The sequence below is a fragment of the Faecalicatena orotica genome, from assembly GCF_003149245.1.
Lineage (GTDB): Bacteria > Bacillota > Clostridia > Lachnospirales > Lachnospiraceae > Faecalicatena_A > Faecalicatena_A orotica.
Genome location: NZ_QGDL01000002.1, coordinates 173,014 through 288,356, shown reverse-complemented (window position 1 = coordinate 288,356; position 115,343 = coordinate 173,014). Strand labels below are relative to the sequence as shown.

103 protein-coding genes, 2 pseudogenes and 1 other annotated feature (1 of these 106 running past the window's edge) are annotated in these 115,343 nt (G+C 44.4%); of the genes and pseudogenes, 22 read left to right on the top strand and 83 right to left on the bottom strand.

Annotated elements, in window-relative coordinates; translation table 11 throughout:
- A protein-coding gene (locus A8806_RS05165) for an AraC family transcriptional regulator (protein ID WP_109730108.1) crosses the window boundary here: on the top strand, positions 1–101 show its 3' portion. 766 nt of this gene lie to the left of the window's left edge; 101 of the gene's 867 nt are visible here — the last part of the coding sequence; its start codon lies off the left edge, out of view; the stop codon is at positions 99–101.
- Positions 102–189: 88 nt separating this feature from the next.
- On the opposite strand, the gene A8806_RS05160 is transcribed toward A8806_RS05165, so the two are convergent.
- The 4 genes from A8806_RS05160 to A8806_RS05145 all read right to left on the bottom strand — a co-directional run bounded on the left by A8806_RS05160 (position 190) and on the right by A8806_RS05145 (position 4,352).
- Entirely contained in the window at positions 190–1,497 is a 1,308-nt protein-coding gene (locus tag A8806_RS05160; RefSeq protein WP_109730107.1) for a putative ABC transporter permease, read from the bottom strand.
- A gap of 49 nt (positions 1,498–1,546) precedes the next feature.
- Positions 1,547–3,382, bottom strand: coding sequence for a DNA helicase RecQ (recQ, locus tag A8806_RS05155; RefSeq protein WP_109730106.1), 1,836 nt, complete (start codon positions 3,380–3,382; stop codon positions 1,547–1,549).
- A gap of 79 nt (positions 3,383–3,461) precedes the next feature.
- Positions 3,462–3,827: an MGMT family protein gene (locus tag A8806_RS05150; RefSeq protein WP_109730105.1), complete on the bottom strand. Its 366-nt coding sequence runs from the start codon at positions 3,825–3,827 to the stop codon at positions 3,462–3,464.
- 30 nt (positions 3,828–3,857) lie between these two features.
- Positions 3,858–4,352, bottom strand: a complete 495-nt coding sequence (locus A8806_RS05145) for a peptide deformylase (RefSeq protein WP_109730104.1) — start codon at positions 4,350–4,352, stop codon at positions 3,858–3,860.
- 169 nt (positions 4,353–4,521) lie between these two features.
- Here A8806_RS05145 and A8806_RS05140 point away from each other — a divergent pair, with 169 nt between their 5' ends.
- The gene (locus A8806_RS05140; RefSeq protein WP_181368600.1) at positions 4,522–5,898 is read left to right on the top strand and encodes an MATE family efflux transporter; all 1,377 of its coding nucleotides are present in this window, start codon (positions 4,522–4,524) and stop codon (positions 5,896–5,898) included.
- 64 nt (positions 5,899–5,962) lie between these two features.
- On the opposite strand, the gene A8806_RS05135 is transcribed toward A8806_RS05140, so the two are convergent.
- A complete protein-coding gene (locus A8806_RS05135) occupies positions 5,963–6,151 on the bottom strand; it encodes a hypothetical protein (RefSeq protein WP_109730103.1) in 189 nt (62 codons plus the stop codon).
- A 340-nt stretch (positions 6,152–6,491) separates the two neighbouring features.
- Positions 6,492–6,687: a binding site (T-box leader), on the top strand.
- Positions 6,688–6,740: 53 nt separating this feature from the next.
- Between A8806_RS05135 and thrS the strand changes: the two genes are divergently transcribed.
- Positions 6,741–8,702, top strand: coding sequence for a threonine--tRNA ligase (gene thrS / locus A8806_RS05130; protein WP_109730102.1), 1,962 nt, complete (start codon positions 6,741–6,743; stop codon positions 8,700–8,702).
- A 97-nt stretch (positions 8,703–8,799) separates the two neighbouring features.
- Here the strand turns inward: thrS and A8806_RS05125 are convergent, their stop codons facing one another.
- The 17 genes and pseudogenes from A8806_RS05125 to A8806_RS05050 form a co-directional block, all read right to left on the bottom strand.
- Positions 8,800–9,480 (bottom strand): DUF2461 domain-containing protein, encoded by a 681-nt coding sequence (locus A8806_RS05125; RefSeq protein ID WP_109730101.1) that lies wholly within the window; start codon positions 9,478–9,480, stop codon positions 8,800–8,802.
- Positions 9,481–9,492: 12 nt separating this feature from the next.
- The gene (locus A8806_RS05120; RefSeq protein ID WP_330405255.1) at positions 9,493–10,347 is read right to left on the bottom strand and encodes an RNA polymerase sigma factor; all 855 of its coding nucleotides are present in this window, start codon (positions 10,345–10,347) and stop codon (positions 9,493–9,495) included.
- Between the two features lie 193 nt (positions 10,348–10,540).
- Positions 10,541–10,798 carry a TfoX/Sxy family protein gene (locus A8806_RS05115; RefSeq protein ID WP_109730100.1) on the bottom strand — a complete coding sequence of 86 codons (258 nt, stop codon included), beginning with the start codon at positions 10,796–10,798 and terminating at the stop codon, positions 10,541–10,543.
- A gap of 81 nt (positions 10,799–10,879) precedes the next feature.
- On the bottom strand, positions 10,880–11,770 hold the full coding sequence (locus A8806_RS05110; protein ID WP_109730099.1) for an N-acetylmuramoyl-L-alanine amidase: 891 nt from the start codon (positions 11,768–11,770) through the stop codon (positions 10,880–10,882).
- 85 nt (positions 11,771–11,855) lie between these two features.
- Positions 11,856–15,074: a UvrD-helicase domain-containing protein gene (locus A8806_RS05105; protein ID WP_109730098.1), complete on the bottom strand. Its 3,219-nt coding sequence runs from the start codon at positions 15,072–15,074 to the stop codon at positions 11,856–11,858.
- A gap of 16 nt (positions 15,075–15,090) precedes the next feature.
- Positions 15,091–15,423, bottom strand: a complete 333-nt coding sequence (locus A8806_RS05100; protein WP_109730097.1) for an MmcQ/YjbR family DNA-binding protein — start codon at positions 15,421–15,423, stop codon at positions 15,091–15,093.
- Positions 15,424–15,438: 15 nt separating this feature from the next.
- A complete protein-coding gene (locus tag A8806_RS05095; RefSeq protein WP_109730096.1) occupies positions 15,439–16,080 on the bottom strand; it encodes a hypothetical protein in 642 nt (213 codons plus the stop codon).
- A gap of 53 nt (positions 16,081–16,133) precedes the next feature.
- Positions 16,134–16,937, bottom strand: a complete 804-nt coding sequence (locus A8806_RS05090; RefSeq protein ID WP_109730095.1) for an AAA family ATPase — start codon at positions 16,935–16,937, stop codon at positions 16,134–16,136.
- 63 nt (positions 16,938–17,000) lie between these two features.
- Entirely contained in the window at positions 17,001–17,468 is a 468-nt protein-coding gene (locus A8806_RS05085; RefSeq protein WP_109730237.1) for a low molecular weight protein-tyrosine-phosphatase, read from the bottom strand.
- A gap of 174 nt (positions 17,469–17,642) precedes the next feature.
- On the bottom strand, positions 17,643–20,063 hold the full coding sequence (locus A8806_RS05080; RefSeq protein ID WP_109730094.1) for an AAA family ATPase: 2,421 nt from the start codon (positions 20,061–20,063) through the stop codon (positions 17,643–17,645).
- 30 nt (positions 20,064–20,093) lie between these two features.
- Positions 20,094–20,801 (bottom strand): ABC-three component system middle component 1, encoded by a 708-nt coding sequence (locus tag A8806_RS05075; protein WP_109730093.1) that lies wholly within the window; start codon positions 20,799–20,801, stop codon positions 20,094–20,096.
- Entirely contained in the window at positions 20,798–22,375 is a 1,578-nt protein-coding gene (locus A8806_RS05070) for an ABC-three component system protein (protein WP_109730092.1), read from the bottom strand. Before A8806_RS05070 ends, A8806_RS05075 begins: the two co-directional genes overlap by 4 nt.
- Before the next feature lie 115 nt (positions 22,376–22,490).
- Positions 22,491–22,942: pseudogene (locus tag A8806_RS26985) on the bottom strand (PDDEXK nuclease domain-containing protein); the annotation flags it as partial.
- On the bottom strand, positions 22,908–23,129 hold the full coding sequence (locus A8806_RS26090; RefSeq protein ID WP_181368602.1) for a hypothetical protein: 222 nt from the start codon (positions 23,127–23,129) through the stop codon (positions 22,908–22,910). The pseudogene A8806_RS26985 and the gene A8806_RS26090, both read right to left, overlap by 35 nt.
- Positions 23,130–23,152: 23 nt before the next feature.
- A complete protein-coding gene (locus A8806_RS05060) occupies positions 23,153–23,545 on the bottom strand; it encodes a hypothetical protein (RefSeq protein ID WP_109730091.1) in 393 nt (130 codons plus the stop codon).
- Between the two features lie 197 nt (positions 23,546–23,742).
- The gene (locus tag A8806_RS05055) at positions 23,743–24,234 is read right to left on the bottom strand and encodes a hypothetical protein (protein ID WP_109730090.1); all 492 of its coding nucleotides are present in this window, start codon (positions 24,232–24,234) and stop codon (positions 23,743–23,745) included.
- 85 nt (positions 24,235–24,319) lie between these two features.
- Entirely contained in the window at positions 24,320–25,462 is a 1,143-nt protein-coding gene (locus tag A8806_RS05050; RefSeq protein WP_109730089.1) for a hypothetical protein, read from the bottom strand.
- 967 nt (positions 25,463–26,429) lie between these two features.
- Between A8806_RS05050 and A8806_RS05045 the strand changes: the two genes are divergently transcribed.
- Positions 26,430–26,645: a helix-turn-helix domain-containing protein gene (locus tag A8806_RS05045; RefSeq protein ID WP_109730088.1), complete on the top strand. Its 216-nt coding sequence runs from the start codon at positions 26,430–26,432 to the stop codon at positions 26,643–26,645.
- A 66-nt stretch (positions 26,646–26,711) separates the two neighbouring features.
- Positions 26,712–28,694 (top strand): DNA cytosine methyltransferase, encoded by a 1,983-nt coding sequence (locus A8806_RS25975; RefSeq protein WP_112132949.1) that lies wholly within the window; start codon positions 26,712–26,714, stop codon positions 28,692–28,694.
- A 42-nt stretch (positions 28,695–28,736) separates the two neighbouring features.
- Here the strand turns inward: A8806_RS25975 and A8806_RS26400 are convergent, their stop codons facing one another.
- From A8806_RS26400 to A8806_RS05015, 4 genes are all read right to left on the bottom strand, one after another.
- Positions 28,737–29,684, bottom strand: a complete 948-nt coding sequence (locus A8806_RS26400) for a hypothetical protein (protein ID WP_109730087.1) — start codon at positions 29,682–29,684, stop codon at positions 28,737–28,739.
- Between the two features lie 12 nt (positions 29,685–29,696).
- Positions 29,697–30,947: an MvaI/BcnI family restriction endonuclease gene (locus tag A8806_RS05025; protein ID WP_109730086.1), complete on the bottom strand. Its 1,251-nt coding sequence runs from the start codon at positions 30,945–30,947 to the stop codon at positions 29,697–29,699.
- The gene (locus A8806_RS05020) at positions 30,944–31,462 is read right to left on the bottom strand and encodes a helix-turn-helix domain-containing protein (protein ID WP_181368590.1); all 519 of its coding nucleotides are present in this window, start codon (positions 31,460–31,462) and stop codon (positions 30,944–30,946) included. Before A8806_RS05020 ends, A8806_RS05025 begins: the two co-directional genes overlap by 4 nt.
- Positions 31,463–31,604: 142 nt before the next feature.
- A complete protein-coding gene (locus A8806_RS05015; RefSeq protein ID WP_109730235.1) occupies positions 31,605–32,066 on the bottom strand; it encodes a very short patch repair endonuclease in 462 nt (153 codons plus the stop codon).
- A gap of 263 nt (positions 32,067–32,329) precedes the next feature.
- Between A8806_RS05015 and A8806_RS05010 the strand changes: the two genes are divergently transcribed.
- Positions 32,330–33,403, top strand: coding sequence for a M24 family metallopeptidase (locus A8806_RS05010; protein ID WP_109730084.1), 1,074 nt, complete (start codon positions 32,330–32,332; stop codon positions 33,401–33,403).
- 59 nt (positions 33,404–33,462) lie between these two features.
- On the opposite strand, the gene A8806_RS05005 is transcribed toward A8806_RS05010, so the two are convergent.
- Positions 33,463–35,220, bottom strand: a complete 1,758-nt coding sequence (locus tag A8806_RS05005; RefSeq protein ID WP_109730234.1) for a DUF2075 domain-containing protein — start codon at positions 35,218–35,220, stop codon at positions 33,463–33,465.
- A gap of 279 nt (positions 35,221–35,499) precedes the next feature.
- On the opposite strand from A8806_RS05005, the gene A8806_RS05000 reads away from it, so the two are divergent.
- The 3 genes from A8806_RS05000 to A8806_RS04990 are packed head-to-tail and all read left to right on the top strand — an operon-like array spanning position 35,500 to position 36,908.
- On the top strand, positions 35,500–35,946 hold the full coding sequence (locus tag A8806_RS05000) for a LytTR family DNA-binding domain-containing protein (RefSeq protein ID WP_181368589.1): 447 nt from the start codon (positions 35,500–35,502) through the stop codon (positions 35,944–35,946).
- Positions 35,947–36,387 carry a hypothetical protein gene (locus A8806_RS04995; protein ID WP_109730082.1) on the top strand — a complete coding sequence of 147 codons (441 nt, stop codon included), beginning with the start codon at positions 35,947–35,949 and terminating at the stop codon, positions 36,385–36,387.
- Between the two features lie 20 nt (positions 36,388–36,407).
- Positions 36,408–36,908 carry a hypothetical protein gene (locus tag A8806_RS04990; protein ID WP_109730081.1) on the top strand — a complete coding sequence of 167 codons (501 nt, stop codon included), beginning with the start codon at positions 36,408–36,410 and terminating at the stop codon, positions 36,906–36,908.
- 2 nt (positions 36,909–36,910) lie between these two features.
- On the opposite strand, the gene A8806_RS04985 is transcribed toward A8806_RS04990, so the two are convergent.
- From A8806_RS04985 to A8806_RS04920, 14 genes are all read right to left on the bottom strand, one after another.
- Positions 36,911–37,783, bottom strand: a complete 873-nt coding sequence (locus tag A8806_RS04985; RefSeq protein ID WP_109730080.1) for a DNA-3-methyladenine glycosylase family protein — start codon at positions 37,781–37,783, stop codon at positions 36,911–36,913.
- A 5-nt stretch (positions 37,784–37,788) separates the two neighbouring features.
- Positions 37,789–38,442: an endonuclease III domain-containing protein gene (locus A8806_RS04980; protein ID WP_109730079.1), complete on the bottom strand. Its 654-nt coding sequence runs from the start codon at positions 38,440–38,442 to the stop codon at positions 37,789–37,791.
- Positions 38,443–38,531: 89 nt separating this feature from the next.
- On the bottom strand, positions 38,532–39,797 hold the full coding sequence (locus A8806_RS04975) for an MFS transporter (protein ID WP_242995953.1): 1,266 nt from the start codon (positions 39,795–39,797) through the stop codon (positions 38,532–38,534).
- Positions 39,798–40,514: an ABC transporter permease gene (locus A8806_RS04970; RefSeq protein ID WP_109730078.1), complete on the bottom strand. Its 717-nt coding sequence runs from the start codon at positions 40,512–40,514 to the stop codon at positions 39,798–39,800.
- Positions 40,511–41,218, bottom strand: coding sequence for an ABC transporter ATP-binding protein (locus A8806_RS04965; RefSeq protein WP_109730077.1), 708 nt, complete (start codon positions 41,216–41,218; stop codon positions 40,511–40,513). Before A8806_RS04965 ends, A8806_RS04970 begins: the two co-directional genes overlap by 4 nt.
- A gap of 117 nt (positions 41,219–41,335) precedes the next feature.
- Positions 41,336–42,007, bottom strand: a complete 672-nt coding sequence (locus tag A8806_RS04960) for a TetR/AcrR family transcriptional regulator (protein ID WP_109730076.1) — start codon at positions 42,005–42,007, stop codon at positions 41,336–41,338.
- A gap of 134 nt (positions 42,008–42,141) precedes the next feature.
- Positions 42,142–42,894, bottom strand: a complete 753-nt coding sequence (locus A8806_RS04955) for a hypothetical protein (RefSeq protein ID WP_109730075.1) — start codon at positions 42,892–42,894, stop codon at positions 42,142–42,144.
- Positions 42,895–43,008: 114 nt separating this feature from the next.
- Positions 43,009–44,280 carry a sensor histidine kinase gene (locus tag A8806_RS04950; protein WP_109730074.1) on the bottom strand — a complete coding sequence of 424 codons (1,272 nt, stop codon included), beginning with the start codon at positions 44,278–44,280 and terminating at the stop codon, positions 43,009–43,011.
- Positions 44,280–44,993, bottom strand: coding sequence for a LytR/AlgR family response regulator transcription factor (locus A8806_RS04945; protein ID WP_109730073.1), 714 nt, complete (start codon positions 44,991–44,993; stop codon positions 44,280–44,282). Before A8806_RS04945 ends, A8806_RS04950 begins: the two co-directional genes overlap by 1 nt.
- 43 nt (positions 44,994–45,036) lie before the next feature.
- Positions 45,037–45,777 (bottom strand): LytR/AlgR family response regulator transcription factor, encoded by a 741-nt coding sequence (locus A8806_RS04940; protein ID WP_109730072.1) that lies wholly within the window; start codon positions 45,775–45,777, stop codon positions 45,037–45,039.
- On the bottom strand, positions 45,774–46,916 hold the full coding sequence (locus A8806_RS04935; RefSeq protein ID WP_181368588.1) for a GHKL domain-containing protein: 1,143 nt from the start codon (positions 46,914–46,916) through the stop codon (positions 45,774–45,776). The genes A8806_RS04940 and A8806_RS04935 overlap by 4 nt, the downstream gene beginning before the upstream one ends.
- A gap of 469 nt (positions 46,917–47,385) precedes the next feature.
- Positions 47,386–50,433, bottom strand: a complete 3,048-nt coding sequence (locus A8806_RS04930; protein ID WP_181368587.1) for a glycoside hydrolase family 3 protein — start codon at positions 50,431–50,433, stop codon at positions 47,386–47,388.
- A 20-nt stretch (positions 50,434–50,453) separates the two neighbouring features.
- Positions 50,454–51,086, bottom strand: coding sequence for a hypothetical protein (locus tag A8806_RS04925; RefSeq protein ID WP_109730069.1), 633 nt, complete (start codon positions 51,084–51,086; stop codon positions 50,454–50,456).
- A gap of 42 nt (positions 51,087–51,128) precedes the next feature.
- Positions 51,129–52,436 (bottom strand): hypothetical protein, encoded by a 1,308-nt coding sequence (locus A8806_RS04920; protein WP_109730068.1) that lies wholly within the window; start codon positions 52,434–52,436, stop codon positions 51,129–51,131.
- Between the two features lie 424 nt (positions 52,437–52,860).
- Between A8806_RS04920 and A8806_RS04915 the strand changes: the two genes are divergently transcribed.
- Together A8806_RS04915 and A8806_RS04910 are read left to right on the top strand one after the other, a co-directional pair.
- Positions 52,861–54,693 carry an NAD(P)-binding protein gene (locus A8806_RS04915; protein ID WP_109730067.1) on the top strand — a complete coding sequence of 611 codons (1,833 nt, stop codon included), beginning with the start codon at positions 52,861–52,863 and terminating at the stop codon, positions 54,691–54,693.
- Entirely contained in the window at positions 54,687–56,408 is a 1,722-nt protein-coding gene (locus tag A8806_RS04910) for a [FeFe] hydrogenase, group A (protein WP_109730066.1), read from the top strand. The genes A8806_RS04915 and A8806_RS04910 overlap by 7 nt, the downstream gene beginning before the upstream one ends.
- 228 nt (positions 56,409–56,636) lie before the next feature.
- On the opposite strand, the gene A8806_RS04905 is transcribed toward A8806_RS04910, so the two are convergent.
- The 4 genes from A8806_RS04905 to A8806_RS04890 form a co-directional block, all read right to left on the bottom strand.
- Positions 56,637–57,227 (bottom strand): class I SAM-dependent methyltransferase, encoded by a 591-nt coding sequence (locus A8806_RS04905; protein ID WP_109730065.1) that lies wholly within the window; start codon positions 57,225–57,227, stop codon positions 56,637–56,639.
- Entirely contained in the window at positions 57,217–58,335 is a 1,119-nt protein-coding gene (locus A8806_RS04900) for an HNH endonuclease domain-containing protein (protein ID WP_109730064.1), read from the bottom strand. Before A8806_RS04900 ends, A8806_RS04905 begins: the two co-directional genes overlap by 11 nt.
- 387 nt (positions 58,336–58,722) lie before the next feature.
- Positions 58,723–59,154, bottom strand: a complete 432-nt coding sequence (locus A8806_RS04895; protein ID WP_109730063.1) for an NUDIX hydrolase — start codon at positions 59,152–59,154, stop codon at positions 58,723–58,725.
- 24 nt (positions 59,155–59,178) lie between these two features.
- Entirely contained in the window at positions 59,179–59,553 is a 375-nt protein-coding gene (locus tag A8806_RS04890) for a hypothetical protein (protein WP_109730062.1), read from the bottom strand.
- 686 nt (positions 59,554–60,239) lie between these two features.
- Between A8806_RS04890 and A8806_RS04885 the strand changes: the two genes are divergently transcribed.
- A complete protein-coding gene (locus A8806_RS04885; RefSeq protein WP_109730061.1) occupies positions 60,240–60,401 on the top strand; it encodes a type II toxin-antitoxin system antitoxin in 162 nt (53 codons plus the stop codon).
- 135 nt (positions 60,402–60,536) lie between these two features.
- A complete protein-coding gene (locus tag A8806_RS04880; protein WP_109730060.1) occupies positions 60,537–60,770 on the top strand; it encodes a helix-turn-helix domain-containing protein in 234 nt (77 codons plus the stop codon).
- A 221-nt stretch (positions 60,771–60,991) separates the two neighbouring features.
- Here the strand turns inward: A8806_RS04880 and guaA are convergent, their stop codons facing one another.
- The 15 genes and pseudogenes from guaA to A8806_RS04810 all read right to left on the bottom strand — a co-directional run bounded on the left by guaA (position 60,992) and on the right by A8806_RS04810 (position 76,392).
- Positions 60,992–62,539, bottom strand: a complete 1,548-nt coding sequence (gene guaA / locus A8806_RS04875) for a glutamine-hydrolyzing GMP synthase (protein ID WP_109730059.1) — start codon at positions 62,537–62,539, stop codon at positions 60,992–60,994.
- Positions 62,540–62,799: 260 nt separating this feature from the next.
- The gene (locus A8806_RS04870) at positions 62,800–64,155 is read right to left on the bottom strand and encodes an MATE family efflux transporter (protein ID WP_109730232.1); all 1,356 of its coding nucleotides are present in this window, start codon (positions 64,153–64,155) and stop codon (positions 62,800–62,802) included.
- Positions 64,156–64,362: 207 nt separating this feature from the next.
- Positions 64,363–64,593 (bottom strand): HPr family phosphocarrier protein, encoded by a 231-nt coding sequence (locus tag A8806_RS04865; protein ID WP_109730058.1) that lies wholly within the window; start codon positions 64,591–64,593, stop codon positions 64,363–64,365.
- Between the two features lie 124 nt (positions 64,594–64,717).
- Complete coding sequence (locus A8806_RS04860; protein WP_109730057.1) at positions 64,718–66,247, bottom strand: response regulator transcription factor; 1,530 nt, start codon at positions 66,245–66,247, stop codon at positions 64,718–64,720.
- 23 nt (positions 66,248–66,270) lie between these two features.
- Complete coding sequence (locus A8806_RS04855; protein WP_109730056.1) at positions 66,271–67,980, bottom strand: sensor histidine kinase; 1,710 nt, start codon at positions 67,978–67,980, stop codon at positions 66,271–66,273.
- Positions 67,977–69,212, bottom strand: a complete 1,236-nt coding sequence (locus A8806_RS04850) for an ABC transporter substrate-binding protein (protein WP_109730055.1) — start codon at positions 69,210–69,212, stop codon at positions 67,977–67,979. Before A8806_RS04850 ends, A8806_RS04855 begins: the two co-directional genes overlap by 4 nt.
- 101 nt (positions 69,213–69,313) lie before the next feature.
- Entirely contained in the window at positions 69,314–69,565 is a 252-nt protein-coding gene (gene spoIIID, locus A8806_RS04845; protein WP_109730054.1) for a sporulation transcriptional regulator SpoIIID, read from the bottom strand.
- Between the two features lie 65 nt (positions 69,566–69,630).
- Entirely contained in the window at positions 69,631–70,617 is a 987-nt protein-coding gene (locus tag A8806_RS04840; RefSeq protein WP_109730053.1) for a translation initiation factor 2, read from the bottom strand.
- A 9-nt stretch (positions 70,618–70,626) separates the two neighbouring features.
- Complete coding sequence (locus A8806_RS04835; protein WP_109730052.1) at positions 70,627–71,064, bottom strand: DUF4869 domain-containing protein; 438 nt, start codon at positions 71,062–71,064, stop codon at positions 70,627–70,629.
- A gap of 76 nt (positions 71,065–71,140) precedes the next feature.
- Positions 71,141–71,230, bottom strand: a pseudogene (locus A8806_RS27180) (SEC-C metal-binding domain-containing protein); the annotation flags it as partial.
- A gap of 865 nt (positions 71,231–72,095) precedes the next feature.
- Positions 72,096–72,218, bottom strand: coding sequence for a hypothetical protein (locus tag A8806_RS26740; protein ID WP_278321098.1), 123 nt, complete (start codon positions 72,216–72,218; stop codon positions 72,096–72,098).
- Positions 72,218–72,826, bottom strand: a complete 609-nt coding sequence (fic, locus tag A8806_RS04825; protein ID WP_109730050.1) for a protein adenylyltransferase Fic — start codon at positions 72,824–72,826, stop codon at positions 72,218–72,220. The genes A8806_RS26740 and fic overlap by 1 nt, the downstream gene beginning before the upstream one ends.
- A gap of 167 nt (positions 72,827–72,993) precedes the next feature.
- A complete protein-coding gene (gene iolE / locus A8806_RS04820; protein ID WP_109730049.1) occupies positions 72,994–73,893 on the bottom strand; it encodes a myo-inosose-2 dehydratase in 900 nt (299 codons plus the stop codon).
- A gap of 88 nt (positions 73,894–73,981) precedes the next feature.
- Positions 73,982–74,992 (bottom strand): inositol 2-dehydrogenase, encoded by a 1,011-nt coding sequence (gene iolG / locus A8806_RS04815; RefSeq protein WP_109730048.1) that lies wholly within the window; start codon positions 74,990–74,992, stop codon positions 73,982–73,984.
- A 350-nt stretch (positions 74,993–75,342) separates the two neighbouring features.
- The gene (locus tag A8806_RS04810; protein WP_109730047.1) at positions 75,343–76,392 is read right to left on the bottom strand and encodes a LacI family DNA-binding transcriptional regulator; all 1,050 of its coding nucleotides are present in this window, start codon (positions 76,390–76,392) and stop codon (positions 75,343–75,345) included.
- Positions 76,393–76,679: 287 nt separating this feature from the next.
- Between A8806_RS04810 and A8806_RS04805 the strand changes: the two genes are divergently transcribed.
- Genes A8806_RS04805 through A8806_RS04785 form a run of 5 tightly spaced genes read left to right on the top strand, consistent with a single transcriptional unit; the run spans position 76,680 to position 83,003 of the window.
- Entirely contained in the window at positions 76,680–78,056 is a 1,377-nt protein-coding gene (locus tag A8806_RS04805; RefSeq protein WP_109730046.1) for an ABC transporter substrate-binding protein, read from the top strand.
- 16 nt (positions 78,057–78,072) lie between these two features.
- Positions 78,073–78,945: a carbohydrate ABC transporter permease gene (locus A8806_RS04800; protein WP_109730045.1), complete on the top strand. Its 873-nt coding sequence runs from the start codon at positions 78,073–78,075 to the stop codon at positions 78,943–78,945.
- A complete protein-coding gene (locus tag A8806_RS04795; RefSeq protein ID WP_109730044.1) occupies positions 78,945–79,805 on the top strand; it encodes a carbohydrate ABC transporter permease in 861 nt (286 codons plus the stop codon). Before A8806_RS04800 ends, A8806_RS04795 begins: the two co-directional genes overlap by 1 nt.
- Positions 79,806–79,828: 23 nt before the next feature.
- Complete coding sequence (locus A8806_RS04790) at positions 79,829–81,157, top strand: glycoside hydrolase family 32 protein (RefSeq protein ID WP_109730043.1); 1,329 nt, start codon at positions 79,829–79,831, stop codon at positions 81,155–81,157.
- A gap of 10 nt (positions 81,158–81,167) precedes the next feature.
- Positions 81,168–83,003: an alpha-amylase family protein gene (locus A8806_RS04785; RefSeq protein ID WP_109730042.1), complete on the top strand. Its 1,836-nt coding sequence runs from the start codon at positions 81,168–81,170 to the stop codon at positions 83,001–83,003.
- Between the two features lie 46 nt (positions 83,004–83,049).
- On the opposite strand, the gene A8806_RS04780 is transcribed toward A8806_RS04785, so the two are convergent.
- The 23 genes from A8806_RS04780 to A8806_RS04670 all read right to left on the bottom strand — a co-directional run bounded on the left by A8806_RS04780 (position 83,050) and on the right by A8806_RS04670 (position 109,588).
- A complete protein-coding gene (locus A8806_RS04780; protein ID WP_109730041.1) occupies positions 83,050–84,084 on the bottom strand; it encodes a LacI family DNA-binding transcriptional regulator in 1,035 nt (344 codons plus the stop codon).
- 158 nt (positions 84,085–84,242) lie between these two features.
- Complete coding sequence (locus A8806_RS04775) at positions 84,243–85,970, bottom strand: cache domain-containing sensor histidine kinase (protein WP_109730040.1); 1,728 nt, start codon at positions 85,968–85,970, stop codon at positions 84,243–84,245.
- Positions 85,971–86,290: 320 nt separating this feature from the next.
- Positions 86,291–87,310, bottom strand: a complete 1,020-nt coding sequence (locus tag A8806_RS04770; RefSeq protein ID WP_109730039.1) for a Gfo/Idh/MocA family protein — start codon at positions 87,308–87,310, stop codon at positions 86,291–86,293.
- Positions 87,311–87,350: 40 nt separating this feature from the next.
- Positions 87,351–87,950: a cytidylate kinase-like family protein gene (locus A8806_RS04765; protein WP_109730038.1), complete on the bottom strand. Its 600-nt coding sequence runs from the start codon at positions 87,948–87,950 to the stop codon at positions 87,351–87,353.
- Between the two features lie 2 nt (positions 87,951–87,952).
- The gene (locus tag A8806_RS04760) at positions 87,953–89,344 is read right to left on the bottom strand and encodes an MFS transporter (RefSeq protein WP_109730037.1); all 1,392 of its coding nucleotides are present in this window, start codon (positions 89,342–89,344) and stop codon (positions 87,953–87,955) included.
- A gap of 257 nt (positions 89,345–89,601) precedes the next feature.
- Positions 89,602–90,525 (bottom strand): substrate-binding domain-containing protein, encoded by a 924-nt coding sequence (locus A8806_RS04755; protein ID WP_242995952.1) that lies wholly within the window; start codon positions 90,523–90,525, stop codon positions 89,602–89,604.
- A gap of 18 nt (positions 90,526–90,543) precedes the next feature.
- Entirely contained in the window at positions 90,544–90,951 is a 408-nt protein-coding gene (locus A8806_RS04750; RefSeq protein ID WP_109730036.1) for a metal-sensing transcriptional repressor, read from the bottom strand.
- Between the two features lie 78 nt (positions 90,952–91,029).
- Positions 91,030–92,043 (bottom strand): SseB family protein, encoded by a 1,014-nt coding sequence (locus tag A8806_RS04745; protein WP_109730035.1) that lies wholly within the window; start codon positions 92,041–92,043, stop codon positions 91,030–91,032.
- Between the two features lie 39 nt (positions 92,044–92,082).
- A complete protein-coding gene (locus A8806_RS04740) occupies positions 92,083–93,414 on the bottom strand; it encodes a J domain-containing protein (RefSeq protein ID WP_109730034.1) in 1,332 nt (443 codons plus the stop codon).
- A gap of 1 nt (position 93,415) precedes the next feature.
- Positions 93,416–95,215, bottom strand: a complete 1,800-nt coding sequence (locus A8806_RS04735) for an Hsp70 family protein (protein WP_109730033.1) — start codon at positions 95,213–95,215, stop codon at positions 93,416–93,418.
- Positions 95,216–95,328: 113 nt separating this feature from the next.
- Entirely contained in the window at positions 95,329–95,934 is a 606-nt protein-coding gene (locus A8806_RS04730; protein WP_109730032.1) for an ABC transporter ATP-binding protein, read from the bottom strand.
- Between the two features lie 9 nt (positions 95,935–95,943).
- Positions 95,944–96,867, bottom strand: a complete 924-nt coding sequence (locus A8806_RS04725) for an ABC transporter ATP-binding protein (RefSeq protein WP_109730031.1) — start codon at positions 96,865–96,867, stop codon at positions 95,944–95,946.
- Positions 96,868–96,955: 88 nt separating this feature from the next.
- A complete protein-coding gene (locus A8806_RS04720) occupies positions 96,956–97,783 on the bottom strand; it encodes an ABC transporter permease (RefSeq protein WP_330405250.1) in 828 nt (275 codons plus the stop codon).
- Positions 97,780–98,772, bottom strand: coding sequence for an ABC transporter permease (locus tag A8806_RS04715; protein WP_109730030.1), 993 nt, complete (start codon positions 98,770–98,772; stop codon positions 97,780–97,782). Before A8806_RS04715 ends, A8806_RS04720 begins: the two co-directional genes overlap by 4 nt.
- 102 nt (positions 98,773–98,874) lie before the next feature.
- Complete coding sequence (locus A8806_RS04710; RefSeq protein ID WP_109730029.1) at positions 98,875–100,485, bottom strand: ABC transporter substrate-binding protein; 1,611 nt, start codon at positions 100,483–100,485, stop codon at positions 98,875–98,877.
- 172 nt (positions 100,486–100,657) lie between these two features.
- Positions 100,658–101,527, bottom strand: a complete 870-nt coding sequence (locus tag A8806_RS04705) for an aldose 1-epimerase family protein (RefSeq protein ID WP_109730028.1) — start codon at positions 101,525–101,527, stop codon at positions 100,658–100,660.
- A 48-nt stretch (positions 101,528–101,575) separates the two neighbouring features.
- Positions 101,576–102,850 carry an L-cysteine desulfidase family protein gene (locus A8806_RS04700; RefSeq protein WP_109730027.1) on the bottom strand — a complete coding sequence of 425 codons (1,275 nt, stop codon included), beginning with the start codon at positions 102,848–102,850 and terminating at the stop codon, positions 101,576–101,578.
- Between the two features lie 145 nt (positions 102,851–102,995).
- Positions 102,996–104,012 carry a LacI family DNA-binding transcriptional regulator gene (locus A8806_RS04695; RefSeq protein ID WP_109730026.1) on the bottom strand — a complete coding sequence of 339 codons (1,017 nt, stop codon included), beginning with the start codon at positions 104,010–104,012 and terminating at the stop codon, positions 102,996–102,998.
- A gap of 98 nt (positions 104,013–104,110) precedes the next feature.
- Positions 104,111–105,067: an ABC transporter permease gene (locus A8806_RS04690; RefSeq protein ID WP_109730025.1), complete on the bottom strand. Its 957-nt coding sequence runs from the start codon at positions 105,065–105,067 to the stop codon at positions 104,111–104,113.
- Positions 105,067–106,044, bottom strand: a complete 978-nt coding sequence (locus A8806_RS04685; RefSeq protein ID WP_109730024.1) for an ABC transporter permease — start codon at positions 106,042–106,044, stop codon at positions 105,067–105,069. Before A8806_RS04685 ends, A8806_RS04690 begins: the two co-directional genes overlap by 1 nt.
- On the bottom strand, positions 106,041–107,561 hold the full coding sequence (locus A8806_RS04680) for a sugar ABC transporter ATP-binding protein (RefSeq protein ID WP_109730023.1): 1,521 nt from the start codon (positions 107,559–107,561) through the stop codon (positions 106,041–106,043). The genes A8806_RS04685 and A8806_RS04680 overlap by 4 nt, the downstream gene beginning before the upstream one ends.
- 92 nt (positions 107,562–107,653) lie before the next feature.
- Positions 107,654–108,820 carry a substrate-binding domain-containing protein gene (locus A8806_RS04675; RefSeq protein ID WP_242995951.1) on the bottom strand — a complete coding sequence of 389 codons (1,167 nt, stop codon included), beginning with the start codon at positions 108,818–108,820 and terminating at the stop codon, positions 107,654–107,656.
- A gap of 24 nt (positions 108,821–108,844) precedes the next feature.
- Entirely contained in the window at positions 108,845–109,588 is a 744-nt protein-coding gene (locus A8806_RS04670; RefSeq protein WP_242995950.1) for an N-acyl homoserine lactonase family protein, read from the bottom strand.
- A gap of 427 nt (positions 109,589–110,015) precedes the next feature.
- On the opposite strand from A8806_RS04670, the gene A8806_RS04665 reads away from it, so the two are divergent.
- The 4 genes from A8806_RS04665 to A8806_RS04650 are packed head-to-tail and all read left to right on the top strand — an operon-like array spanning position 110,016 to position 115,193.
- Positions 110,016–111,629: a class I adenylate-forming enzyme family protein gene (locus tag A8806_RS04665; RefSeq protein ID WP_109730022.1), complete on the top strand. Its 1,614-nt coding sequence runs from the start codon at positions 110,016–110,018 to the stop codon at positions 111,627–111,629.
- 4 nt (positions 111,630–111,633) lie between these two features.
- Complete coding sequence (locus A8806_RS04660) at positions 111,634–113,223, top strand: acyl CoA:acetate/3-ketoacid CoA transferase (protein WP_109730021.1); 1,590 nt, start codon at positions 111,634–111,636, stop codon at positions 113,221–113,223.
- Between the two features lie 14 nt (positions 113,224–113,237).
- On the top strand, positions 113,238–113,981 hold the full coding sequence (fabG, locus tag A8806_RS04655) for a 3-oxoacyl-ACP reductase FabG (RefSeq protein ID WP_109730020.1): 744 nt from the start codon (positions 113,238–113,240) through the stop codon (positions 113,979–113,981).
- Between the two features lie 24 nt (positions 113,982–114,005).
- Positions 114,006–115,193: a thiolase family protein gene (locus A8806_RS04650; protein WP_109730019.1), complete on the top strand. Its 1,188-nt coding sequence runs from the start codon at positions 114,006–114,008 to the stop codon at positions 115,191–115,193.
- The last annotated feature ends 150 nt before the right edge of the window (positions 115,194–115,343 follow it).

Here is a 115,343-nt window from a genome sequence, read left to right as displayed (position 1 = left end):
ATTTTACCAAGCTGTTTACCCAGTACATGGGGGTGACCCCTTCGGAATACAGGAAAGAATTCATGCAGTTCGGCGGTGACGATAACTTCAGCAGCCCTTGAAAAAAGCAGCCATCCGGTTTCCTCGTAAGAAAACCAGATGGCTGTTGTAATCAAGATCTATTTATTTTAAGCTGCCTGATAAGCGATTCTACTTCGTAACTTTAGCGTTCGGATAAATCCGCTCCATCCTCTCATCGGGAAAATGCTCATCAAAGAACTGCCCCACTGCCGTCTGCTGTATCTTCCCTGTCTGCCGCTCTGAATACCTGCCTAATGCAAGTCCGGACATTAGTATATTGATGATCATGAATACAATCATGAGATTGCAGAGAATCTTTCCTGCCCGCATCGGGAGCTTTTCTATCCATCCGCTTAAAACCGGATAAACGGCTTTCATCCAGATCACTGCCGCAATTCCCCAGAAGAAACAGTAAAGGAGGTTAATCCTGCCCCCAAGGTTAAATGCAAAGTCGCTGTAGTCCCAGAACACTGTCCCGAAAACCAGTTCCGTGAAGACGCTGCATATGTATTCATAAGCCCCGCCAAGCACTGTTCCGAATATGAAAATATAACGGTCGCTCTTATCCCTGTATTTATAGAGAATAGCCGTAAGAAGCCCGCAGGCCAGCCCCCATACAATGCTGAAAGGCCCATAGACAACACTGCTCCTGCTCATCAGTTCCCCCGATGTGGCAAGGCAGAAAATTGTTTCTACAATATCTCCCAGAAATGCACCGATAAAGAACAGCGAAACGAGTTTGTAGAAGCTGCAGCCTTCGGCGAATCTCTCCGGTTTTACCTTTTCCTTCTCTTCGGCAGCCGCCGGTTCAATCTCCGGAAATGCCTTCAGCATACGGTTCTGTATCCGCAGTGTAAGCGCATTTTCCAACAGCTTCGATGTCTTATGCAGTTCAGCCGTGATCTGGCTGATCCGTTTATTTTTCTTTAACCCCAGAATCGCAATGGACGACCCGGCCGTATCGATTCCCAGCAGGACAGCCGCAGCCCAGACAATGATCATCCCGGCTAATTCCGGGATCAGTGAAATCAGGCTGTACAGCAGAGGGTTCAGGAATTTGATAGACACTACTGCACAGAGTCCCCATATAACAGAGGTTTTCAGACAGACATATCCCTCTATATGGAACCTTTCATTTGAATAGTCCCACCATTTTTTATGGAAAATCTTCTCCATGAGCCGCCCGGTCATGTATTCTATGAATGAGGCCAGAATCAGCCCGCCTAAGAACAGAAAGAAGATGTGGTGCTCAAGTTCCGGCAGAAATACCGCAAATGCCACGGCTCCCGCCCCGTAGATCGGACAGAGCGGTCCGTTTACGAATCCCCGGTTAATAAACTTATGTCTTGTTACTGCTGCCACAGCCACCTCACCGCACCACCCGATGAAGGAATAAATGAGGTAGATCCAGAGCAGCTCATATCCTGTATATATCATATTCTCTCCTGTCTTTTGTAGTAATTGGCGTCACCGGTACACCTTTCATTTATGCCTTGAGGGCCTCAAGAAACTTCTCACCATACTTCTGGTATTTTGCCTCTCCCACACCTGATACTTCAAGCATCTCATCTTTCGACTGTGGCTTCACCGCACACATATGTATCAGGGTCTTATCTGAAAATACAATATAAGGCGGCACTTTTTCTGCCTTGGCAATCTCCATGCGCAGGGCACGCAGCTTCTCGAAAAGCCCCTCGTCCGCTTCTGTCAAATCCACTCCGGACAGTTTTTTCTTTTTCGCTTTCTTTTCTTTCTTAGCCTTGCTTTCCTCCCTCTCCTTCGCCACCTTCATGATGAGAGGTTCCTCCTGTACGAGTATCTCTTCTGACTGGTCAGAAAGTCTCAGAATCGGATATTCGTCATTGGTCAGTATGAGATATTCTTTTAATGTAAGGTAATTGATAATCTGGCGGAGCCGGTGCACCGGAACCTCTTTCAATGTGCCATAGTAAGGATTTTCATCCATGCGGCACCTTTGGATTTTGGCATTGCTGCTGCCATGTACCGTATCAATAATCATGACGATACCGTATCTCTGGTGACTTGTTTTCACACAGCCGATGATATTTTTTGCTATGTCACGGATGTCTACATCTTCAAACTGCGTCAGGCAGTTAGAACAGTTTCCGCAGTAATTGGGAGCCTTTTCACCGAAATAATTTAAAATATACTCCCTGAGGCATTCATTTGTAAAACAGTAAAAAGTCATCTTGCGCAGGCGTTCCCGCTCTCTTTCTTTAACAGCCTCCAGCGTGCCTGCGTCCATCTCATCGGCTGACTCCTGCTGCCTGTCGATAAAGAACTGGTTTGTCACAACATCCTGCCCGCCATAGAGCAGGATACACTCGGAAGGAAGGCCGTCACGCCCCGCCCTCCCGGCTTCCTGATAATAGCTTTCTATATTCTTTGGCATATTATAGTGGATGACATAGCGGACGTTAGATTTGTCAATTCCCATTCCAAACGCATTCGTCGCAACCATGACCTGCTTCTGGTCATAGATAAACTCATCCTGGTTATGCCGCCTCTCAGCATCCCCTAAGCCGGCATGGTATCTCGTCACACTGATACCTTCGCTTTGCAGCTTCTCCGCCACTTCTTCCACAAGCTTTCTCGTCAGGCAGTAGATAATTCCACACTCATCTATGTGGTCCTTCACATAATCCAGCGTAACCTGATAACGGTCTCTTGGATGCATCACAGAAAACTTGAGATTTTTCCGGTCAAATCCGGTTATCAGAACGGTGGGATTCGAAAGTTTTAAGAGTGAAATCACATCATCCCTGACTAATTTCGTTGCAGTTGCAGTGAATGCGCTTATGACCGGCCTGTCAGGGAGCCGTTCTATGAAATCAATGATTTTCAGGTAACTCGGCCTGAAGTCCTGCCCCCACTGTGAAATACAGTGTGCTTCATCAACACTGAGCATAGAGATTTCCACCTGCCGAACCGCCTGCAGGAAAGAATCTGTAAGCAGCCGCTCCGGCGCCACATACACAATCTTGTACTGTCCTCTTGTCATATTATCCAGTGCTTTATAATACTGGTTCTGGGTCAGTGAGCTGTTCAGAAATGCCGCGTGCACCCCCGCCTCATTTAAAGCCGCCACCTGATCCCTCATCAGGGAAATCAGAGGCGAAATCACCAGCGTAATCCCCGGAAATATCAGTGCCGGAATCTGATAGCAAAGGGACTTGCCGCCGGATGTCTGTATAATCCCGAATGTATCTTTTCCTTCCAGAATGCTGTCGATTAAAGTCTCCTGCCCTTCCCGAAAAGTATCATAGCCGAAATATTTTTTTAGTATCTCTTCTTTTGTCATATCTGCTCTACTTTCTTTTTATACGATATATGGATCTTCATCAGAATCCCCGTATGCCTTTCCGGAAATATCCTGTGCTTCATATATTTTCTTTCTCGAATTCCCCGCGAAGACGCAGTGCATCATCCAGAGTGTTCTTCCAGCCGTCCCGTTTCAGGTCGACCCGCCATCCCTCTTCTGTCCACTCTGCGTGCACCCCTTCCTTTTCCAGCATCTGCTTCTGCAGATCCGGTGTGGCAAAAGCAGCCGCACCGCTTAAGATCCCCTTCGCATTCACCACACGGTAGGCCGGTGCATCTTCACCCGCACGTCCGTGTCCCAGTGCATAACCGACCTGTCTTGCATGTTTCGGCTTTCCGCACAGTAGTGCAATCTGGCCATAGGTCGCTGCTTTTCCTGACGGAATCTCCCTGCATACAAGGGCAACTCTTTTATAAAAATCCATAAAAACTCTCCGCTTCGTTTTCTTATTAATCTACTTCTGGTTCATGGCTTCTTTTAAAAATAATGACTTCTGGTCCTTTGCCCTCATCACGGCCAGAATGCCGTCCAGATGATCATACTCGTGCTGCAGGAGTTCTGCAAGATCACCTTCCAGCTTCATCTCACAGTCCTTCCACTCTTCGTCCTTATATCGGATGATGCATCTCCTGTAACGCTCTACCTTAACGAGCAGTCCGGGAAATGACATGCAGTCGTCCAAGACATCCATCTTTTCCTCATCGGGAAATGACAGGACCGGATTGATAAAAACTGTCGGTTTCTCAAGAAACATGTAGATCACTCTTTTATGTACGCCGATCTGCGGTGCGGCAACTGCACGTCCCGCATGATATTTCTCCCGGAAGTCCATGAGGGTATCGTGTAAATCCACGATCGTCTGCTTCAGGCTCTGGAGTTCATTTTCATGAACCTCCGTGCTTGGTTTATAAAGTCTCTCGTTTCCCAGTAATAGGATCTCTTTTATCATAATCTGTAACCTCTCTGCAAATGTACGCAATCAATTTACCCTTAATTTTTAGTATATAACAGGCCTCTTTAAACTGCAAGGGCAGTGTTTGAATAGCTATTCTGGCAGATATTTGATATAATGGTATCAAATCTAATATAAAAAGGAAGCGATTTCATTGCATGGTTCAATGTCTCAGGATGAAAAATTTCAAATGATGACGGAGGCTCCGATCCCCGGTCTGATCGGGCGTCTGGCTGTCCCTACGATCATCAGCATGCTGATTACCTCATTTTACAATATGGCCGATACCTTCTTTGTCGGCAGGGTAGGCACCAGTGCTACGGCTGCGGTGGGGGTTGCATTTCCCATCATGGCCGTCATACAGGCGCTGGGCTTTTTTTGCGGCCACGGGTCAGGGAATTCGATTTCCCGCAGACTGGGGTCCAAGGATTCAGGCGCCGCCGAGCAGCTTGCAGCGACTGGTTTTTTCCTTGCTCTTTTCCTCGGCATCGTCGTGATGGGGCTGGGACTGGTCTTTTTAAAACCACTGTGTATCCTGCTCGGCTCGACTGACACGATTCTTCCTTATACCGAGCAGTATCTCGGGATTATTTTAATCGGCGCGCCCTACATGACCGCCCAGCTTGTACTCAATAACCAGATCCGTTTTCAGGGAAACGCCTTTTATTCCATGATCGGCATCACGACCGGGGCCGTTCTGAATATCGCACTGGACCCGCTCTTTATTTTTGTGTTCCACATGGGAATTGCCGGAGCGGCACTGGCCACGATACTGAGCCAGTTTGTCAGTTTCCTCATGCTTCTGGCCGGAATCCGGATTTCCAAATGTATCCCGATCCGTTTCCGTAATATCCGGCTCCACAAAGACCGGCTTCAGGAAATCATGGGCGGCGGCCTGCCGTCCCTTTTCAGACAGGGGCTTGGCAGTGTCGCTACCATGACGCTGAACATTGCCGCAAATCCCTATGGAGACGCCGCAATCGCAGCCATGTCCATTGTAAGCAGGATCATGATGTTTGCGGGTTCTGCGCTGATTGGTTTCGGCCAGGGGTTCCAGCCCGTCTGCGGGTTTAACTATGGTGCCAAAAAGTTCGGACGGGTGAGGGAGGCTTTCTGGTTCTGCATGAAAGTTTCCACTGTTGTGCTCTTTTTCCTCTCTATAGGAGGTATGCTTCTGTCCGGCCATCTGATCGGGATCTTCCGGAATGATGCGGATGTCATCCGGATCGGGACTACGGCCCTTCAGTTTCAGTGTCTGACCTTTACGCTGAACGGGTGGATTATTATGAATAATATGATGATGCAGACGATGGGCAAGACTGTATACGCTTCCATACTTGCCTCTGCCAGACAGGGGCTTTTCTTTATTCCTGCACTGCTGGTCCTGCCCCGGCTGTTCGGGCTTCTCGGAATCCAGATGGCGCAGGCTGTGGCAGATCTTTGCACCGTCGTAATCACGACCGTACTCTGCAGGATTGTTATGACACAGATGCGCAGAGAAGAACAGGAATATGCCGTTCTGGAACCAGAAGAGTCAGAATAGAAAAGGAGCCTGACAAATCAGAACTTTATCTGATTCATCAGGCTCCTCTCCTTTATTCACCATTTTACGCACTCACCCCGCCGACCGTAATTCTCGGCATCCAGAGGAACTTTGCCATTCCAAGAGTAATCGTGTTAGAATAGTTCAGCCCGCTCTCCGGCAGATACACATCTCCCTTTTCACTTGAAACACGCTTATAGCCCTTTTCCTCAAGCTTTTCACCTTCATTGGCAAACCTTGCCAATATCTCCATATAGGAGCCGCCTCAAGTATTGCACATCTCAGCATACAGGACAATGTCTTTTAGGTCCTTCTCATCCATGTACTCTTTTAGTTTATCATCCAATATAACATTCATATAAAATCCTCCTTCGCTTTAATATGTTTTTATCATACCCAACCAGAAGAAGAAGTTCCGTGATTAAGTCACAATAAATATAAAAAGTTTCGCTTGCGAAACTCGCGCCTGCGGCGGTCGCATCGCGACATCTACCACTTACGCCGCAGTGTGCATCCCGCCGGGAGGGTTTATACACTTCACCCTTGACATTCATTTGATTCATGATATACTAAAAACCAAGTTGAATCATATAAGCAAAGCTATGACAGGAAGAGTAGGATAATCGATCATTCAGAGAGGGATGTATTTGGTGTGAGCATTTCATGGGACTTTATCTGAAGACCACCCTGGAGCGGCCCTAATCAGGCCCGGCCGACACCGTTACCGTCTAATTGAGTGGCACTTGCAAAAAGGGTGGAACCGCGGTATGAAAGTCTATCGTCCCTGAACAATCGGAAGAAATTGTTCAGGGACTTTTTTATGTTGAAAGGAGAAAAATAGAATGAAGATTACATTAAAAGATGGTTCTGTAAAGGAATATGAAGAGAGTAAATCGGTGATAGATGTTGCATTTGACATCAGTGAGGGGCTGGCAAGGGCGGCCTGTGCCGGGGAAGTGAATGGGGAAGTTGTGGATTTGAGGACAGTGATTGACTGTGACTGTACTTTAAACATACTTACAGCCAGAGATGAAGCGGGGCTTCGGGTTGTCCGCCATACTTGTTCCCATGTGCTGGCGGAGGCTGTGAAGAATCTGTTCCCGGATGCAAAGCTGGCGATCGGGCCGGCGATCGATACGGGGTATTATTATGATTTTGATTCCGCACCGTTTTCAAGGGAAGATCTGGATAAGATCGAAAAAGAGATGAAAAAGATCATCAAGAAGGGGGCGAAGCTGGAACGTTTTACACTTCCCCGTGATGAAGCCATTGCCTTTATGGAGGAGAAGGGGGAACCTTACAAAGTGGAGCTGATCCGCGACCTTCCGGAAGATGCTGTGATTTCGTTCTACAGGCAGGGGGATTTTGTGGATCTGTGTGCGGGTCCTCACCTGATGAGTACGAAGGGCATCAAGGCATTTAAACTGACCTCTTCTTCCGGTGCATACTGGAGGGGTGATTCCAATAACGCGATGCTCCAGAGAATCTATGGCAGCGCCTTTGCTACAAAGGATGAACTGAATGATTATCTTGTTTATCTGGAAGAAGTCAGAAAACGGGACCACAATAAACTGGGCCGGGAGATGGAATTATTCACAACCGTCGACGTAATCGGACAGGGACTCCCCCTGCTGATGCCTAAGGGCGCCAAAATCATCCAGACTCTCCAGAGATGGATCGAAGACGAAGAGGATAACAACTGGGGCTATATCCGCACGAAAACCCCGCTGATGGCGAAAAGTGACCTGTACAAGATTTCCGGCCACTGGGATCATTACAAGGACGGCATGTTCGTGCTCGGTGACGAAGAAAAAGACAAAGAAGTTTTCGCACTGCGCCCGATGACCTGCCCGTTCCAGTATTATGTATATAAAGCGAACCAGAAATCTTACCGCGACCTGCCGCTGCGTTACAGTGAGACTTCAACTCTGTTCAGAAATGAAGACTCCGGAGAAATGCACGGACTGACCCGTGTCCGCCAGTTTACGATCTCCGAGGGTCACCTGATTGTCCGCCCGGACCAGATGGTGGAAGAATTCAAGGGCTGCCTTGCGTTGGCGAAACAATGTCTGACAACACTCGGACTTCAGGATGACGTGACTTACCACCTTTCAAAATGGGACCCAGAAAACACCGGAAAATACATCGGTGATGCTGAAGTATGGAACCAGACTGAGGAACACATCCGCCAAATCTTAATCGAACTGGATGTCCCGTTTGTGGAAGATGTCGGGGAAGCTGCATTCTACGGCCCGAAAGTCGATATCAATGCGAAAAATGTATATGGCAAAGAAGATACCATGATCACAATACAGTGGGATGCACTGCTTGCGGAGCAGTTTGACATGTATTATATCGACCAGAACGGCGACAAGGTCCGTCCCTATATCATACACAGAACTTCCATCGGCTGCTACGAAAGAACTCTGGCATGGCTGATCGAAAAATATGCAGGCATGTTCCCGACATGGCTCTGCCCGGAGCAGGTCCGTATCCTTCCTGTTTCCGACAAGTATCTGGATTATGCGGCCAACGTAGAAAAAGAACTGAAAGCGAATGGCGTCCTGAGCACTGTCGACGGGCGTTCCGAAAAAATCGGCTACAAAATCCGCGAAGCAAGGCTTGCTAAAATACCATATATGCTCATTGTAGGAGAAAAGGAAGAAAATGATGGCACCGTTTCTGTAAGAAGCCGTTTCTTAGGAGACGAAGGTGCAAAAGATTTGCAGGAATTCATCGACGCCATCTGTAAAGAAATCAGGACAAAAGAGATTCGTAAAATAGAAGTTCAGGAACAAAAATAAGATTCATAAAAAATAAACACTGCCGGTCCGAATCCCCATATATACGGCTTCGGACCGGCAGACTCATGTCACATCCCTGTATCCCACGTATGATTTTCTATCTCACGGGCATCTGGAAGCCCTTCAGTGCTTCATTCAAATACTGGTTGAACGGCCTCATCATGCGGAACCTTTTCACGGCATATTCGATAAATGCATCTGTATCATCCAGCAGCGCATCTTCAAAATGGTCTTCAATATACCAGCTTTTAAATTTCAGATAATCGGCCATAGGATTCCCGGGATCATAGCCTTTGGGAACATTTTTCAGGGAACTCCCTTCCACTTTGAAGGATTCCTTAAACTGTGGCTCCTCCAGTATATCTGTGAATTCTTCTGTATGTGTGCTGATATAATCGCGCACCATCTTTGTTGCATCTTTAAACATATCCGCAAACAGCCCGCCTCCCAGAAAAGATCGTCCCCCCGGACTGATGAAAAGAAAATCGCCAACCGGAACCGGCAGTTTTCCTCCCGGTGATATATGACAGCGAAACGCAGGGTTATAGGGCGACTTGTCGTGGCTGAACCGGGTATCACGCATGATCTTAAAGGTCAGTTCTCCCGGCTTAAACTGCAGAATCCGGCTGTCATCTTTTCCGAGCTCCAGCATCAGCCCCTCTATAAGCCCTTCAAACTGAGCCACCGCGTCCTGATATTCTGCCTTATGTGCATGAAACCACTCTCTGTTATTGTTTTGTTCTAAATTACTAAGGTATGTAAGAATATTATCTGCCATATTGTGTTCCTCCTAAAATTCCTGAATTTTCTTCATCTGGACGGACTTAAGAACCATTTCCATCCTGTCGCGGATTGTGTCCGGTGTCTGGTATGCAGGCAGTTCCTCAAATACCAGTGAAAGCTCGTCCAGCTTTTCCATCTCCTCCTTACAGGCTGACAGCACATCCTTATCCAATGGGTGCATCCTGACATACTCCAGTTTTTTCGGGTTTATCCGGTGCTGCTTCACCGCATATGCCGTCCGGCGTCTGCAGCTGCACATACCTCCGCCGAGTCCGCAGTACTCTGCCAGAAATGCCGCCACCCTTTTTCTGATCCTTGAAAGCTTCTGTCTGTAGTTCTCCGGTGTCATATCCAGAATTTGACCGGCCGTGCGGCTGTCGATCTTAAACATGGTTCCCAGAATGAAAATGCATCTGCTCTCAGGATCAAGGCACTGCAGCATCACATTGGTACAGGACATTTTCAATTCCTCCGCCAGCTCTTCCCGGCTCTCCTCTTCAATGACCGCATCGGTCTCATCCAATACCGCAAACTTGATATCATTCCCATAAAACTCAAAATCAAGGGGCTGATGTGCAAACATGGATTTCTTATAATTGAGCAGATAATTTACTGCAATGCGGTAGACCCATGTTCCAAATTCACTGTCCCCGCGGAAGGAAGCCAGATTGGTCATAACGCGCACCAGAATATCCTGCGCCGCGTCCTCCGCATCCTGAACGGTTCCCAGCATCCTGAGTGAAAGGTTGAAAACCCGGTCCCGGATTCCTTCCATAAGTGCTTCCAGTGCCTGTGCATCGCCCTCAATGGCCGCAGCTGCGAGAGCATTTTCGTCTTTCCTATCTTCCTTTGCCATCTCCATATAAACCTCCCATATCTTCTGTATACTGATTCATCTGAATTTTTCCAGATATATTAATTAGACAGCCTGTTTCTTCATCTGTGACAGTTTTTCGAAAACTTTTCCCCAGTCTGGAAAAAAGCCGGAAAATTTTCCCATCAGAAGAAAAACACCCGTCAGGGACAGCTTTTAGTCCCGGCGGGTGATCCGTATATTATAGTTTAAAATGGTTATAAAAATCTTTCAGATCCGCTTTCACATCTGCCGGAAGCTGAGTCTTCTTAATCCCCCTGATCGCACCTTCCATCGAATACAGCCGGTGGATGCATGCGGAAGGATCTATACTCTGAATCTTCAGCCATGCCTGTTTGCTCCCGATCTCTTTCAGCTGCTCGTATGTAGTAATACCAACCTGATTTAACTGTTCTTCCACAACTTCACCTATATTGGGAAGCTTTGATAATTCTCCCATCTTTCTCCTCCTGTTCCTGTATATGTACTGTTTTCATTATAGCTCTAATTTCAGCAATACACCATAGAAGACAGAAAGATTTTACCTGACTTTCCGTTTTAAGCAGTACTGCTCAATCCCCTGAGTAATGCCGTCTGCCATCTTCTCCTGAAAAGAAGGGTCGGCCATCCGGGTGTCCTCCTGCTCATTTGTCATAAACCCCATCTCCAGAATCACAACCGGAATCTGGCTCCAGTTCATCCCGGTCATGGAATCGCTGATCTGGATCCCCCGGTTTTCAAATCCTGTTGCTTCACAGTATTTTCCCAGAATATCCTGTGCAAGTTCACTGCTTTCACCGTAGAGACTTCCTGCATATGGGTTTTCCTCAGACACCACCAGACAGAGTGCCCCTGTACTCTCGGGGCTCTCACTCCCGTTTGCATGAATTCTTACGCATAAAACGGCGCCGGAATCGTTTGCCTGTCTTGCCCGCTCCTGATTACTCATCGCAGTTTCGTTATTTTCCCTGCTCATTACCACTTCGTAACCGAGCCGGCTTAAGCGCTCTTTTACTTTTAACGCGATGTCCAGATTCAGCTGATATTCCGGAAGCCCTGTATATCGACCGGTTGTGCCGGAATTATTTTTCTGCTTCATCACGCCCGAACCTGGGGCATCCTCTTCCATACCACTCATATCGATTCCCGGCCCCTGATGCCCGGGATCGAGCGCTATGATCATCTTCTCCTGGTGCTCCCCGTCATTTTCTTCGCTCTGTGACCGTACCTCCTGCGCTTCGCCTGCATTCACACTTTCTGTATCAGCAGGGCCCCTCTGCTCCACTTCTTGCCGAGACTGTGCGTGAGCCTCTGTCTTTACTGCCTCTGCCTTCTGCTCCAACTGCCCTCTTGCATACAGGCTTGTCCCCGCCAGCATAGTCATAATAACTGCCGCAGCAGCCAGCAGGAGAAATCCTTTCTTCTTTTTCATACCGTACCCTCCATCTGCAATACGTTACTGCAATACTACTATTATATGCCAATGGGTACCATACGTATGACTTCTATATTTACCATTACATAAAATCAAAGAGACTCAGCTGTTTCCCGCTGTCTGCATTTCTTCGTTTATCTGCCTTTTCACGCATCACCGCCTGATCCGGCAGTTCACTGATAAACAGGGATTCTTCCCCAGAGGAAGTCAGAATCAGTTCTTCCTTCGCCCTTGTCATGCCGACATAGAACAGCCTGCGTTCCTCTTCCATATCTGTTTTGTTATCCTTTTCAAAAGGAATCAGCCCTTTTCGCACGCCGTAAATAAATGTGACAGGGAATTCAAGCCCCTTCGCCCCATGCAGTGTCATCAGCGTTACGGCTTCACCCGTATACTTCTTCTCCCCGCAGCGCTTCAGGTCACTTTCCACACCGAGGCTGAGCGCCTCAAGAAACTCGGGCATAGTCTTATAAAATATCGTCATTCCTGCCAGTTTTTTCATCCCTGCATGCTCTTCCAGCTTCATTTCCCGGATCCATGTCTCCAGAAACTTCTGTGGTTTACCCTTCTTAAAAAGTGGGGCGAACTTATCATACACAGCATTAAAAACACTGTCCGTCACCAGATTTTTATCCAGCTTCCACAGCAGTTTTAAGCAAAGCTTCCTTGAAAATTCATCTCCCGGATTTTCCAGACATTTGAAAAATGCGATACTCCCTTTTACTTCGTCTTCCATCAGGAAGTCTTCACGGCCGGCAGTCACATAAGGAATTCCCTCCGTTCTCAGACATTTTTCAAGCAGTTCGGCCTGCCTGTGTGTGCGGTAAAGTATGGCAATGTCACCAAAGCCCCTGTTTTTCTTATTTCCCGCCCCGATTTCCTGTGCATCCAGCATGCCGATTCCGCCTGTCAGCCTGTTTATTTCCTTTGCCGTAAATATGGCCTCTCCCATCTCACCTGCGGCACTTACCAGACGCACCGGATTCTGTACTTTACTGTGCGCTTTCAGCTCCCTTGCCTCCCCCGGATTATGGGAAATCAGCCCTGCTGCGGCCTCGACAATGGCTGGGGCACAGCGGTAATTTTCCACAAGGCGGATCTCCCGGAGATCTAGGTAATCCCCGGCAAGCCTTGTAAAACATGCTGCGTCAGAACCGCGGAAACCATAGATGGACTGGTCGGGATCACCGATTACAAACAACTCTCTCCCGCCCTTGTTCCATGCCCTAATCAGGCGGTACTGCACGGGGCTGATATCCTGAAACTCATCGACAAGGAGATAGGAAAATCCCTTATCCCAGCCCGGGACGGCACTCCCCTCTTCCATGATTCGCAGTGTCTCAAGAAGCAGGTCGTCAAAGTCCAGCATGTTCTGTTCTCTTAAAATCTGCTGATACAGCTGAAAGCCCCCGTGCCAGCCTTTTCCTTCCGTCTCTAGTTTTATGGCCTCCTCACTTTCCGCGCCTGCTTCTGATTTTTCCAAAGAGATCAGCTTTAGGAGCTGTTTTGGCGTCAGCCCCAGATTTTCCTGTTCTGTAACAGTTCTGGCCGCTTCCAGCGCAGCCATGTCGTCCGCCAGTGAAAACTCCAGCCCCTGTGCCTTCAGGAAACGCAGACAGAGAGAGTGGAATGTTCCGATCTGGAGCTGATTTATATTTCGTGACCTTCCAAGTTGTTTCTTAATTCTCTCCCTCATTTCCCCTGCCGCCTGATTGGTAAATGTTACAGCCGTGATCTCGGATGGTTTTACCTTCCGCACTTCGAGCAGATATAACAGATGGGAAATCAAAGTCTTCGTCTTGCCTGTCCCCGGTCCCGCAATGACTGCAATCGTTCGGTCAACAGCATTCACTGCCTGCTCCTGCCTTTCATTCAGTTGATCCGCCACTGCGGAGTTACTTTCACATTCAGAAACCGGCGTTATCGCCATTCCCTGATTCGCTGCCGCCTGCTCCTGTTCCTTCGCTTCACTCTGTTTCGATGTATTTTCCAATCCTTTTTTCATTTCCGCATCTGTACTGATATGCAGGGTATCGAAAAAATTCATCTGACCGTTCAGACTGTCCAGATCTTCCTGCGTAAATAATTTGATGGTCCCGTATTCCCCATCAAATCCCGGAAAACGTTCTACCTTGCCATCACGCAGTTTCTGGATTCCCTCTGCCGCCAGATGTCCTGAAACCTTCCTAATGTCTTCGATCGGAACGTGACGAAGAATCTCAAATTCCGGTCCCAGATGGCGCAGCATCTTCTGATATTCCTTCTGAACTTTCGAACTGGCAGTGGAAGCACCTACCGAGGCTCCGATCACCTCCGGCAGCGGCACCAGACTCTCAAACGGCTTCGCCCCGCCGCGCACAAATCCTTCCGGCCTGTCGGCGAGCTGTTCGACCCTGTGTGACACCCCTATTGTCAGTTTCCTCCCACACACCGGGCAGATTCCCCCGAATTTCTCCGTTTCCGCCGGGTTCAGACAAATACCACATTTCCGGTGGCCGTCAAAATGATATTTTCCCTCCTCCGGGAAAAACTCAATCGTACCGTACAGTCCCCGGCCTTCCTGAATGGCATCCCGCAAACCGGAAAATGACAGCTCAATATCCAGAAGATTCGCCTCCCGCCCCAGTTTGGCCGGAGAATGTGCGTCAGAATTCGAGATCAGCTGGTAGTTATCCAGCGCAGAAACCCGCCAGTTCATAGGCGGATCGGAGGATAAGCCTGTTTCCATCGCGCGGATATAGCCTGACAGGTCCCCGAAACACTCCTCCACAGAATCAAAACCCGAAAATGCTCCGAATAGTGAAAAATGAGGGGTCCATATGTGTGCCGGAACATAAACTGCCTCCGGGCACATTTCCAGCATAATCTCCAGAAGGTCATGACAGTCTAATCCCAGTATCGGGCGCCCGTCAGAATGAATATTCCCGATCAGCTCCAGCTTCTTCGCCAGAAGCTCCGCCGCTTCAAGTCCCGGCAGAAGCAGCAGGCTGTGGACCTTCCGCACCCGGTCATGCTTCTTATAAATAGAACTGATTTCCCCCGTAATTACAAAACGCGGCAGCATCATATCTGCCACGGATTCATCCCGTATCCGGTATTCTTCTTTTAACACATAGAGCCCTTCCTCTGCCGGCTCCAGTTTTTCCGCCATCTCTTCCCGCCACGCCGGATGTGTGAAATCCCCGCTTCCGACAATATGAATCCCCTTCCTTCTGGCCCAGAGATCCAGATTCTCCAGATTACAGTCCCGGCTCGTAGCGCGGGAATAATGGGAATGGATATGTAAATCTGCAATGTACATTCTAACACCTTCTTCTCTAATGTTTCCCCTTCACCAGATCATAGCTCTCCGCAATCAGCTTCTCGACCGTTTCCTCTGGAATACTCCCGTCCAGAATCAGGGAATTCCAGTGTTCCTTGTTCAAATGATAACCGGGAACGATTGACGGAAACGCATCGCGCCAAAAATCGCGCCACTGGGGATCTGCTTTCACATTTACCCAGAGATTCCCCTGCCGTTCAAAGATCCATGCAAATATTTTTTTACTCCTGTTTAAACGGATCACCGTCCAGTTCGGGTCATGAAACGGGTAATCCTCATACGTCCCCGGAAATGTCAGACAGTATTCTATTAAACTTTTTCGATCCATAACGTTTCCCTCTTCTCAAGATAGTAATTTATAATTATATCGTTCAATATCCATTGAAAGCCAGTCAACCGCGTCCTGCCATGTCGTAAAAACGGTACTTCCCTTTCTCCTCATCAGCTGGGAAAAATAAGTACTGACCACGGACGCGCCGCCCCGGGTCCCCTTCACCGTCATTTCAGGCTCTACCGGGTACCTTGAAATAATATCAAGATACTCTTTTTTCATATATATCGGATTCCGGCTGCTTAGCAGAGAAATCTTCCCTTTACCGCATCCCGTTTCCCCGCCAGCATCAGGCAGCGGATATATCTGGAAAAAGATGTCCAGAGCCTTCCTTACCAGTTCCGGTGAACGATAAACCCCAAAGGAACAGGACAAAACCGTTTTTTCGCCCCGGTCAAGAAGCGTGCACAGGTAAATCTCTCCGTCTGATCCGGTATGGTCTCTGCCAATCCCAACACACAGCCTGTCCGGAAAAGAAACCTGCATAACATCAGTACCATCCCACATCATATCTGTTGTGCCTGCTGCTGACTGCTCCCCTCCCCAACCAGGCGCTGGACGCAGCTCCTCGTCCTGCTTCCAGCGATAGATCTCCTCCGGAATATTTTCGTAGTCTTCCAGATATAAAATAGGGTTAAAATCCTGAAGTCTCATTTTTCAGTTCCTTTTCTTCCGCTTAAAATTACTCTCCCAAAACTTCTTGCTACTTAAAATTCATCCCTGTGCTTTTGAAAGAAATCATACATAAATCTTACATGATCCAGTTCGTTCCATTTTTTCACCTCTGCGTATCTGGAATCAATATCATAAATCCTAGCATCCAGTGTCCCCAGCATGAATGGCGAATGTGTGGCTATAATGAACTGGCAGTTTAAAAACCTCGACATGTCATTTAGTTTTTCTGCAAGGGCAATCTGGTTTTGGGGACTTAATGAAACTTCCGGCTCGTCCATCAGATATAAGGCATTGGGTTCTATCCAGTCGTCAAACAACTGAAGGGACGTTTCACCGTTAGAATACTTCTCCTGTGCAAAACGCTGAATCTCCAGAAAATTAGGTGACTCCTTCTTCTGCTGTGCAAGGGCCTCTTCCTTTTTCATGCCCCTGCGTACATGCTCGTAAACATAGTCTTCTTCAAGAATAGCCGCCTTCTGGATCTTCTTGATTTCATAGAGTACATCCTCACTCTTGATATAACGGCTGTGCAGAGGTATCTTCTTTATCGGCCGCCCGTCCTCTTCCTCACCTAATGAATAGCCACACTGCGAACAGAACTCCGTGAAATACCCCCGACTTCCCCATACCGCAACATCCTCAGTCCCATAAAGGGAAAGCACATTCCCGATAATATTGAGAAGTGTTGACTTCCCACTGGCATTATTTCCGCATAAAACAGTAATCCTGCCAAAAACAAATGGGTCCCACTCTTTGTCAGCAAAAACATTATATGGGTATATGTTGGGATTCTTCACCTTTTCTCCGGACAGCCTGAAACTGCTTATATAAATCATGTTTGAATACTCCTCCTGTGATCCCACATCTCTATCCGGCTAGTATAGGAGTTAACCCGATATTCATGAAAGCCTGTCATGTTCCAGAATATACCGCAAAAGCCCTTCACAGCCTTCCACAACATCTTTGTATGTTCTGTCAAAATTACCAGTATACCAAGGGTCCGCAATATCGCGTGGGTTATCACTGAAATCCAACAGCTTGTGCACCTTATGTTCCGGATCATCTCCGATAATCCGCAGAATATTGCGTATATTCGGATATTCCATGCCTATGATGTAATCATAAGTATGATAGTCCTGCTTCTTCATTTGGACTGCATATTTGCCGGATGTACTAATACCGACCTCTTTCAATTTCTGCACCGTTCCGTAATGGACCGGATTTCCAATCTCCTCACGGCTGGTCGCGGCTGATGCGATAGAAAACAGATCGGCCATGCCCTGCTTTTGAACCATGTCGCGGAAGACAAACTCGGCCATAGGGGAGCGGCAGATGTTGCCGTGGCAGATGAATAGTATTTTAATCATATTTTTATATCCCTTCATAAGCCTTCAAACCTTGATACCACTAGCTTTCTGGCACTTTTCTTAATTTTCGTGTTTTGCCCCAAACCTACGCTAATCTTTGTAAATCTACGCAAATCATCTGGCAAATGGTGTAGTTATAAATTTTTTTCACGCTCAAATAAGCTAATTTAAATTCTATATATTTTCTTGTAGCATAAGATCCTTCATATTAAATATTTTGACCTTCTTGTTTGCTTTAGCATATCTGTATCGCAAAAACCATTCAAATTTCTGTTCATGTGTTGATATAAATATCTGACGATCTGCAAATTCATAACGTAAAAGATCTACAAATCCTACCATATTTACGTCATCAATTGTCTGTACCGGATCGTCAATCAGTAATAACGAACATATGCTCTGTTTACCATAAACCCGATTCATGCAAAGCAGAAAAGACAACGCCACCGCCGAGAGCTGCCCCGAACTCATACTATACAAAATATCCTGCCCATCAGCAAGAGAGTTAACCAACTGAATATTTTGAATCTGATCATCTGTAGAAATAAAAATACTTTTTCCATTGAATTTCTGTTGAAGTATTTTCGCTGTATATACATACAACAAAGGTTCTATATCGCAAACAATTTTCTTTTTATACGCCTGCACACCTTCTTCAAGAGCTATTTTATACCTTTCCAGTTCATTTATCACATTTTTCAGATTTCCTTTTCTATTCTGTGTTTTCTCTAATTCAGAGTTCTTTTCTTCCAACTCTTTTTTGTTAAAATTATAATATACAGATTTTATGTACTCTCTTTTTTGTTTAAGTATATCGCTGGAAACTGCCAAAAACTTTTTCTCATCCTTGTCATAGAATCTGTCAAATGCTTCCTCAAATCTTCTGTCAATCAACTGCAACTTCACATCATCTTCTATCTTCTTTAAATTCCCTTCCAGTTTTTCTAACAAAATTGTATAACCACTTTTAATTTCCACTGATTCCTCTTGGTATATTTCCGGTAAATGTAAACCCACCTGATTCAATAAGTGTTCTGTATTTAAGATTTTAAGCCTGTTCTTTTTTACCTCCTGTAGTTTCTGATACAATTCATCTGAGATAGTGTTTTTTAGTCTCCGCTGTATCTCTGTTTCCAATTTTTCAAAATAATCTGTGTATAGTTTATCTGCTATACTTTTCATTTGGATTGCAGACGTATCTGACAACGCATCTAAAACTTTTGTTTCCTCTTCAATCTGTTTTCGCAATTCGTCTCGATCTGTATAAGACGCGCCGCACAGTGGACAAACAGAATCACCTATTGCCTCATGTTGAATCATCTCCTCGGTATATCTAACCAAGCTCGTTCGTGTATCCTGAAGAGATTTCAAAGTTCCCGCCAAAACACCCATAGTCGTTTTTAGCGTCTGCATAATAATAATTTGTTCTTTTATTTGTCTAACTTCTGCTTCTTCTAATAAATTTTCACCTTTGATAAAATCCCAGTTAAGCGCTTCATATTTCCGTTCCTCAACGGATTTTAAAGCAACTCTATACTTCTTTTCTTTTAAATAACGTGTTTCCAATTCGTTCTCTTGTTTTAATAAACTATAAAAACGAAATGAAAATTCAAGCAAATGCTCATCGCAGACAATCTCCCAACTTCCATCAAAAGGGTTGATTAAAGCCTTATACGGTGTATTAAACAAAAAAGTTTCACATTCCTTTCTGTGTTCTGAAAAATAAGTTAAATCTTCAATCTCTTTCTGAGACTTTATATATATTTCTGCATTGAAAGAAACCTTTTCCTGATCCCATAAAATACTCTTTTTATCAAATATTTTCCGATATGCAATCTGACCCTTTACAACTGTTCCATCATCAATTTCAGTCACACAACTTTCTAGGTTCTTAATTTGATTCTGTAATTCAATTTCCTTTTCCTCTAACCGTTTCAAGTATGATCTATCATTCCGTTTCCTTGTATTACTTAGAGTTTCTAGTAATCCTTCAACCCTTTTTTCTTCATTCTCCCATTTCTCCGGAATTTCAAACAAAAAGGACAAAGACTTAACCTTTGTTTTTTTTGCTTCCTTTAAAAACTGCAGATGTTCATCCTGTGACAAAAAGCAGCATTTATCAAAAACCTCTCCGGTGTCTTTCATCCTCAGAGACCTTAAAAATGCATCCTGCATGCCTACTTCCTGTCCATCACACAGGATTTTTCTTTCAAAGCACTCAAAAATTTTATGTGGATTGTTTTCTTTTGTAGCAGTTTTTTTCATGTTCTTAGGTGGCTCATAAAAATATCCTATTTCTACGTTCTTCCCATTGTCTTCAAAATGTACTTTGACATATGCCGGCTTCTTTTTATCAGCAATTAAGATTTTATTATCAAATGCTTCATTTTTAGCAATATCAAGTTCTTCACTGTATTTCTTGATTCGTTTGATTTCACCCGTAAAACAGAACTCTATTACATCAAAGACGCTTGTCTTTCCATATCCGTTAGGGCCGTTAAGCAGCACTACATCTGCTGTATTCATATTTTGTATATCATGAAATTTCTCGGTAAAGAGCTTAAAATTTTCCGCTTCTATCTTTTGTATTCTCATTTTCTTCTCTCCCTCAATCAACCCGATGTTCTAATCCGTCAAAGTATCCAGCCATCCATAGAATTTATCTTCGTCTTCTACTTGTTCTTCCAGTTGTCTCACAATACTCTTAATTTTCTCCTGATCTATAGAATAAATTTCCATTTTCTCCTGAATAAAACTCTCAACTGTACGATACTCTTTTTGATTCTCCCTCTGATACACCTCAAATCTTAAAAACGGTAGCTTAATAAATAGATTCATCAAGAAATCATACACATAATTCCCCCGACTATCCTCTTTGTAACTGATAAACTGTTCATTCGCAATATATTGCCTACATACTGACTCAAATTTTCCAACATGTTCCTGTGCAAACTGCTGCATCTTTTGTGTATATAAAAAAACGTGTTTTGTAAAATAACTTAAGTCTTCTTCAATCAAGCTGATTTTTTTACTCAACTCATTGATCGTACCCGTTTCAAAAGTTTCATAATACTCTTCATCTGACGCCTCTAAACAGTACAAACATAGTATATTTTTATCCATTCCAGATTCATATATATCCTCGCTATCTTTTATTTTCTGGAACAGTTCTTCCCTCTCTTTCCAAAGAGACAGCAATTCTTCCTGATTCTTTAAAAAGAAGATCATGTAATAACTTTTATATTGTCCGCTATAAAAGGAAACTGAATAATTCTTATACTGGAAAGTCAGTCTCTGTTGAGACTCAAAAAGTGCTTCAATAAAATCTTTCATCTCTCGTTCTCCACCTCTTCAAGAAATCGTCCAAACGCTACAAACTGTGGTTTTTTTGCTACATATATACTATGTTTTTCATCATCATTCCCCATATCATCTTCTTCCAATTCATCTGGCCGTATTACAATGCAACTGTCATCCCAGACAGACGAAGGTGCATTCAATCGTGAAGTTACCAGTTGATCCGCATCGAAGATTGTTTCGATCAAATCCCGATTAGATTCCAGCGCTTTTATAATATTCTTAACAGTCTGAGCTGCACGTGGATTCGTAATTGCTGTTATAAAAGCATTTTTCCTTTCATTCATAACTGCAATAAGTGTTTTATCTGTCTCTTTTATAAAGTGTTTTTCCGATATTTCTTTAATAGCTGGGAATACAGATTCTAACATTCCATCTTTCATGAGCAAACTAGCCAAGCACTCCCTATTTGTAATCCTTTTATCACATTCTGGATTAAGATTATAACACATTCTAATAAAATTATCCCTTTCAAGAATATTTTTTCTATAATCCGGCAACTGCAGTTTGCACTGCTCCTCCTGACAATTATTTTCATTCTCATCTAAACATATTTCGCAATACTCTTCTAACCAATCATCATATATCCTCTTTAATGCAAGAATATTGGCTTCTTCCTCATACCTTTCCAAACTGTCATTTAAAATATTTTCAAACTCATATAAGGGGATCATGCAAAATGCATTCTTCTTTTCTTGCAAAAGTTTGTGTCGTGCAAGAATTTTATCACTGACAAGGCATAACAATACATCTGCTATATATTCTAGCTGTCCTTCACTTAACCTCGCACTATCTCCCTTATATGCTCTCACACAATCCACTATTCTGGAGAAAATTTTTGTTCCACTACAATAATCATCTCCATCATCATATATAAATAATTCAACTTGCTCATTGATATCACATACATACAGATTTTCTTTTAGGAAACAAATCATTGAATCCAAAGCACGCTCTGCACTTATGCCATCCTTATTGTTACAGGCTTCTTTTATGGCTTTTTGTAATTTCCTATACTCTTCACGCTCTATCTTAATGATTTTTCCCAAACCGCAATCAGCAAGCACTTCTAGTGTGGCATCTAAATCTTTTCCTGTTTTCAATTTTTTATTTAAAGAGCAAAGATTTTCAAAAACTGCTTTAACTTCACAATGCCATTGTTTTACTACATCTTTTAAGTCCTTATCCTTTCCAAAACATATTGGATTACTGACATGAAGGAAAGCCTCCGGATTACCTAAATTATTTTTTGCATAATACCCCTTTTCAAGCATCAATTGGGTCAAAGGTCCTCTATATTTTGAAATATTTCTATCTGCCTGATTCTTCACCTGATGAATAGATTCGTATTTCTCCCCATCCCCATCTTTGTAGAGAAAAGATATGTCCTCACATTTCTCCATTTCCACATAGTAATTTTGTATTTCTTCTTCCTTACCTGAAACACTCAATTCGTATATCTTTTTGACAGCCAAATAAACAGCTATGCGCCCTTGATATACAAAACCACTCCACGTTGGTACCGCGTCATGCTCAAAAATATTTCCCATAATTGTCCTCTCAATTTTCTGTAACCCCAGACCATAATTCTCAATTTAACTATTCTTTAAATTTTCGTTAGAATGAACTTCTTTCTAACTGCAATTTCTCTATATTAATTAAATCTTATTCTTCATTTTCCATCAACTTTTTCAATTCTTCTTTACTCGGTAACACAGTCAAATATTTACTTGCGAATATCTAACTATTTGCCTCTGGCAAAGTCATTTCTACTACTGCATAATTTTTATTTTTACATAATAAAATTTCAATTGTTGGATTTTCATCTTCCAGTTTTACCTTACGATCATAATAATTCACATACATCTGCATCTGACCTATATCCTGATGCTTTAATCGTCCTATTTTGAAATCAAAGAGTACAAAGCAACGTAATAAACGATTAAAAAACACCAAATCCACTCTGCACCCTCTTTGTCTCTGCTCAATGCTAACCGTTCATATAATGCACTGTCATATTGTCCGCCCAGTTCCTTTACGCCCCATCCGTTCCTAACCGCCTCGATTTTATAAAAATGTCGTTCATCTATATTGGGAATTTGGGCTCGGAACACATATGTTGTAAGTACACCGTTTCTTATGCAATTCTGGACATTCTTCAAGTTTCTGTAATAATACAGCGATTTCCATAGGGGGTTCAGTAATTTCAGTCTCGTCCATATCAGAATCTTCATATTCTAATACCTCCGGATTTACAATACACCAATCTTTTAATGCTTTTTTCCCTCTGCTATTATTTCCCATTTATGATTTCCTGTCGCGTTTATTCATCCTAATATTTCTAGCCAGTCCATTCTTTTTCGAGTATTGCTCAAATTATTCAAATTCAAACCGTACTTCCTACATATTTTTTTGTCTGCCTCTTCTATAGTCACTGGTGCTTTACTCACAACGTCTAACATTTCTCCAAATAAACGAAATCTATCTTGCATTAAATCTGCCAATTTCCTTCTAGTCGGTTTCTCAGCAAAACTGTAGCCCTTATCTGATAAGACTAAACTACCTGAGTGATTATAAACAAGTCTCATCCCCTTTAAAAATGGTGCATATACTCGCCAAGTTTGAGAATTGACCAAGTCTCCAGTAAATGGGACTGCATTTAAATCACACTTCTCACCTGTTTGAAGTACTTTCACAAGTTTTTTACAAGTTCTTACCAAATCTGTTTCCCACCCCTTAAATCAGGAATAGACAACTTTTTTTCTCCATTCACTTTTTTGCTTTTGTACATCTGCTAATAGAACATCAGATACTTGTTTTTTATCCATATTTCCCCTCTTTTCATTTTTCTCCTTAATTAAATGATAGCTACACGCCATTTTCTTATTAAAAGGTATTTATTGCATTATGAGAATGTTTATTCCTGTTTTTTGTACACAACTTTACACTGTTGATAGAGTTTTTTCGTTAATGACAGATTCCATGCATGCATTCTACTATGCCAGCGTTTGTTCTTCAAAAACGTATTCCAGTCCATTTCCACCACTGTCTGCAACTCATAGTCGTCATCAAACTTACATACAATAACATACTCGAACTTCTGGCGATCAGGTACCTCTGATCCTGGTTCTTCCAGTCCATAAAACACACCTGTTGTAGTATTGCTCGTTGATTTTATGCTATACCTGTCTCCTTTTCTGCTGATAGCGTCAATATTTTCTGTGCCCACCGGTGCAGGCGCAAGATTAGGTATACCGGGCGTACTATTATATATTTCAATTGCCAGATATTCCCCTAGTTCCCCTACTACATTATTTGTTCTAATGACTTTACGTCGTTTTAATTCCTTAATAGTCATACTATATAAATGAATTATTTCCTTTGTATCTTTTTCATGTAAATTTTCCATTTCATTTTATCCTTTATATTCCTTACAATTTTTAGTCATTCTCTGAATAACAATCCTAATACTTCGTTATTACATTGTTTTATATCTAATCTATTAGACCACCTACAAGTGATGGAATAGTTTCTCTAAGTTCTCTTTCCAAAGCATTTATATCTAATACACAACTTTGATCTCGAACATACACTTCTACATTGCGTAACCAAAAATCCAAAGAAACCCAACTATCATTATTTACAAGTTTAATAATATCCTGCAAATACTCCCTTATCATAATTTCATGATTTTGGTTTTCTAATGCCTTTGTATATTTATCTGTAAAATTGCATTTTTCAAATAAATTTCCATTAAAATAATTCGGATCAATTTTATGGGAAATTTTTAAATAATTAAGCATTAAATATGCCTTATGTAGCACATAAAGAATTTCACTTTTGGGTAACTCTTTTACGCGTCTAACTAAATTAATTAGTTGCGCAAAGGACTCCTGTAAATCATTATTATTTAAGTATGTTATTGCATCATTCAGGATACTCTCTTTATAATAAAATTCATCCTGTTGCTCCGAAACATATGCCACCAAAAATTTTGCCAACTCATAATATCTTTCTTCACCAATGTATTGGACTATCTTTGGCTTCTTACCATCTTTCCTTCTATAAAAATGCCACCCCGTTTTCAAGTAAGGTAAGTATATAAAATAAACGATATCATTTGTTATGGTTACCGCAGATAGAACAAACCATCTAATGCATTTGGATATGTTATTGCTTTCTAAAAGATAGTCTAAATTAATTTCATCTCCATCTATTAAGCCACCTACAGGTATAATATTTTCTGAATCAATCTCTCCTCTTACACTCAATTCATCTAGTACCCCAAAATCATTTTTAATAATATCAATTCTAATTTTCACGTTCAAGATGGGCGACTTTTGAGAGCTTTTTGCAAAAATGGTACCATTTCTTACATAGAAAAATGGCAAAGATCTCTCAAATTTATCCTCCTCCTCCATCTTATGCTTACTTTCCTTCTGTTTTTCTTTTTCTATACGTTCGTATCTATCTTTACTCACCTGAAGAAAATACATTAAACTCGGCACAGATAAAGGAAGGGTCAGTTCAATAAATCTAACAAGTGCCAAATTTCCACTTAATAAATGTATAATATTATCATTGCAGTAATAAATCCCCAACAAAATGATAACATAGCCTAAAATATATTTAAACAATAGAACACCTCTTTTCTACAGTATTCGTAAAATGTACCATTAAAGTAAACTCTTCCATATTATTTTTCTTAAAACACAAATTTAATAGCTAAATTATTTCCCTTCTGTTATTTACCTGATTTTATTTTAACAAAATAATTACTAAAAACCAACAATCTTTGATTTTTACTTAAAACCTATTGTAATCTTTGTTCTCAACGGGTGTCTTCATTGGTCACCTTTTTTTTATTATTATATCTATCGAGTTATACATTGTCTCCTCATTTTCTTTGTTAAATGAAAATTTTCACCTTCCACACCATCAAGGGCATTGTCGATTATAAATTGGGCATGGAATTATTTTTTTATTTTTGGTTTATCAAAATTTTATAAAAAAGTACTTGTTTATCAACTTCCCCAAGTGATACAATACGAACATAGTAATTTTTTCTATATGATTTTTTCAGAATTCTTAGCACAGTTTTGGTGCAGAATACCCCGTTTTATCACCCCGAATGTTTAATCTACTCATTAAAATAATTTCCTATTACCGCCTTCCTAAAAGCCAAACAAATACACTCTCTCCTTTCAACTTAATGTAAATATCCCTCTTTATTGGAACACAGTAAACAAATCTTTAAGATCATTAACATAGCTTTTCCGCAAAAAAATCAATCAAAGACTATATGCTAATTAAATTCATTATCACGCTTTTATTCTAGCGAATCTAAAGATTTATGTTGTTTTCTATTGTATCACATGCTATTATAGCGTGTATGGAAATGATCAGGTATACTTGCTGAATAAGATGTTACTTTGTAACTCAAATGTACCTTCCAGTATACCTTGGTTATTGAATGATAATAAAACAGGGTGTCCTCCGGCATAGTTAACTAATTACATAGATTTATCCCCATCGAATTTCTGAAAGATTATATCTTCAATCATGGTAGATGAATCATCATATGGGATATGAAGGAATTTATATATGAAAAAGATTTGCTATAAGAAACTATGGAAACTCTTAATTGACCGGGACATGAAGAAGAAAGATCTTCAAAAAGCTGCTGGTATTAGTTCTGCGTCAATTACCAAATTAGGGAAAAATGAAAATGTTAGTACCGAAACATTAGTCAAAGTATGTAATTCTCTTAATTGTGATATCTGCGATATTGTAGAAATCATTAATGACGACACTGAATAATATACTTTTCCCTCAATTGCCCGATGTTATAACTTTCGATCTAATCATACTCAAAGGAGAAATTATATGGCAACTTTTATAGACTTATTCGCTGGTGCCGGTGGATTTTCAGAGGGATTCTTACAGGCTGAAGCTGCTGGAAAAACCTTTGATTTCCTACTTGCAAGCGATATAAATCCGACTTGTGAAGTAACGCATCGTATGCGTTATAATTACCAACTTGGTCTAGAAACTAAGTTTTTAACCAAAGATATCACGGATTCCGACTTTCTTGAAATATTGAAAGAAGAAATTAATAATCAAAATATTGATGTTATTGTCGGCGGTCCCCCCTGTCAATCTTTTAGTCTAGCCGGAGTCAGAAAAACAAATGATAAAAAAGACGATTTGTTTTCCTATTACCTGCAAGTCATTAAAATGCTTAAGCCCAAATATTTCGTTATGGAAAATGTGTATGGTATACTAACCAAATATCAAGGTAAGATAAAAGAACGTATTATTCATGAAATTAACAGTATTCTTGACCTATCTGTACTGGCCCGGTATATTACCACATCTGAAGAATTAGTATACAATAATCTTAAAGGATTTGAACAGGTTGAAGCAAAGTATTGTATTGAAAAATTAAAAATCTCATTAGATAAGGAACAGCAAGAAATTGAGGTTAGTGACCGCTACGTTACTTCTATAAAAAAATTACATGACGGGGACTTTAATAAGGATGAATTGGCCTTTATAAAATGTGCTCTTCTTAAAGAAAAAAAGAATATATCTCACAAATTACTAGACAAATATTTAGATAAACTGATTAATATTTGGACGGATGCTTTTAGGAACAGCCCATCGGTTCCAGAGGCTGATCGAAATGTTGTCCGGGAAACTCTAGCGTTAATGAAACAAAGAGGTGAACTGTATAATCAGAAAATGGCTCTCAAAAAGTCCATCAGTGATGCCCACCTTACAGATTCACCTTCAAAAAGCCACTTTGATGCTGCCGTGGAAAGCATGGAAGACGACACCTTATTAAATATATTTTTTAATGGATGTCAGGTTGCATCTAATAAAGCTGAAAGTGATAATGCTAAAAATGTGATAACCGAAGTTAAACTTGCAATAAACATATTATACGAGCTTGCTACTAATACAGTTAACCGCTTAAACTCTATCTTGTTTAAGCATTTGGCACAAAAGGATATAGACAAATTAAAAGCTGTATCATCAAATATCCGACTCTATAATATAAAATCAGAACAAGTCCTCCTTGCCTCCGATTATGGTGTACCTCAAGATAGACGCCGGGTGATATTTATAGGTTGCCGCAATGATCAAGTACTTATTACAAATATTCCAGCTACTGTTGCTGAAGGGGAAAAAGTAACAGTCAATGAAGCACTAGATGACCTCATGGGAATCCAGAATGGTTCTATGCAAACAGAGTATGATCCAGACGTATATCAAAATTCATTAGTTGATAAACCACTCAGGGAAGTGAATGGAAAACCTAATGGTACTGCACCAATGAAAACATATATTGACTGGTCAAGGGATGGACGTTTAAATCCAAAACGTTTTTTAAAAAAGAAGCCAACGTATACTAGTGCTAGCTTTTGGGCAGATGCTCATGAAGATGAGTTTCATGAATATGAACTTGCAAACCACCAGATGTCAAACCAGAATGAAAAAGTATGCCGCCGCTATTCACTAATGAGGGAATGCGGAGATTTTGATCTGGCTAAGGCCAAATATCCGAATGACCCATCAATGAAAACAAATAAACGAGATTATCATTGTCTTCATGCCAATGAACAAAGTACTACCATAATGACATTAGGCGATGATTATTGTCATTATGCCGAAAATAGATCTTTGACCGTTAGGGAAATGGCACGCCTCCAATCCTTTGATGACGATTTTGTATTTCAAGGAAAACGTACTACCGGTGGGGATCGTAGGAAAGTTGAGACCCCCCAGTACACCCAGGTAGGGAATGCCGTCCCCCCCCTTATGGCCAGAGCAATTGCAGAAGAAATTCTAAAGAATATAAATTAATGAGTAAAATGGGGCAGTTCAAGTTTTATCTGCCCCATTTTTTCACATTAACTGAAAATAGTTATATGTACTCCCCAGTTCTGGAATAAACGCTTTAATCGTAGTTATGTGGCTATCATTACTCCCCGTTTTTAAATTACGATTCAGCATCTCCTTTACCGAATTCGCTATTCCAGCTTCGGATGGTAAGCCCCAATAATTTCCTCCAGAAAGATACATCACCCTGAAAACGCACAATGAAGTCTTTTTAATCTTCTCCAATTTCACTGTAGGCACAGTAACAAATGAATAAGTAAAACGTTTCACATCAGTTATAGAATACCCATTTAATCCAACACTTACCCCTGACCTGAAGTTTGTTGCAGCATATACAGCATCCCAAAGCATTGGGATCTGCGCATTATCATTCCAGTTTGTCTTACATTGAATAATATGAATTTCTATATCATTAAAATCTCTAATACATAAGGCATCTAAAATTTCAAGGATATTATACTTAGACCTATTAGTCTTATATTTATGGATATCATCCCCATTCGTATCTTTTATAGAAATGCTATCCTTGTCACAAAAATAATCCAATTTATCCGGGAAAGTGATAGCTATTAGGTCTGATTCTGTATTTGAAGGAAAATTACCATAATTTACAGTTATAGCATCATTAATACAAGGTGGCATTAACTTTACATTATGCTTTATTACTACTGTTCTTCGACCTATTAAGCATAAATTCAAATACCAACATACCAATGCCTCCCAATTTGCGCCCCCTCCCGATACATCACTCTGAGATCTGGCTTTTGATGTATTTGTGGTATAAAAGATATCTCTTAACGAATCCCCTAAATTGAATAATTGATACGCCGTTTTTAATGGAGCCAACCCTTTAATTTCTGCCGCCCATGTTCGCCAAGCCTTTTTAAAACCTTTAGTGGCAAAAAGTTGTCTAATTGATTGTTCTCTTAAATATTCAATAATATTCTGTTGCATATTATCCTCCATTTACAAATCAACAGTCTCGATTCTACCAAATAACTCTGACTTTGCATAAGGCTTGATTCTCCATGCATTACCGTGATTTTTACCACTGTATCCACCCTCCTTCGTGGTATATCCACGCCAATCGTAGGTAATTACCCCTGATTTTATCAAGGATAAAAATGTCGTAAATTGCGGTGCTCGTGAAAACTCAATTTCATTATATTTAAACTGAACCATGTCTCCAACAACACGGCTTTCAGCTCTTACCCAAAGTGTTGATGGGTGTTTAATATATAACTGTTCTTTTAAATCATCAAATGTCCAAAACGCTGCAACCTCACGCCTGCTGGTTACTGGATTTTCCCATACCAAATTAACCGTCCTCTCTTCATCATTTACGTGAAGGTAAAACCCTTGGCTATTTTGTGGTGCTTCGAAGGAACCTATTGTGATATAAAGGCTACTATAGCCTGAATGAGTTTCGGAATCATAACCATATAATCTTGTAAATGCGGAAACACGCTTTCTATCATTCAGTTCGATATCAGCAACTCGAGTTCCATCAAATCTAGGTCTTAACGTGAATAATGTATCCAACGTTCTCCCATTACCTTTTGCCTTAATTTCAATCAAGCCATTATAATCAGCATTACTTCGATTATTTGTACCTATTCCCAAAAGAGATTCCAGAGTATCTCCGACATCTTTAGGAGCAATTGCGCCAGGACCTTTTGAGTTATCATAAAACCCTCCCCTAATAATTTCTCTAAGAGTTGGCTTTATATCTTCAAACAATTGTGCAATAGCATCTGACCCGATGGCATTTAAAATATCCTGCTCCGTAGGAATATTGTGAGTAAGATTAATAAAATATATCTGTGGTTGCCCATCTTGTTTTGTAAAGGTAGATATGTATAAAAGGTCCCCCTCATTAATTTCACGTTCGTACATTTTGCGTCTAATAGTTTCAATTGAAAACCGACGATCTCCACGAGAATTTGCTACACGATAAAATTTCATATTTACCCATTCTGTTTTTCCTCTTTGAACAAATAAAGCCCTATGAGATATTCCATACTTACCACCATTCATCATCTGATCATATTGAACTATCCCCCAGGAACTGAGTAAATCCCTCAAAATCCCATTTGCATCCAAATTATTTTTATCAATCATTGTGAAAGTCATTCTTAACAATGCATAATCCTCATTTCGATATTTATGAATAAGGTTTATCACTTCGATCTCATCTGAATAAGGTGTAAAAATCATTGTCTTTCCTCCTCCGAAATACGTGAAAATAAATTATACATATCTCCATAAACAGCAAACGCCATAGCATACAAAGTTCTTAAAGTGGGGTTTCTATTTTTCCTATTTACAATTCTGCTTACCATTGATTCAGATACACCTGTCTCAAAATATACATACATCTGCAACTTGTCTAATTTTTGTAAATATCTTTGAAAATTCTCAATAAAAACCAACAGATAATCATCTTCTTGAAATCCTCCTGAAAAATTCTCACCAGATTTCGGATCCTGTTCCATAAAGTTTCTTGAAAATAACGCTGGATAAGAAACATTAAGAACTTTTGCCAATTTAACAGATGTTATAAATTCTATATTTTGTTTACCATCTTCTAATTTGGATAAACATGTTCGATCATAATTAGCTAATTCAGCTAAAGCTACTAAGGACAAATTATTTTTTATTCGAGCTTTCCTTATGTTGCTTCCAAAAATGACCAATACCTTATCGGCGTTAAACTTATCATCTTGCCACACTATTCTCACCACCCTTATTTTTCTATCTTGGTGTAATTATACAGTTAAATTCCCTTCTCCAATTTACTTATAACCATCATATTTACAGGAAAATAACCCGAGACATAAAATCTCGGGTTATTTTTATCAGATCTACATTATTTTATTCGCTATCATCAAGCGTAAGGCAGGCGTCATTAACAAGCTGTTCAAAGATGCATTCTTCTATAACTGTCACACAACGTGCAGTATCTTTAACAATTTCATCCCCCCAGAACCGTATAACAGTCCACCCCATAAACAATAACGCTTTATTATTTTCCTCATCGCGTTCCATATTGCGCAAGATTTTATTCTCCCAAAATTCTGCATTATTCCCCCTGCGAATCCTCGGACGTAACACCGTATACCAGTCTTTACCATGAAAAAATTCAGAATCACAAAATATTGCAATCTTATACTTTGTTAATGCAATATCAGGTTTTCCTGGCAGTTTCGAATAATTCTTCCTGTAACGATACCCCTTATGCCACAAGGCTTTTCTAAGTTTAATCTCAATTGATGTATCCTTAGAATGAATGTTGGACATAGCTTTGTGACGTTGTTCCTTTGTAAGTACATCCACCAATCTTATCCTCCAGTACTATTATATATAATTATTCTACCACTCCCCTGACTATAATATCAATTCACATATTCATCTATGGCAATCACCTAGTAAAAGAATGTACTTTACCCTCCCATTTTTTCACATCCCCCCACAAATTCATTTTACAATTCATATTCCTAATGAATTTTCAACATTCTTATTCATTTTCATGAATTTTTTCTCCCATTGTGATATAATGCATATACATTAATTTTTACATAGAGAAAGGAGATTCTAAAATGAATGAAAGAATCAACCGCGTATTAGAAAAAATGGAGAAAAAGGGCCTGAGTCAGTTACTTGTATCTGACCCATTGAGTATCCGTTTTCTGACGGGAATTATGGTGAACCCTGGTGAAAGGCTGTATGCACTTCTGCTGAGATCCAGCGGAAATCACACATTATTCCTGAACTATCTGTATTATGTGTCCGATACAGGATTTGAAGAGGTATGGTTCAGTGATATGGACGATCAGATTGCTGTTCTGATGGAGCACATTGATACAAAGAGTGTACTCGGTATCGACAAGACATGGCCGGCACGTTTCTTAATTCCGCTTCAGGAGCGCTGCCCGGAATTAAAGACTATCTGGGGTTCTGACTGCATTGATGATGTTCGTGCTGTTAAAAATGAAAAAGAAATCGAGATCATGAAGCATGCTTCCGTAATTAATGACAGTGTTATGGAGAAAGCTGCTGCATTTATTAAAGAAGGCATGACTGAAAAAGAAGTTGCTGACTTTATTGATGCTGAATATATGAAAGCAGGTGCAAGCGGGTTAAGTTTTGATACGATCGTATGCTTTGGCGCAAATGCAGCTGACCAGCACCATACACCTAGCGAAACGAGAACACTGAAAGCCGGAGAATGTGTCCTGATCGATATGGGCTGTATCTGGGAAGGATACTGCTCCGATATGACAAGAACTTTCTACTGCAAGAGCGTAGATGAGGAACAGGCTGCAATCCATGACCTTGTCCGCACAGCTGTTGAGAAAGCTGAAGCAGTGATTAAACCGGGAGTTCGTTTCTGTGATATTGATGCACAGGCAAGAGATCTGATTGACGAAGCCGGATACAGCGAATACTGGAGAATCCGTCTCGGCCACTTCATCGGTCAGGAAGACCATGAATACGGCGATGTAAGCCCTATCAATAAAAATGTGGCTGAGCCTGGTATGATCTTCTCTATCGAACCTGGTATTTATATTGAAGGAAAATATGGCGTTCGTGTCGAAGACCTTGTCCTTGTAACAGAAGATGGACATGAACTTCTGAACGCAGTAGATAAAAAATATCGAATCGTTGGTTAATTTCCACAAATTCAGAAGGGGTTTATGATAGCTAGATATCATAAGCCCCTTCTCCATTTTTAATGCGACACTGCCTCTTTCAAAGCTTTCCTCAACTCCTCATCGCATGCATAGATATACAGTCCATTTACCCCGCGTGTCATCAGAACACGGACTTCATGCTGGATCAGGACTTCTCCGAACTTTTTCCGGGTCCCGTCCGATAAGGTACGGTTCCGGGTAGCTTTTATATTAAAACTCTCATCCGGGTCAAAAATAATTTCCCCGTTCCGGTATTTTACAGACGGGCCTAAAATAACGCCTGCGTAATTCAGGTCAAATCCCTGTATTGTGAAAGTGGACCCTACTTCATTAATTGTCTGAGGCTGTTCGGCCCAGGAAAGTGTTTTAATTTTCTTCTTTTCCCGTCTTCCTAATTCTTTTTCCAGTTCACGGTTCCAGGGTTTATGCCAGTCCCCGATCAGCACCTCCCAGTATTTTTGAAGCCGTTTTCTTTTTGATGGTTTTTGATTATATTCCCAGTCATAAGTAGCTATCATTCTGGAGAGCTCACAATCCTCTTCTCTGGCCTTCTTCTTAATTGCAGCTTCCAGCTCTGCGGGAAGATCAAAGATTTGTATTTCATATCCGGTTTCGTCAACAGGAATCTCAGACACTTTTTTTGCTTTCGTGAAATTGTCTATCCATGCAATTGTTTCTTTTGATGCAGCCATTCTCATCTGATTCTTCAATTCAAAATAATTGCCTTTATGTTTGGCGAATTTTCTATAATACTCTAAAGTCTTCGCTTCCCAATACTGCTCTGTCGTTAATATCTGATTTTCATCGAACATGACAACCGTAACGCGTGCCCGGTTTATAATATCTTCAAGCTGATTTTCTCCCCTGTATGATTGTTTACCCTGTGTCAGTAATAAATGTGCCTCATCGATAAAGGCTACATCTATCGGTTCGTCCATTGAATGGTGATTGATAAAGGTCGTTGGTTTACATACCACCTCGCCATAATGATCTTTCAAACCGAGTTTTTCTGCTATCTGCTGATATACTGTAATCTGTTCATCATGGTTTACCATTAAGCAGCATTGCAGATCGTTTTTTTTAAGATTCTCTGCCCTTAAATATATCTCGTAGAAAGTACTGCTGTTGAGAACAGTTTTCCCTGTTCCCGCCTCACCGTCAATGAAAATGAGCTGGCCTCTTTCTTTATTTTTCAGGGCAGTAAAGACCTTTTCTATAATCAATTCTTTTACATTTTCCTGCTCCTGTGTCAGCTTATGTAACGGGGATGCCTTAAATAATGCGGAATCCTTTATTGCACTCTCTTTCGGAAACAATGCTGAGTCTGTCTTCCTCAGCTTCTCCCAGATCAGCCGGAAGATTTCATTCATTTCATCGTCTGTATAATACCGGTTCTGAAGATTGCTGTTTTTATTGTGTATTTTCTTGACGTGATCAGTGCTCATCATATAAAGCATAAGCCGGTTTTCAATGTCCAGCGTCAGGGACTTGTTAAAATGTTCATGCCCGATAATATACAGGCTGGCTGGTTTTCTGGTCAGCTGATTCTGCCATTCTGACACATTTCCGGATTTGGCGTAATGCTGCTTTGTCCTCTGGATTACATTCCCCGATTCCCCGATATATACCTCGTAGTCATCACTGTTTTTCCAATTATGGATATAAACCGTAGGATAATCTAAGAGTATCATCTTTTCCTTTTCAGAAGATTGATTCTCTAATTTGTCCTGAAACGCCTGTAAAGCAATTATATTATCTTCTATTCTGTGCACAATGGGTTTTAATTTTGTATTCATAATTACCATGTATGCTGTTTAAGAAAAGTTTAAACACATACTTTTCCTTTCTCTCTAATTGTAACTTGAAATATGTTGTCTGGACGGCCCTGTGAGGATGCTTTTTTACAGCCATTGTATATATTTTATCATTCCTGAATACTTTTCTCCATATCGTTTTTTATTTTCTGCACTCTTTCCTCCCTGTGCGTATCTCATCCCCCAAAAATGTATTTCATCTCATTCCCATCGTATTCCTCCTCACTATCTGCTATGATATATCTCAGGAGGTGGTTTTATTTGCGGGTTACGATAAGGAATGTTAAATCGAAGGCTGAAGAGCAGGTTACCATAGAATGTGTGGCTCTGACACCGGAGTTTGAAGATATTAGAAATTACTGTCTCGCGAAGGGGGAGTATCTTGTTGGATACACGGACGGAAATGTCCGGCAGATGGTTTATTATGACCAGATTTTATATTTTGAAGCCGTAGGAGAAAAAGTATTTGCTTATACTCAAAATCAGGTTTATGAGATCAAGAAACGACTGTATGAAATAGAAACGGAAATGATTCCATACAAGTTTATCCGTTGTTCGAAATCGTTTGTTTTATGCCTGCTGAAGATTAACTCGATGCGGCCTGCCCTGAATGGACGGTTTTGCGCCCATATGAAGAACGGGGAAGATGTGATCGTATCCCGGAAATATGTGAAACAGGTTAAGAAAGCTATTATGGAGGATTTGTAAATGGAATTGAAAGAGTTTTTGAAAAAGATAGTCTGGGTATTTCTGATGATTCAGGCGGGCATCACCATCGCGATCGGGGTGGTTGGTCTATTTACCCATATACCGAATACATTAAGTCCTGTCGCATTTTTTATGCCGTTTGTCTACGCATTTTTCTGTACGCTGGTGTCTCTGGTCACTTATTCCTCAAAGGAACTCAGCGTCAGGAGCCTGCTGATACGCAAGACAATTCAGTTTATCCTGATAGAAGCAACCGTGCTTTTTATCACGTATTCCGTCAAAGCGCTGGTGAACCGATTTATGATCATTGCTGTTGCGCTTTCTGTCTTTATCATTTTTGTACTGCTGAACCTCATTGATTATTTTCTTTCCAAAGCACAGGCCGATAAAATGACGGAAAAATTAAGGCTTGCAGACCAGTTTAGAAATGCCGATTCATAAAATGAAAGAGAGGATTCCTTATGAACCAGAAACGTTTAAAACAAACAGGCAGCACTCTTGCAAAAATAACACGCGTACTTTTCTGGATACAATTTCTGGAGATGGTTATTGCCGCATTTCTCGTCTGCTGGCATGAATTCTTCCCCAGTCATTTTGTCCTGCATTTTGTTTCCGAAGAACTGCTGTTTCAGTTATGTGTCTCCTTAGTAACAGGCGGCTTTATTCTGGGCGTGCTTGCCAGGTTCAGGAAGCTCTGTGGCTCGCTTTCCCAAAATGGAGATCCTTTTCATGCAACCAACGCCGCAATTTTAAAAAGCATCTCCATAACCGTTCTGGCCGCCTCATTTGTCCTGCCGGCGGCGGAAAAGGTTTTTGTGGAAGCATTTCATCTCTCCGGTTGCAACACAGATGCCGCATCCCTGAGTGTCCTGATCATGCTGACAGCCGCTTTGTTATTCTTCCTGTCGGTCCTCTTAAAGTCAGGTGCAGAGCGTTTCCACGATGCATCGTTATACAAGTAGTCTTATGCCAGCAGTTCGTAATAGAAGATGTATTGCTGCATCACACCCTCACAGCCCTTGTATCTCCGCTTCGGAAATCCCTTCGGGTAATGTTTTTTCAAGGCCTGATTGATATGGGTGTCGACCGGAAATGCTTCCAGCTGGTGGAGGGCGAACAGGCAGATACAGTCGGCTACCTTCACTCCGACACCGAAGAGTTTCAAAAGTTCCTCTTTTGCTTCCTGATAGGGCATTGCCCTGACAGCATCCAGCGAAACCTCCCCGTTTGCGATGCTGCGGGCGGTCCTGACTACATATTTGCTTCTGTATCCGAGATTGCATTCTTTGAGTGCGTCTTCCCCGAGGACCGCCAGCGCCTCCGCCGTTGGAAATGCATGGTAAACGGTTCCATTCGCAGCGGTCTTTTTCTCGCCGTACTTCTCACTGATATTCCGGATGCACCTCCGGATACGAACAATATTGTTCTGCTGGGATATCAGAAAGGATACGATCATCTCCCACAAATCCTGATTCAGAATATGTATCCCCCGGCCAAATTCAGCCGCATTCATAAGATATTGGTCTTTCGGGTTAATTCTGCTTTTATATTCCCCATAATCCGTCTCCAGATCAAAATAATGTTTCCAGAAATCTTCATACTCAGAATCTGTACATCTGAAAATGCACTCGTCCCCACTCTGGGTAACTTCCAGATACCGGTCCCCTGCTATGACTTCATATGTGCCGCCCTCTATCCGGGTCATCCTGAAACACTGCCCGGAATTACAGATCTGTTCTATGTCAAAACTCTCAAGTATACGCTTTACATATAGTCCGTTTCTTCTGTCACAGTCCCCGTAAACACAGTCCTCGTAAAATCGCTCTGCCTTCACCATATTACTCAGCTCTTTGCCTCCTCTTCCACACCATTCTTCGCACAGATATCTGCCAGACAGCATTTCTCACAGTATGGTTTTGTCCTTGCAGTACATACATCTCTTCCGTGATATACAAGACGATGGCAGAAATCACTTCCCTCCTTGGGCGGAATGATTTTCCACAGCGCCATCTCTACCTTTTTCGGGTCCTTGATCCCGTCTACAAGGCCGATGCGGTTCGTCAGGCGGATGCAGTGCGTGTCTGTCACGATTGCGGGTTCCCCGAACACATCCCCCATGATCAGGTTCGCACTCTTTCGTCCGACTCCCGGCAGTTTCAGCAGTGCGTTGAAATCCCGCGGAATCTTTCCGCCGTACTCATCTTTCAGCATTTTCATACAGGCACTGATATCCCTCGCCTTGCTCCTGCCCAGCCCGCACGGCCTGACAATCCTTTCAATATCGTCCACGTCGGCTTCTGCCAGTGATTCTACATCCGGATACCTGGCATACAGGTCCTCAACCACAACATTCACGCGGGCGTCTGTGCACTGTGCTGCAAGCCGCACACTCACGAGCAGCTTCCACGCCTGGTCATAATCGAGGGTGCAGCCTGCATCCGGGTATTCTTTTCTCAGTCTCTCTATTACTTCTAATGCTAATTCTTCTTTTGTCATATCGCTTTACCTCCAGATTCTGTACTCATTATACCTTAAGAAGCCGTTTCTCTCCACTGGAAATTATAGCGATATCAGGTATTCAATATTTACTCTGCCACTTTCTTATTATAGAATGCGATGATTATACTCAGTACCGCCGCCGAATAGAAGACTGCCCATGCTCCCTTTCCGAGCTGCTCGAACACCAGACCGTAGATCGTCTGTCCGACCGGCTGTGCACAGGTAGAAACCGCAATTACCCATGCAATGACTTTTCCTACCATTTCCTGCGGTACCGTTATCTGGATGAAGGACATGATCTGTATTGTGTATATGGATGCAATGGCCATGATGACCAGCCCGGCCGCGGCAAGGACTGCATATGACGTCCAGGGTGAACAATCCAGCATCAGGACGATTCCCATTGGCAGCATGAGTATTCCGCAGGATGCCAGAAGCTTCCAGCTCTTGCTGATCTTCAGTTTTTCTCCTAAAATACCGGCACCGATGCCGCCCAGTAACCCCCCGACTGCCAGAATCCCCTGCATAAATCCATACAACCTTGATGCCTGACTCTCACTGAAATCCAGTAGCTGCAGGACGATAACCGGAAGCCCGATGATCATCAGCGAAGAGAGAACGAGATTTACCCCCGCACAGCAGAGAGTCAGTCTGCCGATCTCCGGCTTTTTCTTTGTTATAAAGGAAAGACTTTCTTTCAGATCTTCGCCGGTTTCACGCAGTATGGATTCGCTTCGTTCCCTTTTTACAAGGGGCATGCGGATAAAAATTTCCATGACAGCCGATATGAAAAAGCACAGTGCCGCTGTATAAAGAATCGGGTAGATCCCCCACAGGCTGTATGCAATCCCGCCCAAAGCCGGACCAAGAAGGCCGGAAAGGGAGGAAATCATGTTAATAACCGCATTCGCAGTCATGACACGATCCGTTTCTACCAGGGCAGGAATACTCGCCTGCACGGACGGCTGATACGCCCCGCTGATTCCATAAAGCATAAAAAGCATAACCAGCACGAGCCCTGTCAGATTCACTCTTCCATACAATATGAGGAATAGTACCGTCAGTCCGGATGTAAAGAAATCCAGAAATACCATGATGTTTCTCTTATTCACCCTGTCTGCAATGATTCCGCCGACCGGCGACATGACTGCCAGTGGTAGGAACGCAAACCCGGATACGATTCCAAGCAAAGCCGCCGACCCTGTAACATTCAAAAGATGGATGGGCAGTGCAAACCGCATCACCGCATTTCCAAACAGAGAGATGATCTGTCCAGCCACCACAAGCCAGAAATCTTTCGTAAACCCGGTACTCTGTCCTGCCGTCATTACACTCTTTTCCCTGCTGCTCATCTATTTTACCTCCATATTCTTTACTCTGTGTATAATCTTCATCGTAATCACTGCACTAACCGCAAGTGTGGCCCCCACGGCTGCAAGCAGGAACAAATATCCCTGTAACCCTGAGGAAAACAGGCTTGCCGACAGCATATTTGCAAGCGGAATTATGATAATCAGTGAAGAAACAATTTCTGTCACAACGGATGATTTCCAGAATCCAAACCATAAGGAAATCAGGGCTATATTCCCCGCCATGACCGCCATCCCGGCGCTGTAAAGAAGCACTGCCAGAGCCTCATTTACCCCAAATCCGGTCTCCAGAGGCCTGAAAATGAAGGATACAACTGCAGCTGCCAGCATCGCGGCCAGATTGGTGACCAATGCTCCTCCGGCCGTAAGCCCCCATGTAATTGCCATTTTGGTCCGGATCAGTTCTTCCCGCCTGATCGGATATGAAAAGAGCAGCAGAACCTGTTTCCCGATATAATCTTCCAGAACTGTCCTCGCATTGAGAACCGCCCCGAAGACTGCAAATTCAGCAAACGTCACACAGGATACCAGCGTAGTTATGTTCCCCCAGACCGGGTCTATCTGGCTGAGTTCCATCTCTTCTTTTGGCATCAGCATAAACAGCATTGCTACAAACAGGCTGAATGCCGCCATTCCCAGTGCCGCATACAGGTATGGCCTTTTATTTATCTTTTTCCATTCCAGATGAAATAATCTCATATTGTTCCTCCTTTCATGATCTGCAGAACTTCCCGCTCGAATTCTCCGGCTTCTTTCTCTCTGTATTCCTTCATACTGAACTCCTTTTGTATCTTCCCGCCTGCTATGATTCCCACTGTATCCGCCATCTGTGCAATATCCCCTAAGATATGGCTGGATATCAGGATGGTCATGCCGTCCCCGGCGGACTTCATCAGCACCCTTTTCATCTCATCTGCGGCAACCGGATCGAGACCATTGAACGGCTCGTCGAGTATTAATATTTCCGGTCTATGCAGCAAGGCCCTCGCTATGGCCAGACGCTGGCGCATTCCAAGGGAAAATGCAGATACAGGCTTTGAACCGATCCCCTCAAGGCCTACTGTCCCAAGTATTTTCCCCACATCTGCCTGCACTCCCATGTATTCCAGATGCAGGTTTAAATTCTCCTCTGCCGTCAAATGCTCATAAAAGACCGGTACCTCAATCAGACTGCCCAGATATCTCTGAATCTCTTCCTTATTCTCCCACGCCGGCATCCCATGCACATATACACGGCCCGAAGTCGGCTCCAGAAACCCTGCCGCCAGCTTTTGCAGCGTTGTCTTCCCTGCCCCGTTCACGCCCACAAGCGCATAGATTTCTCCCTTTTCTACTGTCAGTGAGCACTCCTCCAGAACAGTGGTGTTTCCATATTGCTTTGTAATTCTCTTTACTTCTATCATATATGCCTCCTTTTAATACCGACCGTTGGTATGTATTTAGGTAAAAAGTGTGCCGCCTGCAAAAACCGTACCTCCGGCAGCATAGCGGCGTTCCTCTTTTACACTGGTAAACAGCTATTATTTTTTATTTTTCTGATTCTCATTATTATTATAAATTCTCGCATATTCTTCGATGTTCCGGATCATATCTTCTGTAATAATATCCAGATCCAGAAGCTTTAATAAATGACCGTAGAACTTCACCTTCTCTACCATCTCTTCCGGCCCGCAGTGATAAACCATAGGATTCAGCCATATGTCTCCGAGCAGCATCATCACTTCGGCCAGCTGACGGGGATACTCCGTATGAATAGACCCGTCCTTCATCCCTTCCTCTATCACCTTATAGACCATATTGGCAGCATCCTGCTGGACGGTATCGCGGAAATACGTGATCAGCAGCTGCGGATTCTTCAGCATATCAGGCGCAGCCTGAAATATATCCTTCTGGGCCGGATTCGACAGGGATAAAACAAAAAGTTCCTGCAGCTTCTCCTTCCCGTTCAGATCTGTTCTGCTGCAGATCCGGTACATCGCAGCCTCCGAACTTGAATAAAGCATTTCAGCTACAGCAGTCATGATCTCTTCTTTTGATTTGAAATGGTGGTAAATAGCCCCCTTGCTCAAACCTCCTAAATAATCGATGATATCCTGAATTGAAGTATGATCGTATCCGCGCTCTATGAAAAGCTGGGCTGCAGTATCAATGATCAGATTCCTAGTCTCCTCAGGATGTTTGTTTCTAGCCATAATCTGCCTCCTGTGAATATCCGGTTCCATTTAAGATCCGGAATTATAATACTATGTCTTTTAACATACTAACGGTATGTTTATTATACATACTGCCAGTATGTTTGTCAAACAATTTTGACATATATTTAGATTTATTCAAAAAAGTCATCCCCCCACTGGTCCAGTTTGTATTCATATTCCTTTTCCAGTTCATCCAGACGGTTCTGGATTTCATCTGAATAATGCTCTGAATCCATATTGCCCATTACGGCATTGATAAAAGAGTCACTGACATGAATTTTCCAGATGCCGTCCTCTTTATATGCTCCCACCGTAATATCCAAAACAGAGAGCCCCTCTTCCTCTTCCATGATACTGACCACGCTGTTATCACCGTAATCTATTTGATGGATATCCCGGATCATGGATATCAGGCCCGTTCCATCACTGCTTATCATATCCTCCATGATACTGATCTCATATTTCCCCATCACATCTGACATATCAATATTCGTGACGGTCATATCAATCTGTGCTTCCTTCCCGGACACCCGCACATCTTTTATTTCCCATGAAAGATTCTGTACAATCTTATCGGCAAACTTCTTATTTGACCGGTACCGCTTTCCCTTCAGCCCCGGCTGCTGTAATTCATTGAATATCCGGTATTCCTTTTGTGTGGGAATACCAATCCAGTTTCTGTGTGTTCTTACATAATTATCTGTCCTTGCATTAAATGCATCCAGATCCAGTTCTTTCAGCGCTTCCATCGAATCAAGCAACACTTCTTCCGGCGTATCAGTCTTTGCTTCTGCCGTTCCTGCTCCACATGCTGTCAGCCCAAAGACAAAAAATATCAGTATTGCAAATGACGGTATCAGCCATTTCTTTTTTTTCATGTTCATATTCCCATCTCCTTTTTCGTACCTGCAGTTTTCTATATTTTATTGCGGCGGCACTTAGGCATCAATCCCCGCAGCACGAAAAGACGGTCAGACAGCAAAAAAAGACGCTCCACCCTATACAGGTATCATAGCCGAAAAGAAAAACCATCCGTCCTCACATCTGAGGATGCTGGTCCCACAATTTTTCTGAACCACAGACTGGACATTTATAAGGCCGATACCATGTCCCTCTTCCGGTTTCGTCGTAGCGATCCTGTTATCTCTGATTTTTACAGGCTCCTTAACCGGATTTCTTATCGACAAAATGAGTTCTCCATCCTCCACTGTCATTTTAAATTGTATCACTTTATTCGATTCCAGCTTTTCACAGGCCTCGATTGCATTGTCAAGGAGGTTGACCAGAATCGTAACGATGTCCTCCTCACCCATTGTCAGGGAAGAAAGGTCATTGACTGAAATCGTCATGGTAATCCCCTTCTCCCGTGCATAACTGTACTTCTGGTTCAGCACCACATTTACAGCCGTATGATTTGTATTCACATGGTCCGCATTCATACGGATACTTCCGTTCAGCGCAGTGAGATACTCCATCGTTTCTTCCGTCTTTCCCTCCGCAAGCATCCCCTGTATGCAGTTCAGCTGGTTCTTATAGTCATGCAGAAACCGTCTCTGCCGCTCATAATTTTCCTGCATGCTCTGATACATATTCATCTGGTTCTGCGTGCGCTCTCTGCCCTGCCTGAGATTCTGCATCTCCGCCTCTCTGACCAGAATATCCCACAGAAAATAAAATGCAGCCATATTCACCAGTCCGAATCCCGCCAGAACAAGTACCCTGACATACTCATTACCCTCCTGCCCATTCCAGGGGTACATCGTTGCGGCTATGATAATCACCATGCAAAAGACTGGGAAAAATAAAAAACGGGTCCACTTCGTCCCTGACATTACATTCGTTTTCCCCTTATATTTGAAATGGAACAAAAGCATCAGGCAAAGCAGAAGGATGTCTGATACAGACTCCTCCACAATCTGTATACTGATGCCAGTGATCGGCAGCAGGTAAATGAAGGAAATCGTCAGTATCTCTACAATCCAGAAGATTCCACAGAAAAGTATCGACAGAAACACGTTTTGAACAAACCTGACACGGTAATAGATCTGCACTGCTATGCAGATTACTGCCGTAAAACGAATGGGCTGTATGGCATACGGAGGTATTTCTGACATAGAAATTATTATAATGCCCAGTGTAAATGCCAGCAATTCCGTATTTTCGATCCAGCCGCGCCTCCACCGCCTCTTTTCAAGGAGAGTGTCAAAAAATACTTTGCAGCTTATACTCATCACCAAAGATAATGCAAGACTCTTTAGAAAAATTTCCATTACACTACTCCTTTAAATGCTACGAATGCTTCCTTCACCGCCCTGTACCGCAGACGCGGAACAGGAAGCTCCTCCCCAAGATCCAGAAGTACCGTATAATTACTGATCCTGCGGATGTGCTTCATGTTTACCAGATAGCTTTTATGAATGCGTAAAAAACCATACCCGTCGAGGGCCGCCTCAATTTGATCGAGTTTTTCATAAATCTGGTAAGTCACAACCCCGGACTCCAGATAATGGAAAACAGACTTATGCCTCTGGCTCTCAATGTACAGGATATTGTCCGTATACAGCCTCTTCTCCCCTTCTGAAAAAGAAAAACTGACCTGCTGCAGGCGCATCTTCTGCAGTATTGCATCCATACACTCAGGCAGCGCCTCCTCCAGAGAGTCCTTCATGATATAGCGCACCGCATTTACCTTATAACCGTCCAGAACATAATTGATAAACGCTGTCACGAGCACGATAAATGTCTCCGACTGAAACGCGCGTATCTGCATGGCCGTCTGGATTCCATCCATTTCATTCATATTGATGTCCATGAAAACAATATCGTATTTAACGACGTTTTCCTTCCGGGAGAGGAAATCCTCGCCGGAAAGGAAAAGATGAATTGTGGCTTCTAAGTTATGGTCGGTCAGATAAGATTCCAGATACATTTTCATCTTATCTCTGTAAAATTTTTCGTCATCACAAATAGCAATCTGAAGCATGTGGGCTGTTTCCTCCTGATATCTTATTTCTTATCCGCCTCCATTAACCTAATAAGATACCATGCGTCCCAATATAGGACATATATCCGTCCATTGCCTCATGATACCTGCTTCTCCCTATTGGGAGCTCTTCTCCTGTTAAAAGGGTTACCTTTTTGCTGTCAAACCGCTTAATATATTTGCAATTTACGAGATAACCTTTATGGGTCCTAATGAACCCATATTTCTTCAGTGTTTCCTCCAGTATTTCCATTCTGGAATATATCTTCTTTATCTCATTACCACATATATGTATCTCTTGAACATTCTTATAACATTCAATATATCTTAGTTTGTCTATATTGACTGTAATAATCTCTCCCTGCCGGTCCCTGAAATGTACTGTCTGAGCTTCTTTGGGCTTTTTCTCCTGTTCAATATAACGATGGATTACCTCATTAATATCATCCATGAAATTCCCTTTTCTCACAAATCCAAATGGCTGGATTGCAAATGTATCATACATCCTGTCCATTCTGCTTGAAACGAATACAATAGAACTGCTGCCACCAGCTGCTGTAATTTTCCTGCCAAGCTCTATACCGTCCATTTCTGACATACAGATATCAAGAAAAATCAAATCATAATCTGTATGGTTCATATGCTCTAGAAGCTGCATCGGCGATAAACAAGTCGCAATCTCTGTCTCCACCCCTTCCTCACTAAATACTGCCTCCACAGAGGCGGAAATGATGGAAAGAGCTTTTTTCTCATCATCGCAGACAGCTACATGAACTGTTTTCATGAATTCCCCTCCTTGTTTTTTCCTATGCAGAGATCCAGAAGAAATTCTGCAATAAAAACCCCATCCTCAATTTTGTTACTATAATGACCGTTATATTTATGGACAATGTGCTTTGCTATGCCAATTCCTTTTCCATGATATACATGGTCCTTCTTTGTAGAAACAATAGGTTTTTCCAGAAAACTCTTTTTTTTCTTTGTCTGATTCGTAAACCTGGCAAACAGATAATCTCCCTGTACACTCATAGTAATGGAGACGACCGGAGATTCAATTCGCTCTGCAAGACAATTTTCGATGGCATTATCCACGATATTGGTAATTAAATTACATAAATCCAATTCACTGACTGACAGTTCGGATGGCACAAGAATCATAAAATCCATTTTCACTCCAGCTTCATCTGCCTTTGCTTTTTCCAAATTAAATATTGCGTTCAGAATTCTGTTACCACAATCTATATACGAAATAAATGGTTTTGAAAAAGTTCCCAGAACCTCATCAAAGTATCCCTTCAGTCCATCATAATCCTGATTCTGCAAAAGTACCCTCATATAAGAATACTGATTATTGATATTATGGCTTATTTTTCTCAGTTCATTAAGATTATGGTCAGATATTGTCAGAAGCTGTGCTGCACTCTGAGTAAACTGAGCTTCTGACATCAGTTCCAGCACATGCTTCTGTTCTCTGCACAAGGAATAAGTCATCAGATAATTAATCGCGTTAATCACATACAACGCAATTAAAATCAATGATATCAGTATTCTAACAGACGTAACATCCGTTTTTTGGGGCGTCAAAAAGTAAATTGCTAAAAAATCATATATAATCACAAAAGCCGTGGAAATCGTACAACAGGTAACATTTAGCCTTGCAGCATATGTGCTGACTTCGTATTCAGATACTGGTCTTTTTTTAATCGTCCATGCTGCAAACAAAATCAGGAAATCGGCTATGATCTTAGTCCACAAACTGTCAAAACCGTTAACATATCCTTCTATTACATTTCCAATAGAAGTTCCCAGTTCAATTACGATTACTGACATAGAACAGACCGCGGATGCTGTCACAATCTTTGCTGGTACAGGATATTTACAAAAAAATGCTGCGAACAGAACAACACCGAATAAATAAGACATCCAAGAACCCACTCCCGTGAAATAAATATGCTTAATTGAAAGCAGGTATATCAAAAAATTAGTAGTAAAAAAAATTAAAATTAACAACAAAACCTCAAGTGCCGCTTTTAATAGCGCTCTGTGTTTTTTAGAAATGGATTCTAATGACATGACCGTCAGCACCGCCACACAGAACATTTGAAACCAAAATGCGTGATCGGCCCAAATATTAATATACTCTGTCAGAACCTTCATGGTTTCCTTTATCCCCTCTTAATTCATACTTTCATACAGTACGATATCTGCTATACTTACAATTCTCATATATGCAGCTAATCTCTATCTTTAATATTATTATGCTTTTTTTGCCTTGTCAATAAAGCAGCCCAAGTTCCATTTAATAGTCAAAGATCCCCGAAAGAGCTGTCCAACAAGAATTTTTATTGTTCTGCTCCAACGGGGATGCTTTTTTGTTATGAGTTAAATGCCTTTAGTATTCTTCTTCATCTTCTGGTGTCTTTTCCTGAACGATAATTTCTTTTAATTTTATTTTACCCCTTCCCAGCATAATGCAGTATGCAATCCCAGCAAGAGAAAGTATAACCACTACACTCCAGACTGCTATCAATATCTTCTGCCACGGGGACATCGTATAACTTACATTGTCGCCAGGAGCCATTCCCATTACTGCATTTGAATTTGCCTTGTTATAAAGCAGGTATCGGGTGGACTGCTTCAGCCAGTATACTGCTGTGGCACTTGTTGTATCATAAAGCCCATTTGTACCATTATTCGTCAACGTCAGATTCTGTCCTCTCCGTAAAGAGTAATCTGTAGTCATGTATGTGTTTGGTTCACCGCCTGCATCAGATACTATCGTTCCGGTAAATCCACACTCATCCCTTAAAATACTGTTGATAACCACAGATGCTCCCGCGTAGGTCGCTCCAATTCTGTTGTAAGCGCTCATCAGACCTGTAGCTGCAGACATCTCTTTACTGGTCATTGCATATTCGCCGTCATCGTCAACATCATAATAATTTATAGTCATGGTGGCTTCTTTTATATAAATTTCAAAAGATCTGTTGTAAATTTCACGGAATGTCTGCTCATTGCACCATGCACAGTATCCATTTTTCTGCCGGTTCAGTTCCTGCTCATTCAGTGCGTAGTGCTTCATAAATGTAATCAGACCTTTTTCCGACGCCCCTGAAGCCTCTGCTGCCGCCATTTTTCCCGAAAGCAGGCTGTCTTCTGAATAGTACTCATAATTGCGTCCTGCAAAAGCAGAGCGGTGCGTATTAATTCCATAGCCATACAAGCCGGTTATTCCCTGCCCGTCTTCTTGTTTTAACTGATATGCCTCCTCAGCAAATGCAGAGCCCAGACGTTCTGAAAGTTCTGTATTGAATGTGGCCGCAACCATTGGTGCCCCACAATACCATACATTAATGTCATATTCCGAAATTTTTAGCTGCGCTGCATAGAACCCGTATGGCGAATCTGCATCATAACTCTTCGGAACGCCGTTCTCACTATCTCCCATTTCATTCCAGCCGCCGTTCATGAACATATATGCCATAGAGTCTACGGTAAACTGATTAATATAGTCATCCCATTTCTCATCATCGATATCGACACCGCGCATATCTGCAAGCGTATAGTCTGTCTTATCTATATCTGTCTCTGGCATCTCGCTGATCTCATTCTGCTCCTCATCCCACACGTCATATATTTCGATCTCTTTAATGGCCCGTTCATCTGTCAATAAAAGGTCATTACCTTCCGGTGCCGTTGGGAAAGATGCTGCAAAGTCTTTACGGCTGAAGTTATGGATGTAACCATCGCCAGTCTTACCTTCTGTATAATCTGTAAATCTATAATTTGTGGAATCATCCAATACATTTGTAGCAACAACTTCATCAGTTGTCCTCTTACCTGCCCCATCTTCATTATAAACAATTTTAGAATCAATCTCCTGTGACCATACATGCGAGGTGTCCTCTTTATCAATCTCTGTCCAACTATGGCTGTTTTCGGAAAGATAGAATGTATATTCTCCTTCATCTAGAATATATGCTTTTTCATTTACATAATCATAAGAACTGAAATAGTCCCTGCTTGCCGTTATTGTTAAAGTTTCACTGGCACCAGGCTCCAATTCCTGCGTTTTTGCAAAGCCAATCAGCTGAACATGAGACTTTTCCACCTGACCTGCCTCCCACGGGGCACTTACATAAATCTGCGCTACAGCTTTTCCCGCAGTTTCACCCGTATTGGTAACCTTTACAGCAAAAGTATATTCCTCTGTCTCCTCATCAAACAAAGGGTCACTTGCATATTCCATAGAGAAATCTGTGTAGGAAAGCCCATACCCGAATGGATATACAACGCTCTGTCCATAATCATAGCCTTCATAATTTCCCTGCATTGCCTCATATGCCGCGGTCTCATAATAACGGTATCCAGTATAAATTCCCTCTTCATATTCCACAAAATAAACAGAGGAATCCTGATATGTATCGAAATCACTGGAATTCTGATATTCAAAATTTCCAAAATTATAATAAGTTGGATCTTCTCTCAAATTGCGGGCATAAATATCTGACAGATGTCCAGATGGGTTAACATCCCCTGAAACAATTCTTGCCAAAGCAGTGCCGCCCTGAGATCCGCAGCAGCCAGCCCAGTATGCGCCTGTAATTTTACTAAAATCATAAGTGTTTCCGCTGTATGGATCCGTGTACATACCGGATGTTTTATAGTTTTCATCATTAGGGTCAAGGAATCCTAATTCCATCGTATTTGCTGCATTAACCACGATAATGACTTCCGAGAAATTTTTACATGCATAATCAATTAAAGCAAGCTCTGCATTCTTAAGGGATAGTCCGGTGCGGTTATACTCTGCAGTACCAAGGTCTCTTTCCTGATCATTACCCTCGCCTGAATTACGGGAAACCGTAATAATTGCTGTGTCGTATTCCGCATAAGTACTTACTGCACTTGCAAGTGCTGACTCTGGATCTGCAAAATCATCGGATGCCGTCGCATATAAATCAGTTACAGCCTGGTTCGTATCAAAATAATTGGATAGTCCGACACCTATAGACACTGCATTCTCTGTAGTCGCTGGATCTTCTCCGCCTGACATGTTATTATGCCAGGATTTATAACCTAAAATGGTAACTTTTTTGGACGCGGCCTCATCGGAACTGCTTACCAGTGGAAGTGCCTTCCCATTAACACCATCCGCTTTTTCATCATTGCGCAGAAGCACAATTCCCTCTTCGGCAGTCTCCTGTGTAATGGCCGCTGCATTGTCTCTGGATTCTGTATCAGATGTAGCTGTATACTCAATATAATCACCGCTTAAACCATCACTGCTCGTTTCTGTTTTGATAGTACCTGCCCCAAGGAACTGGTCCATATATTCTTTATAATAATACATAACATTTGTGATTACAGTCATTAGAATCAATACAACAGCGATGATTGCCGAAAGAGAGATGATTCTTTTTTTCGCACGTTTCGTCATAGTTTTTTCTCCTTTAATTTCTACTGCTGTGGCATCTTTGTTATAACAGGAATCTTTCTTGCATATGCTTTCTGATATAAAAGAAAACTTCCATTTATAATTTTTATAGCAGCTGCTGTCAGACATACCGCACAAAGCGCTTTCGGAAACGCCAGAAGTCTGAATGTTCCCGCTTCAACTGCGGGTAACAGGTATGTATCCTTAAAATTATTCAGACCTTCACTGGATGCTGTCAATACAGCCAGCCTTGTACAGTTTACAAGTGTAATTCCACCAAAAGTCAGTGCAGCTGCCATAACATATTCCAGCACTGCCTTTCTTTTGTTTTTCCCTTTCCTGTACATAACTGTACAGATTATCAATGATAATATAGGTACATACATGCCAAGACAGGTCCATATATTAAACCCAAACTCATAATACCCCGGAATATATTGAATCCCGATGCCATAGTAGATTGCCTGCCAGCCTGGATAATCCACACCATTTCCAAACTTATCTGTGCCTTCTACTGTGAGGTTGAATACTGGTGCAAAATTAAACATGATAAGCATCACCAGACTTCCGACGGCAGCAATAATACTGAATACAAACAAGACTTTACGCAATTTTTTCATTTTATCTAATTTTTCCTGAACTTTCAGATTAGACATATTCTTTCTCCTTACTTATCAAATGTATGTTCATTTCAGACTTTACTGAAACGTAAATGTGCGCTCATATTCTTCCGTCCCAAACATACTGGTGACTGTTATCTTCACATCCGCTGTATAAGTGTCACCGTTTTTCGTCGTATTGTAAGTCTGTCCGCCGATTATAAGTGAGTATGTATCTGCCCCTTCATTATATGTATAGGTTGAAGTCTCATTAACAGTTCCCTCAGAGCACACTTTTAAAAACCCTTTTTCGGTAAGTTCAATGGTATAATCGGCTTCTGTACAGGTAAGGTTTTTAACAACAGTTCCCTCAAAGTCTTCGTCCGTATAATCATCTGAAGTTATTCCTTCAGCCAGAGGCAGATAGCATGTAAGCGTTGTGGAAGGTCCCATCCCCCCAGTAGAGGTGTAATTCAGACGATATCCTTCTTTACCAGATATATCACAGTAGTCTGCGGTTATTGGTCCCCCTGCATCAATTGTAAACTCATGTGTTGATGTATCTTCGGTCCATGTCCCCCCGCTATAGGTCATAGTGCTTCCGTTTTGACTTAATACGGCAACTGTGCCATCCTCTTCACAGTAAATCTTAATATTAATGGCATTACCTGTCTGGCTGTTTCCATTTCCTTCAAAAATGTAGGTCGCATTCCGCTCTTCCGCTATTACATAGTCATCTGCCATTTCGTTTCTGAATTCCACATCTTTTGCCTGAAACTGTACCTGAACCGCTTCCTGTGCCTCCCCGTCCACTGTCGGTGCCAAATCATAATAAAAATATTGCCTGCTGCTTGCTTTATCAAAGTTCGCAGTGACGGATGTATCCTGCCCGTCATCAAACGTCAACGTATATCCCCAGCCATCCTCATAAGACCAAGTTCCATTTATTGTAAAATCATAAGCCGTTAGGTCTTCCGTACTTTTTGAACCTGCATCCTCTGTCTGGGCAGATTTTTCTCCTGAATTGTCAGTATCCGAATCTGCTGCTCTTGAATCCTCTGTGCCTGGACTGACTGGTTCCGTTTCCTGCATATCCGGCGCACCGGTTCCCGGAGCTGCCATTCCCTCCTGCTGACCCGTTTCCTCTGCAATTCCTACACATGTTCCCTTCAATTCAAATGAATTATCATCCGAAAGGTTCACTGCAATGGTATAGGTATGATTTCCTATTGTTACCTCCTGGTCCCAGTTTGTTTTATCTGCCGCTACAAAAGACAGTACATAATTTGACTCTTTCTGTTCTGTTACTTTTGATGTACCATTACTTTGATTTGCACATCCAGTCATAAAAGCTGCGGAAGATATACCTGCCGCTAATAGCAATGCTATAACTCTTCCTCTTTTCATAAGTTCCTCCTTCTCAATACCTCTTTCATATGATGTTACTGCCCACTGGCCTGCAAACAGTAATTAATTGATATCCGAACGTTCTTCTACCTGCTTTCTATTGTAGAATCTGGGGGATATGTTTACAATAATTTGGGGTATAACGCTTTTTATATATGACAAACGGTATTAAGAAAAAAATGAACTGTAACTATAGTGTGACAAACAACACTTGACATCATAATTTTCGAAATTATACAAAAAGATGCGAATTTCCCCTGAAATAACCGGGCATTCCTGCCTGATTCCCCTGTCAATTTTCTGTCAACCATGTTAAATAAACTACTTATGTCCCAGGTAATTACAACCCGCCCTGTTCGATGATATAATATGAAACACTGCGGGGTAAAGCAGAATAGCATTATGTAAAAAGGGGATTAAATCAATGAGCAGATTAGAAATTGCTTCGCCAAACAGGGCCCGGATCGTCATGGAAGGGCTCTATAAAGATCTGGAGCGGAGAATTGAGTCCAGCCCTCCGGGATTATGTCCTGTGGATATGTCACGCGCGTTTTTAGAATTATGTCATGCGCAGACTTGCGGGAAATGTGTGCCATGCCGGATCGGGCTCGGGCAGCTGAATCATTTTATCAAGGATGTCCTTGATGGAAATGCGACTATGGAAACTTTAGATATTATGGAAGAAACTGCTTTGTCCATCATGGACTCTGCGGACTGTGCGATTGGCTATGAAGCCGCAAGGATGGTTTATAAAGGGCTGATCGGATACCGGGATGATTATATAGAACACATCCAGAACGGGCGGTGCACCTGCACCTTCCATCAGGCTGTACCGTGTGTTTCACTATGCCCTGCCCGGGTAGATATCCCGGGATATGTGGCCCTCATTCTGGAGGGAAGATATGCCGATGCAATCCGCCTGATCCGAAAAGACAATCCTTTTCCGACCACATGCGGGTTTATCTGCGAGCATCCTTGTGAGGCGCGGTGCAGAAGGAACATGATGGATGATTCTATCAATATCCGGGGGCTGAAACGGGCGGCCGCTGATTTTGCCGGAGAGGTTAACCCGCCGGAGTGCGCGCCCAGCACTGGGAAACGTGTAGCAGTTCTCGGCGGAGGACCGGGCGGTTTAAGTGCGGCTTATTATTTACAGCTCATGGGGCACCAGACGACCGTGTATGAGATGCTTCCGAAACTCGGAGGAATGCTGCGCTACGGAATTCCGAACTACAGGCTTCCAAAGGAACGTTTAGAGGAGGACATCAACAGCATTTTAAAGACGGGCGTAGAAGTAAAACACGGCCTGAAGATCGGTCAGGATATCACCATCCAGGAGCTAAGGAAACAGTACGACGCCGTGCTGATTACGATCGGGGCCAGCACGGACAAGAAACTGGGACTCCCCGGAGAAGATGCCGACGGCGTCCTGTCAGCTGTGCAGTTCCTGCGCAACGTAGGCAGGAATGAGATCATGGATTTGTCTGGCAAGCATGTTGCGGTTATCGGGGGCGGCAATGTATCTATGGATGCCGTGCGGACCGCTAAACGGCTTGGTGCCGAGAAGGTAAGCATTGTATACCGGCGCAGGGTGGCTGATATGACAGCCCTTCCGGGTGAGATCGACGGGGCCGTTGCCGAGGGAATCGAATTACAGACATTAAAGGCTCCGTCAGCCATTGATGTGGATGAAAACGGACATGTCAGGGGAATCTCTGTCACGCCCCAGATGATCAGCACCATCCGGGACGGGCGTGCCAGTATCAGACCTACCGGGGAAGAGGACATTTACATACCATGTGATGTATTGATTGTTGCAATCGGGCAGAACATTGAGACGGCACATTTTGAAGAGGCCGGCATACCGGTCGTAAGAGGTAAAATTGTAACCGAAAGTTCCGGTACTTTTGAAAATATCCCGGGAGTATTTGCAGGAGGCGACTGTGCAAGTGGTCCGGCCTCTGTCATAAAAGCGATAGCCGCGGCCAAGGTTGTAGCTGCCAACATAGACGAGTACCTCGGATACCGTCATGAAATATCCTGTGACGTGGAAATACCGGAGGCCAATCTGTTTGAACGCACTCCGTGCGGAAGAATCAACTTAACCGAGCGTGAGGCATGCGAGAGGGTCCTCGATTTTGACGGTGTGGAAAACTGCATGACGGAAAATGAGGCAAGACAGGAGGCATCCAGATGTCTGCGGTGCGATCATTTTGGTTACGGAATATTTAAAGGAGGTCGGGAACGATTATGGTAACGTTTATGATAGACAATCAAAAAATACAGGCAGAAGAAAATACTACTATCATGGAGGCTGCCCGCCAGAATGGTATACCGATCCCCAAACTCTGCTACCTGAAAGGGATCAATGAGATCGCGGCATGCCGTGTCTGTGTGGTTGAGTTAGAAGGCTCTGACCGGCTGATTACTTCCTGCAATAATGTGGCAGAAGAAGGGATGGTCATCTATACAAACAGCCCGAAGGTACGAATGGACCGCAGAAGAAATGTACAGCTTATCCTGTCCCAGCACGACTGCCAGTGCGTGACATGTGCACGCAGCGGAAACTGCAGCCTCCAGAAAATCGCCAATGATTTAAACATCATTGACATTCCCTTCAAAATAGAAATCGATAAAAGACCGTGGAACCAGAAGTTTCCTCTGATCCGGAATTCTGCCAAGTGCATCAAATGTATGCGGTGCGTGCAGATATGTGAAAAAGTACAGGGGCTGGGAATCTGGCATGTGGAAGGCACGGGTTCCAGGACAACCATCGGTGTAACCGGACACAGACGTATTGAAGATGCAGACTGTTCCCTGTGCGGCCAGTGTATTACCCATTGTCCGGTAGGTGCCTTAAGAGAACGGGATGATACAGAGAAAGTCTGGGAAGCCATCGCGGATCAGAAAAAGATCGTAGTCGCGCAGGTAGCTCCGGCCGTGCGTGCGGCATGGGGTGAAGAACTGGAAATGGAGCCTGAGGATGCAACTGTTGGCAAAATCATGGATTCCCTGAAGCGGATGGGCGTGGACTATGTTTTTGATACCGCATTTTCGGCCGATTTGACCATCATGGAGGAGGCGGGGGAATTCATCAGCAGGTTTACGAACGGGGAGCTGAAAAGCAGGCCTATGTTTACGTCCTGCTGCCCGGGATGGGTGCGGTTTGTAAAATCCCAGTACCCGCATCTGGTAAGGCAGCTGTCTACGGCAAAATCCCCGCAGCAAATGTTCGGTGCCGTCATGAAAACGTATTTTGCGGAGAAAATAGGCGTTTCTCCCGATGACATTTATACCGTATCCGTCATGCCGTGTGTTGCCAAAAAAGGGGAACGCGAGAAAGAACTTTTTTACGGGGAATACGCGGGACATGATATTGATGCGGTAATTACCACAAGAGAGCTTGTTAAGATGATCCGTTCTGCACATATCTGCCCCGACACCTTACAGGATATTGAAAGCGACCGGCCTATGCAAAGCGGCTCCGGCGCGGGACTGATCTTTGGGGTAACCGGAGGCGTCATGGAGGCGGCACTTCGTACCGCTTACCATACCCTGACAGGAGAGAATCCACATGCTGATATCTTCAAACCGGTAAGAAGCAAAGGATTTGATGCAAATTCCGGCGTACAGGAGGCCGATTTCACAATAAACGGAACAACACTCCGAATCGCTGCAGTCAGCGGACTTGGAAATACAAGGAACCTGTTAGAACGAATGCAGAGAGGCGAGGTCCAGTACGATTTCGTAGAAGTCATGGCCTGCCCCGGCGGCTGCGTGGGCGGCGGCGGACAGCCAATCCACGATGGCGAAGAACTGGCGCACGAAAGAGGGAAGAAACTCTATGGGCTGGACAGCGATGCAGAGGTGAGATTTTCTCATGAAAATGAAGATATCGCGGTGATATATGAGGAATTCTTCGATAAACCACTGTCACACAGGGCACATATGCTGCTGCATACGGAGCACTAAAAGCTGGAGGAAGCTGCTTGGACATTGCCAAAGCAGCTTCCTTTCTACCCGATAGTTTCTGAATTTTTGCATCGTATTCCTTCTGTATCATAGTTTGTACAACCGAAGAAATACTGCCCTGTTTTTCGATTTGGTTTAACAATCATATAACCTTTTCGACATCGGTTACATCTGTGGATATCACCCATCGGTTTCTCTCTGTTAGACATAAAGTCACATACTTCCGGCTTATTCTTTTACGGCTATAATATTCAGCCATACCTCTTCCCCACGTCCGGTACGTACATCTTTCGTAATATAATAACTCCAGCTGCTCCAGCCTCCTGAATCAGCCAATAATGCCGCTGCCTTTTCCTCCGTGCAGTCATTAAAATAACGCCCGTCTTTAGTTCGTTCACCGTTTCCATACTTGAAAGAAGCATATAAGATTCCCTTCGGTACCAATGCCTTATTAATTTTTTCCAAAACAGCATTTATTTCCCCCGCCGGGACGTGCAAAAGCGAGGCACATGCCCATATGCCGTCAAAAGCATTTTGATAGTTAATTTCTGTAAAACGAGTACAAATCACCTGCTGCCCTATATTTAATGATGCCAGTCTGCAAAGTTCCGGCGATCCGTCGATTGCCGTTACTTCATAGCCCAGCTCTTTAAAATACTTACTGTCTCTCCCACTTCCGCAGCCGAGATCCAGTATCCTTGCCTTTAAAGGCAGCCTGTCCAGAAACATTTGATACAGTTGCGTAACATCTGCATATACTGTGCCGCGATAAAAATCTTCCGCATATTTCTCATAATATTCTAATGTCTTATCTTCCATATTCCCATTCCTTAAAGCCCATGTTGTGTGCAGACTGGTAAACCGGTAGAAGTATCCCCTCTAGATTGCGGTAGTACTCTTCTTTTGTCAGACCTTCCCGGTATAACTGCATCCATGCCTCGTCGCTGTTAACGTGTTCTTTGCGGCAGCGTTCAAATTCATCAAGGATTCTCCCATGTGCCCACGTCGTCTGGTATGCCCGGTATTCGATTTCACATAGTTTTGGGAAATAAATATCCCATACCGGTAAATGGTTGCTCTTGCTGCTGTTTGCACTTTTTGTAGTTGGATTCAAATTCCACAATTCATCATGGGTCACATAAGACCAGGGTACAAAATGGTCGATAGAAATGTCTTTCGGTTCCAGTTCCCTACCCGTATAAATATCCCTGATCGGAGCTGTTTCGCATATCAGTCTCCAGTACTTATTTACCCGCGCAAGCTTCCGCTCCTGCGGTGGATTGAGCTTGTTTACAATTCCGGGGATATTTGGATTTCTCCTCTGGAGGTATGTAATCATGTTATACTGAAGCCATCCCTGCAGGATCTCCTGATTTTTTATAATATAGGGCTTCCACTGCGGAGTAATTTCTATCTGTGAATCCAGACCCGATAATCTTACAAAATAATAGATCAGACGACTTTCCTTATTAATCTTCTCCGCAACCTTTTTCTCAGAAACTTTCCACCCGTTCCCTTTCAGATACTTCATGAACGGAGCCTGAAGACGGTACGGGACATTGTAAGTCAAAGTACGCTTTCGCTTTTTTAATTCCGAATCATTACTATTTTTTAGATAAGCAAGAATATTTTCCTTCTTCTCATTTGTTTTCATCCCGCTGCTTTGGTATATATAGTGTACAAGGGATTCCAACGTATCGGCCGGACCAAGATTCAGACGATATTCTGAAACCATGTACCATGCGTCTGCAATCATTTCATTGACTAACTCATCATAACTAATGACTGTTTTATCCTGACTCACAAGACGCACTATGGCCTGAAACCAGAAAAGTTTATAACATTCACTCATGTTGTCGAATAAATGCGACAAATATGAGATTTCAAGATTGTCATCCTGTGGGAGGGAGTATTGTATTTCAGTCATGCCTTGCCTCTTTCTAAGCTTCTTTTATATAAGGAACTCTGGTTTATAGATTAGAGTGTGTTCAACAAATATCCGCCGTGGTGGTTTAGGGAGGACTGGACTTTTATTTTGAGATCTTGGTCATTCATGGGAATGCCTCCTAGTACTTACTCGCAGCGTAAATTGTTTGGTATTAATGTTTATTATACTTTATATGGGGGTATAAGGAAATCCCTGAATTGGGAAATGTATGAATACAACCGCTGTTCCTAAAAAAAGAACAGCTCAGCAATTATATTCTGAACTGTCCTTATCTTTTCAGGCTTCTGACAAATGAAAGCAGAATCAGAAATTTATTAACAATAAGATTTCAAGGTATCTAAAACATAACATCTTGATAAACTCAAGTTATATAAATTTGCGTCTTTCTGCCTCCTGCAGTAGTTTTGGCTGAATCTGTGGGTATGTCCAGTTGTCAATCAGGTTATCACAAATTATAATGTTTTCAATTTCACTGTGTATATCCCCGAAAGAATAAACTTCCGCAAAAAACAACATACCAAACGATTCTTCATTGACAGTTTCGTTAATTCCCGTTTTTTTAACGGAATATATGCATACCTGTTTGATTACATAATCAATGGCACCGGTCTCCTCCTTCAACTCTCGCTCCGCGGCTTCCAGAATTGTTTCACCATCTTCTCTGTGTCCGCCGGGTACTTCATATGTTTCTCGTTCTTTGTGCTTACAAAAAACCCATTTCCCATTATGTTTTGTAATGATAACTGCAAATTTTAGCAGTTCGTCTGCAATGTTATCATAAAACTTTACTTCAACCATTTGCTAACTCCTCTGATATGCAAATTAACACTTTCCCTCTTTAATAAACGCAATTAATTTTTCAACATCGTCAAATTCATCATAATCCCCAACAATACCATCACGATGATATACAACGCCATTTTTCTCGTTATGTTCCAAACAATCTAGCAGCATTTCTTCTCCATATCTTTTAACAAATAGAGTAAAACCATACGGCTTTATTTTTGACAGCAGACCTTTCCTACAATCTTCTCTACAACTATAACAGTGGGAGTTATGTTTTTCTATTGAGCATTTCCTATTTTCGCACCATTCTTTACCCGGACATTTTCCTGAATTACACCCCTGACAGCTTGTGTTTTCAGAACACAAACAGCACGCAAGCCCACATCTTGCAATTCCTAATTCACGTTTCATAAAAGACCTCCTAGTTTCAAATATGATAGATACACCAAAAAACCATCCAATTATACTGGAATTCTGCCGGGGAGGGAAAAGATTTGAATTTTAATGGAACACTACTCCCCTGTATGCTAGAACATCCAGATGGAAAGTACCTATGACAGAGAAGAATACTCCTGAATCCCTTTATCCGTATTGATGGAATAGATAGGAAGGGGAAGCATTTGGAAGATTAAGAGAAAAAAATAATACCCCGTCTATCAATGGTATGGGCGAATTGCCTTGAGAAGTAGATAATACTACTTCTGGAGCATTTACTTTGGTATGGATGTTTTCTTAATTTATGTTTATAATACTACTGGATAATTCATCTGTAAAGTTCATGTTTCCTAAGCATCAATGAGTCTTATGAAATAAATCCCAAACAAAGTGTCATACAACTCTAATCCCTTGTCGGAAGGTAAAACGCATTAACGCCAACCTTTTCTCCTTCAATGTCCATTTCAACCCAATAATCTCTTGTAGAACATGCCAGATACCAGTCCTGTAATGAGTAAATCTCCAATGTCTGAAAGTCCACTAAACATAGCGAAATAGCTTTTTTATCTTCGTACTTCCATACATTACTTTGCCCCGTGTACTTAAAATGTACTTACTAACTGTACTTGTTTTGTACTTAACTTAGGCAGAAAGGAAATATTATGGAAAAAGTTAAACATCTGGGATTACGCATTGATTCCGAAACTCATAAGAAATTAAAAAGTCTTGCTGAATTTGACGGGCGTTCCATAAATGGAGAAGTGTTATATCTAATTCGGCAGGCAATCGCACAGCATGAGCATAAACATGGGTCTTTAAAATAGGATTTCATCCATATTTTTTCTGCTGTTATCATTTCGCCCTTCAAGTGGACTCATCCTAGTCCCATTCTATCATTTTTTCTTTATAAGATAAAGAGAAAACGGACTAATTTTAGTCCACTCGTAAAGGAATAAATGATGGAACAAAAAATAAAGCAAGACGGAATTGATATTGGGGGAAATATTCGTAGAATACGATTAGAAAAAGGAATTGGGCAGACTGAATTGATTGGTATGCTGGATTTAAAAGAAATCGGAATGACCCTAGAAGCCTTAGTTAAGATTGAGCGTGGTATTCAGCATATTACTGGCACACAGCTTCGTGGTATCCGTGATTGTCTGGAAACCACCTATGATGAACTCTTAAAGTAAATCAAAATATAATAAAATCCTTCTTGTGGTATGTGCGTGGCTGTAAAGCAGCAAGAGTGGACAGATGGCGTAACCTATAACCATGCGTGGGCGATTGTAAAGAGGGGCTCATTCCCCTCCGCCATACTCATATAAGAAAGTCAATTTTTCTAAATAGAGCCAAACGACATAAAACACCCCCGGAAATGCCCATTTTATCAACATTTCCGGGGTTCTGTCCGTTATTCGAACTCTATCGTCCCCGGCGGTTTCCCCGTCAGATCATAGAATACTCTATTTACATGATTTACTTCATTTACAATCCTGCTGGTAACCCGGTGCAGCACCTCCCAAGGCACTTCTGCGGATTCTGCTGTCATAAAGTCTATCGTATTCACAGCCCTTAATGCCACTGCATAATCATAGGTGCGTTCATCTCCCATAACTCCTACAGACCGCATATTCGTAAGCGCTGCAAAATACTGGCCGACAATCTTGTTCATTCCTGCCGCATCCATTTCTTCGCGGTAAATAGCGTCGGCATCCTGAACAATCTTTACTTTCTCTTCGGTTATTTCCCCGATGATCCTGATTCCAAGTCCCGGCCCCGGGAATGGCTGTCTGAACACCAGCCTCTCCGGTATCCCCAGTTCCAATCCAGCTTTGCGCACCTCGTCCTTAAACAGATCTCTCAGCGGCTCAATAATTTCTTTAAAATCAACATAATCCGGCAGCCCGCCTACATTATGATGTGACTTAATGACTGCTGATTCTCCGCCCAGACCACTCTCTACGACGTCTGGATAAATAGTCCCCTGTACAAGGAAATCTACTGTTCCGATCTTCTTCGCTTCTTCCTCGAAAACACGGATAAACTCTTCACCAATGATCTTTCTCTTCTCTTCCGGCTCCGTCACACCGGCAAGTTTTTCATAGAACCGCTCCTGGGCATTGACCCTGATAAAGTTCAGATCATAATGACCTTCCGGTCCGAAAACCGCCTCCACTTCATCGCCTTCATTTTTTCTAAGCAGGCCATGATCCACAAATACACAAGTCAGCTGTGATCCGATAGCCTTAGAAAGCATAACAGCTGCCACAGATGAATCTACACCACCGGACAAAGCACAAAGTACTTTTCCGTTACCAACCTTCTCCCTGATAGCCGCAATCGTTTCCTCAACAAAAGCATCCATCTTCCAGTCTCCGGCACAGCCACAAACATTTTTCACAAAATTATTGATCATCTTTGTGCCTTCCACTGTATGAAGCACCTCCGGATGGAACTGAATCGCATACAGTCCTTCTGCCTCATTCTCAGCTGCCGCTACAGGACAATCAGCCGTATGAGCTGTAATCTCAAATCCCGGAGCCTCCTGTGAAATAGCGTCAAAGTGGCTCATCCAGCATATCGTAGGTGTAGATACATTTTCAAATACCTTCGAATCCTGCTTGTCAATCAGCACTTCCGTCTTACCATATTCCCGCACTTCGGCACGTCCCACATTACCACCTAAGACATGCATCATCAGCTGGGCGCCATAACACAGTCCCAGCACAGGAATTCCCAGTTCAAAAAGTTCTCTAGAATAAGTCGGGGAATCCTCCTCATAACAACTGTTCGGCCCCCCCGTCAGGATAATCCCTTTCGGTTTCATTTCTTTGATTTTTTCTATATCGGTCTTATAAGAATAGATTTCGCAATACACGTTACATTCTCTGACACGCCTTGCGACTAACTGGTTATACTGTCCGCCGAAATCGAGGACAATCACTAATTCGTTCTTCAAAGTCTTCCTCCTGCTCAAAATAAAAAAGCTGTGAAACAGCTATTTTTGATTTACTTACCTATTATAAAGTAGCACTTCCCGTTTTACAAGACTCTCTTTGTGAAAAATTCACCTTATACCTCGATTTTCCCGTAGTTTTCCACAATAATACAAGAATACTTGTGAATAACTTCACTTTGGTACAGGGCAAACTTCAAAAAGTGACACCACAAAACTCAATTGGGGACGTAGCCTTCCTAAGAAAGATTACGTCCCCAACACTATATGGTTCTCTTCAACTTCCACTTTCCTCTAACATACCTAACGCACATACATACTGCCCTGAAGCACCAGTCAATGACCATTGCCACCCATATCCCAAATACGCCCATGCCCATATACCGTCCAAGTATATAGCTGAACACGATCCTGAATACCCACATGGAGAATATTGATATGACCATTGTGACTTGTGCATCTCCTGCCGCGCGGAGTGTCGAAGGCACGGAGAAGGACAGCGGCCAGATGATCATGCAGCTGATGCTGTGGAAGTATAAGATTTGTTTTGTTGTCTCGGCTGTCAGGTCTGACAGGTTATATGCTCTTAATATCAAAGGAAGCAGCATGAAGATTGCTGCGTTCATGACCCAGATGAGTACATACACGATCCCGACCAGTTTTTTTGTATAGTAGTGTACCTGTTCATAGTCTCCCGCACCGACGCACTGTGCGATGACGGATGTGATTGCCAGATTGAGGGCCATTCCGGGGAGGATCTGGAAGAGTGCCACGGCGTTGCTGACTGCATTTGCCGCGATTGCGTATGTACCGAATGTAGATACAAGGCTTAGTACCAGTATCTTGCCGAGCTGGAACATGCTGTTTTCAAGACCGTTCGGGACGCCGATCGTCAGGATTCTTTTGATCATCCGCCAGTCGGGATGATATTTTAGTGTCCGCTTCACGTGCAGCTGGCGCTTCTGGTCGCACAGCAGTGCCATGATCATGATTGCAGCCGCCATTCTGGATACGAGTGTGGGGATCGCCACGCCTTCTGTTCCGCGGTGGAAACCGTATATCAGGATTGCGTTTCCTCCGATGTTGATAATGTTCATAATGATGGAAACCTGCATGGAAACCTTGGAGTTCCCCATTGCGCGGAATGTCGCCGCTCCTGCGTTATACAGTGCCATAAACGGGATGGATGCGGTTACGATCATCAGATAAGTGTTTGCGTGTCCCATGACATCTGCATCGATTGCACCGAATACTACATGCAGAATAAACCATTTGCCGCAATAGATGACTGCCATGATTCCGATTGCAATAATCGTGATAAACCAGACAATCTGTGTGGATGCCTCGCAGGCGGACTTTTCGTTCCTCTGTCCGAGGTACTGCCCGGACACAACGGCGCCTCCTGTGGCGAGAGCCGCAAATGCATTAATAAACAGTACCATGATGTTATCTACCAGTGAAACACCAGATACTGCCGCCTCTCCTACGCTCGCTATCATAATAGAATCTGCCATGCCGACCAGGACAGCCAGAAGCTGCTCGATGATCAGCGGGATAATCAATGCCCTCAGTGCCTTATTATCGAATAAATAGGCACTCCTGTCTACTTTTGCTTTCATACGTTTTCTTATTTCCTCTTTCAGTAACTTTCTTCCTTCATTCCTATGAAACAAGATAAAAACTCCTCAACGCATTTTATTATACGCCGAGAAGTTTTCACAGACAAGCAATAACAATTTTTTCAGTAATAAATGTAAATATTAGGTTAAATTCCATATCTGCTTTAGTACTAATGTTAAAAAGCATGTACGTGGAACACCCCGTTTTTAAGCAGCTTTATATTTAGAGAGTTCTTCTTCAAGCTCTGAGCAGTTCTCGTCATAAATTTTCAGCTCGATCGGATTGTTGAATCCAAGGTTCATAATTCCGAGGATTGACTTCGCGTCAACCACGAATCTGCCTCTCTTCATGTCCATATCATACGGATATTTTGCCACTTTGTTTACAAACTCTAATACTTCTTCAGGGTTGCTGAATTTAATCATCATTTCACTCATTGTTTTCTCTCCTTTTTCAGAATATCTATTTTACCTTCGATTAGCCTCTGCTTTTTTGTTATCGACATCATATCACAATTTTTTCCAATCACAAGGTAAAAATATTTGAAAAAGGTAGAAATATTTAATGGACTGACTTGCGAAATTCGTTTGGAAGCATTCCCATTTCTTCTTTGAAGACTTTGCTCATGTATTTCGGGTCTGAATAACCGGCAAGTTCGGCAATCTGGTTTAGCTTCAGGTGTGTATCAAGCAGAAGCTCTTTTACCTTCTCTATCCGGTACTTCCTGATTGTCTCCGAGAAGGTTGTCCCGGTCTCCTTTTTGAACAGGGCACTGAGGTATTCCTCTGACACGAACAGCTTGTTCGCGACTTCTTCAAGCGTGATTCCCTGATCGTAATATTTGCGGATCTGCTGCTGCGCTTTCTGTACGAGTACGCTGACCGGCATCGCTTCCTCTTCCGGGATTTCCAGGTCAATGATCTCAAACAGTTCTTTCAGGCTGCTGCCTATCTGGTCCCAGCTGACTGCTTCAGAAATGGCCTGCAGGATATTCTGGATCTTCAGATCGGCTTCTATCCCCTGCGTTTCTTTGTATGCATTGAATACCGACCAGCTGAAACGTATAACAGACTTCTTTATTTCATCCGGCGTATGCAGTGCCTTTTTGTAATACTCAAATAATAATTTAAAATATTCGATTACCTTCTCTTTATCTCCGCGTTTTGCCGCCTGACAGGCCTTGTCCTCCAGTTCTGTCGGGTGTTTTAACGGAACCGTTTTTATGGCTTCGATATCCTCCTGCCGAATCAGGCTGCCTTTTTCCAGAAGAAGGTTCCATTCCCGTTCCTTAAGCATTTCCTCCATTACTTTTGGAAGCTCCAGCAGGCTGTCCACACTTCTCCAGAGGCAGACAGCAGGACTTTTCAGATTACTGCACAGCATGGGTACGACCGATGTCCGGAAATACTGGTATTGTGTGGCCTCCCGGGGCAGGCGGTAAAGGATCATGATCAGCATCTGCCATACGTCTGACTCTATCACACAGGAGGCAAACTTTACGGTATGGTCACCAACATCCTCCAACAGTTCTCTTGCCGACTTTTTCTGCTCCTCGTACCCGCTCCCAAGCCAGAGCACAAACACCTCCGCCGGTTCTTCCACCGTAAACCCGTACCGTTCTTTTGTCAGGCTGTGAAACTGGGCATCCGGCTTGATCTGCCCGTTTAAACATGCGAGAAAAATCCCTTCCACAGAAAATGCCATATCACGGCTTTGTTCCTTTTCAAGTGCATTTTCGATCTGCTGGAGCGCCCTTTTCAGTTCTGGTATCTTTATTGGTTTCAGCAGATAATTCTCGATGTTCAGCTCAATGGCCTGTTTCGCATAATTAAAATCAGAATATGCGGATAAAATCAGTACCTTACACTGGTTCCCCTCGCCCCGCAGTTTCCCAAGCATCTTAAGCCCGTCCATTTTGGGCATCTCAATATCCATAATTACCAGATCCGGCTCTGTACTGTTGATTAGCTCATACCCCTCCTTTCCGTCCGCCGCTGTCCCCGCCAGCTCATAATCGGGATTTATCTTATGAAGTATTTTCGCAATCCCTTCCCGGATTGGCGCTTCATCTTCTACTATCACGATCCGCATTTATAGAACCTCCTTCTCTGACATCATTCACGCACAGCGTTCCCCCGTGCTGTTTGGTGGGGTATGAATAGGTGTGCCTTCGTATAGCTGCCCTGAAGGCTCTCGAAGTAAATGTCCGCTTCCTCTCCATAGTATAGTTTCAGCCGTTTCCGGACATTCGTGATTCCCACATGCCCGTCCATTTCTTCCGAATCATCATTCAGCTTTTTCAGTATCTCAGGTGCAATTCCCCGTCCATTATCTTCTATAATAATGTGGAGCTGTTCCCCAGCAGCCCTGATTATAATTCGAAGACAGCATTCCCCTTCTTTTTCCGGAAAACCATGCTTGATTGCATTTTCCACGAATGGCTGGAGTATAAGCTTGTGTATCTGGTAGCCCATGATTTCTTCCGGTACCTGCTCATCAATATGCAGCTTCTTCCCCAGTTTCGCTGCCTGCAGCATTGTATACTCTCTCAGCCACCCCATTTCCTGACGAATTGTCGTCGTCCCCCCGGCGTTTTTTACGGTGTAGCGCAGGATATCTGCCAGCGACCCGACCATTTCACTGATATCATACTGTTCATTTTCAATCGCCTTCCAGTTGATCGTATCCAGTGTATTATACAGGAAATGTGGGTCGATCTGCGCCTCCAGTGCTGACAGCTCGGCATTCTTCTGCTCTACAACAGCTTCCTTCACCTGCCCGATCAGACTGTCTATATGTACCACCATCTCATTAAATCCGCCGCTGATCCGCCTGATCTCTACAGGCATGTTATCAGGAACCTCCACGCTTACAGCAAAGTTCCCTTCTTCCGCCTCGTTCATCGCCTCTACCAGAGAATCCACTGCAAAGAGATACGGCTTAGTAAACCGGTAAATCAGAAACAGCATCGTGACCGCTGAAACCACCGCAATCACGCACAGAAAAAGGACCTGCTCCCATATCGCCATATGATAGTCTTCTAACGGCTGCTCATTGCACAGGGTAAAGCCGCTCTTTGTATTTGACGCTTCTGTGTATTTATTTGACGCCGTGTCCTGTATGGCGGAAAATTTTCTGCCGATATCAGATGAATTGGGAGAACTGATGACTGTATCGCCGTCCAGAAGATACGTTGCATTATCCATTCCCGTCACAAGTGCCTCCCTGATCTGCTCCTCGTTAATACTTATGACTACAGTACCCAGCTGCTCATGGATATTTTTATAATCAACCAGTTTTCTTCCAATCTGAAACAGATAGTTCTTCTTTTCATTTGCCGTAACAGGCGTCGTTACGCCCTGATAGACTTCCCCTTTTTCGATTTCCGGAAATACAATCTCATCCGCCCAGATACTGTTCGTCGACGAAGAATTCAGGCGGTCATAGAAGATCACATTCCCATTCCGCAGAAAAATGGTAATCCCTTCTATTCCGTCATTACGGTTGCAGATATGGCTGAGTTCATGTCTGAGAGTACTCGTATTGACATCCAGATCATCCTGGTCCTGTATGATCTCTTCCACCGTATCAATAATCGTGTCATCTGTACACATATCATACAGGATGGTGGCATACTTGTCCAATACCATATCCAGACACTGTCCGGCATTATTAATATTGCTGCTAATACGCCCGTTCATATTGTCTTCCAGACTGCTCCTCAAACGGACCTGTGATATGACTGCAAAGATGCTCACCGGTATCAGCGCCGCCATCAGGAACCCGAATGCCAGTCTTTTCCTGAGTGTTCTTTCTCGCTTCATCGTTCTCCCTCCCTGATGTCCTTCATCCGTTCTGCTGCATCAAGGAAGATTTCATCTTCGTCCTTTTCACCGATAATCTCTGCCTCCATTGTATCTGTAATGACAATAGAAATGTAAGGCCATTCCACCGAAAATTCTCTCGTTCTGGCAGATTTGGTAAGTTCTATCATACTTCGCTTCAGGGAGTCCTCCTTATACTGGTTTTCCAGTACATCGGCGCGAGGGGCCATATAGGAAGACCGTTCCATGTATTCCTCCATTCTGTCCTTATCACTGATATATTTTAAAAATTCAATTGCTTCCTCCTGATGTCCGCCTTTTGTAACCCCAAACACTTCTCCTCCCAGCACCGAGATTCTTGTGCCGTCTCCTGCTGCCGGCAGAGCCGTCACGCCATACTCCAGAGCCGGGTTAATCGCCCTTACAGAATCAATCATCGTCGTGGAGTTGACCATCATTGCAATATTGCCCTCCACAAACTGACGGATCAGGTCCCCCGACGTCAGGTTGATCGTCTGTCTGCTCATCGCATCTGCCTGCGTCAGTTTTCTGAGAAAATGAAACGCTTCCCTGCTTTGCGGCGAATCCAGCTGATCCACCGATCCCCCCATAGACCACAGCAGGGGCAGGAAACTGTATACACTCTCTTCACTCTGCAAAGCCGGCATGGCGAATCCACAATGGGTATCCGTCGAAAGCCTGACGGCAGTCTCATAAAGTTCATCCCACGTCTCTGGCACCTCTTCCCCGCTGTTCTTGAGAATCTCCTTGTTATAAAACAGGGCGGTACAGTTCATTCCATAAGGCAGCCCCATCATCCGGCCGTCTATCGTGCATGCCTCCTTCACTGCGGGCAGGTATTCCTCAATCCCGTCTATTTCATCCGTCAGGTCCACAAACGGCTCCATTGCGTGAAAATATTTGAAATCGGACGAATCTACAAGCGCAAGGTCCGGCATATTCCCGTCCGCCATACTGAGTGCAAGCCGTTTCTTAAAATCCTCATCCGGCACATACTGGGTGGTCACTTCAATCCGGTCCTGGGACCGGTTAAAGCTGTCCACCAGATATGCCAGCTCCTTTTTACTATAGCTCTGGCTCCAGTAATACCAGAGCGTCACCTTTTCCCTCTTTACTTCTACAGGCCTTTCTTCCTTCGTGCACCCCGCGGCAAGTCCTGCCGTCAGTAAAATTGCCATCAGGACGGCGCAGATTCTTCTGTATTTTTTCACAAGTCTCTCTCCTGTCATAAAAACTGTTCTTTGCAGAAAGTTGATTTTAATGCATATAATCATTATAGCATAAACATCAACCTCACAAAACCGGCAGTTCCCTAATGCTGATGGAGATACTTTTCTCTGGTGGCAAGTCCGCCGCGTATATGCCGTTCGGACTTATTCATGTCCAATATCTTGCGCGCCTCTCCCGCTAATGCAGGATTAATCTGAAGAAGCCGCTCTGTTACATCTTTATGTACGGTACTCTTGCTGATCCCGAAACTTTTTGCCGTCTGCCGTACCGTAGCACTGTTTTCTATGATATAATTGGCGATTTCCACGGCTCTCTCCTCAATATAATCTTTCAAAAAAATCCCCCTGCAATCATTGTTTTTACAATGTATGCCGGGGGAAAGGAGTGTATGACTTATATCTACGAATCACTGGAATCTTTCCAAGAGAGACTTATATTTTCCATACTCTTTAAAATTTTATCTGATACTTCCGTTTGCAAATATACTTTATTTAGCACACGCTTATTATACTGTAGATAAGTACCTTGTGTTTTCTTTACTATCAATGCTGTAAAATATCTCTCCCAGCTTAAATACTCACTACTTTCCAAATAATCATACGGTGCCTCCAAAATCAAAGGAATCTCGCTATCTTGTATAATTCCTGAATTTAAAATCAACCACTCAAAAGATTCCGGCAGATACAGCACAATATCTTCTCGAATATCCAACAGCTTCATCAGCTTATCCATTTCCGAGCCAAATGCTCCACCGTCTGCTATAACCAGAACTTTCCCTTTCTTATGCTTGGTCAGATACGAAAAGATGTTTGACTTTCCTTTCGCAGAAGCACAATCTATCCGCCGCTCTTTACAAACAGTATTAAAAAACTGAAAACCTGAATTAGAATCCTCAGTAAGCAATAATTCAGGCTTAACTACGCATGTAAAGTCATCTTGGCCATACAGTTGATAAAGTTCGTTATATGTCTGCTTTAAAGAGCCATATTTACCAGAATTCTTAATTCCATAAACTTCATTCACACTATATGGCAATGCAGAAAGACTTTCTCTTGTCACAATAATATAATAATTGTCGGTCTTTTGAATATCTGCTGCAAATTCTTTTGATGATACAAATTCACTTATTTCATCAATAAACACAATACTATCTTTGAAAGAAGCCAACTGGGTCTGCCAACCCTTCCCTTCCAATACAACACACCTTTTACTGCACTGCAGCGCAACACCGCTTTTTGTTTCATTCTCATAATATTCACGTACCATATCAACTAATACTGTCTTGCCTGTAGCACTATCACCGCGAATTATTGTAATATTTCTTTTAATCTCAAAATCATATCGGATTCTTTTATTTTGAACCGTAATTCTATACTTCCCTTTCATGAATATCACCTATACAAGCTTCCCGGCAACCGGAATCAACTCTTTCATATTATGAACAATCTGATTCGTATTTAAAATTCTAATGGAAAATGCATCCCTGCCAAAATCCATCAAATGCCGGAGGTTAATTGTGAAATCCTGTTGTTCTGCCAACTGCAGTATCCATTTTGCACAATTATCTCCACAGGCAGAGGCATTAAATATCTTCTCGGGTTCATTTTTCATTAGTATCAAAGTTTTCACGCCCCCTGATAAACTGGTTGGTGGAATCTTTCCCATGACAGGGCTGTCTATCACTCCACTATCCAGCACTGTTGACTTATCAATATCTAGAATCATTCTCTTTGCCATAGAATCCATAATCCATTCATCTTCATATATATTTTTAAAATAAACTGAAGTATTGAAAATAGCCTCCGGCATCTCTCCATAAAATATGTTCAGCATAGTATTTTGCTCCTATATATCTATCATTTTGTAACATGATTAGTATACCACCAATGCCCCAAATTGAATAGCCCTTCTATCCCCACTTCTTCCCACAGCACTTCTTGTATTTCCTGCCGCTTCCACAAGGGCAGGGATCATTCGGATATATCTTTTTCTGTCCTCTTTCTACACTGCCATCCCGCATAAATCCTGTCTGAATAACCTGTGCATTAGAATCTAAATCAATACCAAAGCCTCTTTCTTCCAATTCCTTCTTCGATGAACTCAGCATATCAGCCGTCACGCTGCTCATAGGCACAAGTGTCGGAATGAGCCCTTCTGATTGCAGCGCCCCCACCCCCATTTCCGCTACTAATTCCTGCGGTGTGTACCCTCGATTTGACAGCATTCTCGTATGGTTATTAACCCTCATCATTATATCGGCAAACTTCATAAACCTCTGGTCACCTGAAAAGCAAATGTTCATTTCATTCAGCATATCCATAACATCATGAAAATCACATCCTAATGATACCCGGCTCCATATCGTGCAGACAATTTCTGTCACTTCTGTCTCCTCCAGATGCATTTCTGTGCTCAGAAATTTCTTCAATTCCTGATAAACCGGATCTTTGGACGGATATTTATGATCCATACAATCCAATACCTCCTCGTATCCCGGTATATAGAACTCTATGGCTCCCTGGCTCTTCTCAATTTCCAGATAAAGATTGTTTTTCAATATCTCCTTTATGATAATCTTCCCGTCTTTTATCACGCAAAGATTACATTCTTCGGGAACAGCCCGGAATATTTGCAGGAATTCTTCCTTTTTTACCTTGTACCCCGGACGTTTCCTATACATCCGGTACACGATTTCAACCGGTGCAATTCCATAAATCATAGCATGCATTTCCAGACATGCCTGCATCCATACAATCTGCTTTCTCAGATTACGGAATTGAGGAGTATTTATTTTCTTATAAGCGTCAATTACTTCTTCTGGCACTGTAACCGAATTGTCTGCATAAATAATGATATAATCTAAATCATACATCTCCTCCAATTTCTCCAATGACTCTGGCCTTGGCCCACCATGTTGCCGGTTTCATATTTTTTAATGCTGCCTTTAATTGGTACGCTTTATTCTTCTTTTCTCTTTTCATATCCATCACCGTAATTCTTCCGTCCTATAGACCGTGTATCCTTCGTAGTAGTAACTCGTATCAATGCCTTTCATATAAATCTCTCGGTCATCCACCTGATCTGTCAGTGCATCCTTCAAAAGATATTTTATTTCTACATCCTTTATTGGACTTCGCTCCATAGCAAGAAGGTAATCATTTTTGTCAACTTTGCTCCAATCAATGCACTTTTTCAACTCTTTCTTTAAAATCAAGTCAAGCCATATTCTGGTGCTGCGCCCATTCCCTTCTCTAAAAGGATGGGCAATATTCATTTCAACATATTTTTCTATAATTTCATCATAAGTTGACTGGGGCATAGCATCGATATTATCCAAAGCCGCATTTAGATACATCACCGGAGCAAATCTAAAATTCCCTTTTGCAAGATTAACGTCCCTTACTGCACCGGCAAAATCATATATTTCTCCAAATAAATATTGATGAATCTGGGCAAGCGACGAAAACTTCCCGCTTTCCATTTTTTCCAGATAACCGTTTTCAAACATCTCGAGAGCTTTCTTTTTACTTATCTTTTCTTCCGTTCGTGCCAATTCTACTGCATCGGTGATACCTAGTTTATTTTTCAGCGTCATAATATTCCATCCCTCCGTCGCGATTTTGTGCTAAATCGTAAATCTTCATATTTCCCTTTCATGCTATAAGTATACCATCTCCATATCCAATTGAACATAAAAAGCAGCCGCAAAATCAGATTCCTCCGATTTCACGGCTGCCAGTTTCATTTCAATATCCTCATTTATTATAACCCTGTCTTCTCCGCAATAAACTTTCTTGCTTTCATAGCATATTCAAGCGGATTTGCCTTAGCCGGGTCCTGCTCTGCCTCTACCAGCATATACCCTTCATATCCTGCATCCTCCAGCACCTTGAAGATAGGATCGAAGTCGATGCATCCGTCTCCGGGAACGGTAAATGCGCCAAGGCGTACACCTTCCAGAAAACTTAAGTTCTCGTTCTTTACCTTTTCTACAACTTCCGGACGGATATCCTTCAGATGTACATGTTTAATGCGGTCTACATATTTCGTTACCATCTCCAGAGGATCAGCCCCGCAGTATGTGAAATGTCCTGTATCAAACAGCAGGCTTACATATTCGGGATCTGTATTAGCCATCATGCGTTCTACCTCATCCGGGTTCTGTACAACAGTTCCCATGTGGTGATGGAACGTAAGGGCAATGCCGTATTCCTCTTTCGCGATCTTTCCAAGTTTGTTCATGCCTGTACAGAAAGTTTCCCACTCTTCGTCATTCATTACATATTTATGTCCAAATATCGGAGTATCCTGCATTCCCTGTACACTGTGGCTCTGCTCGGAAGCGCCGATTACCTTTGCTCCCATAGCCTTAAGGAAGGTAAGCTGTGCGCGGAAGTCTTTTTCTACCTCTTCGAATGGCTTTGTGATCAGGAATGAAGAAAACCACTGGTTGCAGATTTCGATTCCACGGAGTTCCAGAGCTTTTCTGAGCACCTCTGGGTCTTTTGGATATTTATTTCCTACTTCTGAACCTGTAAAGCCAGCCAGTGCCATCTCGCTGACACACTGCTCGAATGTATTCTCTTTTCCCAGATCCGGAAGATCATCATTTGTCCATGCGATTGGTGCGATTCCTAATTTTACTTTATTCTTATCAAACATTTTATATTCTCCTTTATTCCATCATATATTTAGTAAATTTTAGTAACTGTTCAGGACCATGAACAGTTACAAATTTTATTACTTTGGATTACATAATTTCAGAAATCTTAACTGGTCTGTGCTCTTCCAGTGACTTCTGAGCTGCGAGTCCCATTAATACCGGCTTCAGGCCATCTATTACATTCAGCGGAGTCTCTTTGTCGTTTACAATTGCATCGATAAAATCTGAGATTTCTTTTCCGTATGCTTCCATGTATCTCTCGAGGAAGAAGAACATCGGCTTCTCGCCTGTTACGCCTTCTGCATTGCTGATCACCGCGCTGGACTGGCTGTCATTGCTTAATGCAACCATTCCTTCTGAACCGAATACTTCCGCTCTCTGATCGTATCCGTAAACTGCTTTTCTGCAGTTATCGATAACTGCAATCGCACCGTTTTCCATCTGCAGTGTGATGACTGCCGTGTCGACATCTCCTGCTTCTCCGATTGCCGGATCAACCAGGTTCGCACCCTGTACGTATACTTCTGTTGCATCGCATCCAGCAAGGAAACGTACCATGTCAAAATCATGGATTGTCATATCAAGGAACATTCCACCAGATACTTTTACATAGTCGATGCTCGGCGGCTCAGGATCGCGGGATGTGATCTTGATGATCTCTGGTTTTCCAACCTTTCCTGCTGCAACTGCCCTCTGGACTGCCTCGAAGTTGTGGTCGAATCTGCGGTTGAATCCTACCTGGTATTTCAGGTTGGTTCCTTCCAGTGCTTCGATGACTTCTTTGATCTTATCGACATCATGGTCGATTGGTTTTTCACAGAAAACATGCTTTCCTGCTTTGATAGCTTCCAGTGAAATCGGTGAATGTGTATCTGTAGATGAGCAGATCAGAACTGCATCAATCTCAGGATCGTTGATAATCTCCATGTAATCTTTTGTTGTGTGCTCAACACCCATGCTCTTTGCCCACTCTGCTGTCTCATCGTTCAGAAACGGGTCTGCAACCGTCTTGATCTGTGCATCCTTTACTCTTGTGCTGATGCTTGTAATATGTACTCTTCCAATTCTTCCTGCTCCAATAATACCGACCTTTAACATAATCTTTTCTCCTTTTTCTTTTCTGATTATTCGATTTATGTGCCTTGGCGTGTCCGGACACGCCTCCTCTATGTGTTTATAATACCATTGCGTGCCCGGAAACGCAATATGGGATAATACACAATAATTGCAGATGAATTTTGTTGATTTTTACCATTTCCTCCTCTGAATGCAATCATGCCTGAATAGCAAGCATCCACTTCTTATAAGAATTCTTCTTTCTTGGGAATCGGTATCAAAAAAATATATCTTCTTTTGTTAGTTAATCAATTTAGGATGGTAACTGACAAAAGAAGATATATCCATCATAGTAAATATACACAGAATAGCTTTGAATGATCAAACACATTCTAGGGGAGACTAATTTCAGAGGTCCCCTCTGTTGTCTCTCTGCGTATCAGAATTGGGGGGACTGTACGGTGTATAGGCTCTTTCAAAGGAATGGGCTTTCTTTTCTTGCGTTCATTCATCTGCTCTACCAGTAGTTCCACTGCCTCATAGGCCAGTTTATCAATCTGCTGCCCAATAGTACTGATGGGAAGGATTGCCTCGCCAGATACCGGGGAGTTGTCAAAACCAATGATTCGGTAATCTTCCGGCAAAGTACCATATTTACGCACAATCAGGTTGAGAAGCACATTTGCATATGTATCACTAGAGACAAATATTCCTTTTTTGCAGCCCTTATAGCGCTGTTCCAAGTCCTTCAGAATCTCTTCCAGATGGCTTTGGCTGGATGCATGGGTATTCCCCAGCGCTTGAATAATAATTTCGTGCTTCAAATGATTTTCCCCGCAGAAATCTCTAAATCCACGGATACGCCCATAAGTAGGCGTGTCCTCTGCCGTAGGAGTGTTAATGTGTATCAGTATATCACATCCGTGCCTGGCCAGCAGACTGGCTGCCTGTACGGCTCCCATATAATTGTCCGTATTGACGCTGCATACATATTTGTCCTCCCGCTCGATTGTCACAATGGGAATCTGAAGGTCAGACAGTTCCCGGGACGGAATGGTATGACTCAGAATAATCATGCCCTCAATCTTATAAGACATCAGTTCCCTGATATATTTCCGCTCATTCTCTTCATTTCCATTTCCAATAAAAACCAGAAACTTGTAGCCAAAAGTCTCATACGTAGATAAAATTTGATCCAGCATTGCAGAATAATACCCCAGATAGAGGGTGGGGATAATGATGCCGATAAACTCTGTTTTGCCATTCGCAAGAATACGCGCCACTTTGTTTTCTTTGTAATTCAGTTTGACCAGAGCATCTGAGATAATTTGCTGATTTTCCAGCGTCAGGGAGTCCGGATTATTAAAATATCGGGAAATAGTGGTCTTTGAAAAATTTGTATATTTTGCGATATCGTCAAAGGTTACATTTTTTTTTCTCATGAAATCACGCTGCTTTCTGTTAAAATCAATAGTCACTTAATGGCAGTATAACAAAAATTAAGGAGAAGGGCAATGAGAATCGGTTAAGTAACCGGTTTTGTAAAAGGTGAACAAAGCAGGAATGGGATTTTCGTTTATTATTAACGAAAATCCCATTCCTAATTGACGTTTCGTAATTCGTATGCTATGATGTCACTATAAAGTAACCGGTTACTTTACCGGTTATTCATCTGTTACACGAACAGGCGACAGGGAATGTAATTTCCCAGATTAGGAGGATTGATGGAATGAGAAAACATGCTGTAAAAAGAGCTGCTGTGCTAGGGTTGGCTATGGTACTGACAGCTGCAACGCTGACCGGATGCCGCTTTGGGTTTGCGAGCGATCCGGATGACCCCAACGAAGAAAAAAAAGAAGTACCTATTGACACCTCAGTGGATACGTTTGAGTATGACACACAATTGGCCGGTGCAGAAATCACATTATTAAACTCTAAGGCGGAGATTCAGGTCGCTTTGGAAAAGATGGCAGAGGTCTTTGAAAAAAAGTCTGGCGTGCATGTTGAGGTAATGCCTGTAACTGAAGGAGATTCCCCTTACACCAAGGTAGTTAGTATGTACAATTCAGGGACACCTCCTACAATGGCAATTCTGGATACAACTGACGTCATTGCACTGGCAGAAGAAAAGGCCGCTGATCTGAGCAGTGAAGCGTGGATTTCAGAGGCGGAAGGCTATCTTACCGAAGTGAACGGAAACGTTTACAGTTTTCCGCTCTGCATTGAAGGCAGGGGAATCATATACAATAAATCCGTCATTGAAAAGACACTGGGAAGTAACTTTGATCCCAAATCTGTTGCCACGCTGGATGATTTTAAAGGACTGCTGGAAAAACTCAGAAAAGCCGGTATGGAAAACCCGGTATCCATGGCAAAAGAAGACTGGTCTCTTGGGGCACATCATCTACAATACATATATGAGACTTTTGACGGCACCTCTGAGGGCGCACAAGAGGCGATTGAAAAGATAAAGGACAAAACGTTGAATTTGGAATCCTATGGCCGGGTACAGCAGTTTTTAGATATGTTTGACGTACTCAAGGAATACAACGTGGCTAAAAGTGATCCGCTGGGCGCTGATTATGATGAGATGGCGATCGATCTTGCAGACGGGAAGACTGCATTTTGGTTTAATGGAAACTGGGCGTGGCCCAACCTGTCAGAGGCCGGAGCCGGAAATGAGGATGATTACGGTTTCCTTCCATACTTTATGAACAATAATCCGGATGATTTTGCCAACAGCAGGATTCAGGCATCTCCATCTAAACAGGTTATATTAGACGGCCAGATGGCCTCTGAAAAGGAACAACGGGCAGCAAAGGAGTTTATGAACTGGATTGTCTTTTCTGAAATCGGCCAGCAGATGTTGGTAAAAACCTGCAATTTAATACCTCCCTTTACCAACAATCCTTACGAACCGGCAGATCCGCTCAGCAGGGATATTTATGAAAGGGTGCAGTCAGATGAGGCGTTCAACGCATCGGCAATTGTTCCAAATGACCACTGGTCCGTTTTAGGAGCCGCTATGCAGAAGTACCTGGCAAACCGAAGTGACCGGACCGAACTAATCCAGTCCATTGATAGTTACTGGGAAGAACAGAAATAGGAAAGAAGGGGAATTAATGAAAAGAAAAAATAATGGAAAAGATTTCTGTATGTTTGCCTTACCGGGCATGTTCTGCTTTTTTGCAGTTGTAATGGTACCGTTTCTCTATGGAGTTTATCTGACCTTGACAGACTGGAACGGAGTTGCCAGAACGAAGAATTTCATAGGGCTTACGAACTTTCTGGGAGTAATTAAGGACGGACAGTTCTGGACTTCCCTGCTGCTGACTTTTAAGTATGTTATTTTGGTAGTTCTTCTGGTAAATATTCTGGCATTTTTCCTGGCCTATCTACTAACAAGGGGAATAAAAGGACAGAACTTCTTCCGGGCAGGTTTTTTTACCCCCAACCTAATCGGAGGCATTGTTCTGGGATATATCTGGCAATTTGTATTTTCCAGAGTATTTGTGAACCTCGGTGAGGCAACAGGATGGAATTTGTTCGGAGTCTCCTGGCTTTCCGATCCTACAAAGGCATTTATTGCTCTGGTGGTGGTGTCCGTATGGCAGCTCTCCGGATATATGATTTTAATCTATGTGGCTGGATTCATGGGATTGAGCGAGGATGTTATGGAAGCCGCAGGTATTGATGGCGCTACCGGATGGAGAAAAATGAGAAGTATTGTGATGCCGCTTATGATGTCTTCCGTAACCATCTGCCTGTTTCTGACATTATCCCGGGCATTTATGGTATACGATGTCAATCTGTCTTTGACAGCAGGAGCACCCTACGGAACAACAGCGATGGCAGCTATGCATGTATATGAGAAGGCCTTTACCTCCAGACAGTTTGGTGTTGGCCAGGCAGAGGCGCTTATTTTGTTCCTCATTGTAGCGTGTGTCAGCGGTATACAGGTATATCTGACGAAGAAAAAGGAGGTTGAAGCGTAATGAAGCAAAATACAAAAGGCAGCATTAAGAAAAAAACAATAAGTATGTTAACCACAGTAGGTCTGATAGTTATCTTTGCAGCCTATATGTTTCCATTTCTTATGGTAGTAATCAATTCTCTGAAGCAGAAGAGGGACATTATCAAGAGTCCGTTTTCCTGGCTGTTTACCATCAAGGGTCTGTCCTTTGACAACTTTGCCAAGGCGTTTACACAGATGGATTTTCTGAATGCTTTTAAAAACTCAGTATTTGTAACCGTTTCTGCCACTTTGCTTGTAACTCTGCTGGCAGCAATGCTGGCATATTACATAGTGCGCCACAATAATGTTATTTCCAAGCTTACTTTTGCGCTGATGGTGGCGTCCATGATTATTCCATTTCAGGCAATCATGATTCCACTCGTGAGCATCTACGGCGGGATGCTGAATCTGTTAAATCACAGGCTTACACTGATTTTTATGCACACAGGATTTTCCATGGCAATGTCAGTGTTTATGTTTCATGGATTTATCAAAGGAAGCGTACCCATTGCACTTGAAGAGGCCGCCTATATAGACGGATGCACACGGTCACAAACTTTCTTCAAGATCGTGTTTCCACTTCTAAAGCCCATTATCTCCACAATGGTCATTCTGAATGCGCTTGCATTCTGGAACGACTTCCTGCTTCCGTCGCTGGTACTGTCTGACAAGAAGCTGCTCACTCTTCCCCTGTCCACTTACAGCTTCTACGGAACCTATTCTGCAGATTATGGAACAATTATGGCAGGACTTCTGCTGTGCGTTATTCCGATCATGATTCTGTATATTGTACTGCAAAAGCAGATTATCAGCGGTGTTGTAGCAGGTGCGGTAAAATAAAAAATAAGAGAGGATAGTTTTGTATGACAAAGGATATATTGCACTTGAAAGCTCCGGGAAACTGGTTGAATGACCCTAATGGTTTTATCTATTATCAGGGCAGATACCATCTCTTTTATCAGTATTTCCCCTATGCCCCTGTTTGGGGAACCATGCACTGGGGGCATGCGGTCAGTGAAGATCTGGTACACTGGGAACATCTGGGAGTCGCACTGTTTCCTACAAAGGACTATGACAGAAACGGAGTCTTTTCAGGCAGTGCACTGGAGAAGGATGATAAGCTCTATCTCTACTACTCAGCTGTCAAATATCTGGGTGAGAGGGCGGATAACATTCATCAGGCAGGAGATGAGGGGTTTGAGACCAGCCAGGCTCTGGTAATATCAGACGATGGTATTCACTTTGACAACTGGAATCAAAAAAGGCAGCTCATTCCTGTGTGCAGGGATGAGGAACTGGCAGACCCTATGCACACAAGGGACCCTAAAGTATGGATGAGTCAGGATACTTTCTATATGCTTCTGGGGAGCACATATCGGGGGAAGATTGGACGTGCACTGTTTTACAAGAGCAGAGATGGTATTGACTGGGAGTATGCCAGTCAATACCAAAGTGAAGCATTTGGAAAAATATTGGAGTGCCCGGATCTCTTTTTGACTGACAATGGGTATGTGTTGATCGGGTCGTCAATAGGGGGCAAAGGCGATGGCCTGAAATATGCTGACCGGCCCTTCTGCACTCTGGCAGATTTTAATGATAAGAACTGCGAACTTAGCCTTTCAACCAACTTACAGCCTGTGGACTATGGGACAGACCTGTACGCACCTCAGACAAATCTGGACCGGGATGGCAGACGTGTAATGATCGCCTGGATGAGAATGCCCAAGGCAGTAGAAGCGGAGGGGGAAGCTCCGTGGAATGGACTTATGTGCCTTCCAAGAATAGTGGAAGTTCAGGATGGGCATATCTGCTTTCCTATTTATCCTGAGATAGATCGGTACATGAGCAGAAAAGTAAAGAATATAGAAGAATTAGACTGGAGTAAACCATTCCGTCTGAAAGCAACCACTTTACAAAAACAAGAACTGAATATCGGAGGTTACATAATCTGGATAGAGAAGGACCACATATGTACAGACCGCAGTCAGGTGTTTCAGGGATTGGAAGGTTATCATACCCAGTCCCAGACCCCGGCGTTGAATGGCAGGTACGAATTGGATATCTTTGTTTCCCCTAATCTGATTGAAATTTTTGTAAACAATGGGGCATATGTAATTAGCCATGTGGTATATGGACTGAAGAATGTGATCTCAGGTCATGTGGATCAAATACTGACTGGAATTAATAGTTGAGGAGAATAGCATGGGTAAGAGGACAGGAATTTTTCAGAAAAGATTAGAAAAACACCACGATGAGCTGAGATGGCTTTATATGGAGCTTTACGGAAATGGAGATATGTTTGCGGAGCTGTGTACTCAAATGCACAGGTATTACACAGAGCGCAGTCAGACGCTGCGCAGCCGGGATGAAAAGCGGATAAGAAATCCCCAGTGGTTTAAAAGCAATAAAATGCTTGGAATGATGCTGTACATAGATAATTTTGCGGGAAATCTAAGGGGCGTCCAGCAAAAGCTGCCATATTTGAAATCCGGAAATATAAACTGTATTCACCTGATGCCACTTTTGGATACTCCAAAGGGACGCTCTGACGGTGGGTATGCCGTAGCTGATTTTCGGAAGGTACGCCCGGATCTGGGAACTATGGAGGACCTCGCAAAACTTACGGATGCATGCCACTGCAATGAAATTAATGTTTGCATGGACTTTGTCATGAATCATACTTCCGATGAGCATGAGTGGGCCAGAAGAGCAAGGAGTGGAGACGGGGAATATATGAGCCGCTATTTTTTCTATAACAGCTATGACATCCCCAAAGAGTATGAGAAAACAATGCCCCAGGTATTCCCCACTACTGCACCGGGTAATTTCACCTATCTTCCAGAGATGAATCACCATGTTCTGACTACCTTTTACCCTTATCAGTGGGATCTGAATTATCAAAACCCCCGGGTATTTAATGAGATGATGTATAATTTTCTTTATCTGGCTAATCAGGGAATCGACATTGTACGCATTGATGCAGTTCCCTATATCTGGAAAGAGCTGGGTACCAAGTGCAGGAACCTTCCTCAGGTACATACCCTTGTGCGCATGATGCGTATGATATGTGAGATTGTATGCCCGGGTGTGATTCTGCTGGGGGAAGTAGTTATGGAACCGGAGAAAGTCGTACCTTATTTTGGCACCGTGGAAAAACCGGAATGCCATATGCTTTACAATGTGACAACTATGGCAACTATCTGGAACAGCGCAGCAACCGGGGATATACGACTTTTACGGCAGCAATTGGATATTATCAGCCAACTCCCAAAGCAATATACTTACTTAAATTATCTTCGCTGCCATGACGACATTGGATGGGGACTTGATTATGAAACCTTAGAGGGTTGGGGAATGAAGGAGACCAGCCATAAAAAGTTCTTAAATGACTATTATACAGGCAGGGTTCCAGGAAGTGTCAGCAGGGGAGAACTTTACAACGATGATCCAGTGACCCGGGATGCCCGGTTCTGTGGAACGACAGCCTCCATGTGCGGGATTGAGAGCGCAGGTTTTGAACAGAACCAGAAGAAGCTTACAGCTGCAATCCGAATGGATGTCACCCTGCATGCATTTGTACTTACCCTGACCGGTATCCCTATGCTTTACAGTGGGGACGAAATCGGTCAGGTAAATGACTACAGTTATAAAAGGGATCCCGAGAAATGTCAGGATTCCAGATATCTGCACAGAGGAACATTTCATTGGGAGCTGGCTGCTCTGCGGGAAAATAAGACTACAGTAGCGGGAAGGATCTTCCAAATGCTGAAAAAGCTGGAACAGATTCGTAAAACAGAGAAAGTATTTTCACCTGAAGCGGATGTCTGCACCTACGATGTAAAGGACGACGGGGTGCTCTGTATATCAAGAGAGATGGATGGAGAACGTTTTTTTGGCATTTTCAACTTCAGCGACCACCCCAAAACAGTATGGATACAGGAGACAGGAACCTTCGTCAGCCTACTCACAGGTGATGAGATCAATATGAGGGAAGTCTCTCTTCTGGAACGTGGATTCCTTTGGGCAATCTGCCATTAACTGGTTACTGTGCACGCTGGAAAGGCGTGCACAGTAATGGTATCTTTTATTGGGGTATCGTATATGCGTTACGAATCATAATTTCTGTATACTTAAATTCTCCCTGCGGCTCCTCCCCATGAAACAACAGGCGGAAAAGTATCATAACAGGCTCGTAGCCCTGTACATAGGCGTCCTGCCCGATCAGCAGGCTGATGGCACCGTCCCTCAGGAATTCATAGTTCCGGCCCATGAAATCATTGGCTACAACCTTGATTTCTCCGGCTTTTCCGAGATCCTCCAGTACCTTGCACATGCCTTCTTCACCGTGGGAGTTCATAAAGATTCCTTTTAAATCTGGATTCTCCGTCAGGACTTTTTCTGTAAGCTGGCCGGCAATCGTATTATCTTCAAAGCAGTATTCCGGCCCCAGAAGCTCTACTTTTGGATACTTCTTTTCCATCTCCGACTGAAATCCCCGGACTCTGTCGCTCAGTGACGGGTTCGAACTGTATCCTGAAATCATGGCAACCTTTCCTTCCCCCGACACCAGCTCTCCCATCAGTCCGGCCGCGGCACGTCCACACTGGAACGCATTCTGTCCCACGAAACAGAGCCGCTTCGTATCCTTTACATCGGAATTGAATGTCACAATGGGGATCTGGTATTCCTCCACATATTCATCGATCTTCGACTTTACGTCTGCATCTTCCACAGGTGCAAGAGCGATGGCGCTCACCCCTTCTTCACGCATCTGCTCCATCGCCTCAAGAACACCTCTTGCGCTAATGTGCGGGATCTTCGTCAACAGCACGGTCCCTCCCAGATTATCGACCTCTGCCTTTGCCTGTTCAATTCCCTGTAGAACGGTCTGCATAAATGGTGTCTCCGCCCCCTGAAGGATCACACCAATCTTGAGATTCTGTTTACTCATAGAAAGAGCCCGGCCAAACTGATTCGGCCGATAGCCCATTTCCTTCGCGATTCTCTTTATCTCTTCCGCCACTTCCGGTTTAATACGCCCCCGGTTGTTAAGCGCACGGTCCACAGTCCCCCTCGATACGCCTGCGGCCTCCGCAATCTGCCGGATTGTAACTCCCATACTCTCACCTTTTTTCTATGTGCCCGGTACTCCCTGCAGCATCTGTCATGCCCCATGATACAAAACACGCCATATTTCTCCCATTATATAATTAACCGGGAAAATATGCAAGATATAACACCCGTATGACGGCTGTCCTATTCTTTTTACAGGCTCTCCTATAAACAGCCGCCTTCTCTGCTGACCGGCAGAAAAATAGCAGCGGTTGTCCCTTCCGGCCCGCTTTCATAACGGATACCGCCTTTATCCCCATAGTATAATTCCAGACGTTCTTTGATATTCGGGACCCCGATCGCACTCAGCCCGTTTGTTTTCTTCGCCCTGCTCTTAAGGAGGGTATCGATCTGTTTCTGTGTCATTCCCCTTCCGTTATCAATCACAGAAAGGGTCAGCGTTTCCCCATTAATCCTGCCCTGAATGCGGAGGTCACCTTTTTTCTCTTTCGTATCCATACCGTGCAGAATCGCATTTTCCACAAGGGGCTGGAGGATCAGGCGCGGCAGGTAACAGCCGAATGCCTCCTGTTCTACATCATAGGTTACGTCAAAGCTTCCCTGATAGCGGAATTCCTGAAGATGGATATAGTTATTTAAAATGTGCAGTTCATCGGCGACAGTAATGAATGTCCCCTTTTTATTAATACTCGCCTGCAAAAGCTCCACAAAGTCCCCGATCAGATCCCCGAGCTCTGTTTCCCCCTTAAGGAGGGCCGCATACTTGATGGAATTCAGTGTGTTATACATGAAATGCGGAGTAATCTGGTATTGAAGTGCCTCCAGTTCAGCATCCTTTTTCAACTGTTCTTCCTTGATCACCTGGGCGATCAGGTCTTCTATGTAATCCAGCATATGGTTAAATTCTTCCGAAAATTTACCGATCTCATCCTCAGTCTCCACGTCTACCCGGAGGCTTAAGTCCCCCCTGCCTACTTTTTCCACGGCGTCTGTCACCTTTTTAATAGGCCTGTACACAACTCTTGTAATGTAAGAGGCAAGTACACATGCGACTGCCAGAAAGAGAAGGCATACCCCGGCAAGGAAAATCTGCATCTGGCGCAGGTCCTTCAATACTTCACTCTTCTGTACCGCAAGATAAAAACTACAGTTTGAAAAAGGGGCACGATAAAAAATACGGATTTCTTTGTCCGAACCTGCAGACGCTATCCCATTCTGCACCGGAAACTGGTCTGCCTGCTCATATGTTGTCCCTGCCTCCCCGTAATCTTTGCTGCTCACGATCGTATTGTATTTATCTACAATGACAGCACCGGAGACTTTTTTATCATAAACCGGCTCCAGATAGGCATAGTAAAGGTTCCTCTCATCCGTATTGGCAAGCAGATATCCCAGAACCGTGCCATCATCATCCGGTACATCCTGCACGACGGTCAGCTGTTTTCCGGAATCATGCACCAGATCTTCCATCATGAGCGGAGCCGCCTCTTCTTCCTGAATTTCCTTTATTTTCTGAATTTCTGCGGACGGAATATCCCTTTTTATAATCGGATAATCTTCCGATGTGACTGCCATATTTTCTTCCGGGAAAATGTAATACAGAGAACTCAAATCCTTATACTGGGTACGGTAGTTTCTTAGAATTTCCGCAATCTCCTCCAGTGTGTCTGCATTCCTGTCCTTCCTATACCGGCGTATGGCAGCAGTCAGATCTTCATTTCTGGCCGCCTTAACGCTTACATAGTATACCTCCTGCATGGAATGATCCATTGAGGCTACAGTCTGCTCCACCCGCCCATAAAGGGTCTCGGCGTAATTTTCCTCGATCATTTTCGCCGACCGGAAATAGAACACAAGAGTCAGGAGGATGGCCGTTACCATCGTGACAGCGAGAATTGCAAGTAATACTTTGGTTTTAATACTTTTCCGCATAAGATCTCCTTTTTCAGGATTATAAATTCAGGTACGTCCCAAGAGAGGTACACTGTTTTCATTTCGTTAACACTAATTATATCATAAATACGATAAAGTAAAATAAAAAGATGTACCGCCAAAGCGGTACACCTCCACTATTTCGTTACTGTTCACAGGCAAGCCTGTAAACAGTAACGCGCCTGCTCATTTAAAATCGCCTGCGGCGAGGAGCAGGCTTATTGGCTACTTTACGTTCTTCCTCCCAGCCTATCAGCGTAGTGATAGGCTGGGGAGTGTTCAGTAACACTATTTCTTCCCTTGATTCTTTTTGATGCCTTTTAATAGTTAATCTTTACAATTCCGCCGTTTTTCCAGGCTTCTGTTGTTGCAAATCCGATTTGTGTAGATTTTGTTCCATCATATACGGTTACTTCCGGTTTTCTTCCTTCTCCTACGCAGTCGATAAACTCCTGCATCTCCAGCTGGTAGGACTCGGCAAATCTTTCCGGGAATCCGCTGACGCATTCTACAACTGCCCCGTTCTTGTCATAGATCATACAGAGGTTCTTCTCCGGAACCGGGCTGATTCTTAAGGAGCCTTCTGTACCAATAATTTCTGTTTCTACATGGTAACCATGTGCCGCGGTGCGGCCTACATGTACGAATCCCAGCGCACCGTTTTCACAGCGGTACATTGCAACGCCGGTCTCGTCATCCCCTGCCTCTTTAAATTCAGGATGCTTGAATGTCGCACCTGCAGCGTAAACTTCAACCGGGTCAGAGCCTAAGAACCATCTCATCAGGTCAATATCGTGGATCGCCATATCAATAAAGATTCCGCCGCTTGTAGCCGCAAACTTAATTGCCCCCTCTACCAGTGCCTCCGGATCGATTCCGGTTGCTTTTACCATATAAGGTGTGCCGATTGCACCTTCTTCAATTTTCTTCTTTGCGTAAGCATAGGAAGGGTCAAAACGGCGCATGAAGCCAAGGAAGAACGAAAGTTCCGGATGGCGCTCTACTGCTGCCTCTGCCAGTTTACATTCTTCTACCGTTACACCAAGCGGCTTGTCGGAAAATACGTGCTTTCCTGCATCAAGCGCTGCAGCGATCTGCCAGCAGTGTTCCCCGCTGGTTGTTACGATTGCAACCGCGTCAATGTCAGCTTTCTCCAGCATTTCCCGGTAATCTGTATATACATCTGTTACACCAAGCTCGCTTTTTGCATATTCAAGCTCCGCCGGAACGATAGAACATGCTGCTGTCAGTTCCGCATTTGGAATCTTAAATGCAATATTGTTGGCATGTACTTTTCCCAGTCTTCCTAAACCTGCAATTCCTACTTTTATTTTTTCCATGATTTTTTACCTCTTTCTTTTAAATATAATTATAAAGTTCTTATTTCCGGCAGTTTTCCACATAATTTATAATAAGATCCACAGCCTTCTCAGGACCGATCTGGCTCGTATTGATCATTAGATGATAGTTCTGCGGGTCCCCCCACTTCTGGCCTGTATAGTAATTGTAATAACGTTCACGGGTGCGGTTCTCTTTTTCCAGTTCCTTAAAAGTCTTGTTCCCGTACAGCTCTTTTGCTCTGTTTTTCCGGTATTCCTCGTCTGCATAGATGAAGAAGTTATAGCATTCCGGGAAATCTTTCAGCACTACATCGGCACATCTCCCGAGAAATACCGCGCTTTCTTTTTCGGCAATGTTTCGGATAGCTTTAGCCTGTTCACGGTACATTTTATTGTATGGAGGTATCGTCTCATATCCGAGTGAAGTGACACCGTCCATAAATGTTCTCTCTGGCATCTTATAAGACATATCCAGTATGGCGCTTATGTCCATTTCCCCTGCGTCCATCTTCTCAGCCGCCAGATACAGAATCTGTCTGTCATAACAGCGGACCTGCATTCTCTTTGCAAGCAGTTCAGCCACTTCCCTGCCGCCGCTTCCATACTGGCGGCTGATCGTAATCAATGTATGATCTTTCATCTTTACAGCTCCCCTCTTGATTCACGTTCAATTAACTCTTTCATGATTGACGGGTATGCTTTATCCAGCTTGTAGAGAGCAAGTGTAATAAATGCAACCAGCGCAATCAATACAGGCCCGAATTTGTAAATATTGACGATCATATTCAGCGCGGAATCCGGCTGGGCCGCACTTCCTGCGGATGTGCTGATATAACCTGCCGCGGATAACAGTCCGGTCATCGTTGCCGATGCGAGTCCTGCCCCAACCTTTGTTCCGATGGAACCGCCTGCAAATACAAGGCTTTCCTGTCTGATGTGTGTCTTCCACTGTCCGAATTCAACAACATCGCCAACCATTCCGAACACAACGGCATTCAGTGGTGCCAGCCCGATAGCACGTGTCAGGCAGCTCATTACCATCCATGCAAAACTGTATGGATTGAAGAAGAATATAAGCTGGCCTGCCAGGGCAATTAAGGAACCTGCCAATGCAATATTTCGTTTTCCGAACTTTTTGATCAGCGGTGTGCAGGCAAAGATACCGGCTACCAGAGTAAGTGTCTCTGTCAGGAACAATGCGCTGTACATCCATGTGTCATTGCCGAATATGTATTTACAGTAATATGGCAGGATTGTTCCTGAGATACCGAATGATACGCTCTGTACCATCCACAAAACAAGGACTGCCCAGAAGTACTGGTTTTTAAATAATGCAGAGAAGGATTTCCCAAGCGGAACCTTCGGCGCTTTCTGTTTTGCCTCGATTTTTACGGTTTCCTCACATCTGAAGAAGCAGACAAGCAGCAGGATCAACGCAAGTACCGCCCATATGGACATCGTTTTGATCCATGCAGCCTGATCATCCCCGAAAAGTTTTACGATTGGTAATGTACAGGTTGCTGCTATGATTTTCCCGATCGGGGAAAGTCCCATTCTCACAACACTTAACATATCTCTTTCGGATGATACACGGGTCATCATCGCTGAAAGACTTCCATAAGGAAGGTTGATTGCGGTATAGCAGACGGTTGTACAGAAGTTATATGTAACAAAAAGATAAACAAACTGTAAAACACCTGTTGTGTTCGGCACCGTAAAAAGCAGAACTGCCGACAACGCAAACGGTACGCTCATCCAGAGAATCCACGGTCTGGATTTGCCCCATTTGGAATTTGTCCGCTCCACGATCACACCCATGATCAGGTCAGACACACCATCAAATAATCTTGACAAGAGCATGACCATTCCGACCGTAGCCGGGTTGATTCCTACATAGTCCGTATAAAACAGGGTCAGCAGTGTGCCGACCATTCCGAATACCACGTTGCACGCCACATCACCGCTCGCATAAGAAAGCTTAATCCCCATTGACAGTTTTCCGTCGGGTAGTTTTTGTTCCGTTCCATTTTCCATTACTATATTTCCCTGCCTTTCTTAAATTGATCTCTCACATCTCTTTGATGATTTTATTCTACCTTTTTGACAGGAAAATCCTAGTAATCCAAATTTTAGTTTTTTAGTTTATTTTAAAGCTGTTTTTTAGAAGGGGGAAATATTTTTTGTATTCATGGTACAGTTTTTTGAACCGGCAGATTTAGAAATGGATATTTTTTTATATTTTGGTTCTTTTTTTTAGATTTTTCAAAAAAAGAGTACTGCTCCGGTTCCGGTCAGTACTCTTTTACATTTTTACGCGTCAGTATCTTAACATCCAGAATATCCTGCATGTCCTGTTCTTTTCCGTCCTTTTCTCTCATGATATAGGAAACCGCCTCGTATCCGATGTCACTGCCTGACTGTGCCCCGAGCACGGCGATCCTGCCATCCTCAACGGCACGCAGCGCATCCTCCTGGGCATCCACTGTCGCGATCACAATTCCTGTCCCTTTCGTCGCCTCAGTGATTCCCAGCGCAGTCACCGCACTTGTCGTCATGATCCCGTCCAAATCCGGATATTCCGCGAGAATCTCCTCCATCTCCTGTTCCGATACCCGTAGATTACTGTACCCGCTCCTGACTACCTCAATCCGGATATCAGGCTCTGTCTCCATATAATCCGTGAATCCCAGAACACGCTGTTTATGGGATGCCTGTTCCTGGCTCCCTGCAATCACTGCCACATTCCCCTGATGCCCCATTTTTTCCGCAAGAACCTTTGCCAGTTCGTATCCCACCATCTTATTATCTATCCCTATATATGGGACTGCCATATCCTCTATCGGCGTATCATAAGAAAAAACAGGAATCCTCTTCTCAGAAGCTGTCTGCACATAGTCCCTGTTGTCATAGGAATCTATGGGGGAAACAGCGAGTGCATCCACATCCATTTTTATCAAATCACGGATCATTTTTTTCTGGATGTCCTTGTCCGTTTCCGTATCAGGTGAAAGAATGACTACTTTTGCTCCGAGCGCATCCGCAGCCTCTTCCATCCCGGCACACACAGACATCCAGTATTCACTGTTTCTTGACTTCGTGACCACACCGATCACATAGTCCCCTTTCGCCTCCTGCTGCCCGGCCGGGGCACAGGATGCAAGAAGCATCGCCGCCAGAGCGATAAGCATGGATGAAATCTGGATTCTTTTTTTCATCTGAATACACTCCTTATACTATTTCATAAACTTATCGATCGCCTGGTTCAGCATCCTGATTGCCTCTTCGTCATTTTCTTCGACAGCCTCCACTATGCAGTGACTGATATGGTTCTTCAGGACAACCTTTCCGGTATTATTGATTGCGGACCGCACCGCCGCCAGTTGTATGAGCACCTCGCTGCAGTCCTCATCCTTCTCGACCATCCTCTTTACCGCTTCCATATGTCCGATTGCCTTTGAAATCCTGTTAATCACAGCCTTTTTTTCAGACGCGCTGTGGACATGGTGGTGCCCTGTTCCATGCGCATGGCTGTGCACATGTTCTGCCTCAGTGCCGTCATGAGTATGGCTGTGTTCTGTTCCATCATGTGTATGGACGTGCACATCTTTGATCTGCTCTGCCTTGTTGTTTTTCTTTTCCATCTGTCCCATTCTTTCTATATTTTATATAATTCCGGGGGCAAAACACATTCTGTCCCCAGATGCCGTAACATTTTCTGTCTACAGCATCTCCAACTCGTCTCTGTCCATAATCAGGTTATCTGTGAAGGGGTTCACTACAAGCCCATGAAGAACATGATTCTTCTTTATCAGGGAGAGTACTTCTTCTGCCCCCATCAAAACAGCGGACGGCACATTCCCCTCTTCTCTTTCCCATGCCTTTAGCTCATTCCAGTCCGTGAAAACCGGCTGGTATCCCTCACCATCAGGAGTGTTTAAGTATGGGAATTCCATGACACTGTTCTGTTGGACTATTCCCCTGGCACGTTCAGCATCAGTAAGTTCAAACTCTGCCATGACTAAAAACATGGCATTCCCCGCCAGTTCCCTGCGAATCAGCTCTGCTATATCCAAAACATCCGTATCAAACCGCCCGGCCAAAAGTCCCTTTAGCCTCGGATTTTCCACCGGCCCGTTCCCGGCCGTTACATTCGGCGCCACGCTGCTGATCACGCTGCCCGGCAGTACATCTTCTTCAGACGCATCCTTTGTCCAGAAACCGATCCTTGTGCCCGGCACTGCACTAAACGCCCTTTTGACCTCTTCGCCCAAAAATACTTTCAGTTTCCCTGCCCTGACCGCTTTCTGTGACCCGTCTGCCCCGAGAATCCATACTTTATCACCCACAGACATAGTATCGCCCTTTACAATTCCTGTGATGATGCAGCCCTCACCGTGGACCGAAAAAATGTCTTCCGCGAGCAGTGTGTACCTCCGGGCAGGTGGTTCCTGTCTGACTTCGACAGTATTTATTGTTTCCTTTTCCTTTTTTACCTTCTTATGCCTGACTCTAACCAGCCGTCTGCCCTTAATCAGCCGGATTCCTGCAAACACCATACCGCCTCCGGCGGTTGTAAAAAGGAGAAATATAAGCATCACGATCAATTCAACCCAGCTCATCCCCACGCTGGCGATCTCAACGGCTTCCGTAATCACACTTAAAAGCCCGGCCAGCGCTGCAGCGCCTCCTGCCAGAATCAATATCCCTCCGCATATTTTCTTTATCACTTTCATGCCGTATATTCTCCATCCCAAGTTTTCTGCGGCCCTGACCTACTGTCTGTCCGAATTATAAATAACGCTTTGGTCCGCATATTCTTCCAATTTCGCACGGACCTCGTCCTCACTCATACTGCTTTCCTTACTTACAGTAAAATCAGCCTTCCCATAATCAACAATACCTGCCTGCACTTCTATCTCCACCGCATTGCCGCTCTGCACAAACCGGCTGTCTTTCAGCGCCTGAAGAAACTCCAGAAACAGAGGGCTAAATTCCTCCAATGGGACATCCTTAAGCTGGATGACATTCGTATTTCCCAAAGAAGAAAGCTTCCGTATCAAACCACATTCTTTTGCACACATACTTACAGTCTCATACTCCAGATCATCCAGAATGTCGTCATATTCCATACTTGAAACAGCCCACGACAGGTAAAAGCTCTCTGGCACACCACGCTCTCCATCCGTTTCTGCAAGAAAATATTCTGTATCCTTATCCTCCACGGGCTGTAAAACATTTCCTCTGAACGCTGATGCATGGGATTCACTTACGGTGCATGATATCTGATATTTTTCTTCAATATACTCTTCTATCTTCTCAGGCGCACGAACCTCATTTATGCGGCTTTGCTTTGTATCCTCCCTGAAACCGTATGCAGTCGCGAAAATCGATATGCAGACAAATATAATCAGTCCAATCTTCTTGTCCCTTTGTTTACGCCTGTCTTCTTCATTCAGCAGCTTTTGCCCGTTAAGGACCAGTTTTAATCTTTTCTGGACTGCAAGTTCATCTGGCACTTCTTTTTCCAGAACTTCTCTGATCTGCATTCTGGTTCTCTTTTGGAAATTCAGCGTCCCGATTCTGTCTGTCAGTCTGAATAAGAAATACGGATTATGGACCGCTTCTAAAAATACCGGTTCCTGAAGATAACTGCACCATGCTTTGTGGGACTGCAGTCCACTCGTTTTAAGAAATGAATCCAGTTTATCCAGAGCAATCTCGACGAGAAAAGCATCGTATAAAGCACGGCGGATATTCTCTTGCTTTTCTTCCCTCGCATACTTTTCCGTCCATGTGCCAATTCTTTCGGCCTCCTGCCATATATGGCCGGAATCTTCTTCCTGAACAATATGGTTTGTCTCCGGCACTTCCTCTTTCACCGCGCCCCCGGTAAAATCAGCCATCACAAACTCATCCTGCACACTGCTTTCAGACTTCGCCATCTGTAATGCCGCCTCATATGCCTGGCGGATCTGCTGGAATTCCTCTGGGAAGTCTTCCGGATGGTATTTGGCCGCCTGCTTTGCGTAAGCTCTTTTTATCTTTCTGGTATCACTGGTTGGTTCGATCTCCAGCCGTGACCAGATTCCTGATCGTCCACTCATCTTAACTCGTCAAATGTCCTTTCCCCAGCCATGCATCCAGATCCGCATCCAGTTCGCCATCCGCTTCTTCCTGTTTTGCCTCCTCGTACCATCTGTCAGAAAATGACCGGAACTCTTCCTCCGTACGGAATATTGCCATACTGTCCTCTGCCGCATCCAGAGCGCGGGTAAAGTATTCCCTGCCCTTCTTAATCTTCAGGTCATTCTGGGTTTCCAAAAGAAACTGGAAATACTGCATCTGGTCCAGCAGAAATTCCCGCAGTCCCGGACCTGCCTGCGCGTACAATGACTCACATCTTGAGAGCAGATAGGCATTCTCCTCCCGTTCCCTCGGATGAATCTTTAATTTCTGCATTTCTTCCAAGGTCTCCTGAATCTGTGCCTGACTCATCCTGTTCTTCCTATCTATAATGACAAGGTGCCTCGTTTCATTTGTACTGAGGACTCTCGCATCTACCTCCAGAATTCCGTTGATATCATATGTAAAACGGACCTCTGCGGCTTCTTTCTCCGCAAGTGCAGGAGGCACCGGGACCTCGATTTCACCTAACAGGATGTTATCTTCCGCGACAGGCGCCTCTCCCTGATAAATCGCAAATCTCAGGATTTTCTGGAAATCCGAAATTGTCACATACTTCCGTGACCTGCTGACAGGCAGTGCGCTATTCCGCTCAATAATCGGGGACATCACCCCGTCCTTAATCTCCACTCCCAGAGTAAACGGACACACATCCGTCAGAAGCATGTCCCTGATCTCTGCTTTCCGTTCCTTAATTCCTGCATATGTACCGGTGCCCAGTGCAACAATGGTGTCCGGCGATCCTAAGAAAACAGCCTCCTTCTTTAAGAAATGCTGCAGATACAATCTTACCGCCGGCATGTTGCAGGAACCGCCTACAAGGATGATCCTGTTTATGTCTTCCCATTTCAGTTCTGCCCCGAGAACCGCCTGTTTTAAGGGTTCTATCAGCCTTTTGAAGATTCCCGCCGATGCCTGGATCATTTTCTCCGTATCAAAAAATAATGTACGTGTCTCACCGCCGTAATGAACAGTCATCTCCGCCTGTTCCGCATCTGACAGCGCGATCTTACAGGCTTCTGCACTCTTCAGGACTGCGGCCTGCTCTGAAAGAGAAAGTTTTTTTAACTCCATTCCCTGCTCTCTGCAGAAATACTCAGCCATAGCCCGGTCAAAATCACAGCCCCCCAGATGGTTATCCCCGCTGACAGAAACGACATTTATAATATTGTCAAAACAGTCTACCACAGATACATCCAGAGTCCCCCCGCCAAAATCGAAGACAAGCTCGACCGTCTCTTCCTCTGGATACAAATGCTGACAGGCCAGCGCCGCGGCAGACGGTTCATTAATAATCCGCTTCACGACAAGACCTGCCAGTTCTCCTGCACGCTTTGTTGCATCCCTCTGGGCATTATTAAAATAAGCCGGCACACTTACTACCGCCTCCGTTACTGTTTCCTTAAGATAATTCTCCGCGTCTTCCCTTAACTTTCTGAGCACAAAAGAAGAAAGCTCTTCCGGGGTATAGCTCTTTTGCCCCAGCTTGTAAACCTTCTCCGTCCCCATAAACCGCTTAAATACACAGGCCGTGCACTCAGGATGTGAGATCAGCCGTTCCTTCGCAGTCTTCCCGACAAACACAGTCCCTGCTACATCGACACTCACCACACTCGGTGTTAACACCTCCCCGAATGCATTTGGAATCAGTTCACTGCACCCGTTCCTCCAGACAGCCGCCAGACTGTTCGTTGTCCCCAGATCAATTCCAATCACTGCCATGCGCCGCGCCCTCCTCTAATCAACTAACTATATCTTAGCAAATTTTCGGGGCTATTACTACGACTTTTTTTAATCTCCGGTTCCTGTGCCATTACGATTCGCAGGGCCGGTTCTCAGCCATCCAGCCTGATCTCACTGCTGCACACTTTCTCTAACAGCGGCTGGTTATGGCTGACCGCTATCAGGCCAATCTTTCTCTCTGTCACTTCCCTGAGCAGGAAATTCCAGATCTGGCTCTGGGTAATCAGGTCCAGCATCGTGCTGATCTCATCTGCCAGCAGGAATTTTGTCCTTCTCCCCAGCGCGCGCGCCAGACAGAACCGCTGTAGTTCCCCGCCGGAAAGCTCTGCCGGAAAGCGGTTCATCCAGTCCTCTTCTATCCCCAGTTCCACTAAGATTCTTTCCTCTACCTCGTCGCCCTCCCGGATTACTTCCTTCATCCGAAGCCGCGGGTTGACCGCCAGCTCAGGCTGCTGCCAGACCATCTGTACCGGGCAGTATCCTTTATATGAAGAAACAGGCCTGCCATCAAGCAGGATCTCTCCCTGATCGGGCGTTAAATACCCAGAAAGCAGTTTGCACAATGTCGTTTTTCCATACCCGCTGGGGGCGATCAGCCCGACTCTCTGCGAATCCTCCACAGTCATACTGAAATTATCCAGTATTTTTCTGCCATCTTTTTTATATTGATAAGATACATTTTTTAGCTCTAATTTCATCTTATACTCCTATGTCGCATATAAACATCTGACCCGGCCGCCACGTAAACTACGGTACGGGATATCGCTCCGGCACTCCTGTGTACACATACCGCACCTTGGTGAGAAGGGACATCCTTCCGGCATTTCCTTGACATACGGCTGTACGCCTTCTATAAACTGAAAGCCATGCTGCGGCAGCGCCCGCCAGAGTGCCTTTGTATACGGATGCCGCAGGGTCTCTTCCCTGATAAAATCTTTACTCGCGGCTTCTTCCACGGTACAGCCCGCATAAAATACGACCACCCGGTCCGCAGTTTCCAGTGCCAGCTCCAGATCGTGGGTAATCACCAGAACCCCCGCCCCCAAATCGGCAAGTTCCCGGAAGTGCCCCATCGCCCGTTTTGCCACTTTCAGATCCAGTCCCGGCGTCGGCTCGTCTGCAATCACAAGCTTCGGCTCCTCGATCAACGCCGTCGAAATCAGGATTCTCCGGTTCATGCCTCCTGATAGTTCAAACGGGTAAAGGTCCTCCACTTCTTCTTTCAAATCATATCTGCGGAAAATGTTCTTCAATTTTTCAACCGTCTTCTGATCGTTTCTTCCTTTTCGGATCTGCTTTCCTATTTTAACAAGCGGGTCCAGATAGGACAGGCTCTGTGGTACCATCACAATCTCACTGCCGCGCAGTTTTTCAATGCGCTCCTGCGTCAGTTCACTGCCCCTGTAAGTCATCCTTCCGCCTCTGGCTGCGTTGTAAGGAAGAATGCCGAGTACCGCATGGGCCAGCAGACTTTTTCCCGAACCGCTCGAACCGACCACGGCCACCATCTCCCCCGCGTTGACTTCCACATCCAGATCACGAATTACATCGAGCTGCGACTGGCGCATACCGTTAGTATACTGTAAAAAAGAGATGTTCAGGTGTTCAATTTTCAGGACCGGCTCCTCCATGAACCTTCCTCCTTCCGTTAGGTACAAGATTGCACCTTTCTTCTTTAATTTAAGTTACCGTGCACGCCCGGAGGGGGTGCACAGTAACTTATTTATGTACACTGCCCGGGTCTGTCAGTTTCCGCAGGTTTTCCCCTGCCACATAGAACAGTACAACGACGAGAACAAGCGCAGTCCCAGGAAATAAAGCAAGCCACCATTTCCCGGTTACAAGATATTTCATAGATTCTGATAAAATGATGCCGATTGCAGGCTGTTCTGAGGAGAGCCCGAATCCCAGAAAAGTGACGCTCGACTCATGCAGGATAGCATGTGGAAAAAGTAGCACCAGACCGGTCAGGAACTGGGGCATCAGGTGCGGGAGCATATGCTTTCCTGCAATATACCACCGGCTCTTTCCCAGTTTTCCTGCAATCTGGATGTAAGGACTTTCCTTTAACTGCATCACTTCCGCCCTGATCAGACGCGCAAGAGACGGCCAGTGGGTCAGTGCCACGCCCCATGCCACACCGCGGAAGCCTTTTCCCAGTGCCACGGAAATCAGGATCAAAAGTAAAATATGGGGAATCCCCATCAACAGGTCAATGACAAAGGAGATTACGGCATCCACCGTTTTCCCCAGCGTTGCAGCCGCAATTCCCAGAGCCAGAGCGATAAAAGCGCTCACTGCCGCCGCTGCCATCCCCAGCAAAACGCTTAAGGAAATTCCCTTCAGTGTCCGCACAAGCATATCTCTTCCGAGCCAGTCTGTCCCGAAAGGATACCTAAGGCATGGTTCCAGATTCTTTCTGGAAAAATCCGTCACTCTCGCCGCATCGCCGCAGAATGCCCCGCCAATGCATACTGTCAGAAGGATGACCGCGCTGACTATCAGGCCGAGCAGAACTCTCTGTCTCCCGTTTAGATGTCTCATCATGCTGCCCCTCCTTTTCTGATCCTCGGGTCAACGATGCCGTAAAGAATGTCCGCAATCATATTTCCGCCGAATACAAACAGTGCACTGATGATCGTGATCGCCATCAGAAGCGGCATATCACTGCCGAGCCCCGCAGATACCGCCGCCTGCCCCAGTCCCGGATAGGAGAATACCTGTTCCACCAGCACCGAGCCCCCGAAGATTTCACTGACCGCTGCAAAATGAAGCGTAATTGCGGGGAGCAGTGCATTGCGCAATCCATGATGCCAAAACAAAACCAGGCCCTTTTCCCCTCTCGCCCGTGCAAAGAGTACATATTCACTTTCCATGATCCCGATCATTTTTTCTCTTGTGTGCAGGGCAATGTTAGACACTCCGGTGATACTGAGTGTCAGTGCGGGAAGGACTGCATGGTACACCCGGTCGAAAAATGTGACTCCCGCGGCTTCCACCCCGATCGGAACACTTAAACCGACTGGCAGGATTTTCAGCCAGACACCAAACACCATCAAAAGCAGCAGTGCCAGCCAGAACGTGGGGGTGCTGGATATGAGAAGGCAGTATCCCTTCACAAGCCTGTCGATCCATCTTCCACGGTTCATCCCCGATATGACTCCGAGGAAAAAGCCCAGAATCCCGGACAGAATCCAAGCAGTAACCATAAGAAACAGCGAATTCGCCAGTTTTACTGCAATCACATCTGCCACTGGCTGGCGGTACAGCAGGGAAGTTCCCATGTCTCCTCTGATGAAATCCGCTGCCCATGAAACATATTGTTTCACAGGTGATTCCCCTACACCCCAGTATTCTTCCAGCTTTTCTACCTGTTCGTGGCTCATGCTTCCCAGCGCCGCCTGTCCCACATTTGCCTGCAGAGGGTCAATGGGAGACGCTTTCATCAATATAAAAGTAAGCATGCTCGTCGTAAGAACCAGAAGGACCATACGAATGACCTTATTTCTGATTTGTATTCCCAGTCGTTTCTCCATTCTTTCCCCCTAATGAACCAGAAACAGGACGCGGCTTTTCTGCCTGCGTCCCTTCTGTTTTATCTTTGCACCTACGGATAATGCGCCTTATATAGTCCGCCCTTATTCCCATGACCACTGATCCACATTATTCACGATAGACCAGCCGTGCCCGTGGGGATGTATTTTCTGGTCAGCCACCTTAAGGCCGTCCTTTACGAAATACAGGTGGTCGATATTGCACAGCCAGATCCACGGGATATCTCCGTCCTGTGTAATCCCCGTTGTCCCGTCCCACTGTGCCTTCTGCCAGAGCTCATAGGATTCCTCAAGTGACCCTGACGCAAGTGCCTCGTCCATATAACGGTCAACTGTCTCGTTTGCATAAGGGGAATACTCCGCCTGACCGATCCCTGTACCTGAGAGTGTGTGGTAAATATTGTAAAGCTCCATCGGCGTATGCGCGCCCCATCCCCATACAAGAGGTTCTGACTGCGCACGGTCATAGGCCGTGTCCCATCCCACACCTTCGGTCGTAACTTCGATCCCGATTTCCTTCAGCTGATTGGATACGTCTTCCGCCAGCGCCTGACGGACAGAGTCCCCGTTACTAAACATCAGTGTAAAGGCCGCCTTTATACCGTCCTTTTCCCGGATACCGTCATGCCCTTCCTTCCAGCCGGCTTCATCCAGAAGCCTTTTTGCTTCGTCAGAATCATATGTTACTTCGCTGTCACCATTGTACCACGGCATCTTGTCGCACACACTGTAAGCTTTCGTTCCGTATCCATTCAGAACATTTTCAATCATCTCATCGCGGTCAATTCCAATATTAATTGCCCGCCTTACATTTACATCCGCCGTAAATGCATTTCCATAAGCAATCCCGTCTTTCTCCTGTGGTTCTGCAACAGGAAGATTAAAACCTCTGTTATCCACAGTCTGCACGGCAAGCAGATGATAGCCGTCTACTGACTGGTCACTGTAGGAAGCAGCCGTGTGGGCCACATCCACCTGTCCCGCCATCGCTGCCGCAAGTGCCGCATCCTCCTCCATGAACAGGACTGTCACCTTTTTCATCTCGGGGGCCTCCCCATAATAATCCGGGTTTGCCTCAAAGATAACCTGCTGCCCTTTGTCCCACTGCTTCATAATGTAGCGTCCGGAACCAACCGGATTCTGTCCGTAATTCTCATCATAGGCGTGTTCCGGCACAATTCCCACGATCGCCATTGTATAGGGCCAGATGGAATACGGTTTTGTCATTTTAAACTCTACCGTAGTATCGTCCACAGCCACAGCCCGGTCCAGCATCGTGAAGTCGTTCACAGAACTCTTCTCCTTACAGTTATTATATGTAAAAGCAACATCCTCTGCCGTCAGCTTTTCTCCGTCAGTAAACTTCACATCATCCCGTATGGTGACAGTCCATGTCAGGCCGTCCTCGCTTACAGAATAATCCACTGCAAGATCTTTCTCTATCTTCAGATCTTTCGTAGTCGTGGTCAGAGTGCTCTGGATCAAAGGCTCATGCACATGCTCCCCGGCTCCCCACCCATACGCAGGGTCAAAGCCGGATTCCGGCTCCGAAGTCGTCGGCATAGTCACAATGACAGAATCTTTATTATCTTTATCCGCAGCCTGTTTTTCTTCACTGCTTTTTCCGGAACACCCCGTCAAAAGTCCCGCCAGAAGGCCGGCGGCACACAATATACTGATCACTTTTCTTCCCATATTTTCCCCCTGTATCGCATTTTTTTCAGTATATCATTGTGATTTTTATGACACAACCCCCGGTGGGGGATAGAAGCAAGTGCAATTCCCCAGAAAAAAGAAGCCTCCACACGCAGTGTCAGCTTCTTTCCCTCCGGCAGTCCTACTGTTTCAGCTAATCGCCGGATATCATCTATGCAACTACAATCTGATACGTTTTCGTAAATGTTCCCATTCCTTCTAACTTGTTAATTCCGGGTTTTTCGGATATGTCCCCCTCAAATCCACGGTTGTCGCATCTTCCGGCCCAAGGTTCCAGGCATACGAAAGGAGCATCTTTGACAGACCAGATTCCAAAATTCGGGAATCCCTCACACTTCATGCCTACATAAGGCGTTCCGTCCTTTCTGCAGATCCATACTTCCTCTATCTGCCCGTCATCGAAGATCAGTGCATCATTCTCAAACAGTTGTTCAGACAACGGATATTTGGCATCCTGAAGCTCCATTTCGAAAGTCTCATCCACGTTTGCCGTGCCTGAATTAGGATCAATCAGAATATACTGCAGGCTTTCTTTTCCCGGGAAATGCAGGCAGTAATCGTCCTTCTTCCCCTCCTGTTCTGCAAAACGAAATGCCGGGTGTCCGCCAATGGTGAAATAGATCGTCTCATCGGAAGGATTTCTTACCTTCCATTTTACTTCGACTGTCTTTTCCGTCAGAGTATAGGAAATATAAAGTTCAAAGTCAAACGGGTACACTTCCATCGTCTCCTCATTCGAATGCAGGAGAAATTCGGCCCTGTCTTTCTTACAGACCGTACATGTGAAAGTATTATCTCTTGCGAACCCGTGCTGAGAAGTCGGATACTGGGTTCCCTGGATACGCACGGTATTATGGTAAGTCTTTCCTACATTTGGAAATAAGACAGGTGAATGCCGTTTCCAGTAAACGGGATTACCCTCCCACAGCACGTCCGTCTCCTTTTGTTTGTCATAAATTCTTGTGAGTTCGGCGCCTTCCTCCGAAATCTCTACACAAAGATATTCATTTTCCAGTTTCATATCCAGTTCCTCCATTCTCATTCATTTCATCATGGCGACTCTGCCTGACTACTCTACCATGATCTTAATAATCTCTTCGTTTGTCTCGCGCATTCCTTCCTTGCCGAGCCGGCCGACATTCTGGATTGTCTTCTCCACACCCTTTGTGATGATTCCGTCGCCTCCGTAGAACTGCTGCCCGCGGATATACATGTTATATCCAAGGATTCCCGCATCAACTGACGCTGCAATCTTAGCGGCACAGGATGCTTTTGCACCGTCGCAGACCATACCGGATACAATCGCAAGCGCATTCACGACTGTATGGGCGATCTCCTCATATCCTCCGCCGCACAGATACGCAATCCCGGCGCCCGCTGCCGCTCCGGCGCTTACCGCACCGCAGTACGCGGACAAGCGTCCGATGCCCGTCTTCTGATGGATCGCCACCAGATTCGATAATGCCAGTGCACGGAACATTTTTTCTCTGTCTGCTTTTAATTCCTTTGCATATTCCAGAACCGGAAGGGAACAGGTCATCCCCTGATTGCCGCTTCCGGAATTAATGATAACCGGGAGCTCACAGCCGTTCATTCTCGCATCCGAACCGGCAGCCGCCATCGCTTTCGCACGGTTTCTAACGTCGTCCCCATACGCCTCCAGAATCACGTTTCCAATATTCGCCCCGTAATTCCCGCGCAGACCCTCCTCAGCAATTGCGGTATTGTAATCGATCTGGCGCTGGAGAACTTCCCTGATATCCTCCACATCCACGGTCTGGACGAAATCCCAGATTCCTTCCACGGTCAAAAGGCTGCGGTCCGTCAGCCCTTCCTCCGACTCCCCGCGCACCGGGATATCCAGCAGGATCTCACCGTCCTTATCAATATGTACAATATTCGTATGGTAATTCGCAATCCGTACCTGTGCATAGGACTCGCCTGCAGAAACCGTCACGATAATATCAAACGTAATACCGTGGTCAATATGCTCTACTTTAATCTCCTTCTCCGCCAGAAACTCCTGCATCTCTTCGATCTCTTCCCGGGAAACCTCTGAGATAACTTCCAGTTCCTTCTCCGGGCGCCCTGCAATGATGCCTGCAACCGCTGCCGCCGGAATCCCTTTTAAATGGTCCGTATTCGGCACGATGACACTCTTCACGTTCTTAATAATACTCCCGCTTGCCCCGATATGTACCCTCTCCGGCAGGCACCCCAGCACTTCTCTCGCCTTTGCGGCAGCATATGCAAGCGCGATCGGCTCCGTACACCCCATTGCAGGAACCAGTTCTTCTTTCAGAATCTGTACATACGCACTATACCTTTCATCTGATTTTTTCATTTGACTTCTCCTTCCAAAACATACCGGAATCTATCCGATTCACATATTACAAATGTACACTATTCTGAACGAAAGTGCAAGAAATGTGGTGAACAAAAAAACTGCCGCAGCATGCATTTGACAGCACACTGCGGCAGACAATGATTTATTCTTTGCATGGACCGGTTGTCTTCCTTATGACCAGCGTCGGTTCCAGAATGACCCGCTCCGGTTTTGCGTCCTTTTCCTCCAGCTGCTTCAGCATCAGCCTTGCGGCGTGTTCGCTCATCTTATCCACATGCTGGCTGATCGTCGTCAGTTCAATCCCTTTCATGGCCGAAAACTCGATATCATCAAAACTCACTATAGAAAGGTCCTCCGGAATACTAAGCCCATTTTCCCTGCACCCGTCGATGAATCCGATCGCCGTCATATCGTTGACAACAACCATCGCGCTCGGACGTACCTTTAAGTCTTTCACGAAATTCCGGGCCAGCGTAATGCCGGTTTCCATCTTCAGGTCGCTTTCATAGACATATTCTTCATTGAAAGGAAGGCTGAAGTTACGCAGTGCCTGCCTGTATCCTTCGAAACGCTGTGAGGATGCAGAAGAGACTCCCGGCCCCCGGACAAATCCGATATGCTTATGTCCGAGTTCCAGAAGATGCATCACTGCCATATACCCTGCCTGAAAATTATCCGTCAGGACAGAGTCGCCTGTATATGAGGGCAGAATACGGTTGACAAGCACCATAGGGACATCCATCGAATGAAGCATGTCCTCCACGATCTCGGTCTGGGCCGTAATCAATATCAGCCCGGCAAAATTAAATTGTATTGTTAATTTCAGAAATTCGATTTCACGCTGGACGTCATATTCGCTGTTAAAAACCATGACCATATAGCCATGACTGTTCAATATCCTCTGAATGTTAAAAGCCAGATCCGCATAGAAAGGATTCCTTATATCTCCCAATATCAAAGCCACAATATTGACACGGCCCCTGCTAAGGCTTTGGGCGATTGTATTCGGTTTGTAACCAATCTCGTCCACCAGATCCAGAACTTTCTTCCGCAGCTCGTCCCCCACCCCACTGTTGCCGTTGATTGCGCGGGAAACAGTCGACTTTGACACACCCAGCATTTCCGCAACGTCTGAAATGCTATATTTTCCATTCTTCATAAAGTTGGTTTCCTTATATTTCCTCTGATATACAGATTTTATGCTAATATCCCCGCAAAATCAACCATTTTCTTACTTTATGGCTCCATTTTCCAACTTTATTGACGAAGTTTCGGCGCCCTGCTGTTAACCATCAGAATTGCAATCAGGATAATCCCCTGTATCAGAGACCTTAACCCTGCTGCCATGTTGAGCGCCTGAAGGATATTTGTAATCAGGATCAGCACCAGTGATCCAAGCGCGCCGCCGATAAATGTTCCCTTTCCTCCTGTCAGTTTTGTCCCGCCTATTACGACTGCTGCGACAGAGAGCATTGTGTAACTGCTCGCCATGTTCATCTGGGCAGTGCCCGCGTATCCGACGAGCATTAACCCCGCCAGCCCTGCGGTCGCCCCCGCAAAAACATAAGCCAGTATAATGACCAGACGGCTGTTGATCCCGCACAGATTTGCGGCATTCCGGTTATTCCCTGCGAGAAACAGGCTTCTCCCGTATCTGCTCCTGCGCAGGAAAAGAACTTCCAACACAACCAGCAGGATAATAATTACAGTAGGCAGGATTCTCAGCGGGCCGACAAGCGTTCTCGAGATACTCTGGAGCTCCGGGCTGACCGTGACAGACGGCTGCCCCTTCGTAACTAAAATTGAAAATCCGTTTACAACGCTCGACATGATCAGCGTCATGACAAGGGGCACCACTTTTAATACCTGCACACCAATGCCATTTAAAAGTCCCACGACCGCCCCCATCAGAATCGTAGCCGGAACCATCAGTGCAAAGGAAAGTGCACCACTTCCTACAGCCACCATCGGACCGAACAGTGCCGTCATCGACATAATTGCACCAATCGACATATCCAGCCCGCTGTCTCCTGAAATGATGACTGCTGCCTGCCCGATAGATGCCATTGTCAGGATAGAAGCCGTCATCAGGATACTTGAAATATTATTCATGGACAGAAAACCGGAACTCAGTACCTGACCGAGTATCATGAGCAGGATGCTCCCGACAATCGCGGGAAGATATGGATTGTTCAGCTTTTTTATCTTTTCCATTACTTTGCACCTCCTTTAAATACGCCGGTTATCTTTGCTTTCAGTTCCTTATCCGCCGCAATAATAGAGAACACAACACCAATCAGAAGTATCAGCCCCTGGATAAAACTCTGGACAAAGGAGCTTAAGTTTGCGGAAACCACGATGGAAATAAGGATACTTAAGAACGCCGCCCCGAAAATGCCGCCCCAGATGTTGCCGGTCCCGCCGTTCAGTGAAACACCGCCGATAACAGCAGCCGCGATGGAATTCATGCTCATGCTCGCCCCGATGGACGGACTGCCTGCGCAGGTATTTGCGCTGATGCAGATTCCTGCAATACCCGCGGCCAGCCCTGCAAACGTATGCACGAAAAACCTCAGCGCAACTACATTCACGCCGGACGCATACGCTTTCTTTACGTCTTTTCCAAGCGCAAACAGATGTAGTCCCGCCGGCAGTTTCATCACAAGGACCCAAATGAGTACCAGTATCAGGATCAGGACGATCGGTGTGGGGATAAAACCAAACAAATTACTGCTGTACCAGTCCGCGAAGCTGAAATCAATCGAGCCTCCGGGGTAGGGCAGTATCCACAGCGCAATCCCTGCAAAAGCCGTAGAAGTCGCAAAAGTCGTCAGCAGCGGGTTGACGCGCATGACCCCGATGATGAATCCGTTGATCATACCGCAGAGAACCGCACAGCCGAGGGCGATCAAAGCCGCAGCCACAACAGAGTAACCCTTTTCACACAAGGTCACAATAATTACATTTACAAGAGATACGATCGAACCAAGTGAAATATCCGTACCTGCTACGAGTATGGTCGCGGTAACTCCTATTGCCACGCAGATGGCCGCCGCATTAGTCGCAATAAATGACTGGAAAAATGACAGGCTCAGCCCTCCTGTGATCGCACCGTTAATGGCAAGAAATACGATAAAAAGCAGCAGGGAGGGAAACGCACTCCATGTTACAACTTTCTTTACTTTATTCATTCTACTGCACCTGCCTCTCTTTTCTTTTCACCTTCCTGCGGCATCGTATTTACAGGCATAGATGCAGCAGATATATTTTCTCTGTTAATCGCATCCCCTTCCAGAACCGCGGATACTTTTCCTTCATACATGACAATGACTCTGGATGTTTCTGCCATAGACGTGATGCTGACCAGTTCATCGTCATCGCTGGATATCATGATTACGGCATTTCCTTCTTTTGCAAGTTCTGCAAATACCTCATGAAGGTCCCCCCTTGCCTTGACGTCAATCCCTTTTGTCGGGTCGTCAACCAGCAAAAGCCGAGGTTTTGTACAGAGCCAGCGGCCTACCACCACTTTTTGCTGGTTGCCTCCGGAGAGTGAGGTGATCAGCTCACCCGGATTATCATAGCGGACATGAAAACTGTCCAGTATTTCTCTTGCATTACCGATCTTTTTGTGTTTAACCAGTTCCTGGACCGCCGCTATGTTTTCAGACAGATTCCGTTCCTGGAATGTCCCGTCTCTTTCTCTGTCACCGGAAATGAAGGCAAAGCCCTGTGCTACGGCCTGCTTCGCATTATGCAGCTTGTGGGCCTTGCCGTCGATCTCCAGTTCAATTTCCCCTGAAACACCATACAGTGCCCTGATCAGCTCTGTCTGGCCATGCCCCTGCAGACCCGCGATACCGATGATTTCTCCCTTTCCAATCTCAAGGCTTTCTACCGTTCCATAGGACGGGATCGGAATATGCTTCGCCCGTATAAATACATCCCTCTTCGTCCCCTGATGATGCTTTCCTTCACCATGATAGGATTCGATCTTTCTTCCGACCATCAGAGAAAGGAGCTCGTCTTCAGTCTTTTCCTGCATCGGGTAAGTCCCCAGAGTCTCCCCGTTCCTCATGATCGTTACACTGTCACACATGGCATACAATTCCACCATTCGATGAGAAATAAACAGGACAATACACCCTGTTTTCTTAAGCTCCCGGATAATATCATCTACGATTTCCACATCTTCCCGGTACAGCGCGGATGTAATCTCATCGATAATCAGAATCTTTGGTTTCTGTACCAGAGCCTTTGCCAGTTCCACCATATACTGCTGGTTAGCCGCCAGCTCCTCCACTTTCTTCCCCAGCAGAGATTCCAGATGCATCCGTTTCAGGATTGTTACAGCCTCTTCTTTCAGTTTCTTTCTGTCTGTAAATTTCCCCTTCACCGGGACATCACAGATGCAGATATTTTCTTCTACAGTCAGATTTCCAAAAAGGCTCAGTTCCTGGCTTGTCATAATGACATGATGCTTTTTCGCATCTTTCGGGGACTTAAAGTCAATAGGTTTCCCCTGAAACAGGATTTCTCCGCTGTCACGTCCGATCAGGCCGCCTATCACCTTCGCCAGAGTCGATTTCCCGGACCCGTTTCCTCCCAATATCGCCCTGACCTCCCCCTCTTCTATCTCCATCTGTGCCTGTTTTATTGCCACTACTGCCCCATAATGTTTCGATATATCCCGAAAAGCAAGTCCCATCGAATTTCCTCCTTATGTTTAATGAACAAAAGACCGGCGGACTTTACCTCATTGTCCGCCAGTCCATTTATAAGCATTTCTATATTTACTTATTATTCAAAGAACTGGTCAACCTCTTCCTGGGTAAGCCATCCGTCCAGTGCTGCTGTATCGGCGGAATCCTTAAGCAGGTCCACTGCTTCTTCCAGAGTGATTGCCTTTGTTCCGTTCAGTCCTTCCATCCATGCCGCATTCTGGTCTCCGTCTTTTGTAACAACATACGGCGGGTCAAGCATGATCGAATTGACCATGTTTTCGTCCATCGGATTTGCTACAAGAAGGTCTTCCTTCACAGTCTTTCCCTGAAGCAGGCGTACCGTAACGTCCAGTGCTGTTACGGCGCTGCCCGGTGCATAAGAAACGCCGATTGTTGTAAGGTCCGGCATAGTGCTCCATTTTGTAAAGAATGATTTTGTATAGTCACCTGTCATAATCTTAGGTTCTTTTCCTGCATTTTCGTATGCCTTGATGATACCTTCCCCCATAACATCCTGTGCCAGTACGGCGTCGATGTTGTCATAGCTTGATAAAAATGTCGTCATGACAGACTGTGCATCTGTCTCTGACCAGTTGCCGGGAGCGGAGCCGAGAATCTTGATATCCGGGTAATCTGCAAGTACATCCTTGTTTGCCTGTACACGTAAAGTATCGGCAGCATTGCCTGAAACACCTGAGATTTCAACGATATCGCCCTTTCCGTTTAACTGCTCTGCCATCCAGACTGCCTGGATTTTCTGCCAGCTGTAGTTATTTCCGCAGACACAGATCGTTCCTTCATAAGCGGCCGGATCGTTTGCAATTACTACCAGGATACCCTTCTTCTGCGCTTTTTCCACTGCTGATTTAATCGTTGTAGGAGAAACGGCATCGATCATAATCGCATCTACACCTGCATCGATCATTGCGTTGATCTGGTTTAACTGTTCCGTTGCATCACTGTTTGTATTAGAAACCATATAATCTGAGAGAACACCATCTGCCTTATACTCTTTGGCACGGTTCTCGAAGTCTTCTACCATCTGCGCACGCCACGTATTGCCCCAGTATCCGTTTGAAAATCCCACTACGAAGCCGCTGTCCTTATCTGACTTTGCAGCTGGTTCTTCTGTCTTCTGCGCATCGTCTTTTGGTTCATCCGTTTTCTTTTCCGGGCTGCTGCATGCAGCAAGTCCGAATACCATTAATCCTGCAAGCAAAACTGCCAATACTTTCTTCTTCATAAAATGATCTCCTTCTCTTTTGTTTTAAAGTACCTGAATAAATGTTTCCGCCCCGTCCTTAACCGCCGGTTCATGGCCCGGCAGGATATAGTGTGATGACTGCCGGATTCTCTGGAAACTCTCATACGTCTCCGGTACCATTACAACAATATTGGGCTCCAGATTCCCATTTACATTCTCTGCAACGTTACAGATATCACCGGATACACACACAACGCCCGCTTCTGTATGAAACAGTACTGACTGGTGGCCCCTCGTGTGCCCCGGCGTTGTAATCACCCGAAGTCCCGGAAGTATCTCCGCATCTCCGTTTAAAAACTCCCACTGAAAATAGTTGACTGCATTTTTGTCGTAGCATAAGCTGTCATAAAACGGCACTTCCGGAACAAGAGGTGCGAATGCTGCCTCCCATTCCTTTTTCTGTATGTAAAATTTCGACTTGCGGAACTTTGCGTTGCTTCCGCAGTGGTCACAATGGAGGTGCGTGTTGATGACGATATCAACCTCCTCCGGTTCCCATCCCATAATCCGCCTTACAGCCGCGACTGTGTCCTGTTCCGGGGTCTGGATAACCCCCGGCTCCGCCTTGCGGTACTCTTCCAGATCGCGTATCCCTGTGTCAACCAATACTTTATGTTCTCCGTCAGTTGCACCTGCACACCAGATAGGAACTGTAATCTGCTCCCCTTTTCCCTTGTAGTGAGTCATCGCGGAACGGTCCAGTACGATACTCCCTGCCTGGATAGCCTTTACTATCCACTTTTTCATAATGCATCCTCCTTTTCTGTTAGATATCGTTTTCATTATTTTCCTGCAACACCACCATCCATTTTTAGAAACCGTTTTCTCTCGTGTTGGCTCTACTATATCATCAACTTTTTCTAAAATCAACCGATTCTCTTCATTTTTTTGTGTTTCAGTATTCGTTTTGTTAAATTAATTCATTTTAGTCTTTCATTTTTGTGCACTATTCACATATTTTTAATTTAGTTTCTTTGTTTTCTTTCGCATTTATCTGAACATTCGAGATATACAAGTGTTTTGTTTTGTAATGCCGGAAATATTCAGATTATTTTGTGCACTTATTATATTTTTTCCATATATTTTTGTGTATTTTTACTCTATTGACTTTGAAAACATTCTGAAATAAGATTAGATTGTAACGCAACCGTTTTCTTTAAAAGGAGGTTCATTTATGTACCGTGGGACTGAACTCTGGAAAGATTTAATTTCCTTTCAGTTAACGCAACAGAAACTTAAAAGTGGCCGGGAAATCGAAACCTTCCCTGATATACCACACAATCTATACGAAGCTCTGTCAGATACCGCCGGGTTATATCCGGATAAGACAGCCATTATAGATCATTACGGGCGCACATGCAGTTATTCCTGCTTAAAAAAGTATGTGGACGGCTTTTCCTCTTATCTGATCAGCGAATGCCATGTCGGTTATAAAGACCGGGTCGCCCTGATGCTGTACAACAGCCTTGAGTTCTGCGTCGCATTTCTTTCTTTGATCAGAATAGGGGCCGTGACTATCCCCCTGCCGACGAAATATAAAGAGCAGGAAGTGAATTCACTGGTATCAAAGTCCGATGTAAGCCATATCATCTGCGATGAGGATTTCTATAGCTGGTTTTCCCGCTGTGAAAACAACGGTATCTTCGTCCTGAAGTCCGGTAACCAGGAGGCTGGGTATGGTTTTTCGGAATTCACATCAAAAGAGGCTGTTCCCGAAATGCCGGCAGATACAAGGGAAGATACCGCCCTTTTGATGTTTACTTCCGGGACAACATCCCAGAGCAAAGGTGTGGTAATCAAAAATTATAACATCATGCATGCGGTTGTCTCCTATCAGAAAGTCTTACACATTACAGAAAAGGATGTTTCCATCATCCCGATCCCGATTTACCACATCACAGGGCTGGTCGCTCTGCTAGGCCTCTTTGTATATGCCGGCGGAACACTGTACCTCCATAAGTATTTCAATGCCGGCAGGGTACTAACCTGCGTGAAAGAGCATAATGTCACTTTTCTGCATGCCTCACCGACAGTATTTTCCATGCTGCTTGCTGAATCCGGACATTTCCCGCATCTGCCGAGTTTAAAGACATTCGCCTGCGGAAGCAGTAATATGCCGAAAGAAAAACTGCGCCAGATCCATGAATGGCTTCCGCACAGTACGTTCCACACCGTTTACGGGCTGACAGAGACAACCTCCCCGGCATCCATTTTTCCCGGGGACGCCGGGGCTAGCTGCTTTATCGGTTCCTCAGGTCTTCCGATTCCCGGCACCTGCTTCCGAATCTTAAACGATGCCGGAGCAGAACTCCCGCCCGGCGCTGTCGGTGAGATCTGGATATCCGGAACCGTCGTTCTGGATTCCTACTATAAGACGGACACCCCTTCCCTGAAGGATGGCTGGCTCGGGACAGGAGACCTCGGATATTTCAACGAAGAAGGATACCTCTTCGTTGTCGACCGGAAAAAGGATATGATCAACCGCGGCGGGGAAAAGATCTGGAGTTTTGATGTGGAAAACGAAATCTACAAAATAGAAGGAGTCGAAGACACCGCAGTTGTCGGCATCCCGGATGAGATCTACGGCGAAGTTGCCGCAGCGGTCGTAAAATCACTGCCCGGTATGATTCTCACGGAGGAATCCATTCAAAAAGAGTTAGGCGGCAGAATTGCAAAGTATAAGATTCCGGCCAGAGTCCTTATTCTGGATGAAATCCCCGTCACCCCGAACGGGAAGGTAGACAAAAGAACTATTAAAACTTTACTTTTATCTAAACCAGGAGGTTAAAACTATGAGGAAACCTGTATTTGTAACCGGAGATGAAGCCGCTGCCATGATCCGGGACGGCAGTACCATCGCCACCATAGGCATGACGCTCGTCTCTGCATCCGAGACAATCCTAAAAGCCGTGGAAAAACGCTTTCTCGAAACAGGAAGCCCGAACCACCTTACACTCGTCCATTCCTGCGGGCAGAGCGACCGCGACCGTGGGATACAGCATTTTGCCCACGAAAAAATGCTGTACCGCATCATTGGCGGGCACTGGGGACTACAGCCGAAGATGATGGAACTGATCGCCGGCAATAAAATCCTTGCCTACTGCATCCCCCAGGGCCAGTTCGCACAGTTGTACCGCAGCATGGCGGGAGGAGAACCGGGCAAGATCACAAAGGTTGGTCTGGGAACCTTCATTGATCCGCGCATCGACGGTGGAAAAATGAACGAAATTACGAGGTCCGCCCCTGATATCACAGATGTCGTTACCATCGGCGGCGAAGAGTATATGCGTTACAAACCAATCCCGCTTGACTATTGTATCATCCGGGGGACATATGTAGACGAAGCCGGCAATTTGACGACAGATGAAGAAGCTATGAATCTGGAAGTCTTCTCCGCCGTGATGGCGTGTAAGAAGTTCGGCGGCACGGTAATCGCGCAGGCCAAGTATAAAGTAAAATCGGGAACGCTCCACTGTAAACGAGTGACGGTCCCGGGTATTTTTATCGACGCCGTCGTCATGTGCCCAAACCCGGAGGAAGACCACCGGCAGACACACAGTTTTGCCTTTGACCCGGCATACTGCGGTGATATCAAAGTCCCAGCCGATAACTCCGATGCACTCCCGCTGACGGTCCGCAAAGTAATCGGGAGGAGGGCACTGATGGAGCTTCGCGAAAACGATGTCCTCAATGTAGGGACCGGAATACCAAACGATGTGGTCGGTCCGATTATCGCGGAAGAACAGATTGATGATGACGTTACAATCACCGTAGAATCCGGTATCTACGGTGGAATCCCGATGGGAGGGATTGATTTTGGCATTGCCAAAAATAATTTTGCCCTCCTCAGACATGACGACCAGTTCGATTACTACAACGGGGCCGGCGTGGACGTGACTTACATGGGCGCCGGGGAAGTGGACAGTGACGGCAATGTAAATGCCACAAAACTTGGGCCGAACCCGACCGGGGCCGGCGGCTTCATCGACATCACAACGAATGCAAAGCATGTCGTCTTCTGTTCCTCATTCACCGGGAAAGGACTGGAGTGCTCTTTTAAGGGGGACAGGCTCCATATTGACAGGGAAGGCTCCCTCATCAAATTTGTAAACAAGATTCAGCAGATTTCATATAACGGAAATATTGCACGCGGCAAGCACCAGAAAATGCATTACATAACAGAAAGGGCTGTTTTTGAGCTGCGCCCGGAAGGACTTGTCCTGACCGAGACAGCTCCCGGCATAGACCTGCAGACGCAGATTCTTGACCTCATGGAATTTAAACCAATTATAAGCCCTGACCTAAAGGAAATGAATCCTGCCATCTTCCGTGAAAACGGGCCTTTTGGACTCAGGGATTTCATTCATACCAATCAATCATAAAGGAGGATTTATCTATGCGCTTAAAAGACAAAGTTGCTATCGTAACAGGAGCAGGACGCGGTCTCGGAAAAGGGATTGCCGTAAAACTTGCGGAGGAAGGGGCAAAGGTCGTAGTTGCCGACATGGCACCTGCCGATGATGCCGTGTCTGAGATCCGCAGCACAGGAGGCACGGCCTGCGCATTCCCCGTAAACGTCGCAAAGCAGGAAGAAGTCAGGGCTCTGGTCCAGTTTGCTATCGATACTTATGGCACTTTGGATATCATGGTCAATAATGCGGGCATCAACCGTGACGGAATGCTCCATAAAATGCCCGCCGAAAACTGGGATACGGTTATCGCCGTCGACCTGACCGGAACCTTTTACGGAACTCAGGAGGCCGTGAAATACATGCGTGGCAAAGGTTCCGGAAGAATCATCAATATTTCCTCCGGCAGCTGGCTTGGCAACATCGGCCAGGCTAACTACGCGGCAGCAAAAGCCGGTGTTGTCGGCCTGACAAAGACTGCTGCAAGAGAAAATGCAAGAAAAGGAATTACCTGCAATGTTATCTGCCCCGGCTTTATCGAGACAGATATGACCGTAAAATTAAAGGAAGTCAACGATGGAGCCGCATGGGACAGCATGATGGGCAGGATCCCGATGGGTTATGCGGGAAAACCGTCCGATGTAGGAAATATGGTCGCTTTTCTGGCATCTGATGATGCCGCATATATCACTTCTGAAGTCATCAATGTCGGCGGCGGTATGATCGTCTGACACTCATAGAAAGGAGATTTTGCCATGAATCATTTTAAAGATGTTGTTATTGTCAGCGGGGTCCGTCTTCCTGTCGCAAGTTTCGGAGGGAGCCTGAAGGATTTGTCCGCTATCGATATGGGCGCAATGGTTGTAAAAGAGGCCGTAAACCGTGCAGGCATCCAGCCATCCGATGTCGACGAAGTAATTATCGGACAGGTCGGACAGATAGCCGAAAATGGCTTCGTTGCAAGGGCCATCAGCCTGAAAGCAGGCATGCCGAAAGAAACGACTGCCTATTCAGTCAACAGACAGTGTGGTTCCAGCCTGCAGGCTATCGCCGACGCTGTCATGGAAATCCAGACCGGGTTCGCCGATGTCGTTGTTGCAGGCGGGGCAGAGAGCATATCCCAGCTGCCGTACTATGTAAAAGACGCCCGCTGGGGAGCCCGCATGGGACACAAAACCTTCGAGGACGGGGTCATTGACATCCTCACATGGCCGATGGACGGTAACCACAACGGTGTTACCGCAGAAAACGTAGCCACAGAGTATCACGTTTCACGTGAAGAACAGGATGCTTTCTCACTCCAGAGCCACCAGCGGGCATGTACCGCCATAAAAGAGGGCAAATTCAAGGATGAAATCCTGCCCGTAGAACTGAAAGACCGGAAAGGGAATGTAACCGTGTTTGATACGGACGAGGGGCCAAGAGACGGTCAGACTATCGAGAAGCTGGCAAAGCTGCGGCCTTGCTTTGTAAAGGACGGGACCGTAACCGCTGGCAATTCTTCCAGCCTGAATGACGGTGCAGCCGCGGTTGTCGTTATGTCGAAGGAAAAAGCAGAGGAGCTGGGAGTCGTGCCGAAGTTGAAGATCGAGGGCTATACCGTTGCCGGATTCGATGCCGAACTGATGGGATATTCCCCGAAATTCTCAAGTGAGCAGCTGGCAGAGAAGCTTCACATCAGCCTGAAGGATATCGACATGTTTGAGATCAACGAAGCCTTCGCAAGTCAGGCATACGCCGTAAGCAGAGATCTGGGGCTTGATATGGAGAAAGTCAATATATACGGGGGCGGAATCTCTATCGGACATCCAATCGGGGCCACCGGAGCAGTCCTGACCGTAAAGGTGCTGTATGAATTAATGCGTACCGATAAAAAAGATGCCATGATCAGCATGTGCATCGGGGGCGGGCAGGGGATTTCCATGTATTTCACAAAATGCTGATGAATCCATTTTTCATAACTGATGGCTGCCTGCAAAAATAGATACCTGCGTGAAAGCGCTAAGAAAGCCGGCTTCTGGTCTTTCCAGAATACCGGCTTTCTTCCTTTACTTTTCGTCCGCCCTGAATTTTTCACCGTCAGGCCCGCTGTC

What these genes read in the sequence shown, in the direction of transcription:
- A8806_RS05160 (WP_109730107.1), bottom strand. Translation starts at nt 1,497, where the DNA reads ATGATATATACAGGATATGAGCTGCTCTGGATCTACCTCATTTATTCC.
- recQ (WP_109730106.1), bottom strand. Translation starts at nt 3,382, where the DNA reads ATGACAAAAGAAGAGATACTAAAAAAATATTTCGGCTATGATACTTTT.
- A8806_RS05150 (WP_109730105.1), bottom strand. Translation starts at nt 3,827, where the DNA reads ATGGATTTTTATAAAAGAGTTGCCCTTGTATGCAGGGAGATTCCGTCA.
- A8806_RS05145 (WP_109730104.1), bottom strand. Translation starts at nt 4,352, where the DNA reads ATGATAAAAGAGATCCTATTACTGGGAAACGAGAGACTTTATAAACCA.
- A8806_RS05140 (WP_181368600.1), top strand. Translation starts at nt 4,522, where the DNA reads ATGTCTCAGGATGAAAAATTTCAAATGATGACGGAGGCTCCGATCCCC.
- A8806_RS05135 (WP_109730103.1), bottom strand. Translation starts at nt 6,151, where the DNA reads ATGGAGATATTGGCAAGGTTTGCCAATGAAGGTGAAAAGCTTGAGGAA.
- thrS (WP_109730102.1), top strand. Translation starts at nt 6,741, where the DNA reads ATGAAGATTACATTAAAAGATGGTTCTGTAAAGGAATATGAAGAGAGT.
- A8806_RS05125 (WP_109730101.1), bottom strand. Translation starts at nt 9,480, where the DNA reads ATGGCAGATAATATTCTTACATACCTTAGTAATTTAGAACAAAACAAT.
- A8806_RS05120 (WP_330405255.1), bottom strand. Translation starts at nt 10,347, where the DNA reads ATGGAGATGGCAAAGGAAGATAGGAAAGACGAAAATGCTCTCGCAGCT.
- A8806_RS05115 (WP_109730100.1), bottom strand. Translation starts at nt 10,798, where the DNA reads ATGGGAGAATTATCAAAGCTTCCCAATATAGGTGAAGTTGTGGAAGAA.
- A8806_RS05110 (WP_109730099.1), bottom strand. Translation starts at nt 11,770, where the DNA reads ATGAAAAAGAAGAAAGGATTTCTCCTGCTGGCTGCTGCGGCAGTTATT.
- A8806_RS05105 (WP_109730098.1), bottom strand. Translation starts at nt 15,074, where the DNA reads ATGTACATTGCAGATTTACATATCCATTCCCATTATTCCCGCGCTACG.
- A8806_RS05100 (WP_109730097.1), bottom strand. Translation starts at nt 15,423, where the DNA reads ATGGATCGAAAAAGTTTAATAGAATACTGTCTGACATTTCCGGGGACG.
- A8806_RS05095 (WP_109730096.1), bottom strand. Translation starts at nt 16,080, where the DNA reads ATGAGACTTCAGGATTTTAACCCTATTTTATATCTGGAAGACTACGAA.
- A8806_RS05090 (WP_109730095.1), bottom strand. Translation starts at nt 16,937, where the DNA reads ATGATTTATATAAGCAGTTTCAGGCTGTCCGGAGAAAAGGTGAAGAAT.
- A8806_RS05085 (WP_109730237.1), bottom strand. Translation starts at nt 17,468, where the DNA reads ATGATTAAAATACTATTCATCTGCCACGGCAACATCTGCCGCTCCCCT.
- A8806_RS05080 (WP_109730094.1), bottom strand. Translation starts at nt 20,063, where the DNA reads ATGAGAATACAAAAGATAGAAGCGGAAAATTTTAAGCTCTTTACCGAG.
- A8806_RS05075 (WP_109730093.1), bottom strand. Translation starts at nt 20,801, where the DNA reads ATGAAAGATTTTATTGAAGCACTTTTTGAGTCTCAACAGAGACTGACT.
- A8806_RS05070 (WP_109730092.1), bottom strand. Translation starts at nt 22,375, where the DNA reads ATGGGAAATATTTTTGAGCATGACGCGGTACCAACGTGGAGTGGTTTT.
- A8806_RS26090 (WP_181368602.1), bottom strand. Translation starts at nt 23,129, where the DNA reads ATGGGAAATAATAGCAGAGGGAAAAAAGCATTAAAAGATTGGTGTATT.
- A8806_RS05055 (WP_109730090.1), bottom strand. Translation starts at nt 24,234, where the DNA reads ATGGAAAATTTACATGAAAAAGATACAAAGGAAATAATTCATTTATAT.
- A8806_RS05045 (WP_109730088.1), top strand. Translation starts at nt 26,430, where the DNA reads ATGAAAAAGATTTGCTATAAGAAACTATGGAAACTCTTAATTGACCGG.
- A8806_RS25975 (WP_112132949.1), top strand. Translation starts at nt 26,712, where the DNA reads ATGGCAACTTTTATAGACTTATTCGCTGGTGCCGGTGGATTTTCAGAG.
- A8806_RS26400 (WP_109730087.1), bottom strand. Translation starts at nt 29,684, where the DNA reads ATGCAACAGAATATTATTGAATATTTAAGAGAACAATCAATTAGACAA.
- A8806_RS05025 (WP_109730086.1), bottom strand. Translation starts at nt 30,947, where the DNA reads ATGATTTTTACACCTTATTCAGATGAGATCGAAGTGATAAACCTTATT.
- A8806_RS05010 (WP_109730084.1), top strand. Translation starts at nt 32,330, where the DNA reads ATGAATGAAAGAATCAACCGCGTATTAGAAAAAATGGAGAAAAAGGGC.
- A8806_RS05005 (WP_109730234.1), bottom strand. Translation starts at nt 35,220, where the DNA reads ATGAATACAAAATTAAAACCCATTGTGCACAGAATAGAAGATAATATA.
- A8806_RS04995 (WP_109730082.1), top strand. Translation starts at nt 35,947, where the DNA reads ATGGAATTGAAAGAGTTTTTGAAAAAGATAGTCTGGGTATTTCTGATG.
- A8806_RS04990 (WP_109730081.1), top strand. Translation starts at nt 36,408, where the DNA reads ATGAACCAGAAACGTTTAAAACAAACAGGCAGCACTCTTGCAAAAATA.
- A8806_RS04985 (WP_109730080.1), bottom strand. Translation starts at nt 37,783, where the DNA reads ATGGTGAAGGCAGAGCGATTTTACGAGGACTGTGTTTACGGGGACTGT.
- A8806_RS04980 (WP_109730079.1), bottom strand. Translation starts at nt 38,442, where the DNA reads ATGACAAAAGAAGAATTAGCATTAGAAGTAATAGAGAGACTGAGAAAA.
- A8806_RS04975 (WP_242995953.1), bottom strand. Translation starts at nt 39,797, where the DNA reads ATGAGCAGCAGGGAAAAGAGTGTAATGACGGCAGGACAGAGTACCGGG.
- A8806_RS04970 (WP_109730078.1), bottom strand. Translation starts at nt 40,514, where the DNA reads ATGAGATTATTTCATCTGGAATGGAAAAAGATAAATAAAAGGCCATAC.
- A8806_RS04965 (WP_109730077.1), bottom strand. Translation starts at nt 41,218, where the DNA reads ATGATAGAAGTAAAGAGAATTACAAAGCAATATGGAAACACCACTGTT.
- A8806_RS04960 (WP_109730076.1), bottom strand. Translation starts at nt 42,007, where the DNA reads ATGGCTAGAAACAAACATCCTGAGGAGACTAGGAATCTGATCATTGAT.
- A8806_RS04955 (WP_109730075.1), bottom strand. Translation starts at nt 42,894, where the DNA reads ATGAACATGAAAAAAAAGAAATGGCTGATACCGTCATTTGCAATACTG.
- A8806_RS04950 (WP_109730074.1), bottom strand. Translation starts at nt 44,280, where the DNA reads ATGGAAATTTTTCTAAAGAGTCTTGCATTATCTTTGGTGATGAGTATA.
- A8806_RS04945 (WP_109730073.1), bottom strand. Translation starts at nt 44,993, where the DNA reads ATGCTTCAGATTGCTATTTGTGATGACGAAAAATTTTACAGAGATAAG.
- A8806_RS04940 (WP_109730072.1), bottom strand. Translation starts at nt 45,777, where the DNA reads ATGAAAACAGTTCATGTAGCTGTCTGCGATGATGAGAAAAAAGCTCTT.
- A8806_RS04935 (WP_181368588.1), bottom strand. Translation starts at nt 46,916, where the DNA reads ATGTCTTATTTATTCGGTGTTGTTCTGTTCGCAGCATTTTTTTGTAAA.
- A8806_RS04930 (WP_181368587.1), bottom strand. Translation starts at nt 50,433, where the DNA reads ATGACGAAACGTGCGAAAAAAAGAATCATCTCTCTTTCGGCAATCATC.
- A8806_RS04925 (WP_109730069.1), bottom strand. Translation starts at nt 51,086, where the DNA reads ATGTCTAATCTGAAAGTTCAGGAAAAATTAGATAAAATGAAAAAATTG.
- A8806_RS04920 (WP_109730068.1), bottom strand. Translation starts at nt 52,436, where the DNA reads ATGAAAAGAGGAAGAGTTATAGCATTGCTATTAGCGGCAGGTATATCT.
- A8806_RS04915 (WP_109730067.1), top strand. Translation starts at nt 52,861, where the DNA reads ATGAGCAGATTAGAAATTGCTTCGCCAAACAGGGCCCGGATCGTCATG.
- A8806_RS04910 (WP_109730066.1), top strand. Translation starts at nt 54,687, where the DNA reads ATGGTAACGTTTATGATAGACAATCAAAAAATACAGGCAGAAGAAAAT.
- A8806_RS04905 (WP_109730065.1), bottom strand. Translation starts at nt 57,227, where the DNA reads ATGGAAGATAAGACATTAGAATATTATGAGAAATATGCGGAAGATTTT.
- A8806_RS04900 (WP_109730064.1), bottom strand. Translation starts at nt 58,335, where the DNA reads ATGACTGAAATACAATACTCCCTCCCACAGGATGACAATCTTGAAATC.
- A8806_RS04895 (WP_109730063.1), bottom strand. Translation starts at nt 59,154, where the DNA reads ATGGTTGAAGTAAAGTTTTATGATAACATTGCAGACGAACTGCTAAAA.
- A8806_RS04890 (WP_109730062.1), bottom strand. Translation starts at nt 59,553, where the DNA reads ATGAAACGTGAATTAGGAATTGCAAGATGTGGGCTTGCGTGCTGTTTG.
- A8806_RS04885 (WP_109730061.1), top strand. Translation starts at nt 60,240, where the DNA reads ATGGAAAAAGTTAAACATCTGGGATTACGCATTGATTCCGAAACTCAT.
- A8806_RS04880 (WP_109730060.1), top strand. Translation starts at nt 60,537, where the DNA reads ATGGAACAAAAAATAAAGCAAGACGGAATTGATATTGGGGGAAATATT.
- A8806_RS04870 (WP_109730232.1), bottom strand. Translation starts at nt 64,155, where the DNA reads ATGAAAGCAAAAGTAGACAGGAGTGCCTATTTATTCGATAATAAGGCA.
- A8806_RS04865 (WP_109730058.1), bottom strand. Translation starts at nt 64,593, where the DNA reads ATGAGTGAAATGATGATTAAATTCAGCAACCCTGAAGAAGTATTAGAG.
- A8806_RS04860 (WP_109730057.1), bottom strand. Translation starts at nt 66,247, where the DNA reads ATGCGGATCGTGATAGTAGAAGATGAAGCGCCAATCCGGGAAGGGATT.
- A8806_RS04855 (WP_109730056.1), bottom strand. Translation starts at nt 67,980, where the DNA reads ATGAAGCGAGAAAGAACACTCAGGAAAAGACTGGCATTCGGGTTCCTG.
- A8806_RS04840 (WP_109730053.1), bottom strand. Translation starts at nt 70,617, where the DNA reads ATGAAAGGGAAGTATAGAATTACGGTTCAAAATAAAAGAATCCGATAT.
- A8806_RS04835 (WP_109730052.1), bottom strand. Translation starts at nt 71,064, where the DNA reads ATGCTGAACATATTTTATGGAGAGATGCCGGAGGCTATTTTCAATACT.
- A8806_RS26740 (WP_278321098.1), bottom strand. Translation starts at nt 72,218, where the DNA reads ATGGATATGAAAAGAGAAAAGAAGAATAAAGCGTACCAATTAAAGGCA.
- fic (WP_109730050.1), bottom strand. Translation starts at nt 72,826, where the DNA reads ATGACGCTGAAAAATAAACTAGGTATCACCGATGCAGTAGAATTGGCA.
- iolE (WP_109730049.1), bottom strand. Translation starts at nt 73,893, where the DNA reads ATGTTTGATAAGAATAAAGTAAAATTAGGAATCGCACCAATCGCATGG.
- iolG (WP_109730048.1), bottom strand. Translation starts at nt 74,992, where the DNA reads ATGTTAAAGGTCGGTATTATTGGAGCAGGAAGAATTGGAAGAGTACAT.
- A8806_RS04810 (WP_109730047.1), bottom strand. Translation starts at nt 76,392, where the DNA reads ATGAGAAAAAAAAATGTAACCTTTGACGATATCGCAAAATATACAAAT.
- A8806_RS04805 (WP_109730046.1), top strand. Translation starts at nt 76,680, where the DNA reads ATGAGAAAACATGCTGTAAAAAGAGCTGCTGTGCTAGGGTTGGCTATG.
- A8806_RS04800 (WP_109730045.1), top strand. Translation starts at nt 78,073, where the DNA reads ATGAAAAGAAAAAATAATGGAAAAGATTTCTGTATGTTTGCCTTACCG.
- A8806_RS04795 (WP_109730044.1), top strand. Translation starts at nt 78,945, where the DNA reads ATGAAGCAAAATACAAAAGGCAGCATTAAGAAAAAAACAATAAGTATG.
- A8806_RS04790 (WP_109730043.1), top strand. Translation starts at nt 79,829, where the DNA reads ATGACAAAGGATATATTGCACTTGAAAGCTCCGGGAAACTGGTTGAAT.
- A8806_RS04785 (WP_109730042.1), top strand. Translation starts at nt 81,168, where the DNA reads ATGGGTAAGAGGACAGGAATTTTTCAGAAAAGATTAGAAAAACACCAC.
- A8806_RS04780 (WP_109730041.1), bottom strand. Translation starts at nt 84,084, where the DNA reads ATGGGAGTTACAATCCGGCAGATTGCGGAGGCCGCAGGCGTATCGAGG.
- A8806_RS04775 (WP_109730040.1), bottom strand. Translation starts at nt 85,970, where the DNA reads ATGCGGAAAAGTATTAAAACCAAAGTATTACTTGCAATTCTCGCTGTC.
- A8806_RS04770 (WP_109730039.1), bottom strand. Translation starts at nt 87,310, where the DNA reads ATGGAAAAAATAAAAGTAGGAATTGCAGGTTTAGGAAGACTGGGAAAA.
- A8806_RS04765 (WP_109730038.1), bottom strand. Translation starts at nt 87,950, where the DNA reads ATGAAAGATCATACATTGATTACGATCAGCCGCCAGTATGGAAGCGGC.
- A8806_RS04760 (WP_109730037.1), bottom strand. Translation starts at nt 89,344, where the DNA reads ATGGAAAATGGAACGGAACAAAAACTACCCGACGGAAAACTGTCAATG.
- A8806_RS04755 (WP_242995952.1), bottom strand. Translation starts at nt 90,525, where the DNA reads ATGAAAAAAAGAATCCAGATTTCATCCATGCTTATCGCTCTGGCGGCG.
- A8806_RS04750 (WP_109730036.1), bottom strand. Translation starts at nt 90,951, where the DNA reads ATGGAAAAGAAAAACAACAAGGCAGAGCAGATCAAAGATGTGCACGTC.
- A8806_RS04745 (WP_109730035.1), bottom strand. Translation starts at nt 92,043, where the DNA reads ATGAAAGTGATAAAGAAAATATGCGGAGGGATATTGATTCTGGCAGGA.
- A8806_RS04740 (WP_109730034.1), bottom strand. Translation starts at nt 93,414, where the DNA reads ATGAGTGGACGATCAGGAATCTGGTCACGGCTGGAGATCGAACCAACC.
- A8806_RS04735 (WP_109730033.1), bottom strand. Translation starts at nt 95,215, where the DNA reads ATGGCAGTGATTGGAATTGATCTGGGGACAACGAACAGTCTGGCGGCT.
- A8806_RS04730 (WP_109730032.1), bottom strand. Translation starts at nt 95,934, where the DNA reads ATGAAATTAGAGCTAAAAAATGTATCTTATCAATATAAAAAAGATGGC.
- A8806_RS04725 (WP_109730031.1), bottom strand. Translation starts at nt 96,867, where the DNA reads ATGGAGGAGCCGGTCCTGAAAATTGAACACCTGAACATCTCTTTTTTA.
- A8806_RS04720 (WP_330405250.1), bottom strand. Translation starts at nt 97,783, where the DNA reads ATGATGAGACATCTAAACGGGAGACAGAGAGTTCTGCTCGGCCTGATA.
- A8806_RS04715 (WP_109730030.1), bottom strand. Translation starts at nt 98,772, where the DNA reads ATGGAGAAACGACTGGGAATACAAATCAGAAATAAGGTCATTCGTATG.
- A8806_RS04710 (WP_109730029.1), bottom strand. Translation starts at nt 100,485, where the DNA reads ATGGGAAGAAAAGTGATCAGTATATTGTGTGCCGCCGGCCTTCTGGCG.
- A8806_RS04705 (WP_109730028.1), bottom strand. Translation starts at nt 101,527, where the DNA reads ATGAAACTGGAAAATGAATATCTTTGTGTAGAGATTTCGGAGGAAGGC.
- A8806_RS04700 (WP_109730027.1), bottom strand. Translation starts at nt 102,850, where the DNA reads ATGAAAAAATCAGATGAAAGGTATAGTGCGTATGTACAGATTCTGAAA.
- A8806_RS04695 (WP_109730026.1), bottom strand. Translation starts at nt 104,012, where the DNA reads ATGAAGAATGGAAAATATAGCATTTCAGACGTTGCGGAAATGCTGGGT.
- A8806_RS04690 (WP_109730025.1), bottom strand. Translation starts at nt 105,067, where the DNA reads ATGGAAAAGATAAAAAAGCTGAACAATCCATATCTTCCCGCGATTGTC.
- A8806_RS04685 (WP_109730024.1), bottom strand. Translation starts at nt 106,044, where the DNA reads ATGAATAAAGTAAAGAAAGTTGTAACATGGAGTGCGTTTCCCTCCCTG.
- A8806_RS04680 (WP_109730023.1), bottom strand. Translation starts at nt 107,561, where the DNA reads ATGGGACTTGCTTTTCGGGATATATCGAAACATTATGGGGCAGTAGTG.
- A8806_RS04675 (WP_242995951.1), bottom strand. Translation starts at nt 108,820, where the DNA reads ATGAAGAAGAAAGTATTGGCAGTTTTGCTTGCAGGATTAATGGTATTC.
- A8806_RS04670 (WP_242995950.1), bottom strand. Translation starts at nt 109,588, where the DNA reads ATGAAAAAGTGGATAGTAAAGGCTATCCAGGCAGGGAGTATCGTACTG.
- A8806_RS04665 (WP_109730022.1), top strand. Translation starts at nt 110,016, where the DNA reads ATGTACCGTGGGACTGAACTCTGGAAAGATTTAATTTCCTTTCAGTTA.
- A8806_RS04660 (WP_109730021.1), top strand. Translation starts at nt 111,634, where the DNA reads ATGAGGAAACCTGTATTTGTAACCGGAGATGAAGCCGCTGCCATGATC.
- fabG (WP_109730020.1), top strand. Translation starts at nt 113,238, where the DNA reads ATGCGCTTAAAAGACAAAGTTGCTATCGTAACAGGAGCAGGACGCGGT.
- A8806_RS04650 (WP_109730019.1), top strand. Translation starts at nt 114,006, where the DNA reads ATGAATCATTTTAAAGATGTTGTTATTGTCAGCGGGGTCCGTCTTCCT.